We start from the raw sequence: 115,343 nt of genomic DNA, 5'->3' as shown, positions 1-115,343 counted from the left end.
ATCTCCCCCTACTCCCCCTGCTGCCCGGGAGTACGTCTGCCCCACTGGTTCGGCACACGCCATATGTCGGCGTATGCACTGGTCATTTGGTAAGAGGGGCGTAAGTCACAGGTGGTTCCATCACTTTCCTGGAGACTCGAACCCGAGCCGCCCCCACCGGGGCCCGACACCTGAAAGAGTCGTGTCCATGCAGGTCTGGCCTGGAGAGGCGTATCCACTCGGTGCCACGTACGACGGCGCCGGCACGAACTTCGCGGTCTTCACGGAGGCCGCGGACCGAGTAGAGCTGTGTCTGTTGCACGACGACGGCTCGGAGACGGCGGTGGAACTGCGCGAGAGCGACGCGTTCGTCCGGCACGCGTACGTGCCCGGCATCATGCCGGGGCAGCGCTACGGCTTTCGCGTGCACGGCCCGTACGACCCCGGTCGCGGGCTGCGCTGCAACTCGGCGAAGCTGCTGCTCGACCCGTACGCGAAGGCGGTCAGCGGGTCCGTCCGATGGGGCGAGGAGGTGTACGGGTACCACTTCGGCGACCCCGAACGGCGCAACGACCTCGACTCCGCCCCGCACACGATGACGTCGGTGGTGGTGAACCCCTACTTCGACTGGGGGGACGACCGCAGCCCCCGTACGGAGTACCACCGCACGGTGATCTACGAGGCGCACGTCAAGGGCCTGACGATGCGCCATCCGGGGCTGCCCGAGGAGCTGCGCGGCACCTACGCGGCGCTGGCGCACCCGGCGGTCATCGAGCATCTGACCGAGCTGGGGGTGACGGCCCTGGAGATGATGCCGGTGCACCAGTTCGTCAACGACCACCGGCTGGTCGACATGGGCCTGAACAACTACTGGGGCTACAACACGATCGGCTTCTTCGCGCCGCACAACGCGTACGCGTCCTGGGGCGACCGGGGCCAGCAGGTGCTGGAGTTCAAGTCGGCGGTGCGGGCGCTGCACGAGGCGGGCATCGAGGTCATCCTCGACGTGGTCTACAACCACACCGCCGAGGGCAACCACCTGGGTCCCACGCTGTCCTTCAAGGGGATCGACAATCCGTCGTACTACCGGCTGACGGACGACCCGCGCTACTACATGGACACCACGGGGACCGGGAACTCGCTGCTCATGCGGTCCCCGCACGTCCTTCAGATGATCATGGACTCGCTGCGGTACTGGGTCCTGGAGATGCACGTCGACGGGTTCCGCTTCGACCTCGCGGCGACCCTGGCCCGCCAGTTCCACGAGGTGGACCGGCTGTCGTCGTTCTTCGACCTGGTCCAGCAGGATCCGGTGGTGTCCCAGGTGAAGCTGATCGCGGAGCCGTGGGACGTCGGCGAGGGCGGCTACCAGGTGGGGAACTTCCCGCCCCTGTGGACGGAGTGGAACGGCAAGTACCGCGACACGGTGCGCGACGTGTGGCGTGGCGAGGCGCGCGCGGTCGGCGAGTTCGCCTCCCGGCTGACCGGCTCCTCCGATCTCTATCAGGACGACGGACGGCGGCCGCTGGCCTCCATCAACTTCGTGACCTGCCATGACGGCTTCACCCTGCGCGACCTGGTCTCCTACGACGACAAGCACAACGAGGCCAACGGGGAGGACAACCGGGACGGCGAGAGCCACAACCGGTCCTGGAACTGCGGCGTCGAAGGCGAGACCGACGATCCCGAGGTACTGGGGCTGCGGGCCCGGCAGATGCGCAACTTCATCGCCACGCTGATGCTGTCCCAGGGCGTGCCCATGATCAGCCACGGGGACGAGTTCGGGCGCACCCAGCAGGGCAACAACAACGCCTACTGCCAGGACAGCGAGCTGGCCTGGGTCGAGTGGCCCGACGCCGAGGGACCCGGCGCCGAGCTGCTGGAGTTCACCCGCGCGCTGGTGGGACTGCGCAAGGAGCACCCCGTCTTCCGGCGGCGCCGCTTCTTCCACGGCCGTCCGGTGGAGGGGGCCCACGGCGAGCTGTCGGACATCGCCTGGTTCACGCCGGAGGGCAAGGAGATGGGGCCCCGGGACTGGGACCGGGCGCAGGCGTCCGCGCTGTCGGTGTTCCTCAACGGCAACGCGATCTCCGAACCGGGCGCGCGCGGCGAACGGATCACCGACGACTCCTTCCTGCTGATGTTCAACGCCACGGCCCGCCCGCTGGAGTTCGTGGTCCCGGTCGATCTCGGACGGCAGTGGAAGGTGGTCGTCGACACGGCGGACCCGCAGGCCGCCGCGGCGGACGCGGGCCCCGAGCTGCGGGCCGGGGCCCGGCTGACGCTGGTCGACCGCAGCATGACGGTGCTTCAGCGGCCGACGTAGGGCACCGACGGCCCCGCCTCCGCCGCGTCCCGCTGCCGCGGGAGCGGCGCCCGGCCCCGGCCCCGGCCCCCGCAGTGGGGCCGGGACGGGCCCCGCCCCGCCGCGGGCGGACCGGGACGGGCGGGACGGGGCCCGACCCGTCCGGCGGGGGTGTGACAGGAAACGCCACGAGGCGGGTACGTAGGTGGTCATGACCCCTGAGCGACGTGCCGCCCCGACTCCCGTGACGCCCACGGCCACCTACCGGCTTCAGCTTCAGCCCGCGTTCCCGTTCGCGGCCGCGGCGGCGGCCGTGCCGTACCTGGCCTCGCTGGGGGTCTCGCATCTGCATCTGTCCCCGGTCCTGGAGGCGGTGCCGGGCTCCCTGCACGGCTACGACGTCGTGGACCCCGCGCGCGTGCGGGAGGAACTGGGCGGCGAGAACGGCCTGCGGGCGCTCGCGGACACCGCGCGCGAGCACGGCCTCGGACTGGTCGTGGACATCGTGCCGAACCACATGGCGATGGCCCCGCGCCACAACCGCGCCCTGTGGGAGACGCTGCGCGAGGGCCCGGAATCGCCGTACGCACGCTGGTTCGACGTCGACTGGGAGGCGCAGGACGGCCGGATGCTGGTCCCGGTGCTGGGCGGCCCGGTCGGCGCGGAGCTGGAGCACCTGCGCGTCGACGGCGACGTCCTGCGCTACCACGACCACGCGTTCCCACTGCGAGAGGGCACCGGGGAGCTGCCGCTGCCGCGGCTGCTGGACGCGCAGTGGTACCGCCTGGCGTGGTGGCGGCTGGCCCGCACCGAACTGAACTACCGGCGCTTCTTCAGCGTCTCGGAGCTGATCGGGGTGCGGGTGGAGGACCCGGAGGTGTTCGACGCCACCCACGGCACGATCCTGCGCCTGGTGCGGGAGGGGGTGATCGACGGACTGCGCGTGGACCACCCCGACGGCCTCGCCGACCCCGACGCCTACCTGGAGCGGCTGCACAGGGCGAGCGGCGGCCGCTGGACGGTCGTCGAGAAGATCCTCGCCGACGGGGAGCGGCTGCCGCGCTCCTGGCCCGTCGCCGGAACCACCGGCTACGACGCCCTGCGTCGCGTCGACGGCCTCTTCACCGACCCGGAGGGGGCGCGGGAGCTCCTGGACCGCTACCGGGGCTTCGCGGCCCCCCAGGCGGACCTCGGGGGCGACTGGGCGGCCACCGTGCGGCGCGCCGCGTACGCGGTGATCGGCCACGAGCTGGCGGCCGAGACGGACCGGCTGACCCGTACGGCGTCCCGGGTCTGCGCGGACCCGGAGGATCCCGCGCTGCGCGACCGGGCGCCCTGGGCGCTGCGCACGGCGCTGACGGAGCTGCTCGTGCGGATGGAGGTCTACCGGCCCTACACCTCGGGCGACCCGGCGGCCGTCGTGACCGAGGAGGCGGCGGCGCAGGCCCGGCAGGCGTTCGCGGTGCCGCAGGAGGCGGAGGCGGTCGACGCGGTGCGCGCGGTGGTCCTGGGCGGGGAGGGCCCGCGCGGGGCGGAGCTGCGCGCGCGGTTCGCCCAGACGTCGTCCGCGCTGCGCGCCAAGTCGGTGGAGGACACGGCCTTCTACCGCCATGTGCCGCTGCTGGCGGCCAACGAGGTGGGCGGCGACCCGGGCGCCCCGGGCGTCTCGACGGCCGCCTTCCACGCGTACTGCGCGCGCGTGCAGCGCGACTGGCCCGTCACGGGGACGGTCGTCTCGACGCACGACACCAAGCGCAGCGCCGACGTGCGCGCCGCGCTCGCCGTGCTCACCGAATGCCCGCAGCGCTGGGCGGACCTCCTGGACGAGGTCACGGGCGCGCCGGCGGACGTTCCCGACCGCCGGCTGGCGTGGGCGGCCTGGCAGACGGTCTTCGGGCTCGGACCCGCCGCCCCCGAGCGCGTCCAGGAGGCGCTGCTCAAGCACGCGCGCGAGGCGGGGCTCCACACGACCTGGACGGAGCAGGAGCCGGACTACGAGAAGGCGCTGGCCGCGTTCGTGGCCGAGGGGCCGTGCGGGGCGCCGGGCGAGCGGGTGGCCGCGCTGCGCGACGCGCTGGCGCCGCACATCCGGGCGAACGTGCTGGGCACGGCCCTGGTGCAGCTGACGATGCCCGGGGTGCCGGACGTCTACCAGGGCACGGAGAGCGAGTACCGGGCGCTGGTGGACCCGGACAACCGGCGTCCGGTGCGGTTCCCGCCCGACGATCCGGGCGTCAAGGATGCGCTGACCGCGGCCGCGCTGCGGCTGCGCCGGCGGCGGCCGGAGGTCTTCGGGGAAGCCGCCACGTACGAGCCGCTGTCCGCCGAGGGGCCGGCCGCGGACCACTGCGTGGCGTTCACGCGCTCCGGCCGCGTCGTCACGGCCGTGACTCGGCTGTCGCTGCGGCTGGCACACGCGGGAGGCTGGCGCGAGGAACGGCTGACGCTGCCACCGGGCCGGTGGATCGACGCCCTGTCCGGACAGGACGGCCCGGCACGGGAGTTCACGGGGCACACGCGCGTGGCGGACCTGTTCGCCGACCTGCCGGTGGCACTGCTGGAACGCGCGGAGTGACCCGTCATGAGCCCGCGCGGCAGCCCTGGGGCCCGAGCGGGCTCGCACCGAGCCGGCGCGACCCCGGCGGCGGTCCTCAGCGCGCCGAAGGCGGCGGACGTTTCGGGCGCGGTCGGGGTGAGCGGGGTGACGGGCGCGGTCGGGGTGAGCGGGGTGACGGGTGCCGTCGGGGTGAGCAGCGTCAGCGTCGCGGCTGACGCGGTCGGCGTGACCGCCGCGGTCGGGGTGGCCGGGGTGGCCGGGGTGAGCATCGGGGCTGACCCGGTCGGCGTGGTCGGCGTGACGGGCCTGACCGGCGCAGTCGAGCCGGTGGGCGTAACCGCCGCGCTCGCCGCGGTCGGGGTGACCGGCGCAGTCGGCGTGACCGGGGTGGGGGGGGCGCCGCCGGCTGGGCCGTCGGGGTATCGCGGTTGGCGCGGTTGCGGGGCTGGGATGAGCGTCGCGGCTGGCGCGGCAGGCGGCGCGGTCGGCGCGCTCGCCGCAGTCGGCGTGACGGACGTGACCGGCGCAGTCGCCCGGCGGGCGTAACCGGCGCGCTCGCCGCGGTCGGAGTGACCGGCGCAGTCGGCGTGACCGGGTGACCGGCGCAGTCGGCGTGACCGGGTGCCGGCGTCATCGGGGTGGGGGGTGGCGGCCGTCTGGGCCCGCATTGCCGTCGCCGTATCGCTGCCGTGGCCGGTGGATCCGATGCCGCCACGGCGCGGCCGGCGGCGATCGCGCCGACCGCCGGCGGTGGGCCGGGCGGGCGTCCCGGTCCGGGCGGGGCGTACGTGCCGGTCCGGGCGGAGGGCAGGCGTCCGCGGGGCGGGGCGGGCGGTGGTGGCGGGTCACGTCGTCGCCGTCGGCGCGCGCGCATCCGAGCGCCCCCCGGAGCCTTCCGCGGGCGTTCTTGACAGTTCCCAGCGGCCGTGGGGTACTGCGGGGGCGAAGGCCGGGCGGACGAAAACGGGGGTGAGTCTCCTGCCGGAGCTGCGCTACCCCACGGTGACCGAACTGACCACTTCTGCCCGGGCCTTGGCCCTGGAGCAACGCGGCGTCTGCCGGCTGCGACAGGTGGGGGTCTCCCGGGCGGGCCGGCCTCTGCACCTGCTGTCCGTGGGCCATGCCCGACGGGCCGTGCTGGTCGTCGCCGGCGCCCACGCGAACGAGCCGACCGGGGGCTGCACCCTGCTGGCGCTCGCCGAACGGGTGCTGTCCGAGCGGGAGTTGCGGGACGGCACGTCCTGGCACTTCCTGCTCTGCGCGGACCCCGACGGGGCCAGCCTGCACGTCACCCCGGCCCCGCGCAGCCTGCTGGAGTACCACCTCGGTTTCTTCCGGCCCGCCGGCCCCGAGCAGCCGGAGTGGTCGCCGGCAGTGCTGCCGCCGGACCGTCTGCCGCCCGAGACCCGCGCGCTGACCCGGGTCATCGACGAGCTGCGGCCCTATCTCCAGGTGACCCTGCACGGCACCGACCTGGGCGGCAGCTGGGTGCAGCTCACGAAGGACATCCCGGGTCTGGCAGAGCCGTTCGCCAAGTCGGCGGCGCAGTTGCACATTCCGGTGGAGACGGGCGCCTCGGACGCCGCGGGCTGGCCCGCGTCCGGGCCGGGCGTGCATGTGATGCCGGCCGCCGGGGCGGAGGCGGCCTATCCGAGCATGCCGGACGACGCACGGCACAGCACCTGGTACCACGCGCACCGTTACGGCGGCCTGACGGCCGTGGTGGAGGTGCCGATGTGGGCGAGCGACATGGTGGACGATCCCGCCCCGCACCCCGCCCCGGCCGCGGCGATCCGGCGGCTGGCCCGGCGGCTGCTGCGCGACGTCACGGAGGTGGAGCGCGTCCTCGCCGACGCGCTGCCGCGTCTGGAGGGCGCGGACGGGCCGCTGCTGCGGGCGGCCAGATGGGTGCTGGAGCTGGCGCCGGGGCTCGCGTCGGACTGGACCCACACTCCCCCGGCCGGCACCACGATGGCCTACGTCGGCAGCGTGGACGCGTTCGCCCGGCGGCTGCCGCTGCGGGCGGCGGCGATGCTGTGGCGGGTGCTCCAGGAGAGCGACGACCACGCGGCCCCGCGCCTGGAGCAGCTCGTGGAGACCTGGAGCGACGCGTTCGCCGACCGTTTCCGGGCCCGCTGGGTGCCTCTGGAGCACCAGGTGGAGCACCAGTCGCGCACGGTCGTCGCGGCGGCGCTGCACGCCCGCGAGGGCGCGGCCTGACGCGCCCGGCCGGTGCGCGGAACAGGGCGGCCGCGGCACCCACACGCGTGCGTGCGTGTGCCGCGGGAGCCGGTTGCGCTCAGACCTCGGGCACCTGCTCGTCGTCCAGGGCGAACACGGCCCCGGTCAGCGCCTCGCGCTCGCAGTCGTTGCTGAAGGTGTGCCGGTAGTCGACCGCGCGGCCGTTCCACCGGCCCTGCGCCCGGACGGTCACCGGCGCGTACACCAGCGGGCACACGCGCTCGCCGTCGCCGGGGACGGCGTCGACGTCGCCGTCGGCCCTGGCCAGCACGTCGCAGGCCTCCGCCGCCCGGGAGTGGCCCTGGGGCGGGTCGCACATCAGCAGGGTGCCGCGGGTGTCGCTGGAGCGGGCGTCGCCGCGGGTGACGGTGAGCTGGAGCCAGTTGCCGGGGAGGGCGTCCTGCGAGCCGGCGAGGGCCGGCGCGGCGCCCACGGCGAGGAGGAGGGCGGCGGTGGCCGCCGGCAGGGCGCGCCGCGCGGCCCTCGCCGCACGGGAGCGCGACGGAGACGAAGACGGGAACGGGGCCGGGGCCGGGGACGCGTGGGGGGAGTCGGAGAAGTTCGTCATTCCCGGTGCATCGGCACGGCGGGCCGCGCACCCCAGTCCGACTCACCCGAACGGGCCGGAGCAGGTCCGGCGGTGGTGCGGGCGGCCAGTTCGAACGCGGCGAGCACGACCCGCGTCTGGTACTCGGCCTGGCGCGCGACGGGGATCCAGCGCGCCCCGCACCCGTCCCGGTATTCGGCGCAGCCCGCGTCGATGAGCGCGTCCAGCCGCGGCAGCGCGCCGGACGGGTCGTGTCCGGCGCGGGTGACGAGCCGGTGCAGCAGCCCCGCCGTCCGCAGGGCGATCCGGCGGCCCGCGATGCGCAGGGCGGTCAGATGGGCGGTGCCGAGCGGCGGGAGCGGCCGGGCGGGGTCCGCGGTGGCGGGGTCCCAGGCGTCCGCGAGGCCGGGGCACACCTTCAGGTGGTCGTCGACGGGGGCCAGCAGCCGGGCGGCGTCGGGGACGTCGAGGAGGTGGGGCCGGGCGCGGTCGAGGATGTCCGACAGCAGGCCGCAGTCGTGGCGCAGGGCCTGGCTCACGGAGCGCAGCACGGCGTCCCGGTCGGCCGGGCGGGAGGCGTCCTGCACGCCCGGCACGCCCCACATGGGCGCCTCGACGACGGCCGTGAGGGTGCCGTGCCGGCGCGGATGGTGCCAGGTCGACTCGACCGCGGCCTCCCCGGCGGCGGTCACCGCGCCTCTGCGCGGCGCGGGGATCCGGTAGACGGCCGGTCCCAGCCGGGGCCAGTACAGGGTGTCGTAGGGCCCGAACTCGCGGGGGATGCCGAGACGGGCGGCCGCGTGGCCGGTCCGCCGGGCCAGTCCGGGCAGGTCGTCGGTGAGTTCGACGAAGGCGCCGCCGACGTCGACGCCGTGCAGGGAGCACTGGAGGAACGGTTTCAGTTCGTCCTGAAGCCTCAGCAGCGCGCGGGTCTCCGGCAGCGCCGCCGCCGCCGGCCCGTCGGGCAGCCACTCGGGCTGCTCCAGGAAGCCGGGCCGGTAGAAGTGCCGGAAGTAGCGGTCCAGACGGTAGGGGCCGGACAGCCAGCCCTCGTTGCGGCGCAGGCCGTCGGGGTCCAGGCACAGCAGCAGGTTCCACGTGGCGTCGGCGTCGGCCGTGGCCCGCGGGTCGGCCAGGAGGCGTTCGGCCAGCCGCAGGACGGTCGCGCCGCCGACCGGCTCGTTGGCGTGCGGTCCGGCCACGACCAGGGCCTGGCGGTCGCCGCGCCCGACGCGCAGCAGCCACAGCGGTGCGCCTTCACGGGAGTCGCCCACCCGGTGCAGCCGGACGTCCCCTCGGCCGCGGGCGGCGATCGCGGCCGCGCGGGCGGCGAGGTCGTCCACGGTCGGGTAGCGGAGGAGCGGCAGGGCACACCTCCACAGGGCGGCGCCGTCGGTTCACCGAACGTGTCCCGTGTACGCACAGTGAGTCATGGGCCAGCGGTACGTCAACACGGCTTTGTCGCAAGGGACTTGAACGAGCCTGGCCGCGGCCGGCAGCCGGACCCGCGCGGATCGCGGCAGAAGCCGGCAGAAGCCCGCGGAAGCGGGACGCACGCGTGACGCACGGCGACGCGGGCGGGATCCGCGCCGGTTCAGGTCACCGAGAGACGGAACGCCGTGCGGCCGAAGGCGACCTGGTCGCCCTCGCGGACCACGGCCGCGCCGATGACCCGGCGCCCGTTGACGGTCGTCCCGTTGGTCGAGCCGAGGTCGCGCAGCACCCACATCCCGCCCTGCCGGCTCAGCTCGGCGTGCACCCGCGAGACGCTGTCGTGGGTCAGCCGCAGGCCGCTCGCCGGGTCGCGGCCGATGCGCAGCGCCTGCTCGGTGCCGGGGTGCGGCAGCAGCAGCTTGGGCAACCGCTCGGCCTGCCAGGCCCGGCGCAGCCGGACGGTGAAGCCCGAGACCGCCTCGACGCTGCCGAAGACCACCCGCGAGAGGCGGCTCTCCTTGGGCAGGTCGGCGGTGAGGACGGCCAGCTCGTCCGAGCGGCGTGCCGCCAGGGCCAGCTCCATGCGCCGGATGAACGTGTCGTGCGACAGACGCCCCATGGCGACGCCGTCACGCAGCACCTTCAGCGCCCGGTCGCGCTCCACGTCGGACAGCCGCGCGGGGTACGTGTTGAACTCGAAGGACGACGTCACGCTGGTGATTGTCGGTCAGCGAAACCCCGGGTGTCCAGAAGACGGGAAAACGCCGCCGCCCGCGCGCGGGGAGAATCGGGAACACTCCCGATTCTCCCCGCGCGCGGGGAGAATCGGGAGTGTTCCCGAAGCGGATCGATCTCCCAGGGAGCACGATGGACGACGACGCGCTCCATCACGGTGAACAGACGAAGGGGAACCGTCCGTGCAGTTCGAGGTGTGGGCACCGCAGGCCGAACGTGTGACGCTCCAGTGCGAGGGCGTCACGCACGCGATGCAGAGCGATCCCGGACGGCCGGGATGGTGGACCGCCGAGGCGGAGGCCGGGGACGGCGCCCGGTACGGCTTCGCGCTCGACGACGGCCCCCTCAGGCCCGACCCGCGCTCCCGCCGCCAGCCGGACGGCCCGGAGGGGCTCAGCGCCGTCGTCGACCACGGGCGCCACCCCTGGCGCGCGCAGTGGCCCGGACGTCCGCTGCCCGGCGCGGTCCTCTACGAGCTGCACGTGGGCACCTACACCCCCGAGGGCACCCTCGACGCCGCCGCCGGGCGGCTCGGCCATCTCGCCGGACTCGGCATCACGCACGTCGAGTTGATGCCCCTGTGCGCCTTCCCGGGCCGGCACGGGTGGGGATACGACGGGGTGTCGCCGTGGGCGGTGCACGAGCCGTACGGCGGCCCCGAGGCGCTGAAGCGGTTCGTCGACCGGGCCCACGAACTCGGTCTCGGCGTGGTCCTGGACGTGGTGCACAACCACCTGGGCCCGTCCGGGAACTTCCTGCCCGAGTTCGGCCCGTACTTCACCGACACGCACCACACGCCCTGGGGGGCGGCCGTCAACCTGGACGCGCCCGGCTCCGACGAGGTGCGCGCCTATCTGCTGGACAGCGCGCTGGCCTGGCTGCGCGACTACCGGCTGGACGGACTGCGGCTGGACGCGGTGCACGCTCTCGCCGACACGCGCGCGTGCCACTTCCTGGAGGAGCTGTCGGCGGCCGTGGACGCGCTCGCCGCCGAGACGGGCCGGCCGCTGTTCCTGATCGCCGAGTCCGACCTCAACGACCCGCGGATGATCACCCCGCGCCGGGAGAACGGCCTGGGCCTGCACGCGCAGTGGAACGACGACTTCCACCACGCCCTGCACACGGCGCTCACCGGCGAGTCCCAGGGCTACTACGCCGACTTCGCGCGCGACCCCTTCGCCGCCCTCGCCAAGACCCTCACCGGCGGCTTCTTCCACGACGGCGCCTACTCCGGTTTCCGGGGCCGCCGTCACGGCCGTGCGCTGGACCGCTCCCGGATGCCGGCGCACCGGCTCCTGGGCTACTCCCAGACCCACGACCAGGTGGGCAACCGCGCCCTGGGCGACCGTCTCTCGTCGTCCCTCTCCCCCGGCCTGCTGGCCTGCGCCGCCGCGCTGACGCTGACCGCCCCGTTCACGCCGATGCTGTTCATGGGCGAGGAGTGGGCCGCGGGCACGCCGTGGCAGTACTTCACCGACCACACCGACCCCGAGCTGGCCGAGGCCGTGCGGCGGGGCCGGCGCCGGGAGTTCGCCGCTCACGGCTGGGCCGAGGAGGACGTGCCCGACCCCCAGGACCCGGCGACCCGCGAGCGCTCCTGCCTGGACTGGTCCGAACCGGGGCGCGAGCCGCACGCGCGTGTGCTGGCCTGGTACCGCGAGCTGATCGCCCTGCGGCACACGCAGGCCGACCTCACCGACCCCGACCTGGCCGACATCAAGGTCGCCTACGACGCGCAGGCCCGCTGGCTGGCCTTCCGGCGCGGCGACGTCCGGGTGGCCGTCAACCTCGGCAAGGAGCCGGCCGCGATCCCGCTCGGACCGCGCCCGGCCCGGGTGCTGGCCGCTTGGGACCCGGTGGACGCGCCGGGCCCGGACGGTCTGCTGCACCTGCCGGGCGAGTCGTGCGTGGTCCTCGAACAGGACTGATCCGCCCGCCGGGCGCGAGGCCTGCCACGGGCCGGCCGACGGGCCGGCGGGGGGCGGCCCGGCGGTCGGGCCGGTGGTCGGGCCGGTGGCGCGCCGTCGGGATCCAGGGAGGGCGGGCCGGGGGGTCACGGCTCGTCGTCCGGCGGGCCCTCTCCGCGCTCACGGCCTTCCCCGCTCTCTCCGTCCTCGCGCAGCTCGGTCACCCGTTCCAGCAGGATCGCCTCCCAGGCCCGCCCCAGCCGGGTGCGCCAGAGGGAGACGGCCTCCGGGTCCCGCCCGGCGGGCCCGCCCTCCGCGACGTGTTCCGCGAGCCGGACGACGCTGTCGCAGCGGGCGAGCCACAGGCCACGCAGACAGGGGCGGGCGCCGTAGCCGGCCAGGGTGGCGGCCCGCACGGCGGCGCCGGAGCCGACGGCCAGGGCGAGGCCCGCGATGTCCTCCGCGGGATCCCCCACGACCGCCTCGGTCCAGTCCAGGACCCCGCGCACCCTGCCGTCCGCGCTCACCACGAGGTGCTCGCCACGCAGGGCGTGGTGGACGAGGACGGCCGTGGCGGGCTGGGCGGCCAGCTGCGCCGCGCCGGGCGGGGTCAGCTGGTTCAGGCGGGCGGGGTCGAACTCGTCGGCCCGTGCCAGGCCCCGCGCGGCGGCCACCGCCATCCGGCGCAGCGCCTCCAGCGAGCGCGGGGCGGTGCGCGGCGCCCCGAGCGCCTCGGCCGCACGGGGGGCGACCTCCCGCAGCCCGCCGAGCAGCGCCGCGAGGTCGGCCTCGCCGACGGCCGAGACGTCGTGCTCCTCGGCCGTGCCGCCCGGCAGCCGCGTGTCGAGGGTGTACACCAGGCCGGGCGACCACTCGCCGTGCGCGACACAGGCCGGCAGGGCCACGGGGACGTGCGGGCGGACGAGGTCGCGCAGCCGCAGTTCGCGCAGACGGCGCACGCCGGTCTCGCGGTCGGGGGCCAGATGCAGCACATGGCGGCGGCCGACCCACCATGTGGTGCGCGGACCGTTCTCCGCGACGGGCCGTACGTCCGGGCCCGGACCGCCGGGGCCGCTCTCCCTGAGGAGCGCGCGGACCAGTCGGCGGACGGTGTCCGCGGTGGGTGTCGGTGCCTGGGTCATGGGTCGCGCCGTCGCCGTTCGGGTGGGTGCCGGAAACTCCTGGTGCGGGTCAGTCCACTATGACCAGCTCGCGGGTGGTGTCGTTGAGACGGCGGCCGCCGTCCGCGGTGACGGTGACGATGTCCTCGATGCGCACCCCGAACCGGCCGGGCAGGTAGACGCCCGGCTCGACCGAGAAGCACATCCCGGGCACGAGGGGCTGTTCCTCGCCCTCGATCATGTACGGCGGCTCGTGGGTCGTGACGCCGATGCCGTGGCCGGTGCGGTGGATGAAGTGGGGGCCGTATCCGGCGTCGGCGATGACCGCGCGGGCGGCCCGGTCGATCTCCTGGCAGGCGACACCGGGCCGCACCGCCCGGAAGCCCGCCTCCTGCGCCTCGCGGACGAGGTCGTGCACCCGGCGCTCCTCCTCGGTCGGCTCGCCGACGTGGACGGTGCGGGAGGTGTCGGAGCCGTAGCCGTCCTTGAGGCCGCCGAAGTCGAGGACGACCATGTCGCCGTGCTCGATGACACGATCGCCGACCTCGTGATGCGGGTTGGCGCCGTTGGGTCCCGAGGCGACGATGGTGAAGTCGACCTGGGAGTGTCCGAACCGGCGCAGCAGATCCGCGAGGTCGGCGCCGACCTCCGTCTCGCGGCGTCCGGCGAAGGGGAGCCGCCGGATCTCCTCGAACGCCCGGTCCGCGGCCGCGCCGGCGGCCGCCATCAGCTCCAGTTCGGCCGCGTCCTTGACCGCGCGCAGCATCGGCAGGGCCTGGGTGAGCGAGGCGTAGGAGGCGGCGGGCAGGGCCTTCTGCATGCTGAGCAGGTGCATCGCCCAGGCGTTGTCGCTGATCCCGAACCGGCCGTCGGCGTCGAGCAGGCCGGCGGTGACGGCGTAGGGATCCTTGCCGTCGGTCCAGTCGCGCAGGGTGAGCGCCGGGGCGCCCACCGCCTTCGCGGCGTCGGGGGCCTCCAGGGCGGGCACGACGAGGACGGGGTCACGGCCGGCGGCGAGGACGAGCAGCGTGAGCCGTTCGGTCACCGCGGTGGGCGCGTACCCGGTGAGCCAGACGAGGTCGGGGCCCGGCGCCACGAGGAGGCCGTCGAGTCCGGCCTCGGCGGCCTCGCCCGCGGCACGCGCCATGCGAGCCCGGTAGTCGTCGGCGGTGAAGGGCGCGGGGGCGGTGCCGGTCATCCGGGCCTCCCTGGAAGGACGTGGCGACGGGGGCGTGGCGGTCGTCCGGACGGAGCGCCGCCCGCACGACGGCCACGGGCAGCATCCTGCCTGTCCGGCGAGGGTCTCGCGAGCCGATTGACGAGGTTGCGGCGCTTCCCGGCAGCGGCGGCGGGGGCCGAACGGCCCCCAGTCCGCCGGTCTTCGTGCCTCCACGTCGTCCGTGCGCCGCCCGTCGTCGTACCGGGCGTCTCAGGTGACGACTCCGGGGGTCACCGTCAGCGCCCGGCACGCACCGTCCCGATGGCAGACCGTGAGGTGCGCCGCCCTGCCGGGGCGTGCCGCGTCGACCGCGTGGGCGAGGTCCGTCGCCGAGTCGATGCCGACGCCGTCGAACCGCACCAGGACGTCGCCGCGGACCAGGCCCGCGGTGTAACCGGGGCCGGGCACATGGACGGCGACGATCCTGGCCCCCGCTTTCCGGGCGTCCACCGCCTCCAGCCCCAGCGTGGCCCGGACGGGCCGCGACGACGCCCCGGAGAGCGGGAGCGGCGGCGCGGACGGCCGGGCAGCGGCCCCCCGCCCCGCGTCGGCACCCGGCCCTCTCCGGGCCGACTCGCCCGCCCGGCCCGGCCGTCCCTCCTCTGCCGGCTGTCCCGTCGGGGCCGTCCGGGTGCCCGGTTCCGCCTGTCGCCGCAGCTCGGCCAGTGCGCCCGTTCCGATGACGGTCGTCCCGGCGGCGCCCAGTCCCACCCCGGACAGCACCAGGACGATGCCGGCCAGCAGGCCGGACAGCAGGGTCGTCGGCCTGCCGCCCCGCGGGTGCACGGCGCACGGGCGCGGGGCCGGGTCGCCGGGGCCGGAGCGGCCGCCGGGCGGCTCCTGGCCGGGCAGCCGTTTGGGACGCAACGCTGTCTGTCGTTCCATGGATCGCCTCCGGCTGATGCCCTACCCGGCGCGCCCGCGCACGACGAGCCACGAACGAGTGAGACTGACCCGGTCCGGACGGCGTCGGCACCGGCCGGAAAGGCGCGTCCCGCCCTCGCACGTTCATCCGCTCACGCGCGCGGGGACAGCGCCTCCGTCAGCGCTCGCGCCGCGCCCGCGGGCGCGCCCGCGCTCACCAGCTCGATCCGGTGCACCACCCGCGGTTCGACGAGCGGGACGACGACCGTGCCCGCGAAGCCCGCGGCCGTCGACCGGGGCAGCAGGGCCAGTCCGTGGCCGGCCGCGGTCAGGGCGGTCAGGACGCGGACGTCGGCGCCCTCGTAGCGCAGGGCCGGCCGAAAGCCGTGGCCGCCGTTGGCCGCGCGCAGCTGGGGCAGCGGCAGCCCGGCGTCCGGCGCGTCCACCCAGCGGGCGTCGGCGAGGTCGCCGAGGCGCAGGCCGGAGCGCCCGGCGAGGGGGTGGTCGCCGGGCAGGAGCACGCCGACCGGCTCCTCGCCGGCGCCGTACGTGGTCAGCGGTGCGACGTCGGGCAGCCGGAGCGGGTCGCTGGGCGCGGCCAGCCCGTCGACGAGCCCCAGGTCGGCGGTGCCGTCGGCGACCGCGGCGGGCACGCCGTCGCGGCCGAGCACGCGCAGGGTGACGCCGGCGGGCGGGAGGGCGGCGAGCGCGGTGGGGGTGAGGGCGGTCGGGGACGCGGCCAGGGTCAGCCCGTTCGGCGGGGTGCGGGCCAGCCGGACGACGTCCGCGCGGGCGGCGTCCAGGCGCAGCAGCAGGGGGCCCGCGTGTTCGAGGAGCCGTTCACCGGCCGCGGTGGGGGCTACGGGACGGCGGGTGAGCAGGGGGGCGCCGAGGTCCTGTTCGAGGGCGGCGATGTGCTGGGAGACGGCCGACTGGGTGTAGCCGAGCTCGCGGGCGGCCTCGGAGAAGGAGGCGAGGCGGGCGACGGCGACGAGGGTGCGCAGCAGGTGCGGGTCCATGCGCGCAGGATCGCAGAGCGTCATCAGCTCTGCTTATCGAGGGTGCAGGAACCATCGTTGGACCTGAAGCCGGGGGCGCGCCGAGGATGGGCGTCATGACCGACACCGCAGCTCAGATCGCGCGGGTCGCCCTGGTCGGCGACCGCTCCCCCAACGTCGTCTCGCACATGCGTGTACCGCTCCTGCTGGACGCTCTCGCCTCCCGGGACCGGCTGGTCCTGGACGCCTACTGGATCTCGTCCGAGGAGGCCGAGGGCGTGGGCGCGGTACGCGGGTTCGACGCGGTGTGGGCGGTGCCGGGCAGCCCCTACCGCAGTGAGGCCGGCGTGCTGTCGGCGATCCGCACGGCGCGCGAGGAGGGCATCCCGTTCCTGGGCACCTGTGGCGGTTTCCAGCACGCGCTCCTGGAGTACGCGCGCAACGTCTGCGGGCTGGCGGACGCCGCGCACGCCGAGAACGACCCCGAGGCCGAGGACCCGCTGATCGCACCGCTGGCGTGTTCCCTCGTCGGCCACGAGGGCGTCGTCACGCTGGAACCGGATTCGCTGGCGTACTCCCTGATCGGCTCGGGACGGACGGTCGAGCGCTACTTCTGCGCGTACGGGCCGGCCCGCCACCTCGACACGCTGCGGGCCCACGGACTGCGTTTCACCGGCCACGACGAGGACGGCCTGCCCCGGGTGGCCGAACTGCCGGGCCACCCCTTCTTCATGGCCTCCCTGTTCCAGCCGGAGCTGTCCGGCGACGGCTCGCGCCCGCATCCGGTCGTCCGGGCGCTGGCGCGGGCCGCGGTCGAGCACGCGGCCCGCAGGACGCGTCAGCCGGCGTAGGACGGGTGCGGGACGGGGGCCAGCGGCCGGGCCGGGTGCGAGGGCCGGGCCGGTGGGAGGACCGGGGCCGGCGGGGCGGTGTCCGGCAGGAAGCCGTGGGTGCGGCGGGCCAGGAAGGCGGGCTTGTAGCGGTCGACCTCGCGGTGCCAGTGCAGGATGCCGGCCAGCCAGTTCTGCAGGTCCGCCACGTAGCCCCCCATCGCCCGGCGTGCTTCGGCAGACAGGTCGAAGTCGTCGTACAGCACGGGCAGTTCGTGCGCGACGACATGCTCGAACTGCCGCATGCGCTGGGTCATCAGGTCATGGACGACGCCCAGCGCCGCCGGGTAGTCGCAGCAGAAGAAGTTCTGCACGACGAGGATCGCGTTGTGCATCTCCCCCTCGTACTCGATCTCCTTCTGGTACGAGAAGACGTCGTTGGTGAGGCACGCGTAGTCCATGGCCGCGTTCTCCAGCGCGCGGACGACGCCGCTGCGGTAGACCTCCGGCGGGATCGCGGGGCCCCGGCCCGTCCGGCACATGCTCAGCGTGAGGTCGGAGCCGAAGGTGGCGCGGCGCATCTCCAGGTAGTCGACCGGGTCGGGGACACGGTTCTGGAGCTGGTTGGACAGCTCCCACACCCAGCTCTCGGTCATCACGTCGACCGCGTCGCGCAGGGTGCGGCGCTGGTCGGGGGTCATGGCGGCGGTGGTGTGCGCCCACAGGTCGAGCAGGCCGCGCTCCATGGCGTTGACGGGGACGACGGACGCCGGCTCGCCGTCCACCGGCATGCAGGCCGACAGGCGGGTCGTCGCCAGGCGGGCGGCGGCGAGGTCGCGGCGGCCGCCGAAGACGAGCGGGTAGTAGTCGTCGCCGTAGGTGCCCCAGGCGAGCCACCGGGAGCTGAGGTCGAGCGCTTCGGGGGTGGCGTCCGGGTCGAGGCCGGCCGAGCACAGCGCGAGGTCGAAGGCGTCGAGCTTGTCCTCGTCCCAGACGCCCTCCGCCAGGATGCCCACCTGGTGCGACCACGCCTTCAGGCGCGGGCGGCACGCCTGCAGATGCGGGCTCAGTTCCACCCGGTAGGGCATGTGGAAGTCGGGCAGCAGCGACGGGCCGACCTTCTGGAACGGCACGTGCGCGTACGCGCGCAGTCGTCCGCGCGTCCCGAACGGCGTGAGGGGCGTGCCCGTGGCGGCCGTCGACGCGAGGAGGGCGCCGACGTCGGCGGCGGAGGTGCCCGGGCCGGTGGGCTTCCGCCAGGGCGGTCCGGTGACCGCGCCCTTGTTCATGTAGCGGCTGGAGCGAAGGTGCCACTCGTGGCCGCCGGACTGCCAGTCCTGGAGCCCCTTGGCGTAGGCGGCGATCGCGGCGGTCTCGTCGGGGCCGAGCCCCTTCTCCAGCGCCACCGCCGGCACTTCGGTGAACGCGGTGTGCTCGAACTGGTGCAGACGGGAGGTGAGGATGTCGTTGACGGTGTCGGCGGCCTCCTGGGTGGTGCAGCCGAAGAACCTCTCCAGGACGAGCACGCCGTTGCTGTTCTCGCCCTCGTCCTCGACCTCGCGCTGGTAGGAGAACAGGTCGTTGCGCAGATGCACGGCGTCGGCGAAGGTCTCCATCAGCACCCTGAGCGGCCTCGTCCCGGCGACCGCGGCCGGCACCTCGGCGGTCGCATACTCCACCAGCCCCGCCGACCAGGGCGCGCCGCCCACCTTGCGCCGCATCTCGATGTACTCGACCGGGTTGGCGATCCGCCCCTCGTCGATGTTGGACAGCTCCCACATCGACTCGTTGAGGAGGTGTTCCGTCGCCACGGCGAAACGGCGCCGCCAGTCCTCGGACATGTCCGGCACGGTGCGCGTCCACAGGTCGTGCAGGCCCGCTTCCACCGGGTTGCGCGGCTCGGGCACGGGTGTGGCCAGGTCCAGCGGCATGAACAGCGGCAGCCGGTCCAGATGGGCCTTGCCGGCCGCACGGTCGCGGGTGCGCTTGAACATGTCGAGGAAGTGGTCGTCGAAGAAGAACACCCACACGTACCAGTCGGTGATCAGCGACAGCGCGGGCCCGTCGCAGTCCGGGTGGGTGTACGCGCAGAGCAGGCCGTAGTCATGGGCCTCCAGGTCGGACTGCTCCCAGATCCCGGACCCCTCCAGCATGCCCATGTCGCGCGCCCACCGGGTGGAGTGGGCCCGCGCCTGGTCGAGGTGCGGGTTCAGCCGCGCGGGATGCGGCATGTAGAACTGCGGGAGTTCGAACGGTTGCGTCATGGCCGGGCCCTACCCGGGGGTTCTCAGGGCCATCCGCGGCACGGCACATGATCACACCATCGCGTGAACCGGCGGAGATCGGTGAACCGTCGGGCGGTGGGCGTGCGCTTCGGGCGGGGGGGGCGGCGGGGTCAGGTCCGCAGCTGGATCAGCGCGTGCGTTCCGCCGGTCCGCCAGCTCTGTCCCTCGGCGGCGGTCAACGCGGCCTCGGTGGCGGCGTCGAGCCCGGTGATCACGTCGGACTTCAGCGTGCGCAAGGCCACGACCGGGCCGGGGAAGCAGGCGGTCACGTCGGCGAACGGAGTGGTGGGCTCCCACCTGGAGTCGCCCACGAGACGGCGGTAGTTGAGGTCGCCCTTGACGATCGTCAGGGCCGCTTGCGCGAACTCGGCGCGCAGGTCGTCGGGCATCCGTGCGAACGGCAGCGGCGCGGCCGAGAAGGGGTGGGCGCGGACCGTCAGGGCGCCGTCGGCCATGGCCGCCCACAGACGCCGGCCGTGGCCGGCGGCCGCCCCCGAGGCGCCGGTCAGCCTCCGCAGCGCGTCGACGACGTCGGCCGTCGTCGCGTCGGACACGTAGTAGGGGTACGGCTTGACATGCAGGACGACGCGGTCGCACCGCCCGTGTTCGAGGAGGTGGGCCGACAGCAGGAGATCGGGGATCAGTTCGCGGCCGGCGTTGTCGGCCACCAGGCACACGGTCCGGCCCTCGCCCGCGTCCGTGGCGTCCAGGAGGGACCACAGTTCCTCGCCGTCGTCGGCGACCAGGCCGGGGACGGCGGCCCGTCCCTCGGCCTCGCCGTCGGACAGCCGGAACCCGAGGTCGGCACGGTTGCCCCACAGGGATCCGTGGAGCAGGGCGCGGCCCCGTTCTTCGGCGGTGCGGTCCGCGAGGGCGTCGAGCGCTGCCAGTTCCCGGTCGGTCTCGTCCCCTTCGAGTTCGGCGAGCTTGAACGGGCGGAAGGGGTCGATGCCCGCCCACGGGCCGGGGCCGAAGTACCCGACCGCTTCGAGGAGCCGGCGGTAGAAGTAGCTCTCCGACCACAGCCAGGGCACGTCGAACCAGGACCGGCCGACGTGGTCGTCGAGCCCCCAGTCCCGCCAGCGGCCGCGGTCGTGCGCGTCGTCGGGCAGCGGTTCGACGACGCCCCGCGCGCAGGAGGCCGCCAGCGCGTCCAGCGCTTCGTGGGCCTCGGGCCCGTAGGGGAAGGCGTCCCGTACCTGCCGGATGATCGCCGGGTGCCGTTCGGCGAGCACGCTGCGGGGGAACGAACCGGGTTCGTTGCCGAGGATCACGGGCGGGGCGGGGTGGGGACGCATGCGGCTCACGGTAGCGCGGCGGCTCCGACCGGCGGCCTCACGGCCCCGGCGCACAGCGCGGCGGCCCGGACGGCGTCATGGCGCGTCGGAGCCGCTCGCGCCCGCGCCCGTCGTGGCGCGCTCCGGCCGTTCCCCTGTCGGCCGGTCTCAGACGGCCGCCATGATCTCCCGTTCCAGCCGGGTGGCGAGCGTCAGATAGCGCGGGCGGCGCGGCACCGGCACCAGCCCCCGGATCAGGACGTACCACATCTCGGACATCCGGCGGGGCAGCCGGACGACGGGTTCGCGGGAGCGGCCGACGACCCGGGTGCCGACGAAGAAGCAGACGAGGGAGTGGGCCACGGCGTCCACGTCGACGTCCTGGTGGATGTCGGACTCCTTGACCGCGCCGCCGAGTCGCCGGGAGACCAGGTCCAGCAACTCCGCGAAGGGGTGCGGCACGGGCGGCCGGACGGCCACCTGCCCGGTGGCGAGCCGCAGACCGGCGCGGGCGATCGGCCCCTCGACCGACAGCCTGGTCAGAGCGAACGTCAACCGCATCAGGGCTTCGAGGGACGCGCAGTCGCGGTCGTCGATCTCGCCGGCGACCCGGCGGGCGGCCTGGGACTGCAACTCCATGATGGCGTGGGCCAGATCCTCCTTCGCCGCGAAGTGGAAGTAGAGGGCCCCCTTGGTGACATGGGCGTGCGTGACGATGTCACTCAGGCTGGTCGACTCGTAGCCGCGCCGGTCGAACAGGTCGGCGGCGGCCGTGATGATCGCCGTGCGGGTCTGTTCCGCGCGTAACTGCCTCGCCATCGGCTGATACTCTCCCGGGCCGGTAAAGAACGGGTCGTGCCGTTTTTTGCTACCGCACGTACACGATAACTCACCATGCGGTACTGACGGCAAGGCCGCGAGAGCCGCCGACTCCCCTGGCGACGACCGGACTTGCCCGCCGGGAACGCCCTCCGCGGGAGTGCGCGCCCGACAGAAACGTACCAGTGGCACAGTCCGGACGGCCATCGAAAGAGACGGGGTGTGCGGTTTCTGGGGTGTCGAACCGGGGCACCGGCCCCGAAGGTGAGGCGATGACACGTGCAACCAAGGCGCGAACGGCTCGCGTCGCACGGGGAACCGGCGGTTCCCGGTCGATTCGGGCGCATTCGCCAAGAGCGAGGGTGTTCACCGGCGAACGGGCCCCTGAACGCGGCGGTGCGGATTCCCGTACTCACGGCAGACCGTTCCCGCGCCGGCCGAGGAGACGTCCCCGATGCCCCGCACGACCGCACACCGCACCGCAGCCCTGGCGGCCGCCGCCGTGAGTCCGCTGGTCCTGGCCCTGTGGGCCGCCGCGCCGGCCCAGGCGCACGGCGCTCCGACGGATCCGGTCAGCCGGGTGTACGCCTGCTCCCCCGACGGCGGCGCCGCCGCCCGGACGGCGGCCTGCCGGGCTGCCGTCGAGACGAACGGCTCCTCATTCGCGGCCTGGGACAACCTGCGGGTGGCGAACGTGAACGGCCGCGACCGGCAGACGATCCCGGACGGACGGCTGTGCAGCGGCGGACTGTCCGCCTACCGCGGCCTCGACCTCGCCCGCGCCGACTGGCCGTCGACGAGGGTGTCGCCGGGCGGGACGCTGCGCATGACGTACGCCTCGACGATCGCGCACAGCGGCACGTTCAAGATGTATCTGACGAAGCCGGGGTACGACCCGTCGAAGCCGCTCGCCTGGTCCGATCTGCCGCAGCGGCCGTTCGCCGAGGTCAAGGACCCGAAGCTGACGAACGGCGCCTACCGCTTCACGGCGAAGCTGCCCGCTGATCGGACGGGCCGTCAGATGCTCTACACCATCTGGCAGAACAGCAGCACGCCCGACACCTACTACTCCTGCTCGGACGTGGTGTTCCCGGCGCCGGCCGCGCAGGGCGGGCCGGGAGGGCGGCCGACGGGCGGGACGGCGAGCAGGACGCCGGTTGCGGCCACGCCGAAGGCGCCGGGCAGCGCGACGCCTTCGCCGGCGTCCGGCAGCCCTTACGCGTCCGCGTCGCCGTCACCGTCGCCCGCGTCGGCGCGCGCCGCGGCGGCCGCCCCGCGGAGCACGCCGGCGGCGTCCGGGACGAGGTCCGCGTCCGGCTCCGGTCCGTCGGCGCCGGTCCTGGCGGGGGGTGCCGCCGCGGTGCTGGCCCTCACCGGCGGGACCGCCCTTGCCGTGCGGCTGCGCCGGCGCTGAGCCCGGTGGACCCGGGCGGACCCGGGCAGCTGTGAGCCCGATGGACCGGCGGGCCCGGTAACTCCCGTGCGCACAAGGTATTTCGGCCGGACGGAGGGTGCGCACACGGAAGTCCGGGTGTGCGGACGTCGGCCGTCCGCGCACCCGGAAGTCGTACGCTGCCCGGCCTCATCCGGACGAGGCGCCCGGGCACGGGCGGGCCGCAACCGGTCCGCCCGTGCCGGGGTCAGCCGCGCTCGGCGGCGTTCAGTTGACGGTGACGACCTCGCCCGCGTCGGTCACCGGGGCGTACTTCGCGGTGAAGTAGCCGTTGGCGAAGCAGAGCGACGAGCCGGACGTCTTCGTGAAGTGCTGGCCGGTGAAGGTGATGCTGTTGTCGTCGTTGCTCGCGACGCCGGTCAGGCTCGGAGCCTGGTAGACGCAGTTGATGCTGCCGAGCAGGGTGCGCAGCACGACCGTGGTCTGGATGGTGGAGCCGGCCGCCGGGGTGACGGTCACGGAGCCGTCCGAGCCCACGCTGGTGGTGTAGGCCAGGTTGTTGACCGTGACGCCGGTGACGCCGAGCACGCCGAGCACGTTGGCGGTGCAGCTGCCGAAGGAGTGCCCGGTGAGCGACTCGGTGGCGACGCCGGGCGCGGCGGGGTTGTCGGTGACGGTGGCGCTGAAGGCGGACGAGGCACAGGAGACGCCGCTGGTGCCGGTCGCGCTGGAGTAGAGGGTGGCGGTCGTGCCGGAGGCCAGGGACGCGTTGAGGACGTCACCGACGGCGACGTCGCCGTTCGCGGTCGTCAGGACGGCGCCCGCGGCGGAGGCCGGGGTGACGGCGGCGAGGGACAGGGCGGCGACGCCGCCGGCGACGGCGAGGAGGGTGCGGGAGCGGGTGCGCATGGGGGTGCCTCTTTCTCAAGGGGGGATGTATTGCAGGGGGGTTGGTCGGTAGGACGGGGAAACCGGCGCGTTGCATGGGAGCAACCCGGGGGACGCGTTCGGCGTCCACCGCCGCCGGCCCGTGACGCCTTCTCCGTACGTGACGGACCGGCAACGGCGAGCGACCGGTGACCGGCCGGAGGCACTGGTGAGTGCCCCGGCCGGGCCGGGCACAGAGGGCGATCGGCCGGGGCCGCGGGGGGAAGCGGTTCCGGCCGGTGCCGTGAAGGGATCGAGCCCGGGCTGAGGGCCCGTCCTGGCGGAAAGACGTCCGGGAGCGCGGAGCTTGACGCCGCGCTGCGGATCCGGCGCCACGGATCCGGGCTGGGCCAGGAGAGTTGTAGACCTGATGTTCGGTCAACGTCAATAGCTGCAAAGGAACTTGATGGACCGACAGATGAAAAAGATCAGGCCGGTCGGCCACTGGTCCGCAGGTGGCACAGAATGAACACTCTTTTTCCACATCTCCCTTGACCGCATGGTGTAACCATCGGTAACTTCCTCGACGGCTACTGCTGCGTAACGTGAAAGCCCTTGCGGCTTCCGGGAGTCGCAAGGAGACGTACGCCGCAGCCGCTGTCCGCGCCAGGACAACGCGCCACTGAAGCCCAACCCGCATGACTTAGCGCATGGGAGCAGACATGGCCTCGTCCCCGGACGTCACGTCGTCCGCCGACAACACCCCCGAGAACCCCGAAAGCGGTTCCACCGAGAGACGCGGCCGAGTGCGGCTGCGCCGGGCCGCCGTGATGGCGGTGCCCGCCACCTTCGTCGCCGCCGGCCTCGCGGTGCTCACCGCGCAGGGCGCGCTGGGCGTGCAGTTCGCGATCTCCGGCATGCCGTTCGTCGTCACCGCCGACAGGCTCGACGGCGAGGGCTTCGCCCAGTTCGGCGGCCTGGACAACATGATCGAGAACAGCCCGAACCAGGGCGACACCGGCGGCCAGGTCCTGGTCGTCACCTCGGTCGTGAAGAACGGCAAGATCACCAACATGTGCCAGAGCGTCGACCTCGGCGGCATCCAGCTCGTGCTGAAGGCCGGCGGCGGGAACACCCCGGTGAGCGTGAAGAACCTGGCCATCGACTCCGACCAGATCACCGGTGACGCCGAGTTCAACAACATCGAGATCGGCCGCGACTCGAGCACCTTCGACAAGGTCCCGATCCAGGGCCCCGCGGGCGTCTACGGCCAGCAGGCCGACACCGTCGTCATCAAGAACCTGTACCAGCACAACTACGCGGCCACCGCCGCCGTCTTCAAGCTCCCCGGACTGAAGATGAGCTTCTCCAGCGAGGGCTGCAAGTAATGACCTTCACCCAGTGGCGGGACCGCTTCCGCGGGTGGAGGGGCCACCGGCCCTTCGCGGGCGGCGTGCTGCTCGTCCTGGGCGGCGCGGAGATCCTGGTGACCATGAAGGCACCGCTTCCGGTCATCCTGCACGTCGGCATGCAGGGGTTGGCGGGTTACCTCCTGCCCACCCTGATGGTGCTCTGCGGTCTGCTGATCCTGTTCAACCCGACCCAGCGGCTGTTCTACTCGATCATCGCGATCCTGCTCTCCCTGGGCACCTGGCTCACGTCCAACATCGGCGGCTTCGTCGTCGGACTGCTGCTGGGCGCCGTGGGCAGTTCCCTCGCCTTCGGCTGGGTTCCCGACCAGGAACCGCGCCGGAGCCGTCGTCAGCGGCGCGAGGAGGAGCAGGCCCGCCCGACGGTCGGCGCGGCCCACAAGGGCGGCCATCTGCCCGAGACGGGCAAGCCCGCGTAAGCGGGACGGCGACATCCACCGGCGGGGCCGGGCGACTCACGCAAGCGGGCCGCCTTCGGCCCCGCCGGTCTTCGTGCCCCTGGGCGCCGGCCGTCACGCCACCGCCGTCACGCCACCGCCGTCACCCCCACCCCGTCACGCCGAGCGCCGTACGCCCTGCGCGCTCTGCGTGCCTCGTGCGTCCCGTATTCCCCCGCGCGTGCGTCGCGCCCGCGGTCCATGCCCGCACGCATTGACGATCAGTCAACCCACCTGCGTCTTTGCCCTGCTGGTCCATACAGCGGGCACCCCGGATCACAATGCGGCACCGGCCTCTCACCCCCGGTGGTAGCTCACTTGACTACCGGCGGTCACACACGGTTGGCTCCGAGCCAACGGAAGTCTCCCCTCCGGTGCCCACCCCCTCGCACCGGTGCCGCTCGCCCGTCCCTCTGCTCTGCCGCACAGCGAGGTGCAGCCCCCCATGACCACTCCCCTCCCCCTTCCCCGGTCCTCCGCGGTCCCTGGATCGCCGCGCCTCGCCGCCCTGGCCGCGGCGTGCTGTCTTCTGCTCGCAGGCTGCTCCGGCGCCGGCTCGTCCGCCCCGGCCGCGGACCGGGAGGGCGGCCCGGCCGGCCGCGTCAGGATCGCCCTGATCACCCACGGCGCCGAGGACGACGCCTTCTGGGAGCTGGTGCGCAAGGGCGCCGAGGCGGCGGCCGACAAGGACGGCGTCGACCTGGCCTACGCCAGCGACCCCGACGGCGCGAGCCAGGCCGCCCTGGTGCGCAACGCGATCCGCGACAAGGTCGACGGCATCGCCGTGACCCTCGCCAAACCGCGGGCCATGAAGGCCCCGGTGGCCGCGGCCAGGGCGGCCGGCATACCCGTGGTCGGCCTCAACTCCGGTATCGACGCGTGGCGTTCGGCGGGACTGCTGGAATACTTCGGCCAGGACGAGAGCGTCGCGGGCCGGGCCGTCGGCGACAAGCTCGACGGCCTCCACGTCAAACACGCCCTGTGCGTCATCCACGAGCGGGGCAACGTCGCCCTGGAGGCCCGCTGCGCCGGTGTGAAGAAGACGTTCTCCGGTGAGACGGACATGCTCTACGTCGACGGGACGGACATGGACGCCACGACCGCCGTCGTGACGACACGGCTGCGGCAGGACCCCGACATCGACGAAGTCATCACCAACGGGGCCCAGTTCGCGCTCGCGGCCGTGCAGGCCGCCGACAAGGCCGGCAGCAAGGCCGAGGTCGCCACGTTCGACCTCAACAAGGACCTGGTCACAGCCGTGCGCGACGGCCGGGTGCAGTTCGCCGTGGACCAGCAGCCCTATCTCCAGGGGTACCTGGCCGTCGACGGACTGTGGCTGCACCGGACCAACGGCAATGTCAGCGGCGGCGGTGTGGCCCCCGTGCTGACCGGCCCCGCCTTCGTCACCCGGGCCAACGTCGCCCAGGTCGCCGGCTTCGCCGCCGCCGGAACCCGCTGACCGCACGCCGCCCCTCTCCCCTCGCTCCTTCCCCGTCCCCTCTTCCCCCTCCCCCGCTGATCGCTCCTAGGACGGCCATGTCTCCTCGGTCCGGCGCCCGGCGCCGCCGTCTCGGCTCCATACGTCTCTCCCTGATCCTGCTGGCGCTGGTGCCCGGCGTCACGCTCACCGCCATGTGGGGTGTGACGACGACCCAGATGTTCACCGAGGGGCTGCGGCTGCGCGCACAGACGGAGCTGAGCAGGTCCACCGGCGCGATGGGCACCGAGGCGACGCTCGCGCTCCAGCGGGAGCGCAGTCTGTCGGCGGTCTGGCTGGCCTCCGGTCCCGGCGGGTCCCGGGCCGCGCTGGAGGCCCAGCGCACGAAGACGGACGACGCGGTCGCCGAACTGGTGTCACGGGCGGACGACATCCAGAAGGCGCCCGCCCGTGTCCGTGACCGGCTTTACTCGGTCGTCGCCTCGGTCGGCAGCCTGGAGTACTACCGTGGTCAGGTGGACGACCCCGTCGACATCACCGCCGCGCAAGCCCTGGACCAGTACACGTCCATCATCGACGACCAGATCCATGCGTTCCAGGAGCTGTCCCAGGTCGACGACGGCGACCTCACCTCGCAGGCCGGTCCGCTCGTCGCGCTGGAGCACGCGGCCGAGCTGGTCTCCGAGGAGGATCTTCAGCTCACCCTGGCGGGGCCCAGGGGCCGCATGGACGAGAAGACCTGGGCCAAGTTCGCGCAGTTGGTGAACAGCCGCCGCTGGCTGGTGCAGGATCAGATCGTCCCCTCCCTCACCGGTGACGCGAAGGCCGACACCGAGCGGATCCTGACGAGCTACCAGTGGCAGACGCTGGAAGCCGTCGAGGACAGGGTGCTCGCCGCCCGCGCCGAACAGGGCGGACACGGCGACATCGTGCTGCCGGACGTGCAGAGGACATGGCGGGCCGCGCTCATCGACGTCTCCGACCAGTACGCCAAGCTCATCGGGGAACAGACGGCGGCCCTCTTGCGGCACAGCGCGGACGACTCCCGCGGCCTGCTGATCAAGGCCGCCTCGCTGAGCGCCGGCGGTCTCCTCGCCCTCGTCGTGTGCATCGGCATGTCCTGGCGGATCACCCGCTCGCTGTCACGGCGGCTGCACGGACTGCGGATGGCCACGCTGAGCCTGGCGCACGAGCGGCTTCCCGACGTGGTGGCCCGGCTGGACCGGGGAGAGACCGTCGACGTGGACGCGGAGACCCCTCCGCTCGACTACGGCAGCGACGAACTCGGCCAGGTGGCGAAGGCGTTCAACACCGCGCAGCGCACCGCCGTGCACACCGCGGTGGAACTCGCCGACACGCGCCGCGGCTTCCAGAAGGTCATCCTGGGCATCGCCCGGCAGAGCCAGAACCTGGTCAACCTCCAGCTCAGCAAGCTCGACGCGCTGGAACGCCGGCACCAGGACCCCGAGGTCCTGAATGGGCTGTACGAACTCGACTCCACGGCGAGCCAGTTGCGGCGCTACGAGGAGAACCTCGTCATCATCAGCGGCGGCCGGCCGGGGCGCAGCTGGGCGGAGCCGGTGGCGCTGGTCGACATCCTGCGCAGCGCCGTCGGTGAGGTCGCCGAGTACCGGCGCGTGGAGGTGCACACCGAGGAGGAGGTGGCCGTCGCGCCGCCCGCGGTGGCGGACGTCATCCATCTGCTGGCCGAGCTCATCGACAACGCGACGTCCTACTCGCCTGCGCCGGCCCCGGTCGGCGTCCGGGCGACGCTGGTGGCCAGGGGGCTGGCGATCGAGGTCGAGGACCGCGGGCTCGGGATGTCAGAGGAGGACTACGGCTCCTTCAACGAGCAGTTGGCGGTGCCTCCGCAGTTCGACGTGGTGGCGCTGGCGGACGACCTGCGGCTGGGCATGTTCGTGGTGGCCCGGCTCGCGACCCGGCACGGCATCGCCGTGACCCTGCGCTCCTCGCCGTACGGCGGCACCACCGCGATCGTGCTTCTCCCGCACGACATCGTGGTCCAGGACGTGCCGGACGACGACCGGTCGCCGGCGGGCGCCGGGCGAGACGACGCCGACGACACGGCGTCCGCGGGGGCCCGGGAGGAGTCCGGGGCGCCGTCGGCCGGGCCCGACGGTGCGGACATTTCGCACGGCTCCGGCCCGGACGGGCGACAGGATCCGGCGCGGGAGCGGTCGGGGGAACACGGCAGGTCCGGGCAGGACGACGTCGGCCGCCCGCACGGACGTACCCCGGTGTCCGCCCCGTCGCCGTCGCCGTCCTCAGGTTCACCCACGACCTCGGCCTCTGCCCCTGCCGGTGTCTCCGTGGCTGCGCCCGTCGCGGACTCGGCCGACGGGCCCGGCGGGCCGCCGTCGCTGCCCCGCCGGATACCGCAGACCAGCCTCGCCACCGAGTTGCGCGACGACGCCGCGGCCGCGGCCCGCGCCGGACGCGCCGAGGACGACGCTTTCGCGGACGATTTCACCGCCGAGCGCGCGGCGTCCTCCCTCGCCGGCTTCCAGCGCGGCACCCGGCGGGCCCTCGCCGAAGCGGACGCCGACGCCGACGCCGACGGCGACGTCGAAGCCGCCGGTGGAGGCGCCGGTGCTGCCGAAGTCCCGTGCCGCGGGCCGCAGGGGACGGCCGCCGCTCGGGACGGCGGCCCGCCCGTCACCGCCTCAGGCGCCACGGGCGCCGCCAAGAACCCGACCACGCCCGCCGACCGCTCATGAAGGACACCGCGATGACACCCTCCCTCCCCGGTACCAACACCCAGCTCGACCAGCTGCTCACCGGTCTCGTCGACCGGGTCGCCGACGTCAACCAGGCCGTCGTGCTCTCGGAGGACGGTCTGGTGGTGAGCAAGTCCACCGGATTCCTGCGGGAGGACGCGGAACGGCTGGCGGCGACCGCGTCCGGTCTGATGAGCCTCAGCAAGGGCGTCAGCATGGACTTCCGCGGCGGTCCGGTGCGCCAGGCGCTCATCGAGATGGCCAACAGCTACCTGATCCTCACGTCGGCCGGTCCGGGCGCCCACCTCGTCGTGCTGGCGGGCAGGAACGCGGACGTCGGCGTGGTGGCGTACCAGATGAACATGCTGGTGAAGAAGATCGGCGAGCACCTCAGCGCGGCTCCGCGGGCCCATGTCGGTCCCGCCGCGCGCACCCACGGCGGGTGAGGTGAACGGAGGCGACGAAGCGGGCCGGCTCGTCAGGCCGTTCGCCCTCACCGGGGGACGGACCCGGCCCAGCCGCGCCGACTTCACGCTCATCACCACGGTGACCGCGGTGGACCCGCCGCCCGAACGGCCGACGCGGCCCCAGCCGGAGCACGGCCGGATCCTGCGGCTGTGCGCCCGGCCGGTGGCCGTGGCGGAACTCGCGGCTCGTCTCGACCTGCCGGTCAGCGTGGTCGTCATCCTGCTCTGCGACCTGCTGGAGGCGGGGTTGATCACGGCCCGCCCGCCCCGCTCCGTCACCGGCGCCCATGACCTGGACCTGCTGCAGAAAGTGAGGGACGGCCTTGGCCGGATCTGACACCGCCGCTCGACCGGCCGCACCGGCGGCGGCCCCCGACACGGTCAAGATCCTCATCGCGGGCGGCTTCGGCGTCGGCAAGACGACGCTGGTCGGGGCGGTCAGCGAGATCACGCCGTTGCGCACGGAGGAGCCGCTGACGGTGGCGGGGCTGGACGTCGACGACCTGAAGGGCATCGAGGAGAAACGGTCCACCACCGTTGCCCTCGACTTCGGGCGGATCTCCATCGGTGACGACCTGGTGCTCTACCTCTTCGGCACACCCGGCCAGCAGCGTTTCTGGTTCATGTGGAACGACCTGGCGATCGGCGCCCTGGGCGCCGTGGTCCTCGTCGACGTACGGCGACCGGAGTCCAGCTTCGCCGCCGTCGACTTCTTCGAACGGCGGGAGATCCCGTTCGTGGTGGCGGCGAACGGCTTCCACGGCTTGCACCCGTATCCCCCGGAGACGATCAGGGAGTCCCTCGCCCTGCCGGAGCGCGTGCCCGTCCTGCTGTGCGACGCCCGGGACCGGGAGTCGTGCCGGGACGTGCTGATCGCCCTGATCGACCGGTTGATCGACGACGTCACGCTCCGCCCGCCCCCGCCCGCCTGATCCCGGACCGTCCCGCCCCGGCCCCTCCCGCCCGAGCCCGTTCCGCCGGCGCGCGGTGGTCGCCGTCAGCCGGCTCCGGCCGCCCGCAGGACGGCGATCGTCGCCGGATGAGGTCCCGCGGCGGCCCATTCCAAGGGTGTCAGCCCGGTGCCCTGATCCTCGCGCAGTCCGGGGTCCGCGCCATGGGCGAGCAGGGTGCGCACGGTCTCCACGTGCCCCCAGCAGGCCGCCGCGCACAGCGGTGTGCCCTCGGCGCCGACGCCGGCGCTCTCGGCGTCGGGCGGCGCCCCGGCCTCCAGCAGTCTGCGCGCCACGTCGGCCGCGCCGTGGACGCACGCGTGGTAGAGCGGGGTCGTGCCCTCGGAGTCGGCCCTGGCCGGGTCCGCGCCGGCCCGCAGCAGACGGTCGACGTCCCGGACCGTCCCGCACATCGCCGCCTCGACCAGGCGCGAGGTGAGCTTCTTCTGCCGTCTTCTGTTCACGGTCACCGAGCCTAGGACGTGTTTCGAAGGTCCTCTGTCGGGCGACGCCTGGCACGCGCCCCAGGGCTCACGCGGCGGCCGTCTCACAGGTCTGCCAGCACCGGAAGCAGGCGGACGGCCGCCGTCACGTCGTCGGTGAGGGGGCGGTCCCGCGTCTCCGCGGGCAGCGCCGCCGTCGCCACCGCGAGGGCCGCCACGCGGGGCGGATCCGGATGCAGCCTCAACGCCCGCACCGCGCTGACGAGTTCGCAGCCGAGGACGACGGCGTAGGCCTCCGTCGCCCGCAGGGTCTGCCGTGCGGCCTGGCCCGCGAAGCTGGCGGCCTCCTCCAGGCCCCGGGAGAGGACGGCGTGCCCCGCCGAGGCCGGCGCCGCGCAGGAACGCAGCTCGGCAAGAGCCGAGTTGGCGCTGTACTCCAGGATCATCGTGCCCGAGCTGCTCACCGGCCCCGTGGCGAGGAAGGCGGGCAGGTGGGTCAGTCCGGGATCGCCCAGCGCCGCCAGCCGGGCGGCCGAGAGCTGCGCGGTCTGCAGCAGCGCCAGGACGACGCCGTCCAGGGCCAGTCCCAGCGGCGCGGCGAAGAAACCGCCGTGGTGATAGGCCCTGGCGTCGCCGGCGTCCATGAGGGGGTTCTCGGACGGGCAGTTGATCTCCACCTCGACGACCTCGCGCAGTCGCTCGCACGCGTCCAGCACACACCCGTGGACCTGGGGGAAGGTCCGGAAGCCGAAGGGATCCTGGATACGCCCTCCTCGGCGGGGCGGCGGACGGTCGGCCCACCCGAGCAGCCGCCGCACCTCGCCCGCCGCGCGTGCCGCACCGGGGTAGGGGCGCAGGGCGTGCACGGGCGCGGCGTAGGCCTCGGGCGAGCCGGACACCGCGGCGAGGGACAGCGCGGCTACGGCGTGTGCGGCCCGCAGCAGCATGTCCAGTTCGCCCTGGGCGAGCGCGGCCTGCCCGAGCGCGAGGGCGTTGCTGCTGAGCAGCGCCAGGGCGTCACCGGCTTGCAGGACGACGGGCGCGGGAGTGCGAGGGGGGCCGGTGGGAGCGCCGTGGGCGACGGTTGCCGGACGTGGCTCGCGAGGCGGTTCGGAGCGCCGGTCGAGGCGACGACCGGCCGGGGCAGGGGCCGGGGCAGGGGCCGGGGACGAGCCGGGACCGGGGCCGGGGACGACCACGAACCGCACCGGGGCGGCGGGATCCTCACCGCGAGAGCCGTCGGCGGGGGACGAGCCCCGGGGCGGTTCGGGCGGACCGACTCCGGGTGGCTCGGGACGGGTCCAGGGGCGTTCGCCGATCAGCGTCAGACCCGTCTGCGCCAGGGCCGTCAGGTCGCCGGTGCCGATCCCGCCGTACTCGTTGACGGCCGGATGGACCCCCAGCCGCAGGGCGTCGGCGAGGGCGTCCACGAAGGCCGGCTGGATGCCGGAGCCACCGGCGAGCAACTGGTTGGCGCGCACGGCGAGCATCGCCCGCACCTGGCGGGCCGGGAGCAGGGCGCCCGCGCCGCCCGCGTGGCTTCGCAGAAGCCGCAGGCCGTGCGCGGCCTCGTCGTGCTCCTCGACCGGCACCGAGCGCTGCGCGCCGACGCCGGTGCCGCGGCCGTACAGCCGCCCGGAGGCGGCGAGCCGCTGCGCGGTCAGCCAGGAGCGCCGGGCCCGGTCACGCGCCTCGGGGGCGATCGCGGGCACGGCTTCGCCGTCGGCGAGTGCGAGCAGCTCGCCGACGGTGAGCGTGGTCCCGTCCAGGAGGACCCGGGCGCCCGCTCGGTGCGGGGGTACCCGGGCCCGTCCGTTCGCGGATGCGGTGACGTCCAACGGATCGGCAGTCCAGCGGTTCAGCGGTTCAGCGGTTCAGCGGTTCAGCGGGTGAACGGTTCGGCCGCCGGGCCGCCTCAGCCCAGGCCGGCCGTCTTCAGCCAGGCCTTGGCCACGTCGAGCGGGTCCTTGCTCTGGAGCTGCACCTGGGAGTCCAGGTCGAGCAGGGTCTTCGTGTCGAGCTTGGCGGAGACGGCGTTGAGCGCGTCGACGCCCTCCTGGGAGAGCCCGCTCTTGTAGACCACCGGGGTGACGTTCGCGAAGCCGAAGAGGTTCTTCGGGTCCTGGAGGACGACGAACTTCTCCTTGGTGATGGTCGGGTCCGTGGTGAAGACGTCCGCGGCCTGCACGGTGTCCTTCTTCAGCGCGGCCTGGGTCAGCGGGCCGCCCGCGTCGAGCGCCTTGAAGGACTTGAACTTCAGCCCGTACACGGAGTCGAGGCCGAGGAGGCCCTGCTGGCGGGTCTGGAACTCGGGCGATCCGCCGAGGACCAGCTTCGGCGCGATGTCCTTCAGGTCGGCGAGGGTGGACGTCGCGGTGAGGTCGTACTTCTGCGCGGTCGCCGCGTTGACCGTGACGGAGTCCTTGTCCTCGGCCGGCGACGACTCCAGCAGCGTCAGCTTGGAGTCGAGCTTGGCCTTCACCGCCGCGTTCACGGTCGCGAGCGACTTCTGTTCGGCCTTGGCGTCGAGGTAGGCCAGCAGCGAGCCGTTGTACTCCGGCAGGACGGTGATGGAACCGTTCTTGAGCAGGCCGTACGTGGTCTCGCGGCTGCCGATGTTGGGCTTGTAGGACACCTTGATGCCCTTGGCCTTCAGAGCCTCGCCGTAGATGTCGGCGATCAGGATGCTCTCGGCGAAGTTGTTGGAGCCGACGACCACGGTGTCACCGGCCGCCTTGTCGCCGGCGAGCGGGTCGGAGGAGTCGTCGGACGAGGAGGAACATCCCGCCAGCAGGGCCGTCATCGCGGCGAGGGCGACGGCCGCCGCACCGGGGTGGTTCCTGAGGGACCTGCTGCTGTGGGTGTTGGAAGTCACGGTTCCCGTTCCGGGCTGTGGGGTTGATGAGAACTCAAACACTCTGCCCTGATCCAATCCATCGGCTTCTCGATCAGTCAAGGGCAGCAGGATCACCGATTGGCTTCGATCTGTGATCACTTGTGTGCGGATCGGGAGATCGGCCCTCGCCCTCCCCGGGATCGCCGGGACGGCGCCTCCACTCCGCTTCGTAATGATTTCTTGACGCGGGGCGACGCGCGGCGCCGTTCCGATTGGCGATAGGCTCCCCGGAGTTGACCTTCGTCACAGCAGTCGGCGGCGGTCACGGCGGTGTACGGGGGCCGTTTTCAGTGTCGTCGCACAAGGACACATGTGTGCGCGGAAGTGCGCATATGCGAGACCCCCCTTGCACGCTTGCAACACCCTCTTGAAGGAGGCCCGGTGTCCACGAAAGAGGTGGACGCGTCTGCCCGGCCGGCGTCCTCGGCATCGTCCTCCGCGCGGCGGGGACTGCGGGGCTTCGCCGACCGATGGCCCTTCCAGCGCAAGCTCAACGTACTGGTCGGTATCCCGCTCACGGTGATCGCCCTGCTCCTGACGTACCTCATCGTCGACCTGGTGCGGGAGTCCGACCGCGCGAGCAACGCCGCCCAACTGGTGCGCGACAGCACCGAGGTGGCCCAGCTGGTCGCCGATCTCCAGGACGAGCACCAGCAGGCGATCCTGCTCTCCGTCCGGCACGAGGCGGCCTTCGACGCCGGCACCCCCTCCAGCGACGGATACCGGCAGGCCCAGCTCGCCGTGGACGCGCAGGTGAACAAGGTCATCGACGCCTTCGGCGACCGGCTGCCGGACGCGGAGCTCCAGGCGCTGAAGGATGTCCAGGGCCTGGCGGGGCTGCGGTCCACCATCGAGCAGGGCTATCTGCCCGCCGACAACATCGACCCCGCCTACTCGGGCGCCGCGGACGGTCTCATCGACGGGCTGAACCTGGACCGCGACCCCGCACTGGCCACCACCTTCACCGGCAGCCTCCTCGACTCGCTGCTGCGCGCCGACGCCGCCCACGGTGCCTACGAGACCGGCGTGTTCTCCGCGCGCACCGGCGACAGCAACGCGCTCATCGAGTTCACCGGAGCGGTCGGCTCCTACGAGGTGTTCACCTATCAGGCGCAGCGCTTCGACCGGTTCGCCGACGACGCGCAGTCCGAGGAGTTCAGCGGCATCGAGCACAACTCCTCGCAGGCGTCGATCAGTCAGGACTACGCCGAACTGGCCGTGGACCCGAGCGCGTTGCAGGCCGAGTCCAAGACCGCGATCCGCGCCTCGTTCCGGGAGGCGCTCGCCTCCTACCCCGACTACAGCTCGCAGGCCGCGATCCGGCTGAAGATCACCGCGTCGCTCATCGACCGGATCGCCGACCGGGCGGACGACGCCGCCTCGGGCGCGCAGTGGCGCGCGGGCCTGCTGCTCAGCCTGGCGCTGCTCTGCTTCGCCCTGTGGATCGCCTTCTCCATCCTGGTCCGCCGCTCCGTGGTCCGTCCGGTGCTGGCCCTGACGGGAGCCGCCCAGGAGGTCGCCGACGTCGCGGGCCGCGAACTCGCCCGGGTCGCCGACGACGACGCCGAGGAGTCCGGCCCCCCGAGGCTGCGCGAGCTGCCGGTCACCGCCGACGACGAGATCGGCGAACTCGCCGAGGCCTTCAACAACGTCCAGACGACCGCGGCCGCGCTGCTGGAGCGCCAGGTGCTCAGCCGGCGCAACGTCGCCGAGATGTTCGGCAACGTCGGACGCCGGGTCAGCAACCTGACGACACGTCAACTTGCGCTGATCGACGCGGTGGAACGCGGTGAGACCGACCCGGCGCTGCTCGCGCGGCTCTACTCCATCGACCACATCGCGGTGCGCCTGCGTCGCAACGCCGACAGCCTGATGCTGCTCGCGGGCATCCGCGAGACCGTCCTGGACGCCGGGCCGACCGCCCTGACCAACGTCGTGCGGGCCGCCCTCGGCCAGATCGAGGGCTTCCAGCGCGTGCGGCTGCGGGTGGCGAGCGACGCCGTGGTGGAGCCCGACATCATCGGCGACCTGACGCTGATGATCGCCGAACTCCTGGAGAACGCCGTGTCGTTCTCGCCCGAGGGCAGCCCTGTGGAGGTCGTCGTGGGCTCCGACGGCGACGGCGCCTGCCTCACCGTCTCCGACCACGGCCTGGGCATGAGCGCCGACCGACTCGCCGAGGAGAACGCCCGCCTGGTGCGCCGCGAGCGCCTCGACGTCGTCCCGACGAAGGTGCTCGGCCTGTTCGTGGTCGGCGCGCTGGCCCGCCGCTGGGACGTGGACGTCACCCTGTCGCGCACCCCGGGCGGCGGTGTGACGGCCGAGGTGATGATTCCCTCGGCGCTGCTCCTGACGGCGGGCGAGGAGGACACCGCAGGCGCGGCGGGCGCGGCGGACAGGACCGGCGCCACCGCCCCGTCGGCCGCCCCGCCCGCCGCCGCACCGGCCGCCCTCTCGGCGCCCGCGGCCGGGCCCTCCCCGTCGGCGTCGGTCCCGTCCTGGGCCGCGCGGTCGGACGATCCGGCCGTGCTGCCGCGCCGGGTCCCCCGCCGCGGCCCCTCCTCCGCCGCCCCGGAGGCCGAGTCCGCGCGCACCGCGAAGTCCGGCGCCGGGGACGAGGACCCGACGACCGGCGCTTCGACCGCCGATCCCGCGCGCACGGCTGAGGCCGACGGCTCCACCCGACCGGCGGAAACCGGATCGCCCACCGTCCCGGCCCGGCAGGATGCCCGGACCGGTGACGCCACCGTCGCGGCCGGACCGGGCGAGGCCCCCGCCGAGCCGGCGGCCGCCCCACGAGGCGGGACGCAGGGCGCCGGACACGGTGTCCCCGCGCCCCGGTCGCCGCTCGCCCCGCGCGCGGCGGCCCACCCGGACGGCGAGGCCCACGCCCGCGCCGGCGAGTCCCCGGCCGACGCCGGCATGCCGGAGCCCGTGCCGCACCGTCACGCCGCGCGGTCCGGGTCCGCGCCCCACGCCCGTACGGCGGCCGGCCCCGACGGCGGGTCCGCCGACTCCGCCGACGGCCCGGGTCTCCCCGCGCGTCACACGCGGTCCAGCGGCGTCACGGCCTCCGGCGGCCCCGCAGGCGCAGGCGCAGGCGACGGAGCCCGTCCCCTGCGGCGCCGGGTGCGCGGCGCCACGCTGCGGACGACGGCCGAAGCCGCCGCCCAGCAGGCGGCGCGCAGTCCGGCCCGCCCGGCCGACGCGGACGCCGTGCGCAGCGCGCTGGAGGAGTTCGAGGCGGCCGTGGCCCAGGCGCACCGGGACAGCGGCGGGGACACGGGCGAACACCCCGCCCCCGCCGGCGTCCACGACGGCGCCCGGCCAGGCCATCGTCCCGACGAGGAGCTGGACCACCGTCCCGATCACCGCCGGGACGACCGGCTCGACCAGCCCCACCGGACCGACCGGACCGACCGGACAGCGCCGTCCGCCCCGTCCGACCCGTCCGCCCCGTCGGAACCGTCCGACGGGACCCGCCCGATCGCCGATCCGATCGCGGTCCGGGACACACCGCACCACCAGAACCACCTTCCGGAAGGAGCCGAGCAGTGAGCACGTCGACAGGTGAGACTCCCGCCGGAGACGCCAGGCCGACCGATCTGCGGGCCGCCGCAGCCGACTTCACCTGGCTGCTCAACCGTTTCGCCACCGAGACCGCGGGGGTCGTGGACGCCATCGCCGTGTCCTCCGACGGCCTGCTGATCGCCGTCTCGGAGCTGCGCGAGCACGCGGACTCCGAACGGCTGGCAGCGATCGTCTCGGGCATCACCAGCCTGGCCGCGGGCGCCTCCGGCAACTACGGCCTGGGGGGCCTGAACAAGGTCATCATCGACCTGGAGGGCGGCCATGTGCTGGTCTCCGCGATCGGCAGCGGCGCGGTGCTGGGCGTGGTCACCGACAAGGAGGCCAAGCTGGGCAACATCGCCTACGAGATGACGGTGTTCGCCAACCGCGCCGGCGCCGCGCTCAGTCCGCAGCTCGTCCTGGAGCTGAAGAACAGCGTCGGCGCCCCGCGCACGCGTTGACCGCGTGCCACCGTAGAGAAAGCGAACACCGATGGCGGACGGCCGCACCCCGCGCGGGGCCGGCGAGGACGGCGTCGCCCCCGTCGGGCCCGCGCCCGCCGTCCGGCCCTTCCTGGTCACCGCCGGACGGGTCGCGGGCGGCTCGGGCGAGGCGTCGTCCGGCCGGACGATGCCCGTGGAGACCCAGTTGGTGGCCACCGCCGACGGGATCGACGCGCTCGGCCGGCTCTCCTTCGAGCAGCACGACATCGTCGCCGCCTGCCGCGTCCCGCAGTCGATCGCGGAGATCGCGGCGCGGCTGCGGCTGCACCTGAACGTGGTGCGGGTCCTCGCCGAGGACCTGCGGACGGCGGGGCAGCTGTCGGTGCACGTGCCCGACTCCGGCGTCACCCACGACGCGTCCGTCCTGCGCAGGGTTATCGATGGCCTGCGGGCCATCCCCGACTCCCGGGGAGTACTCCGTGACACCGACTGAACCGCTGGTCCGCGCCTCGGCCGGCCAGTCCGCCGTACGGCCGCCGCTGCCGGTGAAACTGGTGATCGCGGGCGGCTTCGGCGTGGGCAAGACCACCGCCGTCGGCTCGATCTCCGAGATCGAGCCGCTGACCACCGAAGCGGCGATCACCGAGGTGGCGGCGGGGGTGGACGACCTCAGCCACACCCCCCGCAAGACCACCACCACGGTCGCCATGGACTTCGGCTGCATCACCATCGACCCGACCCTGAAGCTCTATCTGTTCGGCACGCCCGGACAGGAGCGGTTCGGGTTCATGTGGGACGACATCGTGGAGGGCGCGGTCGGCGGGCTGGTCATCGTCGACACCCGCCGCCTGGACGACTGCTACGCCGCGGTCGACTACTTCGAGCACAAGCAGATCCCGTTCGCCGTCGCCGTCAACGCCTTCGACGGGGAGGTGGCGCACTCGCTGGAGGAGGTCCGCTGGGCCCTCGACGTCTCGGACGGCGTTCCGCTGCTCGTGTTCGACGCGCGCGAGCGCGGCTCGGTCCGGGACGCGCTGCTCGTCGTGCTGGAACAGGCCCTGGCCCGCTCGGAGCGCTGACGGGGCGGGGCGGGCGAGGGCAGGCCGTCCTCCCCGCCCCCGGGCCCGGCACCGGCGGTGCCTAGCCGCCCCTGCGCACCCCCGGGGAGACGGTCGCTCTGGTCGCCGCCCAGAACAGGGCGAGCGTGACCAGGGCGAGGCCGGCCACCAGGACCGCGCCGCCCACGACCTTCTCGTAGTCGTGCTGGTAGAGGCCGTCGACGATGTAGCGGCCGAGGCCGCCGAGGCTGACGTACGCGGCGATGGTGGCCGTGGAGACGATCTGGATGGCCGCCGAGCGCAGACCCCCGAAGATCAGCGGGAGCGCCACGGGCAGTTCGACGCGGAGCAGGACGTCGCTCTCGCGCATGCCCATCCCGCGCGCGGCGTCCACCGGGGACGGGTCGACGGAGCGCACCGCCTCGTACGTGGTGACCAGGATCGGCGGCACGGCGAGGACGACCAGCGGGATCATCACCGGCAGCATGCCGAACCCCAGCACGATGGTCGTCACGACCAGCAGACCGAAGGTGGGCAGCGCGCGGGCCGCCGTGGCGACCAGGGAGAGGACGTTTCCGCCCCGCCCGTAGTGGCCCGTCACCAGGCCGACGGGAAGTCCGATGGCGGCCGCGAACGCGAGGGCCTCCAGGGAGTACTGGACGTGCTCCCACAGACGGGTGGGGATCCCGTCGTAACCGTGCCAGTGGGCGCTGTCGTTGAAGAACGCGCTGACGAAACCGAGTACGTTCACCGGGCTGCGTCCTCCAGGGCGGGCACGGCCGGTCCGGGACGCTCGCCCGCGCTCCGGGATCCGCCGCGGCTCGGACCGCTCGGCATCCAGGGGGTGAGCAGGACGCGCACGACGACCAGCAGGGCGTCGGCCAGGACCGCGAGGGCGGCGCTGGTGAGCACGGAGTTCCAGGCGAGTTCGGGCCGGTTGTAGATCTGGGCGTCGTGCAGGAGGTTGCCGAGCGCGCCCTGGTTGCCGATCAGCATGCCGACGCTGACGAGGCTGATGCTGGACACGGTGGCCACGCGCAGCCCGGCGACGATGGCGGGCACCGCGATCGGCAACTGGACCTGGAGGTAACGGCGTACGGGGCCGAAGCCCATGGCGGTCGCGGCGGCGAGGGTCTCCTGCGGCACCGAGCGGACGCCGTCGACGATCGCGGGCACGAGCACCACGAGGGTGTAGACCGTGAGCGGGATCATCACGGTCAGCTCGGTCTGCCCGGTGTAGTCGATGAGGACGACGAAGAAGGCCAGCGACGGGATGGCGTAGAGCACGGTGGTCACCCACAGCACGGGCGGGTACAGCCAGCGCAGCCGCACGCACAGCTGGGCCAGCGGGAGGGCGAGCAGCAGTCCGGCCAGCACGGGCAGCAGGGCCTCGCGCACGTGCAGTCCGATCAGGCCGAGCCAGTCGTGCTGGAGGTCGCTCGGGATGTCGAAGAAGCGGTTCACCGGACGGCCTTCTCGACGCCGGCTCCGTGGTCGCGCGGCTCCTGGCGGCCTGCCGCGTGGGCGCCCCGGATGGCCTCGGCGATGGAGGCCTGCGAGACGACTCCGGCGGCCCGGCCCTCGTCGTCCACGGCGACGGCCCAGCCGGTGGGCGACAGGACGGCGCAGTCCAGCGCGGCGCGCAGCGAGTCCTGGCCGGCGACGAACGGCCGTCCGCACGACAGCAGTCGGCCGGTGTCGATCCGTCCCGCCGTCAGCCGGCCGGGCTCGCTCCAGCCGAGCGGGCGGCCGTCCAGGCCGGTGACGAGGAGGTAGGGGGTCTCGTCCGCGCCGCGGGCGGCGATCTGTTCGGCGGTGGCGTCGACCGCCACGACCGGGGCGGTGAGCAGCTTCAGGCCGGCGGAGGAGAAGAACGACAGGCGCCGGATGCCGCGGTCGGCGCCGAGGAAGTCCTCGACGAACGCGTCGGCGGGGTCGGACAGCAGCTCGGCGGGCGGCGCGAACTGGGCCAGCCGGCCGCCGGTGCGCAGCACGGCGACCATCGTGCCCAGTTTGACGGCCTCGTCGATGTCGTGCGTGACGAAGACGATCGTCTTGCCCAACTCGTCCTGGATGCGGAGGAGTTCGTCCTGGAGGCCCTTGCGGACGACCGGGTCGACGGCGGAGAAGGGCTCGTCCATCAGCAGTACGGGCGGATCGGCGGCGAGCGCCCGGGCCACGCCGACGCGCTGTTGCTGGCCGCCGGAGAGCTGGTAGGGGTAGCGCTTGGCGAACGAGGCGTCGAGGCCGACGCGTTCCATCAGTTCGCGGGCTCGCGCGCGGGCCTTGTCCTTGCTCCAGCCGAGCATCCGGGGGACGGTGGCGATGTTGTCGACGATCGTGCGGTGCTGGAAGAGTCCGGCGTTCTGGATGACGTAACCCATGCCCCGGCGCAGGGTGTTGACCGGCTGCTGCCGGGTGTCGACGCCGTCGATGAGGATCGCGCCCTCGCTGGGCTCGACCATTCTGTTGATCATCCGCAGGGTGGTCGTCTTGCCGCAGCCCGAGGGGCCCACCAGGACGGTGATCGCTCGGTCCGGTATGTCGAGGGAGAGCCGGTCGACCGCCACCGTGCCGTCCGGATACCGCTTGGTGACTGAATCTATCCGTATCAAAACGCCGAATACCCTTCGGGTCTGGCAATTTTTCGCCCGCACTCGACCGATCGAGTCCGGATCATTGCGGGGAGAGTCTAGACCGCCCACAGAACGGACAGCCGGCCGCCGACCGCCCCGGCGCACCGCGCCCTCAGGGACGGCTCAACGACCCGCCGGCGGGGCCCCGGACGTCCCCGCCCGGTGCGGGCGGACGCGGAGCCCGGGGCCGTCGTCCCCGGCCCGAGGTCCAGGCGACGACGGCCGCCCCCCCCCAGCCGAGAAGCCACAACGCCGCTCCCAGCGCCCCCGCCTGCACGCTCACGCGGCGGCCTCCGTCGGGAATCCGGCGCTGCGCAGGACGCGTCCGCCGGGCAGCACCGCGTACACCTCGCAGCCCTCCCGCGCCGCCGCCCACGCGACGCCCTGCTCGCCCAGCGCGAAGGCGGCCGTGGCGACGGTGTCGGCCTCGGTCAGGGTCGGGGCCACGACGGTGAGGCTGTCGACGCCGGTGACCGGCCGTCCGGTGCGGCCGTCGAGGATGTGGTCGCCGCGTTCGTAGCGCGCGGAGGTGGCGACCGCCGCGTCGGTGAGGCCGAGGACCGCGCAGAGCCGGTCGGCGGAGCCGGGGTGGCGTACGCCGACTCTCCAGGGACCGCCGGAGACGACCACGTCTCCTCCGGCGTTGAGGCAGAACCGGCGGGCGCCGGCACGCGTCAGCAGCTCGGCCGCGCGCTGCACGGCCCAGCCCTTGACGACCGCGCAGGGGTCGAGCCCGCGGCCGGGCAGCCGCACGTCGAACGCGCCCCCGGTGGCCGCCCGGTAGTGCTCGGCGATGCCGAGGACGCCCACGAGGCCGGCGCTCAGCTCGCCGGGCGACAGCTCGCCCCGGTCGTACCGCGACACCTCGCTGTCCGCCCTGAACGGGCTGAAGCGCGCGTCGGCCGCGCGCAGCCAGGCGAACACGGCGTCCCCGGTCTCCTCGGCGACGTCCGGGTCGTCGATCCGCAGGGAGACCGGGAACCCCATCACGTGCTCGACGCGCCGCACGTCAGGCGCCCTTGGCGTCGATCGCGGCCTGGAGGGACTTCTTGTAGCCCTCGCTCGTGAGGGTCGCGCCGGAGACGGTGTCGATGTCCGCGCTCTGCGCGGTGAGCGTCTCCGCCACGAGCCTGGGCACCGCGGCGGTGGTCTGCGGGTGGTGCGGTTGCTTCAGCATCCTCACCGCCGTGATCCGGTCGCCCGCAAAGGTGACCTGGACCTGGACGTCCCCCTTCTCGGTGCTCACGGTGGCGCCGGTGGCGACGGCCGACCCCGGCTCCGGGCCGGCGGAGGACGTCGCGGGCGTCGAGACGGTGTCGGCGGCGGCCGAACCGGTCGAGGGCTCGTAGCGCCAGACCGGGACGAGGGCCGCGGCGGACAGGATCAGGACAGGCAGTGCTCGCTTCACGGTGTCTTCCGTCTCCCTCAGCCCGCCAGGCTGAAGCGCTCGAAGTGGATCTGCGGCTTGGGCACGCCGAGTTCGCGCAGGGTGCCGAGGACCGCCTTCATCATCGGCGGCGGCCCGCACAGGAACACGTCGCGCCGGGCGATGTCCGGGACGAGCGCGGCCAGTTCGCGGGGCGCCAGCCGGTCGGGCACGGCCGGCCCGGTGATCAGGTGCAGTTCGGCGCCCCTGGCGAGCGCCAGCTCTCGCAGTTCGTCGTGGAGGACGGCGTCCCGCTCGCCGGCCACCCGGTAGACGACGACCGCGTGGCCGTCGATCTCCTCCAGCAGCGCCCGGATCGGGGTCACGCCGACACCGCCCGCGATGAGCACGGACTCCGCGCGGGTGCGGTGCATCGCGGTGAACGCCCCGTAGGGGCCCTCGGCGAAGACGCGGGTGCCGGGCGCCAGCCGGCGCAGGCCCGCGGAGCCCTCGCCGGCCGCTTTCGCGGTCAGCCGCAGCCGGGTGCCGTCGGGCGTGGCCGACAGGGAGAAGGGGTTCGCCTGCCACCAGCGGTCCTTGGTGAGGAACCGCCACAGGAAGAACTGGCCGGCCCGGGCGGGCATCCGGTCCAGGTCACGGCCGGTGATGTACACGCTGACGACGTTGTCGGCCTCGGGCACGACCGCCTCGACGCGCAGCCGGTGCCGCCAGTTGCGCCACAGGGGCAGCACGAGGCGGCCCAGGACGACCGCGCCCAGGGCGGCGCCCCACAGCGTGTACCAGTAGGCCGTGGCGGCGGACGACGCGGCGAACGTCGTCCCGGCCGCGACCTGGTGGGTGAAGGCCAGCACCACGGCCACGTAGGCGTAGAGGTGGATGAAGTGCCAGGTCTCGTAGGCGAGCCTGCGGCGGGCCCAGCGGGCCGAGGCCCCGCCGACGACCAGGATCAGCACCGTCGCGACGACGGCGCGGAAGACGCCTTCGACGGTCTCGGCGAGGTCCACGAGCCGGCTCACGGGGTTCGTCGAGGACGACTCGGCGTAGCCGAAGACGATGAAGACCACATGCCCGACCAGCGTCCACAGCAGGCCGAAGCCGGTCCAGCGGTGCCATCCGGTCAGCCGGTCCATGCCGATGCGGCGGTCGAGCCACGGCAGCCTGGCCACCAGCACCAGCTGGAAGGCCATCAGCAGCGCGGCGTACAGGCCGGCGAACCGGCCCACGACGAGCAGGGCGCCGGAGGCGAAGCCCGCCTGCACGGCGAACCAGGTCACGACGGCCGCGTTCGCGGCCAGCACGGCGTACAGGACGGTGCGGGCCACCACTTTCGGACGGATCGCCGTGGGGGGCGCGGGGGGCGATTGGACGGTCGTCACGGACGGAAACTCCTCGATCGGGGCCTCAGGAGACAGAGCTTCGCCGTGCTTCGCTGTCGTTTTCCTGTCGTACAACTTTCAAGATCTTATCGATCCGTGCGCGGGGCGGACGCGGGGCCCGCGCCGCGGTCCGGGTGACGCACTATGAGCGGGTGGAAAAAGTACGACTGCTCGTCGTGGACGACGACCCGCCGATCGCCGACCTCGTGGCGACGGTCGCCCGCTACGAGGGCTGGGACGCGGTCACCGCGAACTCCGGTGAGGAGGCGCTGCGGCGCGCCGCCGGGTTCCGCCCCGACATCGTGGTGCTCGACCTGATGCTGCCCGACCTAGACGGCTTCGGCGTGCTCGACCGGCTGCGTCGCTCCGGCACGATGGTGCCCGTCGTCTTCCTCACGGCGCGCGACGGGGTCGCCGACCGCGTGGCCGGGCTGACCCGGGGCGGGGACGACTACCTGGTGAAACCGTTCGCCGTGGAAGAGCTGATGGCGCGGCTGCGGACCGTGCTGCGGCGCAGCGCCGGGCCCGGCTTCCAGCGTTCCGTGCTGCGGGTGGCGGACGTCGTCATGGAGGAGGACACCCGGGAGGTCAGGCGCGCCGGCAGGCTCCTGACGCTGACGCCCACCGAGTACGAGGTGCTGCGCTATCTGATGCGCAAGTCGCCGACCGTGCTCACCAAGGCGCAGATCCTCGACCACGTGTGGGAGTACGGCTTCGGCGGCCGCTCCAACGTCGTCGAACTCGTGGTGAGCCGGCTGCGCCGCAAGGTCGACGCGGCGGGCGACGACCCGCTGATCCAGACGGTACGGGGTTTCGGATACGTCATCCGGCAGGCGGCCGGGTGATCGCCCGGCTCGTGCGGTCCTCCCGCGGACTGCGGCTCGGCACCCGGCTGGCGCTCGGTCTGGGCGCGCTGTCGCTGGTGGTGTTCGCGGTGGTGGGGACGGCTCTGACCACCTACATGCGCGACTATCTGTCGGCCCAGCTCGACGAACAGCTCGGGATCGCGCAGGTGGCCCAGTCCAAGAGCATCGTGGACTCCGGCTCCCTGACCGGGAAGAAGTACTGGGGCTGGTACTACGCCGTGTACGACGTGCGCGGCGGCGAGCCCGTACTGCGCAAGCCCGAGGACCCCGCTGACGTGCCCCGCGACGTCGACGACCTCACCGCCCTGGCCAGGGCGCAGACGACCGCCGGCGCCGAGGTGCTGAGCACCGCGCACCTGGCGGGCGCCGGGGAGTACCGGCTGCGCGCCTGCGACGTGGAGCCCGGCGTGGTGCTGGTCAGCGGTGCGCCGATGGACGACCTCGAGGACACCGTCGGTCAGCTGATCACGATCCAGGCCGTCACCTTCGGCCTGGCCCTCCTCGCGCTCGTGGTGTTCGGACGGGCGCTGCTGCGGCGCGGACTGAAACCGCTCAGCGACATGGCGCACACCGCCCACGGCATCGCCTCGCACGACCTGAGCGAGTCCGCGTCGCGTCTGCCGCTGCGCGCGGACGCCCCCGGCGGCGGCCCCGAGGTGGAGGAACTGCGCACGGCGTTCAACACGATGCTGGAGCACATCGACGACTCCCTCGCCGTGCGCGCGGAGGCCGAGCAGCGGCTGCGGCGTTTCGTCGCCGACGCCTCGCACGAACTGCGCACCCCCCTGATGTCGGTGCGCGGTTACGCCGACCTCTTCCAGTACGCGGCCGCCAACGCGCCCGAGGAGCGGGACAGGCACCTGAGCCGGCTGCGCGCCGAGGCCGCCCGGATGGGATTCCTGCTGGACGACCTGCTGCTGCTGGCCCGGCTGGACGCGGCCGAGGTGGAGACACCGCTGCGGACGGAGAAGGCCGACCTGGTGGAACTGGTCGAGCAGGCGGCCGACGCGTTCCGCGCGAGCCACCCCGGCCATCCGCTGACCGTGGCCCCGGGCCCGTCGGCCGTGCCGCTGCCGATGGACCCCCACCGCATCCGTCAGGTGCTGGACAACCTGCTGACCAACGCCGCCGTGCACTCCCCGCGGGGCACGCCGGTCGGCGTCGAGGTGACGCTCTCGCCGGACGCGGCGCGGGTGCACGTGAGCGACGGGGGTCCCGGCATCCCGCCCGAGGACCGGGACAGCGTCTTCGACCGCTTCTACCGCGTCGACAAGGCCCGCAGCCGCGACCGGGGCGGGAGCGGCCTGGGCCTGTCGGTCGCCCGCTCCCTGGTCCGGGCGCACGGCGGCTCCCTGGAGCTGAGCCCCACGGCCACGACCACCGTGTTCACGGTCACGCTGCCGCTGGACCCCGGGCCGGGGCGGCCGTCGGCGCGGCGGACCGGGTGAACCCCGGCGGGGGCCCGGGATGAACCGCGGGGCGCGCGGGCAGAAATGACACAGCCTCACCGCACCGCCCCGGCAACACCGCACCACCGCAGCGTCATCGCACCGCGGTCGCCGTTCGGTCCGCGCTCCGTCGGCTGCCGGACACCGCACCGTCACACCGGAGGGGAAGCGCTCCCCCGTCCCCTCCGAGGACTCGTGAGACTCGCCCCCGATCCGTCACACCGCCGCCGCGCGGTCACGACGCGGAAGGACGACGTGCGCCGTGCCCCTGCTGCCCCTGGACGAGACCGCGGCCCCGCACTCGCAGCCACCGCCGCGCGAGGACGTCCGCCGCCGCCTTCCGGGCGCGACCGCGGCACGCCGGGCCGTCGTCCTGCTTCCGCTGCTGCTGCTCGCCGTGTGGGCGGCCCTCGACCGGCGTGCCGTGCAGGACGGAGCCGTCCGGCTGGCCGGGGCCGACCCGTGGTGGCTGCTGGTCGGGCTGCTCTTCACCTACCTGGGTGCGGTGGCCGCCGCGTGCGTGCGTCAGGGCGCGATCCGGGAGCGGCTGCCGACCGGCCCGCTGGTGGCCTCGCAGATCGCCGCGGGCGCCGCCAACCATGTGCTGCCGGCGAGCATAGGAGCCCACGCGGTCACCGTCCGGTTCCTGCTGCGCCAGGGCGTCCCACTGCCCCGCGCCACCGCCTCGATCGCCCTGTACTCGCTGGTCAGAGCGGTGGCCAAGACGCCGGTGGTGGTGGTCTTCGTGCTCGCCGCGCCCTCCGCCGCGCCCCCGGTCCGTCTCCTGCCGGAGGGCCGCACGCTGGTCCTGGCGGCCGCCGGCCTGCTGCTGGCGCCCCTGGCGGCCGCCGCGCTCTACGCCTTCGTGCGGCCGCTGCGCCGGCCCGCCCTGGACTTCGTCCGCACCGCGCTCACCGACGCCCGGCTGCTTCACACCCGCCCCGGCCGCTTCGTGCCGCTGTGGGGCGGAGCGGTCGCGGCCCCGCTGCTCCAGGCGGGCGTGGTGGCCTCGGTGGGGACCGCGCTGGGCGTGCCCATGTCCTGGCCGCAGCTGCTGTTCGCGTTCCTGGCGGCGAGCACCGCGGCGGGCGCCGTGCCCGCGCCGGGCGGCATCGGCCCGGTCGACGCGGCCCTGGTGTTCACCCTGGCCGGGTACGGCACCCCGCTGCCCCTGGCCACGGCGACGGTCATCGGCTACCGGGCGCTGACCGTCTGGGTGCCGCTGCTGCCGGGGATGCTGGTGCTGTCGGCGCTCGTGCAGCGCAAGCTGCTGTGAGCGCCGACAGCCCTCGTGGCCGCCGGCGGGCCCCCGCTCGGTGGCGTCAGCCCCCGTCGTTCTCCTTGAGCCGCAGCGAGATGCTGTTGATGCAGTACCGCTGGTCGGTCGGGGTCGCGTACCCCTCACCCTCGAACACGTGCCCGAGGTGGGAGCCGCAGCGGGCGCAGCGGACCTCGGTGCGCACCATCCCGTGGCTGCGGTCCTCGATCAGCTCCACCGCGTCGGTGTCCTTGGGGTCGAAGAAGGACGGCCAGCCGCAGTGGGACTCGAACTTGGCGCCGGAGGTGAACAGTTCCGCGCCGCAGGCCCGGCAGGAGTAGACGCCCTCGGCCTTGGTGTCGGTGTACTCACCGGTGAACGCGGGCTCGGTCGCCGCCTGGCGCAGGACGGCGTACTCGGCCGGCGTCAGCTCCGCCCGCCACTGCTCGTCCGGCTTTTCGACGTCGTACGACATGAGCCTCAGCCCCTCACTGCGAAAGACGGTCCAGAATGCGCGGGCCCAGGTCGGTCACATCTCCCGCGCCCATGGTGAGAACGAGATCACCGGCCTTCGCCATTCCCGCGACGACCGACGGCGCCTCGTCCTTGTCGTGGACGGCGGTGACGTCGGCGCCCGCCGCGCGCGCCGCGTCGATGATCAGGGCACTGGTCACGCCGGGGACCGGGTCCTCGCGGGCCGGGTAGATGTCCAGCACGACGGAGGCGTCCGCCAGGGCCAGCGCCTGTCCCATCTCCGTGCCCAGTTCCTGGGTGCGGGAGAACAGGTGCGGCTGGAACAGGACGAGGATGCGGGCGTCGCCGACCGCCGCGCGCATCGCCTCCAGGTCGGCCGTCATCTCGGTCGGGTGGTGGGCGTAGGAGTCCACGACCTGGACGCCCGCCGCCTCACCCTTGAGCTGGAGCCGGCGCTTGACGCCCGTGTAGGCGGCGAGCGCCGGGGCGAGTTCCGCGGCCGGGACGCCCAGGGCGACGCCGGCTGCCAGCGCGGCGACCGCGTTGTGCGCGTAGTGGCGGCCGGGCACCGACACCGTGAAGGTGAGTTCCTCGCCGTCCAGCACCACGGTCACCTCGCTCTTGAGGCCTTGCGGGACGACGGAGAGGATCCGCACGTCGGCGTCCGCCGACTCCCCGTACGTCACCACCCGGACGCCGTCGACGCGCCGGGTCAGCTCGCGGGCGCCCTCGTGGTCGGCGGTGACCACCAGCGTGCCGCCGGGCACGATCTTCCCGGCGAAGGTCTCGAAGGACTCGTAGATCTCGTCCATCGAGGCGTAGTTGGCGTGGTGGTCGAGTTCGACGTTGAGGACGATGGCGACCTCGGGCGCGTACTTGTGGAAGCTGCGGTCCGATTCGTCGGCCTCGGCGACGAAGATCTCGCCGTCGCCGTGCAGCGCGTTGGAGCCGGGCGCGTCCAGGTCGCCGCCGATCGCGTACGACGGGTTCAGCCCGAGCGCGGACAGCGACACGGCCAGCATGGACGTGGTGGTCGTCTTGCCGTGCGTGCCGGCGACGGCGATGGGCCGCAGTCCGTCCATCAGCCGGGCGAGCGCGTCCGAGCGGTGGACCACCGGGATGCCCAGTTCGGCCGCGCGGGCGAGTTCCGGGTTGTCCGCGCGGATCGCCGACGACACCACCACGCAGCTGGCGTCGTCGGCCAGGTGCGCGGCCGCGTGTCCGATGTGCACGGTCGCGCCGAGCGCCCGCAGCGCGGCCGCCGTCTCCGACTCCTTGGCGTCGCTGCCCGCCACCTTCGCCCCGCGCTGGGCCAGGATCTTCGCGATCCCCGACATCCCGGCCCCGCCGATGCCGATGAAGTGCGGTCGGTCCATGGCGGTAGGAAGGCCGGGTGCCATGTGCTGTCTCCCAAGGTGCGCTACGACGGTCCAGTGCGCCCCCACCCTATGGGGCCGGGGCCGCCGGGGCCGACCCGGGCCGCGGCGAGCGCGGCCCGCCCCGGCCGGGGCCGTGCTCCTATGCCTTGCTGTGCGAGAACAGCTTCAGCACGGGCACGCCCACCTTGTGCCGTGCGCGGGAGGCCCAGTCGCGGTGGAAGAACTCCTCCACGTAGTGGGGGTCGGTCAGGACGATCACCTCGTCCGCCCCGGTCTCCGCGACCAGGGCCTTCAGGGCGTCCAGCGGATGGTCCTCCACCAGTCGGCCCTCGGCGGGGCCGCCGGAGGCCCGGAGCGCCTGGAGGGACACCTCCAGGGCCCGCGCGCCGAAGCCCTTGGCCTCCTCGCCCTCCGGCGTCTCGTTCTCCCTGGCCGCCTCGTCGAGTTCGCCGAGGGCGACGTCATCGATGGCCCGCAGCAGGCGGTCCGCCTGGTCGCCCCGCGGCTGGAGCAGCACGTGGAAGGAGACCGGATCGTCCCCGTGCAAGGTGGTGACGAACTCCACGTCGGCGGACGTCAGGGCCTTCTCGATCATCAACACGCTTGTGAACACCAGCGCCCCATTCTCCTTCGAGGACCCCCGTGGCCCTCTGTCCTCCGGGGGCCGCTCACGGCCCTGCGGAAACCATTTTTCCCCGTGCTCGCACGGGAGGCTGCGAAACTCAGTGTGCCCGCCCGAATTCAAACGGAACGAGTGATTCCGCCGATCCGGGATCCCGGCGCCGGGTCGGAGCCCCGTCGCCGGTCCGGATCCGCCGTCGGCGTCAGGGCCGTCGGTACCTGCCGAACAGGAAGCCCTCCTCCTCCAGCAGGGACGCCAGGACGAACCGCCGCGGGACCGGGAGCGACGGCCCGCCCGCGATCCGCTGCGCGTCGCCGGCCGTGAGCATCGGCGAGATCGTCAGACACAGTTCGTCGAGCACCCCGGCCGCGACGAACTGCCCCAGCAGCCGCGGACCGCCCTCGGTCAGCAGCCGGGTGTGTCCCAGGCCGGCGAGCGCGGCGACCGCCCGGTCGGGCTCCACGCCCATGCCGTCGCCGGCGGTCACCACGCGCGCGCCCGCGCGCTCGGCCGCGGCGATCCGGTCGGGCGCGGCGGCGGCGCCCGTCAGGATCAGCGTGGGCACCAGGGGCGAGGTGAAGAGCGGGAGGGAGAAGTCCAGGTCGAGGCCCGCCGTGACGACCGCTACGGCCGGCGCGGGCCCCTGACCGGCCGCCTCGCGCCGCCGGGCGAACTCCGCCCGCGCGCGTGCGGGACGGTAGCCCTCCTGGCGTACCGTCTGCGCGCCGACGACGACCACGTCGGCGAGCGCCCGCAGCGTGCCGAAGACGCGCATGTCGGCGGCGGTGGAGATGGGCTGCGAGCGCCCTTCGTGCTGGGCCGCGCCGTCGAGCGTGGACACCATGTTCGCCCGCAGCCAGGGCAGCCGCCGCGGGGGGCCGGACTGCGGGGAGGAGCCGGGGACGGGCTCCGGGTAGGCGTAGGCGTCGGCCAGCTCGTCCAGGCTCCACTCGCGGTCGCGGTCCCGGTCCGCTCCGCCTCCCTCGCCGGAGGGCACGAGCGGGCTCCCGCCGGAGCGGGTCGGCACTGTCTGGTCGGTCACAGGGAACAGCCGTCGCATGTCAGGCAGTCTGGCACGCCCCGTAGCATGGGGAACCGTGTCGTCATCCTCTCCCGCCCCCGGTCTCGGTCCGATAGCCGACGCGGCCCCGGTGTCCCTCTGCGCCCGTCAGCCGCACGTCCCCGCGGACCGGCTGGTGGCCGAGATGGTGCCGCCCCCGCGTTTCGACTCGGTCCGCTTCAGCACCTACCTCCCGGACCCGAACCAGCCCAGCCAGACCGAGGCGGTCGGCGTGCTGGAGAACTTCGCGGGCGGACTGGGCGGGGCCCACGCGACGGGCGCGGCCAGGCGCGGCTTCTTCGGCCTCGGCCGGGCGAAGGCGCCCCGCACACCCGCCGGACCGCGCGGCGTGTACCTGGACGGCGGGTACGGCGTCGGCAAGACCCACCTGCTGGCGTCCCTGTGGCACGCCACGCCGGCCGAGCCCGCTCTCAAGGCTTTCGGCACGTTCGTCGAGCTGACGAACCTGGTCGGCGCCCTGGGCTTCCAGCAGACGGTGCGCACCCTGTCCGGACACCGCCTGCTGTGCATCGACGAGTTCGAGCTGGACGATCCGGGGGACACCGTCCTCGTGTCGACGCTGCTCGGCAGGCTGGTCGAGGCCGGCGTGGCGCTCGCGGCGACGTCCAACACCCTGCCCGGCAAGCTCGGCGAGGGCCGGTTCGCCGCCGCCGACTTCCTGCGCGAGATCCAGGGGCTGTCGGCGCACTTCCGCGCCCTGCGCATCGACGGCGAGGACTACCGCCACCGGGGGCTGCCCAAGGCCCCGGCGCCGTTCTCCGACGAGCAGGTCACCAAGGCCGCGTACGCGACCGAGGGCGCCTCGCTCGACGACTTCCCGCATCTGCTGGAGCACCTCGCCAAGGTCCACCCGAGCCGGTACGGCGCGCTGACGGACGGCCTGAGGGCGGTCTGTCTGACGGACGTGCGGCCGGTGCCCGACCAGTCCACGGCGCTGAGGCTGGTGGTCCTGGCCGACCGGCTCTACGACCGCGAGGTCCCCGTCCTCGCGTCCGGACTCCCGTTCGACCGGCTGTTCAGCGAGGAGATGCTGAACGGCGGTTACCGCAAGAAGTACTTCCGCGCGATCTCCCGCCTCACCGCGCTGGCCCGCGACGCCGGACGGCTCGTCGAGGCCCTTTAAACGATCACGGGCGCCGGGGTCAAGGGCAGGTTCTCGCCACCCGTGCCTCTTTTTTGAGGCGCACTTCTTCTGGAAACGTGGAGTTAACCCTGCAAACAACGTTGCAGGGTTAACGTGTTTCTTGACCAGTCGTTGACCAAGCGTTGGTCCGGTCCAGAGACGTCCGGCGTGAGGAGGGAGGCGCATGTTCCGTGGCACGACGGGCCGAACGGTGATCTCGGTCCTCGCCGCCGTCCTGCTCGCCCTCCCGTTCTTCGCTCCCACGCCGGTCTTCGCACACGCGCACACGACGCGTCAGGCCGAGGCCAAGACCAAGCCCGGAATCAAACCCGTCGGCAAAGCGATGCGTGAGGAGACCGTCACGCATCGCGACTGCGACCGCTCCGGCGGCCCCGGCGGTCCCCTGCGCAGCCGCGACCGCAACCGCGCCGCCACCAACTCCCCGGCGGCGTCGGCGCCCCAGGAGCCGGAGCGCACACAGCTGTCGCTGGACCCGGCGGCGGCGCACCAGCCGCCCAGGCCCGTCGACCGCCACCATCGCCCGTCGAGATCCTCGGCGGCCCACTCCCCGGCCGGACTCCAGGTCTTCCGCTGCTGAGCGGGCAGAACAGAACAGCACATCCCCCACCTGTCCTGTCCTGCACATCCGACGCGCCCCCACGGCGCGCCAGGAGGAGTCACCACGTCATGCAGCCCCTCATCGACAACGCCCGCACGTTCGGACAGCGCCCTGAGGAGTTCGCCGAACTCGCCGCCGGCCAGTCGCCGCAGGTCCTGTTCATCACCTGCTCGGACTCGCGCGTCGTACCCGCGCTGATCACGGGCGCCCGCCCCGGCGAGCTGTTCGAACTGCGCACCGCCGGCAACATCGTGCCCCCCTACGTCTCCGACCGCCCCACCGGCGAGGCGGCCACCATCGAGTACGCCGTGGAGGTGCTCGGCGTCAGCGACATCGTGGTCTGCGGCCACTCGCACTGCGGCGCCGTCGGCGCCCTCGTGCGCGGCGACGACCTCGACGCCGTCCCGGCCGTACGCGCCTGGCTCGCGCACGCGGCGGACGAACCCGGGGCCGCCGACCCCGACGACCCGACCGTCATGCGGGCCGTGCAGAACCATGTGCTCGCCCAGCTGCTGCGGCTGCGGTCCTACCCCTGCGTGGAGAAGCGGCTGGCCGACGGCGCGATCCGGGTCCGCGGCTGGTACTACGAGGTCCACACCGGCGCCGTGCGCGAACACCGCGTCGACACCGACGGCTTCGAGGCGCTGTGAGCGCCGTGACGAACGACGGCGCCACCGGGCGAATATCCCGGTTCCCCCACCTCAGGCAGGACTTCGCCGCGTCCCTCGTGGTCTTCCTGGTCGCGCTCCCGCTGTGCGTGGGCGTGGCCGTGGCCTCCGGCGTCCCGGCCGAACTCGGACTGGTCACCGGCATCGTCGGCGGCATCGTCACCGGACTCCTGCGGGGCAGCTCCCTGCAGGTGTCCGGTCCCGCGGCCGGCCTGACCGTGCTGGTCTACGAGGCGGTGCAGGAGTTCGGCCTGCCCGTCCTCGGCGTGATCGTCCTCGCCACGGGCCTGCTGCAACTCGCCATGGGCGCCCTGAAACTGGGCCGCTACTTCCGGGCCATCTCCGTCTCGGTCGTCGAGGGCATGCTGGCCGGAATCGGACTGGTGCTGATCGCCGGACAGCTGTACTCGATGACCGGCGGCAAGGCCCCCGACTCCGGGCTGGAGAAGATCGCCGGGCTGCCCGGGGCGCTCGTGGACGCGGCCGGCGACACCACCGCGTCCGCCTCCCTCCTGCTCGGCGCCGGCACGGTCGCGGTGCTGGTGTCGTGGAAGCGGCTCCCGGCCAGGGTGCGCACCGTGCCGGGCCCGCTCGCCGCGGTGGGCCTGGCGACGCTCGCCGCCCTGCTGCTCGACCTGCCGGTGGCCACCGTCGAGGTCCAGGGGCTCCTCGGCTCCCTCCAGCCGCCGCCGCTCGGCGCCTTCGGCGACCTGGCGAGCATCGCCCTGCTCGGCACGATCGCCGCGTTCACGCTGATCGCGTCCGCCGAGTCGCTGTTCAGCGCGGCGGCCGTGGACCGGCTGCACGACGGCCCGCGCACCGAGTACGACCGGGAGCTGATGGCGCAGGGCGCGGGCAACACGGTCTGCGGCCTCCTCGGCGCGCTGCCGATGACCGCGGTGATCGTGCGCAGTGCCGCCAATGTGCAGGCGGGCGCGCGCACGAAGGCGTCCCGGGTGCTGCACGGCGTCTGGCTGCTGATCTTCGCGGCCCTGCTGCCGTCCGCGCTGGCCTGCATCCCCCTCCCGGCGCTGGCCGGCATCCTCGTGCACGCGGGCGCCAAGCTCGTGCCCGTGCGCACCGTCGCGGGACTGTGGCGCGAGCACCGCGGCGAGGCGCTGATCCTCGTCGTCACGGCCGTGTCGATCGTCGCCGTCAGCATGTTCGAGGGCGTCCTCATCGGTCTGGCGCTGGCCGTGGTCAAGACCGCCTGGGAGGCCTCGCACCTGAGGCTGGACATCGTCGACAAGGGCGCCGGCCCGGTCCAGGCGCATCTGTCGGGCAACGCGACGTTCCTGCGCCTGCCCAAGATCCTCGACACCCTGGAGGCGCTTCCGCAGGACCGCCCGGTGGAGGTGGACCTGTCCGGCCTGCAACACCTCGACCACGCCTGCCGCACGGCCCTGGAGACCTGGGCGGAGCGGCACAGCGCGGTCGGTACCGAGCCGGTGAAGGTCACCGAGCCGGCCCCGGTCGCGGACCCGGTGAAGGCCCGGCAGCCGGCCCCGGCCGGGTAGCGCGGACAGCGCCGGCGCGAACCGCCGTACGGTCCGGGGCACGGGCGTGGCCCCGGACCGTACGGCGGGCATATCGTTGGCAGGAGCGGACAGCGCCGCTGTCACGAGCCTCTGCGAGGAGGTCGTCATGCTCCAGGAATTGCTGGGCGCGGCCGCGGCGGTCGCCGCGGGGGGCGCGGTGTATCTCGCCGCCGCGGCACGGGTCGTCAAGCAGTACGAACGCGGAGTGGTCCTGCGCCTCGGCCGGCTGCACGGCGACGTCCGCCCGCCGGGGCTCACCCTCGTCGTCCCGGCCGTGGACCGGCTGCGCAAGGTCAACCTCCAGATCGTGACCATGCCCATCCCCGGCCAGGAGGGCATCACGCGCGACAACGTGACCGTGCGGGTCGACGCCGTCGTGTACTTCCGGGTGGTGGACGCCGCCGCCGCGATCATCAACGTCGAGGACTACCGTTTCGCCGTCTCGCAGATGGCCCAGACGTCCCTGCGCTCGATCATCGGCAAGAGCGAGCTGGACGACCTGCTGTCGAACCGGGAGAAGCTCAACGAGGGTCTGGAGCTGATGATCGACAGCCCGGCCGTCGGCTGGGGCGTGCAGATCGACCGCGTCGAGATCAAGGACGTGTCGCTGCCCGACACCATGAAGCGCTCGATGGCCCGCCAGGCCGAGGCGGACCGGGAGCGCCGGGCCCGGATCATCAACGCGGACGCCGAGCTCCAGGCCTCGAAGAAGCTGGCCGAGGCGGCCAAGGAGATGTCCGAGCAGCCGGCGGCCCTTCAGTTGCGGCTGCTCCAGACGGTGGTTGCGGTCGCCGCCGAGAAGAACTCCACACTCGTCCTGCCGTTCCCGGTGGAACTGCTGCGGTTCCTGGAGAAGGCCCAGCAACAGGGGCCGCCGGCGCCCCAGGACCCGCCGGTCCAGCCGTCCTCACCGCCTCAGCAGGCCCAGCCGGATCAGCGGATCCAGCCGCATCAGCAGGTCCGGCCGCTCCAGCCCGATCAGCAGGTTCGTCCGCTCCGGCCCGACCAGTAGGCCCGGCGGGCCCGTCAGGACCGGCAGTCGGTGCGGCCGTCCGTGCGGCCGTCCGCGCCGCTGCCGCCCGAGGACGCGCGGCCCCCGCGCGTGGGTGACGGCGCGTGACACGTGCCCGGGGCGTGGTTCCCGGGGCGCGGTGCGAGTGATAGACACAGCGGGATCACAGTTCCTGTCCGCCAGCAGGAAGGTTTTCCCATGTCCGCGACACGACGTCAGATCCTTGCCGGCAGCGGTGCCCTGGGGGTGGGGATCGCGTTCACCGGCGCGCTCAGCGACCTCTTCGCGGGAACGGCGTCCGCGCAGGGTCTCGGGCACACCGGCTACGGCCCCCTCGTGCCCGACCCGAACGGCCTGCTCGACCTCCCGAAGGGGTTCCGTTACCGGGTGCTGTCTCGCGAGGGCGACCCCCTGCGGTCCGGCGAGGGCCCGGTGCCCTCGAACCACGACGGCATGACGGCGCTGCCGGCCCGCGGCGGCCGGGTGCACCTGGTGCGCAACCACGAGAACCGCCCCGCCGCCGCGCACCCCGTCCCCACGGTCGAGGGCCTGACCTACGACCCGCAGGGCAAGGGCGGCTGTACGGCCCTGACGCTGGACTCCCGGAACAGAGTGCTCTCCGAGCGGGTCGCCGTCGCCGGCACGGCCGTCAACTGCGCGGGCGGCCCCACCCCTTGGCACACCTGGCTGACCTGCGAGGAGACCGAGGACAAGGCGGGCACGAACGGGTACACGAAGGACCACGGCTTCATCTTCGAGGTCGACCCGTCCGACCCGCGCCGCACCGGGGCCGTCCCGCTCACCGCGATGGGCCGCTTCCAGCACGAGGCGATCGCCGTCGATCCGCACCGGGGCGTCGTCTACGAGACCGAGGACGCGTTCCTCAAGCCGTTCGGCCTGTTCTACCGCTTCCTCCCGCAGAAGCCGCTGGGCGGGGTGGGCTCCCTCCGCGCGGGCGGCCGGCTCCAGGCGATGCGCGTCCCCGGCGTGGCGGACCTGTCCTCCGTCCGGACCGCCGGCGCCGTCTTCGACGGCATCGAGTGGGTCGACGTGCCGGACCCGCTCGCCGTGCAGACGCCGGTCCGGCTCCAGGACTTCGGCCCCAAGGGGATCACCCACGCCCAGAAGCTGGAGGGCTGCTACTGGGGCGGGCAGTGCGTGTACTTCGTCTCCTCGTTCGCGCGCGGTGCGGACGGATCGGCGGCGGACCACTTCGGTCAGATCTGGCGCTACGACCCGCAGCGCCGCCGTCTCACCCTCGTCGTCCTCTTCGGCCCGGACACCGACGTGCAGCTCCCCGGGGAGTCCCCCGACAACATCTGCCTCGCCCCGAGCGGCGGTCTGATGGTCTGCGAGGACGGCAACGGCGCCCAGCACGTCTTCGGCGTGACCAGGACGGGCGAGGTGTACGCGATGGCCCGCGGCCGACAGAACATCGGAACGCCCGAGGCCCCCGAGTGGGGCGAGTTCGCGGGCGTCACCTTCTCTCCCGACGGCGGCACGATGTTCGTCAACTGCTACACCCCCGGCACGACGTTCGCGGTGACGGGACCCTGGCGGCGATAGCGGCGACAGCGCCGGGCCGCGGCGACAGCCGCGGCCCCAGCGGGGCGGCGCACGGCCGGGCGGCTTGGGCGGCGTGGGCGGCCGGTCGGGTGAGGCCGGCCGGGGTCCGCTCGGGTGGCTGCGCGGATGTGAGCGCATTCCTCATATCTTCATACGATGATCACTCCCGTATGCCGTCGCCTGGCCGCGCTCTGCGCGCTCGGCGCCGCCCTCGGCGCCCTCGCCGCCTGCGGAACCGCGCCGCACCCCCGGGCATCCGGGGCGACCGCCCCGCCTCCCGCGTCCGCCTCCCCGAGCCGCCCGTCCACGCCCCGCCCCCAGGCCCCCGCCGCCCCTTCCCGCCCTCCGACGCTCGCCCCCGGACCGGCCGGCCTCACCCCCGTCTTCCGCAACGCTCCCCATGCCGCGGGCAGGACCGTCGCCCTCACCTTCGACGCCGACATGACCGCCGACCAGGGCGGCCGGGCGGCCGCGGGCGAACACTTCGACAACCCGGCCCTGATCGCGGCGCTGCGGACGCTGAAGACGCCTGCCACCGTGTTCATGACGGGCCGCTGGGCGGAGGAGTACCCGGACCAGGCCCGCTCCATCGGCCGCGACCCGCTGTTCGAGGTCGCCAACCACTCCTACAGCCACTACGCCTTCACCGGCGACTGCTACGGCCTGCCGACCGTCCCCGAGGACCGGATGCGCGCGGACGTGGAGCGGGCGTACACCGCGCTGCGCAAGTCGGGCGTGCCGGACGCGATGCCGTACTTCCGCTTCCCCGGCGGCTGCTACGACCGGCGGGCACTGCGCGCGTTGAGCGGCACGGGCGTGACCGCCGTGCAGTGGGACGTGGTGAGCGGGGACGCCTTCGCGACCGACGCCGACGCCGTGGCGCGCCAGGTGCTGGAGGGCGTGAAGCCCGGCTCGGTCGTCGTCATGCACTGCACGCGCAGCGCCGCCCCGACGACCGAGCAGGTGGTGCGCAAGGTCGTGCCGGAACTGCGCCGGCGGGGATACCGGTTCGTCAAGGTGTCGGAGCTGATCGGGACGGCGGGCGCCCGGCGCTGAGGCGCGCGGCTCGTCCCCGTCATGGGCGACGGCCACTCAGCGGCGGCCTCTTCACGGCGGCCCGTCCGCAGCGGCCCTTTCGTACGCTGGAGGCATGAGCGACGACACCGACCAGGACCGGGACCGGGACTACTGCCTGATCGACGCGACGACCCCGCCGACGGCGGACGGGCCGCCGTACGCGGAGTGCGTGCTGTGCCGCGAGCCCACCGAATACCCGGAGTCGTACAAGGGGATCACGATGTGCCCGGTCTGCGAGTGGCAGGAGGCCCAGCGGACCGCCTGCTCCGGGTGAGCGGCCGCGTGCGGCCGCCCTCCGTCGCCCGCCGCGCGGCGGCCCTCGAGACGCCTCCAGCCCCCTCCGTCGCGGGACTCCCGCTCCCGGTCAAGGTGACCGGCGGGACGTGAGCGCGCAGGCCGCGGCGACGGCGGCGGCGCTCAGCACGAGGGCCGCGGCCAGGGGCAGGACGGGCGTGTGGACCGTCGCCGTGTGGGAGCCGCCGACCAGGCCGCTCACGGCCGCGTGCGCGGGGGAACCGCTCGCCACGAGCGCCAGCAGGGCCGCCAGCAGCAGCGCGGGCACCGCACGGCCGGTCGAGCGCAGCACGGGCCAGGCGGTGAGCGCGCCGACGGCCGCGCCGAGCAGGGCGCAGGTCAGCACGGCGAGCAGGCCCGCGCCCGCCGCTTCGAGGACGGGAACGCGCTTTTGGTGGTCGCTGCCGACGGGGTCGCTGATCAGGGTGACGACCGCTGTCGCGCCCGTGCCGAGGACCGCGGCCGACGCCAGCGCGACCAGCACGCCGGCCAGGTGGGCCCGGCCCGGACCGGCCGCCGCGGCGACCACGGCCCGGGCGGCCGGCGGTTCGCCGGCGACGCAGATCCGCACCAGCCAGGCGGTCACGGGGAGCAGGGACGCGGCGGCATAGCCGAGCGAGTCCAGCAGCGGCTGGCCGCCCTGTACGCCGACGCCGAGGAACACGGCGTACAGCAGGAACGGGGGCAGCCAGCGCTGCGACCGCACCAGCAGGGCGGCCCGGTAGCGCAGGAGGGCGGTCATCGACGGCTCCCGTCCCGGCGGACGCTCGCCACGTGCCAGGGCGGGCGGGCCGTCAGCAGAGCGCGCAGCACGACGTCGGAGTGGGAGGCCGGGACGGTGATCCGGTGCGTCCACCGGTCCGTCCGGTCCGCCGGGTCCCTCTCCTCGGTGCGGACGGCCGGTCGGAGCGCCTCGGCGGGGAGCGGGCCGGCCTCGCCCTGCACCTCGATGACCGTGTACGGGCCGTCGGGCGCCGCGGCAGGCTCGTCGGGACGGCTCCGCAGGCCGCCGTCGCACACGGTGTGGACGGCGTCCGCGGCGCCGGCGAGGCGGCGCGGGTCGTGGTCGACGAAGACGACGGCCCCGCCGGCGGCCGTGCGCTCGGCGACCGCTCGTTCCAGTTCGGCCCGCGCCCGCGTGTCCAGTCCGGTCCAGGCCTCGTCCAGCACCAGCAGCGCGGGCTCGGCGAGGAGAGCCTGCGCGACGGCGACCTTCTGGCTGCTCCCTTTCGAGAGGCGGTTCATGGGCGTGCGGGCGTGGGCGGACGCGCCGAAGCGGTCCAGCCACTCGTGCGCGACGCGCTCGGCCGATGCCCGCGGCAGACCGTGCACGGCGCCGAGGTGGGTCAGGTAGCCCAGGGCCGTGAAGGGGAGGGCCGAGGGGAAGCGTTCGGGGACGTAGGCGGTGCGCGGGCGGCCCGTGACCCTGCCCTCCGTCGGGGCGTCGATCCCGGCGAGGAGGCGCAGGAGCGTGGACTTGCCGCTGCCGTTGGGGCCCTCGACCCGCGTGAGGCTGCCGGGGGCCAGCGCCATGGACACGTCGCGCAGCACCCAGGGGCCGCGCAGGCCGTAGCGGCGGCCCACGCCGTGGAGACGGAGAGTGCGTTCCATGCGGCACATCCTCGCGCAGGAGTGCCACGTTCCGGTTCCGGTGGAAGGGCGGCGAGGGGAGGCGGCCGCGGCGGGGGCGGCCGGCCCGCTGCGGAGAACTCCGGGTCAAGTAGCCTGCGGCTGTGAGCGAGAGCCCCTTTCAGACCGAGCCGAACCCCCGTGACGAGGCCCCGCAGTTCGTGCTGCCGCTGGTGGTGCGGGTGGAGAAGTCCGCGCCCCCGGCCCGGACCGACGCCCTGGAGACCGCCGCACGGGCCGTCCTCGTGATGCTCGCCGACGAGCGGTCCGCCGGGGACGGCGAATGGGCGCAGGTGATGCGCGACTGGCAGGACGCCCGCATCCGCAAGGTCGTGCGGCGGGCGCGGGGCGCCGAGTGGCGGCGGGCCGGCGAGCTGCCGGGCATCACGGTCACCGGGAAGGCGGCGGAGGTGCGGGTGTTCCCGCCCGTCCCGCTGGACGGATGGCCGAAGGAACTGGCGAAGCTCCAGGTGTCCGGCACCGATCTCGACGACCCGGAGCCTCCCGCGGACGTCGAGCCGGGCACAGTCGTGCTGTGGCTGAGCCCGGACGTCGCGATGTCGGCGGGCAAGGCGATGGCGCAGACCGGGCACGGCGCGCAACTCGCCTGGTGGGAGCTGACGGACGACGAGCGGGCCGCCTGGCGCGAGGCGGGGTTCCCGCTCGCCGTGCGGAACGCCGGCCGGGAGCGGTGGCGGGAGCTGACGGCCGGCGGACTGCCCCTGGTGCGCGACGCGGGCTTCACCGAGATCGCCCCGGGCAGCTGCACGGTCGTCGCGGACCATCCCGCCCTCCGCTCCCGCTGACCCCCGCGCCCGTCCCCCGCCCGAACCTCAAATGTTGCTCTGAAGGGCCGTCCCGGGCGGTTCGGCGGACGGCGGCGGGGCCATACCCCCGTCACCACGCGGGGGAACGAAGGAGGCGGGGACCATGATGCGACTGGGGACGGGGATCGGCTGGCGGCCGGAGATCGCGGACGCCGTGGAACGGATGCCGGGCATCGACTGGGTCGAGGCCGTCGCCGAGAACGTGTGTCCCGGGCATCTGCCCGACTCCCTGCTGCGGCTGCGCGAGCGCGGGGTCACCGTCGTCCCGCACGGCGTCTCGCTCGGGCTCGGCGACGCGGATCGCCCCGACCCGGGCCGGCTGACCGCTCTCGCCGAGCGGGCCGAGGCGCTGGGCTCGCCGCTGGTCACCGAGCACATCGCCTTCGTCCGCGCGGGCGGCCCCCTCACGGCGTCCCCGCGGCTGGAGGCCGGACACCTGCTGCCCGTGCCGCGCACACGGGACGCCCTCGACGTGCTGTGCGAGAACGTGCGCATCGCGCAGGACGCGTTGCCCGTGCCGCTCGCCGTCGAGAACATCGCCGCCCTCGTGGCGTGGCCGGACGAGGAGATGACCGAGGGCCAGTTCCTGTACGAGCTGGCCGACCGGACGGGCGTACGGCTGCTCATCGACGTCGCCAACCTGCACACCAACCACGTCAACCGGAGCGAGGACCCCGCCAGGGCGCTCGCCGAGCTGCCGCTGGAGGCCATCGCCTACGTCCATGTGGCGGGCGGCTTCGAGCGGGACGGCGTCTGGCACGACAGCCACGCCCATCCGGTGCCCCGGCCGGTCCTCGACATCCTGACCGACCTCGCGTCCCGTGTGCGGCCGCCGGGAGTGCTGCTGGAGCGGGACGACAACTTCCCCGAACCGGCCGACCTCGAGAGGGAGTTGGCCGCCATCAGGGAGGCCGTCGAGGCCGGGGCGGCCCGGGGTCCGGGCACACGGGCCGCGTCGCGCCCGGCGGCGCACGGCGTGAGGCGCGAACCGCCCGCCCGCACCGCCGTCCTCGCCATCGCCGCCGCCGCGCGTCCCGCTGCGCCCGCCGCCACCGCCGCTCCCGCCGAGCGCGTCGACCCGGGACCCGAGCCCGCGCCCGCCGCGGAGGGAGCCCGGCTGCGCCTCGGGCTCGCCCAGGCTGCGCTGCTCTCCGCCCTGGTCGCCGGAACACCGGTCCCCGAGGGATTCGACCGGGTGCGGCTCGGGGTGCAGGCGCGGGCACTGGCGGCGAAGCGGGCGGACGTCGTGGCGAAGGTCGCGCCGGAGCTGCCGCTGATCCTCGGGAGCGGCTACCGCGCCGCCTTCCTCGCGTACGCCCAGCGGCGGCCGATGCGCGGCGGCTACCGGCAGGACGCCCTCGACTTCGCCGAGGAGACGCTGCTGAGCGGCCGTTCGCCACTGGGCCGGCCCCGGCGTGAGCTGCGCCGCTGGTGGCTGGACCGCTCGGGCCCCGCACCCCGGCGGACGTCCCGGCTGCGCCGGGCGGGACGCACACTGATCCGGCACTGATACGGCAGGCACGGAACCGGCGCTCCTCCGGGGCCCGTCCTGGGCCCGTCCGGCACCGGTCCGCAGGCGATCCGGGGCCGACGACCGCCGGACGGCCACCGCGTCCGGAATGTGCCGGGATTAACACCGCCCGCGCGGCCACGGCGGACGGTCACCGTCGCAGCCGTTTACTGACGTTTCATTCCGATTCGCCCCACACCTCACCTCTCCACTTCCGCCCGATATGCGGATGATGCAACGCTTCGCCCGGGTACGGCAGTTGACGGGACCGGCGAGTAATATGCCAGTCCCGCAACCGAAGCGCACTAGTGTGCAGTGCCGCGAGCAGGAGGCACCATGCGCCCGCGACCCCCGATCCAGGGCAGAGGCATCTTCAGCGGCACCGGGCTCATCATCACCGGCCTGGCGGCGACCCTCGCCGCGCTGATCTTCCCGGTCTGGTCGTACTCCGGCCGGCCGGCCGACACCGGCGCGAACGTGGTGAAGGCCGAGGCGGTGGCGACCCAGTACGGGCCGCTGTCCGCGCTGGACCAGGAGTTCGTCACCAAGGTGCGGCTGGCCGGGCTGTGGGAGCTGCCCGCCGGGCGGCAGGCGCAGACGAAGGGCACGACGGAGGCGGTGCGGACCGCCGGCGCGCACCTCGTCGAGGGACACGCCTTCCTGGACCAGCGGGTGCGCACCGTGGCCGCGCAGCTCGGGCTCACGCTGCCCGACGAGCCCAGCGAGCAGCAGCGCGGCTGGCTGGCGGAGCTGGACGCGGCGCGGGGCGAGGAGTACGACCGCGCGTTCGCCAACATCCTGCGCGTCGCGCACGGCCGGGTCTTCTCACTCGTCGCCCAGGTGAGGGCCGGCACCCGCAACACGCTGGTGCGCGCCCTCGCCGACGACGCCAACACCACCGTGCTGGACCACATCAAGGTCCTCGAAGCCACCGGATACGTCGACTTCGACGCAGTCGCCCAGGACCTGGCCACCGACAGCACGCCACCGGCCGCCGGCTCCCCCGGAGCGTCCACCGCGTCGACCGGCCCAGGCCCCGGCCCGGTCGTACCGCTCACGAAGTCCCCCTCCCCCGCCTACTCGCTCCCGCCGGCCACCGCGAGCCCGCCGCCCGGCTCCTGAACCTCGCGCCCTGGATCCGCGGGCGGCGGGGCGCGCCTCATCGCCGGGGGGCGCACAGGGGGCATTGCGGCCGACACCCGCCGGTGGTGCTTGCCTTCCCCCTGGGACGAACCAACCATCCCTTGTGTCGCCGCCGTGCACCGAAGGGACACCCGATGCGAGCCGCCGCCCTCCATTCGGCCGCAGGAGCCCTGCTCCTGACCGCCCTCGCCGCCGTCCCGGCGAGCGGGCTCCCCCACGCCGACGCCCCCGGCGTCCCGATCGCCCCGGCGGGCCTCGTCGCCGCGGGCAGGACGCTCGCCCCGGGCGGGACGCTCACCGCGGGCAGGGCGCTCGCCCCCGGCGTGGCGCTCGCCGCGGCACGGGCCGCCGCCGAGGGCGTCGCCTTCGGGAAGTGCTCCGACGCGCAGGACCTGCCCGGAGCCATGCAGTGCGGCACGGTCACCGTCCCGCTCGACTACGCCCACCCCGACGGCCGGCAGATCAAGCTGAGCGTCAGCCGCGCGCCCGCCACCGGCCGGGACCCGCACAACAGCAAGCGGCGGGTGCCCCGGCAGGGAGCGCTGGTCTACAACCCCGGCGGACCCGGCGGCTCGGGCCGGTACTTCCCGCTGATCGGACTGCTGCCGGAGTGGAAGCGCATCGCGGCCGCGTACGACCTGGTCGGCTACGACCCGCGCGGCGTCGGCCGGTCGGCGCCCGTGTCCTGCCAGGACCCCAAGCGCTTCTTCAAGGGCCCCTCCCCCGCCCCGGACCACCCCTCGCCGTCGTACAAGAAGGAGCGCATCGCCCAGGCGAAGGCGTACGCGCGGGGCTGCGCGACACGGACGGGCAGCGCCCTGCGGCACTACAACTCGCTGAACAACGCGCGGGACCTGGACGTGCTGCGGGCGGCGCTCGGCGAGGAGCGGCTGACGTTCATGGGGGCGTCGTACGGCACCTACTTCGGGGCGCTCTACGCGACGCTGTTCCCCTCCCACGTGCGGCGCATGGTGTTCGACGCGGCCGTGGACCCGGACCCCGCGCAGATCTGGTACCGCAACAACCTCGGCCAGTCGGCGGCGTTCGAGAGCCGCTGGACGGACCTGCGGGAGTGGATCGCCGCGCACGACGACGTGTACGGCCTCGGCGGCACGGCGGACGAAGTGCTGAACAGCTACGAGCGGGCCCGCGCCCGGCTGGCCGAGAAGCCGGCCGGCGGCACGGTGGGCCCCGCCCAGCTCCAGGGCGCGTTCCTCCAGGCCGCGTACTACGACGACTACTGGCCCGGCCGGGCGCAGGCCCTGTCGGAGTACCTGAAGGGCGATCCGAAGCAGTTGATCGCGCAGGCGTCTCCGGCACGATCGGCGGCCGCCGAGGCGGAGAACGCCAACGCCGTGTACACGGCCGTCGAGTGCAACGACGCGCCCTGGCCGACGGACTGGAGGGTGTGGGACCGCGACAACACGCGCCTCGCGCGGGTCGCCCCCTTCGAGACGTGGGACAACGTGTGGGCCAACCTGCCGTGCGCCTACTGGCCGGCGCCCCGGCAGCGGCCGCTCGACGTGCGGACCGGGCCGGGCGAGCTGCCGCCGACGCTGATCCTGGCCGCCGAGCGGGACGCGGCCGCGCCCTACGCGGGCGCCCTGGAGATGCACCGGCGGCTGTCCGGTTCGGTGCTGGTGACGGAGCGGGACGCGGGCACCCACGGCATCGCGGGCGGGCCCAACCGGTGCGTCAACGCGCATCTCGACGCGTATCTGCTGGAGGGCCGGCTGCCGGCTCGGCGCGCCGCCTGCGCGGGCCGCGCCGAGCCGAAACCGAAGCCGGGCGCCGGGCACTGACGCCGGGGCACCGGGGGTCCGGGCGCAGGGAAGGCGCGCGGGCCGCCCGGCCGGGCGTCAGGCCAGCTCGGCGACCAGGTCGGCCACGGACTTGCGGCGGCCGGTGTAGAACGGCACCTCCTCGCGGACGTGCCTGCGGGCCTCGGAGGCGCGCAGGTGGCGCATGAGGTCGACGATGCGGTGCAGCTCGTCGGCCTCGAAGGCCAGGATCCACTCGTAGTCGCCCAGCGAGAACGAGGCGACGGTGTTGGCCCGGACGTCGGGGTAGCCGCGGGCCATCTTGCCGTGGTCGGCCAGCATGCGGCGGCGGTCCTCGTCGGGCAGCAGGTACCAGTCGTAGGAGCGGACGAACGGGTAGACGCTCACGTAGTCGCGGGGCGTCTCGTCGGCGAGGAACGCCGGGATGTGCGAGCGGTTGAACTCGGCGGGACGGTGCAGCGCCATGTTCGACCAGACCGGCTCCAGCGCGCGGCCCAGCCGGGTGCGGCGGAAGAGGTTGTACGCCTCCTGCAACTGGTCGCTGGTCTCCGCGTGCCACCAGATCATCAGGTCGGCGTCGGCGCGCAGCCCGGACAGGTCGTAGGTGCCGCGGATCGTCACGTCCTTGGCGGCGAGCTGGTCGAACAGCTCCTGGACCTCGTCGGCGTACCCCGCGCGGTCCTCGGGGAGCACGTCCTTCAGCCTGAAGACGGACCACAGGGTGTAGCGGATGACCTCGTTGAGGTCCTTGGCGAGCTTGCCCTTGTTCGGGATCCTGCCGGGCTCGGTGGTGGAGGCGTCGTCACTCATGGTTCTCATTCTCCCGCTCCGCCGTGCAGACTCTGCACCGGGTCGGCCGTGAGCCGCTCCGCCGCGCCCGTGTCGCCGGCCAGCCGGTCCACCGCGGCGTCGGCGCTCGCGACGCAGGCGGGAATGCCCACGCCGTCGTACGCGGCGCCGCACACCGCGATGCCGGGGAGCGTGGCCAGCCGCTCACGGATGCGGGCCACGCGCGCGTGGTGGCCGACGGGGTACTGGGGCAGGCCGTCCGTCCAGCGGGTGACGCGGGTCTCCAGGGGCGACGCGGTCAGGCCGGTGGCCTCGCGCAGGTCGTGCCGGGAGACGGCGACGAGGTCGGCGTCGTCCTTGTCGAGGATCCGCGTCTCGCCGTGGCGGCCCACGGAGGTGCGCAGCACGAGCGTGCCGGGGTCCTGGTCGGCGATCCAGCCCCACTTCTGGGAGGCGAAGGTGGACGCCTTGACGGTGTGCCCGTCGACGGGCGGGACGAGGAAGCCGCTGCCCTCGGGCAGGGCGGCGTCGGCGCGCCGGTAGGCGAGGGTGACCAGGGCCATGGAGGCGTACTCCACCGTGCGCAGCTCGGCGGCGGCGCCGGGGCATTCCGCGGCGAGCAGGGCGGCCGCGGCCGGGGCGGGGACGGCGACGACCACGGCGTCGGCCCGCAGCTCGCGTTCCCCCGCCGTGACGCGCCAGCCGCCCGCGGGGTCGCGGCGCAGCGCGGTGACCGGCACGCGCGTGTGGATCTCGCCGCCGTCCGCCTCGACGGACGCGGCGACCGCGAGCGGCAGGGATCCCACCCCGCCGCGAATGCCCGTGAAGACGGGACCGGCCTGCGGGGCGGCCGCCGCCGTGCGCTGGATCTCGCGCACGGCCTCGGTCAGCGAGGTGTGCGCGCGTGCGGCCCGGAAGAGCTGCGGGACGGCCGAGCGCATCGAGATGCGGTAGGCGTCGCCCGCGTAGACGCCGCCCAGCAGGGGCTCGACGAGGCGGTCGACGACCTCGCGCCCGACCCGGGCCGCCACGTACTCGCCGACCGCCACGTCGTCTCCGAGTTCGGTGGGCGGCAGGTCGGCGTCGCGCTCGACGCGCGCGAGGCCCTCGTCGGACAGGACGCCGAACAGGGCCGCCGCGGTGCCGGGGACGCCCATGACATGGCCCTTGGGCATGGGGCGCAGGACGCCGCGGGTCCAGATCGACGCCGAGGCGGTCGCGGGCGGTTCCAGACGGTCGGCGAGGCCCGCCTCGCGCGCGAGGGCGACCGCCTCCGGGCGGCGGGCCAGCATCGACTCGGCGCCGAGGTCCACCCGCACCCCGGCGATCTCGCCGGGCAGCAGCTTGCCGCCGACCCGGTCGGACGCCTCCAGCACGGTCACCCGCGCCCCGCGCCGCAGCAGCCGGTGGGCGGCGGCCAGCCCGGCGATCCCGGCTCCGACCACGACGACGTGCCGGCCGGCGACCCTACCCGTTGCGCTCATGTCCCCCACTCTCTCAGACCCCTCCGACACTCCCCGCGCCCCGGGGGATCCCGGCCGAGCGCCGCCCCGCGCGCCCCGGAAGTCCGCCGGTGTCCTGTCCGCGTCCCGACCGTGACCTGTTCGGAACCGGTGCGGTCCAACGTTCCGGCGTTCCCGGGCGTCGAAGGAACGTCAGTCGTCACACCCCCGGGGGGACACCCACATGCGCACACGACACCTCGCACACCCGGCCCGGCGTTCGGCCGGACACGGCGCGCCCGCGCGGCCCGCCCACGCCCTGGCCGTGGTCCTGCTGACCGCGGCGCTCGCGCTCACCGGCTGCGGCGGCTCGGGCGACCAGGACGCGGGCAGCTCGGCCGACCGGGCCGCCGCCGGAGAGCCCGCCCCCGCGGACGCCGGCGCCGCCCAGGACGCGAAGGAGGGCGCGGGCGCGAGCGGTTCCAAGGCGACCGCGGCGCCGAAGGCCCGGCCGGTGACCGACCGCATCATCCGCACCGCCGCACTCACCGTGCAGGTCAAGGACGTGCCCAAGGCACTGGACGAGGCGCGCGCGACCACCGAGAACGCGGGCGGCTACGTGGGCGACGAGACCACCGCGCGCGACGAGGACGGCGCCGAGCACACGCGCGTGGTGCTGCGGGTCCCGGTACAGAAGTACGACGACGTCCTGGTCGCCCTCCAGGGCGCGGGCAAGCTCCTGGAGCGCACGGCGAAGGCCCAGGACGTCACGGACCAGGTCGTCGACGTCGAGAGCCGCATCGCCTCGCAGCGGGCAAGCGTCGCACGGGTGCGCGAGCTGATGGACCGGGCGACGAAGCTGGGCGACGTCGTCACCCTGGAGGGCGAGCTGAGCAGGCGGGAGGCGGACCTGGAGGCGCTGCTCGCCCAGCAGGCCTCCCTGAAGGACCGCACGAGCCTGGCGACGATCACGCTGACGCTGTCCGAGAAGCCGGTGGTCCAGGCCGCCGCGGACGACGACCCGGGCTTCGTGGACGCGCTCGCGGGCGGCTGGGACGCCTTCGTGACGACGCTGCGCTGGATCGCCGTCGCGATCGGCGCGCTGCTGCCCTTCCTGGCGGCCGCCGCCCTGCTCCTGCTGGCCTGGCTGCGGCTGGTGCGTCCGCGGCGGCGGGCGGCGGCGGCCCGGGCGGCCGCGGCTGTGGCCGCAGGCCACACAGGCCGGCCCGCACACCCCGTGCACCCCACCCACCCCGTGCACCCCGCACAGCCAACGCAGCCGACGCAGCAGCGAGAGCCCGGGCAGGACTGAACTGGGAGCGCCCCGTAGCGTGTTCGCATGAGCATCGAGCGACTGGTCGTGATCGGCGGGGACGCCGCGGGCATGTCCGCGGCGTCCCAGGCCCGCCGACTGAAGGGGCCCGAGGAACTGGAGATCGTCGCGTTCGAGCGCGGCCACTTCACCTCCTACTCGGCGTGCGGCATCCCGTACTGGGTCGGCGGCGACGTGGACGCGCGCGACGACCTGATCGCCCGCACGCCGCAGGAGCACCGCGCGCGGGGCATCGATCTGCGGCTGCGCACGGAGGTCGTGGAGATCGACCTCGCCGGGCGGCGGGTCCGCGCGCGGGACGTGGACTCGGGGGCCGAGTCCTGGACGTCGTACGACAAGCTCGTCATCGCGACGGGCGCGCGGCCGATCCGGCCGGACATGCCGGGCGCGGACGCGGCGGGCGTCCACGGGGTCCAGACCCTGGACGACGGGCAGGCGCTGCTGGACTCGCTGGCCCGCGCGCGGGGCGAACGGGCCGTCGTCGTGGGGGCCGGTTACATCGGCGTGGAGATGGCCGAGGCGCTCATCAAGCGCGGCTACGAGGTGACGGTCGTCAATCGGGGCAGCGAGCCCATGTCGACCCTCGATCCGGACATGGGCCGGCTCGTGCACCGGGCCATGGAGGGCATGGGCATCACCATGGTCAACGACGCCGAGGTCACCGAGATCCGCACCGGCGAGGACGGCCGGGTGCGGTCGGTGCGGACCGCGGACGCCGAGTACCCGGCGGACGTGGTGGTGATGGGCATCGGCGTCCGGCCCGAGACCGGGCTCGCGCGGGCCGCCGGGCTGCCGGTGGGCGCGCACGGCGGGCTGCTCACCGACCTGGCCATGCGGGTGCGCGGGCCCCTCGCCGACGGGCGCGTGTGGGCGGGCGGCGACTGCGTCGAGGTCCTGGACCTGGTGTCCGGCCGGGAGCGGCACATCGCGCTGGGCACCCACGCCAACAAGCACGGCCAGGTCATCGGCGCGAACGTCGGCGGCGGGTACGCCACGTTCCCCGGCGTGGTGGGCACCGCCGTCAGCAAGGTGTGCGACCTGGAGATCGCCCGCACGGGCCTGCGGGAGAAGGACGCGCACCGGGCGGGCCTGCGGTTCGAGTCGGTCACCGTCGAGTCCACCAGCCGGGCCGGGTACTACCCGGGGGCCTCGCCCATGACGGTGAAGATGATCGCCGAGCGCCGGACGGGCCGGCTGCTGGGAGTGCAGATCGTCGGCCGGGAGGGCGCGGCCAAGCGCGTCGACGTCGCGGCCGTGGCGCTGACGGCCGGGATGACGGTGGAGCGGATGACGGCCCTGGACCTCGGGTACGCGCCTCCGTTCAGCCCGGTGTGGGACCCGGTGCTGGTGGCGGCCAGAAAGGCCACGGCGAAGGTGCACGGCGCCCCGCGCTAGGTGTACCGCCCCGGAGCGTTTTTGTTCGCGCGGGCCGGGGCGGCGGGGCGCGACCGGGTGCCGGACACCGGCGGCCGCGCCCCTGTCCCCCGGGGGCGCCTCGCGGGCGGCTACGCGGTCCCGGTCAGGCGCGGCAGCGCGGAGACCGGTGCGGCGGCGCTCTGTTCGGCGGGCTTGGCGTGCGCCGCGGCGGCGGGCCGCGTCCGCAGCCGGTTGCTGACGGCTTCGTCCAGGGTCACCGGACGCTGCATCTGTGACGCGAGCCGCCCGGCCTCCTGGCCGAGCCGCGCCACGTCCTCCCAGGGCAGCCTGATCACCAGGGAGAGCTCCGCCTCGCCGTCGGGGGTGGCGTGCATGGGGGGAGTAACTCGGTCGTTCATCGCCTGTTCCTCACGTCGTCCCCGCGACCCGCCTTCCTTCGTGCCGCGAGCGGTTGACGGTTCATACGCGGTGGCGGGCGCGCGCGTTCACCGGTTCGCCGAACGGATCGGGGGCACAACTTCCTTGTGGTCATCCCCGTGCATGACGTGAACCCCGTGCGCCGCACCCCGGTGGTGACGTACGCGCTGATCGGCGCGAACGTCCTCGTGTTCCTGTTCATGCCCGGCCTGTCCGGGTCCGTGGCGGGCGACAGCACCCTGGCCCAGGCCTGCCATCTGCACGCCTTTCTGGAGCACTACGCGGCCGTGCCACGCGAGTTGATGCATCATCAGCTCCCGCAGCTGGTGTCCACCGGGGAGGTGCGCGGCGCCGGCTGCCAACTGGCCCCGCCGGACTACGTCAAGACGCCCGCGCTGAGCGTGTTCACCGCGATGTTCCTGCACGGGGGCTGGCTGCACCTGCTGGGCAACATGCTGTTCCTGCTGATCTTCGGCAACAACATCGAGGACCGCATGGGGCATGTGCGCTTCGCGCTGTTCTACGTGGTCTGCGGCTACGCGGCCTCATACGGTTTCGCGGTGTTCAACGCCGAGTCCACCGACCCGCTGATCGGCGCGTCCGGCGCGATCGCCGGGGTGCTGGGGGCCTATCTGGTGCTGTATCCGAAGGCCAGGGTGTGGGTGCTGGTCCCGTTCCTGGTGTTCCTGCCGCTGCGGCTGCCGGCGTGGCTGGTGCTCGGTTTCTGGTTCGCGCTCCAGGCGGTGTACTCCTCCGGCGAGGGCGTGTCGGGCGCGGGCACCGTGGCGTACGCCGCGCACGTGGTCGGCTTCCTCGCGGGCATGCTGCTCGCCTGGCCGCTCAAGGCGGGCACGCCCCCGCCGCCGGAGCCGCGCGGCCTGCTGTTCGGCAGGCGGGCGCGCCCCCGTCAGACCTGGTGACGGCTGCGGCGCGCCCGGCGGATCAGCGGGCCGTCCGGGTGTGGACGTAGTCCACCAGGCGGGTCAGCGCGTCGGGGTCGGTGGACGGCATGACGCCGTGGCCGAGGTTGAAGACATGGCCCTCCAGGCCGGCCGCCGCGTCGAGGACCTCGCGGGCCTTGGCCTCGACAGCCTCCGTGCCGGCGAACAGCACGGTCGGGTCGAGGTTGCCCTGGAGCGTCTTGCCGGGGCCGATCCGGCGCACGGCCTCGTCGAGCGGGACGCGCCAGTCGACGCCGACGACGTCCGCGCCGGCCTCGCCCATCAGCTTCAGCAGCTCACCGGTGCCGACGCCGAAGTGGATGCGCGGGACGCCGTAGCCCTCGACCGCGCGGAAGACCTTCGCGGAGGCGGGCAGCACCGAGCGGCGGTAGTCGGCCGGCGCGAGGGCGCCTGCCCAGGAGTCGAAGAGCTGGACGGCGCTCGCGCCCGCCTCGATCTGCACCTTCAGGAAGGCGGCCGTGATCTCCGCGAGGCGGTCGAGCAGGTCGGCCCACAGCTCGGGGTCGCCGTACATCATCGCCTTGGCGTTCTCGTACGTGCGCGACGGGCCGCCCTCGACGAGGTAGCTCGCGAGGGTGAACGGGGCGCCCGCGAAGCCGATGAGGGGGGTGGCGCCCAGCTCGGCCGTCAGCAGGCCGATGGCCTCGGTGACGTAGGAGACGTCCTCGGGGGTGAGGTCGCGCAGCTGGGCGAGGTCGGCGCGGGTGCGGATCGGCCGTTCGACGACGGGGCCGACGCCCGGCTTGATGTCGAGGTCGATGCCGATGGCCTTGAGCGGGACGACGATGTCGCTGAAGTAGATCGCCGCGTCCACGTCGTGCCGGCGCACCGGCTGAAGGGTGATCTCGGTGACCAGGTCGGGCCGCATGCAGGACTCGAGCATCCCGACGCCCTCGCGGACCTTGCGGTACTCCGGCAGCGAGCGCCCCGCCTGCCGCATGAACCACACGGGCGTGTGCGGCACGGGCTCGCGCCTGCACGCCTTCAGGAAGGCACTGTCGTACGTCGCTGTCGGCTGCCGGCCCGCGGGGCTCTCGTTCGCGCTCACGACGGCAAGTCTCGCACGGCGCCGCGGACGGCCGGGCCGCCCCCCGCACCGACCCCCCGCCTCCCCGGCGCCATCCCGGTCACGCCCCGGACGCCCCTCTCCGCCACCCCTCCCAGGCTCCCTCCCCGCCTCGTCCGCGCGCCTCCCATGCGTCTTCCGTGCCGGTCCCGCGCCTGTTCGGTGCCGCTCAGGTGCTTCTTCCGTGCTTCTTCCGTGCCTCTTCCGGGCCCTTCTCGCGCTCCCGCACGTCCCCCCGCGGCCCCCCGTGCGCCCGCCCGTTCTGCGCCGTACGGGTCCTCGCGGGGCCCGCGCGTCCCTCTTCCGTGGCATCGCGGACGCGTCGGTCCGTGCGCCTGTTCGCCCAGCGCGCACCCGTCCGTGCGCCGTGCGCGGGTGTCTTGCCCCGCGCGGAGGCCCGGTTCCCCTTAATCTTCCCCGCATGGCTGCGGCTCAGGGACGACTGTCGGACGACGCTGGCGGGATGGATGACGCGAACGAGGGGGACCGGGACGGGAGCACATCGGCTCCGCTGCCCTTCCGGGCCGCCGTCGACGCGCTGAGAGCGGCCCGGCTGCGGCCGCAGATCGAGGTCGAGCAGACGCCGGCCCCGAAGCGGCTCGCCCCCTACGCCCACGCGCTGGAGGCGACGGTGGTGGACGGCGACCAGGACCTGGCCGACGGCCGGCTGGTGCTGCTGCACGACCCGGCCGGGCACGACGCCTGGCGCGGAACGTTCCGGCTGGTCACGCTCGTGCGGGCCGAACTGGAGCCGGAGATGGCGGCGGATCCGCTGCTGCCGGAGGTGTGCTGGTCGTGGCTGACCGGCGCGCTCCAGGCGCGGGGGCTGACGTACGGGGAGCCGAGCGGGACCGTCACGCGCGCCAGTTCACACTACTTCGGCGGGCTGGCGGAGCGCCCCGCGGCCTCGCAGATCGAGATCCGGGCCTCTTGGACGCCGCGCGAGGGGCTCGGCGGGGTGCCGGACACCGGGGCGCACCTGGCGTCGTGGTGCGATCTGCTGGCGCAGGTGGCGGGGCTGCCGCCGGCCGGGCCGGGCGACGCGTCGGTGGTGACGCTGCCGCAGCGCAGGGGGCCCCAGTCACGTTGACCATCTCTTTGTCGATACGACCATTTTCGGTCCCGTAAGACACCTACTTAAACCGACTCGATCTTCGGATGATCGATCGCGTGTCCGAATTGCACGTATTGTTACTCACTAGATCGTGATCATTGTCTAAAGGACCCCGGGTTCGCTGCCGAAGACGACTGTGACCTTGAAAGCACGGTTCGTCCCGGCTTCCTCCCCACAAGCCCCCACGAGCCGGCCCCCCGTCCCCCATCCAGGAGGCCTGGTGTCCGTTCTCCTCGAGCAGCCCGCAAGCCTGGTCGCCTACCGCCCGAACAAGCCCACCGCCATGGTGGTCGTGGCCGACCCGCGCGTCCGCTCCACCGTCACCCGCCATCTCTGGGCGCTCGGTGTGCGCGACGTCATCGAGGCCTCGTCCATCGCGGAGGCTCGTCCCCGCATCGGCAACCCCCGCGACATCTGCGTCGCCGACGTCCACCTGCCCGACGGCTCCGGCCTCACCCTCCTGTCGGAGACCCGCGCCGCGGGCTGGCCCAACGGCCTCGCCCTGTCCGCCGCGGACGACATCGGCGCCGTGCGCAACGCCCTCGCGGGCGGCGTCAAGGGCTACGTCGTCACCGGCACCCGCACCAACCTCGGCCTCCCCAGCCGGCCCGGTGCGGCCCCCCTCGGCGCCGCCGCCCGTATGCACCGCCGCCCCCCGGGCGCCCCGAGCCACCCGGGCGGCTACCGCGAACTCTCCGGCCGCGAGGTCGAGGTCCTGCGGCTGGTCGCCGAGGGCCAGTCGAACAAGGCCATCGGCGTCTCGATGGGCCTGTCCGCGCTGACCGTCAAGAGCCACCTCGCCCGCATCGCCCGCAAGCTGGGCACCGGCGACCGCGCCGGGATGGTCGCGGTGGCCCTGCGGACCGGCATCATCCACTGACCGCGCCCCCCGTCGCCCCTCCCTCCCCCGCCCTTCCCCTCCCCCCTCCCTCACCCCCTTTGCTCCCTCTCCCCGTGAGTCGCGCCGCCGGCCGTCGCCGGCCGGTCCCCGGCTCCGGACCGCGGCACGGCCCCCCGACCCCCTGCCGGTCGGCCGTCCGCCCCCGTCATTCACCGGCCTGACCGGTTTACGACCCCCCGGCACCCGCCGACGGAACGTTCCGTCGGCGGGTGCCGTCGATACACGGATACCCTTGACAGGTGACCGACGCCCAAGAAACCGCAGCAGCCAGTTCACTGCGAACCACCGGAGGCGCCCCTCCGGACGACGGCGGATCTACTGCTTCCGGGGCGCCGACACCTCTGCTGGAACCGCGCGAGGGCATTCCGCCCGTGATCGCCGACGAGGAATCCCTCGCCGAGGTGATCGCCGCGTTCGCCGCCGGCTCCGGCCCGGTCGCCGTCGACGCCGAGCGCGCCTCCGGCTACCGCTACGGCCAGCGCGCCTATCTCGTGCAGCTGCGCCGCGAGGGCGCGGGGAGCGCGCTGATCGACCCGGTGGCGTGCCCCGACCTGTCCGCGCTCGGCGACGTGCTGTCCGACGTGGAGTGGGTGCTGCACGCGGCCACCCAGGACCTGCCCTGTCTGCGCGAGATAGGCATGACGCCGACGCGGCTGTTCGACACCGAGCTGGCCGGACGGCTGGCCGGTTTCCCGCGGGTCGGCCTCGGCGCCATGGTCGAGGGCGTGCTGGGCTTCGTGCTGGAGAAGGGCCACTCCGCGGTGGACTGGTCGACCCGCCCGCTGCCCGATCCCTGGCTGCGCTACGCGGCCCTGGACGTCGAGCTGCTGGTCGACCTGCGCGACGCCCTGGAGAAGGAGCTGGACCGGCAGGGCAAGCTGGAGTGGGCCCGCCAGGAGTTCGACGCGATCGCCTCCGCGCCGCCGGCCGAGCCCCGCAAGGACCCCTGGCGGCGCACCTCCGGCATGCACAAGGTGCGCCGGCGGCGGCAGCTGGGCGTCGTGCGGGAGCTGTGGCAGACACGGGACCAGATCGCCCGGCGGCGGGACGTCTCCCCCGGCAAGGTCCTCTCGGACGCGGCCATCGTGGAGGCGGCGCTCGCCCTCCCGGTGAACGTGCAGGCACTGGCCGCGCTGAACGGCTACGGGCACCGGATGGGCCGGCGGCAGCTGGAGCAGTGGCAGGCCGCGGTCGACCGGGCCAGGGCGCTGAGCGAGTCGCAGCTGCCCCAGCCGGGGCAGCCGGTCGCCGGGCCTCCGCCGCCCCGCGCCTGGGCCGACAAGGACCCCGCGGCGGCGGCCCGGCTGTCCGCGGCGCGCGCCGCGGTGTCCGCGCTGGCCGAGGAGCTGAACATGCCGCAGGAGAACCTGGTCGCCCCGGACGCGGTGCGGCGCGTGTGCTGGGAGCCGCCCGCCGCCGACCGGGACGCGGTCGCCTCCGCGCTGACCGGGTACGGGGCGCGGCCCTGGCAGGTCGAGCAGGTCGCGCCGGTCCTCGCCGCCGCCCTCGCCGAGCCGGCCGCCTAGCCGCTCCGGCACCCGGCGGCCGGGCCGTCCTGCCGCGCGGCCTCCCTCGGCGGGCTCGGCGGCCTCCCCGGCGGCTGCGGCCGGCCGCCGGAGGGCGCCGCCTGCCGGACGGTCACCTCGTCGCTCCTCTCATGAAGCCGTTGCAGATGTCCTTCTGGAGGACGAGGAAGACGACCAGCGTCGGCAGGATGACCAGGACGGCTCCTGCCGAGATCGTTTCCCAGTGGGCCGAGCAGGGCCCCTTGAAGCGGAGCAGCGGCGTCGAGATCACGCCAAGATCCTGAGAGGGCATGCGGAGGAACGGCCGAGACGGGGCTCGCCGTGCCGGGCGACGTGTCCCTGCTCGCGTGGGACGACTCCCGGCTGTCCCGCCTCACCCACCCGACGCTCTCCGCCGTGAGCCACGACGTGCACGGCTCGCGGCAGGGGCCGCCCGTGCGCTGTTCGGGGTGACCGCGGGCGCGGGTCCGGCGCCGACGCCGGTGCTCACGCCGAGGGGATCCACCGCGCCGCCGCGGTCCTGGGCCAGGATGGTCGGCGAGCGCCGCCGGTGTGACGTTCGCCGCTCCTCCCGACAGGGGTGTGCAGCTACGTTACCCACAAGTAGCATGGGTTCTGAGCGCGCGCTCAGCGCTTGCGTGCCGCAGCAGTGCCACCCCGCACCCTGGAGGAGAGCCATCGTGCCTCGTACCGTCAGGGACGTCGTCTTCGTAGACGGCGTCCGTACCCCGTTCGGCAAGGCGGGCCCGAAGGGCATCTACCACGAGACCCGGGCCGACGACCTCGTCGTGAAGGCGATCCGGGAGCTGCTGCGCCGCAACCCCGGTCTCGACCCGAAGAAGATCGACGAGGTCGCCATCGCCGCGACCACGCAGATCGGCGACCAGGGCCTGACCCTCGGCCGCACCGCCGGCATCCTGGCCGGCCTGCCGACCTCCGTGCCCGGCTACTCCATCGACCGCATGTGCGCGGGCGCCCTGACGGCGGTCACCGCCGTCGCCGGCTCCGTCGCCTTCGGCGCGTACGACGTCGCCATCGCGGGCGGTGTCGAGCACATGGGCCGCCACCCGATGGGCGAGGGCGTCGACCCCAACCCGCGGTTCGTCAGCGAGAAGCTGGTCGACGAGTCCGCCCTGTTCATGGGCATGACGGCGGAGAACCTGCACGACCGCTACCCGCAGATCACCAAGCAGCGCGCCGACGAGTACGCCGTGCGCTCCCAGGAGAAGGCCGCCAAGGCGTACGCCAACGGCAAGATCCAGGCCGACCTGGTCCCGGTCTCGGTGCGCCGCACCAACGCGGAGGCCGGTGAGACGGGCTGGGGCCTGGTCACCGCCGACGAGCCGATGCGCCCGGGGACGACGCTGGAGAACCTTTCCGGCCTCAAGACCCCGTTCCGCGTCCACGGCCGGGTCACCGCCGGAAACGCGGCCGGCCTGAACGACGGCGCGACCGCCTCGCTGATCGCGTCCGAGGACTTCGCGCGCGAGAACGACCTGCCGGTCAAGATGCGCCTGGTGTCGTACGCCTTCGCGGGCGTCGAGCCGGAGGTCATGGGCTACGGCCCGATCCCGGCGACGGAGAAGGCCCTCGCCCAGGCGGGACTGTCCATCTCCGACATCGGCCTGTTCGAGGTCAACGAGGCCTTCGCCGTCCAGGTCCTGGCCTTCCTCGACCACTACGGCATCGCCGACGACGACGAGCGCGTCAACCAGTACGGCGGCGCGATCGCCTTCGGCCACCCGCTCGCCTCCTCCGGCGTCCGTCTCATGACGCAGCTGGCCCGCCAGTTCGAGGAGCAGCCGGAGGTCCGCTACGGCCTGACCACGATGTGCGTCGGCTTCGGCATGGGCGCGACGGTCGTCTGGGAGAACCCCCACTTCGAGTCCGCCGGAGGCGACAAGTGAGCACCACCACCGCTGAGCTCCTGAAGGGCGCGGCCGAGCTGTTCCCGGACGAGGTCGTCACCCAGGCGCACGTACGCCACCTCGACCTGCCGTTCGGCGCGGGGCGCTTCGCCCTGATCACGCTGGACAACGGCTTCGACCACACCAAGCCGACCACCTTCGGCCCGCAGTCGCTGGCCAATCTCGACCTGGCGATCGACCAGGTCGAGAAGGAGGCCGCGGCGGGCGAGATCGTCGGCGTCGGCGTCACCGGCAAGCCGTTCATCTTCGCCGTCGGCGCGGACCTCAAGGGCGTCGAACTGCTCAAGGACCACAAGGACGCGCTCGCCATCGGCAAGGGCGGCCACGAGGTCTTCAAGCGCCTCGCGGGCCTCGCGGTCCCGACGTTCGCCTATTACAACGGCGCGGCGATGGGCGGCGGCGTCGAGGTCGGTCTGCACTGCCGGTACCGCACGGTGTCCGCGGCGCTGCCCGCGTTCTCGCTGCCCGAGGTCTTCCTCGGCCTGGTCCCCGGCTGGGGCGGCTGCACCCTGCTGCCGAACCTGATCGGCGCGGACAAGGCCGTCTCGGTCATCATCGAGAACTCGCTCAACCAGAACAAGCAGCTCAAGGGCGTACAGGTCTACGAACTGGGCATCGCCGACGCCCTGTTCGAGGGCGCCGACTTCCTGGAGCAGTCCCTGATCTGGACGGCGTCCGTCCTGAAGGGCGAGATCGTCGTCGACCGTCCGGTGATCGACCGCGGCGAGGCCTGGGACCAGGCCGTCGCCCGCGGCCGGTTCATCGCCGACAGCAAGGTGCACGGCGCGGCCCCGGCCGCCTACCGCGCCCTCGACATCATCGCCGCCGCCAAGAACGGCGACCTCCAGCAGGGCTACGACGCCGAGGACGTGGCGCTCGCCGACCTGATCATGGGCGGTGAACTGCGCTCCGGCATCTACGCTTTCAACCTGGTGCAGAAGCGCGCCAAGCGCCCGGCCGGCGCCCCGGACAAGTCCCTGGCCCGTCCGGTCACCAAGGTCGGCGTGGTCGGCGCGGGCCTGATGGCCTCGCAGCTCGCCCTGCTGTTCCTGCGCCGCCTGGAGGTGCCGGTCGTGCTGACCGACATCGACCAGGAGCGCGTCGACAAGGGCGTGGGCTACGTCCACGCCGAGATCGACAAGCTGCTCGGCAAGGGCCGGATCAACCAGGACAAGGCCAACCGTCTCAAGGCGCTGGTCTCCGGCGTCCTGGACAAGGCCGAGGGCTTCTCCGACGCGGACTTCGTCATCGAGGCCGTGTTCGAGGAGATCGGCGTCAAGCAGCAGGTGTTCGCGGAGGTCGAGGCGGTCGCCCCGGCGCACGCGATCTTCGCCACCAACACCTCCTCGCTGTCGGTCTCCGAGATGGCGTCGAAGCTGAAGCACCCCGAGCGGGTGGTGGGCTTCCACTTCTTCAACCCGGTCGCGATCCTGCCGCTGCTGGAGATCGTGCGCGGCGAGCAGACCGACGACGCCTCGCTGGCCACGGCCTTCGCCGTCGCCAAGAAGCTGAAGAAGACGGCGGTCCTGGTCAAGGACGCACCGGCGTTCGTCGTGAACCGCATCCTGACCCGTTTCATGGGCGAGGTGCAGAACGTCATCGACGAGGGCACCCCGGTCGCGGTCGCGGAGAAGGCGGTGGAGCCGCTCGGCCTGCCGATGTCGCCGCTGGTGCTGCTGGAGCTGGTCGGCCCGGCGATCGGCCTGCACGTCTCGGAGACGCTGAACCGCGCGTTCCCGGATCGCTTCACGGTCTCCCCGAACCTCGCGGCCGTCGTCAAGGCGGGCAAGCGCGGCTTCTACGTCTACGACAGCGGCAAGCCAGAGCTGGACCCCGAGGTCTCGGCGCTCCTGAACCAGGGCGACACCGTCCTGACCGAGGAGCAGGTGCGGGCGCGCGTCCTGGACGCGGTGGCGCAGGAGATCGGGCTCATGCTCGACGAGGGCGTCGTCGCCGAGGCGCAGGACATCGACCTCTGCCTGATCACGGGCGCGGGCTGGCCCTTCCACCTGGGCGGCATCACGCCGTACCTGGACCGCGAGGGCGTCTCCGAGCGCGTCAACGGCAAGAAGTTCCTGGCGCCGGGCGTGGCGTCGGTGCCGGCGTAACGCCGGTGACCGGGTGCGCGTCGTGCACCTGAAGAGGGCCTCCGCCTACGGGCGGAGGCCCTCTGTGCTTGACCGGTCCCACGAGGTGCTGCCTCAAACGGCCGTGCGGCCGCGACGCGTCAGACGGGCTGCCAGGCCGTCAGGGCGAGGCCCGGTTCGTCCTTGCGGCGGGTGAGCAGCAGGTCCCCGGTGGACGGGGACAGGGCCGCCGCGACCACCCGGTCCAGGTGGTCCTTGGCCAGCGCGACCACGGCGTCGGCGGGCAGCTGCGGCCCGGACTCGGTCCACCAGGCGCCCGCCGACTCGCGCTCGGTGGGGTACGCGGCGAAGGCGACCCGGCCGCTCGCGGAGCGCTGGGCGAGCAGCGTGCAGTCGTGGCTGTCCAGTTCGGTACGGACGGCGGCGACCGGGCCGGGGCCCGCGGCCGCCAGCAGGCGGACGGCCTTCCCGCCGGAGCGCCAGGCGCACAGGTCGCCCGACTCGTCGGTGTAGAAGACGGTGGTGTGCTCCGCGGAGGTGGCCAGGGCGCGCAGGGTCCCCGCTCGCACCGGCGCGTCGAGCGACCCGGTCAGCTCCGGCTCGGCGTCCTGCGCCGGCCGGCTCCAGTGCAGGATCCCGCCGGACACGGCCGCGTAGGCCTCGACGCGGCCCGACGCGGCCGCGACCGCCACGGGCGGCTCCTCGACGCCCTGTCCCTCCAGGTCCCGCCAGGGCTCCCAGCCGCCCTTCTCCTTCTGGACGATCAGGCCCACCCCGCCCCCGCCCTTGCGGACGAAGACGTGCGCGCGTCCCTCGGCGTCGACGGCTACCGCGGGCGTGCCGGTGCGGCCGCCCTTCTTGTCGGGGTGCCCGAGGGGCGCCCAGTCCAGGGCGGCGAGCAGCGGCCGGAAGTGCGTGGAGTGCACCAGGCCGGTCACGCCCTTGCGCGTGGTCCACCAGGTGGCCAGGTGCGCGTACTCGTCCGCGCCCTGGCCGAGGCCCAGGACGGGATGGACCTGCTGGTCGCCGCCGACCCTGCGCGGGGCCTCCCAGGGCCCTCCCGGGAAGCGTTCCGCCCGGCACAGGACGGCGTCGTCCGACACGAGATACACAGCGAGCCGCCCGTCGCGGCCGCGTATGAGCCAGTCGCCGTTCACCCGGTCACCTTATGACGCGGGCGGCGGGACGCCCGCGCGCGGGTCTCGCCCGGGGGCCGTCCGTGCGACCGTGGGCCGCATGGACGACAACGACGACACCGTCGGCACCGGCATCGGCGACGGCGAACCCGGCCACGGTGACGGCGACGGAGACAGGGCCCTGCTGGTGATCGTGGACGGCGCGAACGTCGTCGGGTCGGTGCCCGACGGCTGGTGGCGGGACCGGCACGGGGCCGCGGAGCGGCTGCGCGACCGGCTGGCCGCGCACGGGCTGCCCGGGAGCACCGGGCCCGTGGAGATCGTCCTCGTGGTCGAGGGCGCGGCACGCGGGGTGGAGCCGGTGCCCGGGGTGCGGGTGGAGGCGGCGTCCGGCAGCGGTGACGACCGCATCGTGGAGCTGGTCGCCGAGGCCGGAGCGCGCGGGCGTCTGGTCGTGACGGCCGACCGCGAGCTGCGCCGCCGGGTCGCCGAGCTGGGCGCGGACGTCACCGGGCCGCGCGCGGTGCGGGGCTGAGCCCCGGCGGGACGCCCCGCGCGTGGGGCGTCCGGGCACGACGGGCGGCGGGCCCCGCACGCCGTGTGCGGGGCCGGCCGGGACACGCGCCGCGGGAGGCCGCCCGCAAGAGCCCGTGGGGCAGGCCCGCGAGCGGCCGTGAGGGCGGCTGTGAGGCCGTCAGACGGTGTCGTCGCGGGAAGGTCCGGCGGAGGCCGCGGAAGCCTCCTGAGGGCCCGCGAGACGGCTGTGGGAGCGGCCGTAGAGGAAGTACACGGCGAAGCCGACGACCATCCAGATGCCGAACCGCAGCCAGGTCTCGGCGGGCAGGTTCAGCATCAGCCACAGCGAGGCGCACACCGACACGATCGGCAGGGCCGGCACCCAGGGGGTGCGGAAGGCCCGCGGCAGGTCGGGGCGGGACCGGCGCAGGATGATCACGCCGATGGCGACGACGATGAACGCGAACAGGGTGCCGATGTTCACCAACTCGGCGAGCTCGCTCAGGCTGGTGAAGCCGGCCAGGATCGCGATGAGCACGCCGAGCAGGATGGTCGGCCGGTGCGGGGTCCGGAACCGCGGGTGGACGTGGGAGAAGAAGCGCGGCAGCAGGCCGTCGCGGCTCATGGCGAAGAAGACGCGGGTCTGTCCCAGGAGCAGGATCATGCAGACCGTGGTCAGGCCGACGGCGGCGCCGAAGCTGATGAAGCCCGCGAACCAGGGGTGCCCGGTGGCCTTGAAGGCGTCGGCGAGCGGGGCGCTCACGGAAAGCTTGGTGTAGTGCTCCATCCCGGTGACGACGATCGAGACGGCGACGTAGAGGACCGTGCAGATGATCAGTGAGCCGATGATGCCCCGGGGCATGTCGCGCTGCGGGTTCCTGGTCTCCTCGGCGGCGGTGGCGACGACGTCGAAGCCGATGAAGGCGAAGAAGACCACGGAGGCCGCGGTGAAGATGCCCATGACGCCGAAGTTGGACGGCGCCCAGCCGAACATCAGCTGGATGAGCGGGGCCTTGAGGCCGCCGCCCGCGTCCACGGCCTGCGCCTTGGGGATGAACGGGTCGTAGTTCTCGCCGTGGATCAGGAAGGCGCCGGCCACGATCACGGTCAGGACGACGGTGACCTTGATGGCGACCACGATGGAGGTGAGGCGCGCGGAGAGCTTCGTGCCGACCACGAGGACGGCGGTCAGCACCAGGACGAGCCCGGCGGCCAGGATGTCGAAGCCGAAGCCGTCGGCGCCCTCCCGGCCGCTGAGCGCCGCCGGCAGGTGCCAGCCCGCGTTGTCCAGCAGCGAGGCGATGTACCCGGACCAGCCGACGGCCACCACGGCCGTGCCGAGCGCGAACTCCAGGACCAGGTCCCAGCCGATGATCCAGGCGGGCAGTTCCCCGAGGGAGGCGTAGCCGAAGGTGTACGCGGAGCCGGCCACCGGGACGGTGGAGGCGAACTCGGCGTAGCAGAGCGCGGCGAGCGCGCAGACGACCCCGGCCACCACGAAGGCGAGGGCGACCGCGGGACCGGCGTTGTTCTTGGCGACCGTGCCGGTGAGGACGAAGATGCCGGTGCCGATGATGACGCCGACGCCGAAGACCGTCAGATCGAGCGCGGACAAGGACTTCTTGAGCGCGTGCTCTGGCTCCTCGGTATCGAGGATGGACTGCTCGACCTTCTTCGTCCGGAAGAGGGTGCTGCTCACGGGGTACCTCCCACGCTGTGTCGTCCTCGACATGATCGAGAGGGGGCGTAGACCGTATGCCCCGGCGCGGGCCGGTTAACGCGAACGGACCGCTTCCACCACTCTTCGCAGTGGCGGAACCGGTCCATCCGGACGTGTCGGCGGGCTGCGACGGCGTCAGTCGCGGGCGCTCTCCACGGAGTCGACGTCGGAGGCCGCGGCGCCGTACCGGCCGTAGCGTCCGTCGAGCTTCGAGACGAGGCCGGTGACCTGGCGGGCGATGTCGGGCGCGGTGAGCCCGATCTCGGCCATGACCTCCGCGCGCGAGGCGTGGTCGAGGAAGCGCGGCGGGATGCCGAAGTCGCGCAGCGGGACGTCGACGCCGGCGTCGCGCAGGGCCTGGGCGATCGTGGAGCCGACGCCGCCCACGCGCGAGTTGTCCTCGACGGTGACGACCACCCGGTGCCGCTCGGCGAGCGGCGCCATGGCCTCGTCGACGGGCTTGACCCAGCGCGGGTCGACGACCGTGGTGGTGATGCCCTGGCGGTCGAGGAGCGTCGCGATCTCCAGGCACATCGGGGCGAGGGCGCCCACGGAGACCAGCAGCACGTCGGGGGTGTCGGTGCCGCTCTCGCGCAGCACGTCCATGCCGCCGACGCGTCCCACGGCGGCCACGGCGGGGCCGACGGCGCCCTTGGAGAAGCGGACGACGGTCGGGGCGTCCTCGACCTGGACGGCCTCGCGCAGCTGGGCGCGGACCTGGTCGGCGTCGCGCGGGGCGGCGAGCCGGAGGCCGGGCACGACCTGGAGGATCGACATGTCCCACATGCCGTTGTGGGAGGCGCCGTCGGTGCCGGTGACGCCCGCCCGGTCCAGGACGAAGGTCACCCCGCACTTGTGCAGGGCGACGTCCATCAGGACCTGGTCGAAGGCCCGGTTCAGGAAGGTGGCGTACACCGCGAAGACCGGGTGCACCCCGCCCGCGGCCAGGCCGGCGGCGGAGACGGCGGCGTGCTGCTCGGCGATGCCGACGTCGTAGATGCGCTCGGGGAAGGCGTCCGCGAACTTCTTCAGGCCGACCGGCTGGAGCATGGCCGCCGTGATCGCGACGATGTCCTCGCGCTCCTTGCCGAGCCGCACCATCTCGTCGCCGAAGACGGAGGTCCAGTCGGCGCCCGAGGCCTTGATCGGCAGACCGGTGTCGGGGTGGATGGGGCCGATGCCGTGGAAGCGGTCCGCCTCGTCCTGGAGGGCGGGCTGGTAGCCGCGGCCCTTCTCGGTGAGGCAGTGCACGATGACCGGGCCGCCGAACCGCTTGGCGCGGGCCAGCGCGGACTCCAGGGCCTCGATGTCGTGGCCGTCGATCGGGCCGACGTACTTCAGGCCCAGGTCCTCGAACATGCCCTGGGGGGCGATGAAGTCCTTCAGGCCCTTCTTGGCGCCGTGCAGGGTCTCGTAGAGGGGCTTGCCGACGACCGGCGTGCGCTCCAGGAGGTCCTTGCCGCGGGCCAGGAAGCGCTCGTAGCCGTCGGTGGTGCGCAGGGTGGCGAGGTGGTTGGCGAGGCCGCCGATGGTCGGCGCGTAGGAGCGCTCGTTGTCGTTGACGACGATGACCAGCGGGCGGTCGCCGTCGGCGATGTTGTTCAGCGCCTCCCAGGCCATGCCGCCGGTGAGCGCCCCGTCGCCGATGACGGCGACGACGTGGTCGTCGCGGTCCAGGATCTGGTTGGCCTTGGCGAGGCCGTCGGCCCAGCCGAGCACCGTGGAGGCGTGGCTGTTCTCGATGACGTCGTGCTCGGACTCCGCCTGCGAGGGATAGCCGGACAGGCCGCCCTTCATCTTCAGCCGGGAGAAGTCCTGCCGGCCCGTGAGCAGCTTGTGCACGTAGGACTGGTGGCCGGTGTCCCACAGCACCTTGTCCTTGGGCGAGTCGAACACCCGGTGCAGGGCGATGGTGAGCTCGACCACGCCGAGGTTGGGGCCGAGGTGGCCGCCGGTCTTGGAGACGGCGTCGACGAGGAAGGTCCGGATCTCCCCTGCCAGCTGGTCCAGCTCCTCCAGGCTGAGCCGGTCCAGATCGCGCGGTCCCCTGATGCGGGTCAGCAGCGGCACCCGTGCCTCCTTGCAGTAAAAGCTGATCGAGCTGTTGCCGGGCTTGTCGAGTCTAATGTTCCGCCCGGGCGGCCGGTGTCCGGCCCGTGCGTCATACGTCACGCGAACGGGCGTACCCGGGATCGGCCCCTCCCAAGACACGACCGTGCCCGGCATCCACCGGGATGCCGGGCACGGGGTGCTGCGAAAGCCCTGGGTGAGGGACGCGGTCTAGCCGCGGCCCGCCGCCTTCTGGCTCTTGCGGGACACCGAGTCGATGACGACGGCGCCGAGCAGAACACCACCGGTGATCATGTACTGGATCGAGGTGTTCATGTTCAGCAGGTCCAGACCGGTCTGGATGGACTGGATGACCAGCATGCCCAGCAGCGCGGACCAGACGGTGCCGCGGCCGCCGAAGAGGCTGGTGCCGCCGATGACGGCCGCCGCGATGGCGAGCATCAGGGTGTTGCCGCCGCCGGCGCTCAGCGAGGCGCCCGCGGTCTGACCGGCGAAGAACATGCCACCGACCGCCGCGAAGCCGCCGGAGATGGCGAACACGGTGATGCGGATCATCGGCACGTTGATGCCGGCACGGCGGGCGGCCTCGATGCCGCCGCCGACCGCGAAGACCTTGCGGCCGTAGGTGGTGCGGCGGAGCACGAAGTCCACGATCACCAGCGCGGCCAGGAAGATCACCAGCGCGTTGGAGACGCCGGAGGCGTTGTTCAGCACGGCGGCGGAGACGAACGCGGCGAGCGCGAGCAGGCCCACGCGCAGCAGGATCTCGCCGGTCGGGCGGAACGGCACCCCGGCGGCCCGGCGGCGGCGCTGCTCACCGAAGTTGCCGACCGCGGACAGCACGACGGCGAGACCGGCCAGGATGTAGGCGCCGATGATCGCCTGGTCCATGAAGAAGGAGTTCTGGCCGAGCAGGTGGACCGGGCCTGAGTCCGACGGCAGGTTGATCGTGCCGCTGGAGCCCAGCAGCCACAGCATCAGACCGTTCCAGCCGAGGAAGCCGGCCAGGGTCACCACGAACGCCGGTACGCCGATCTTCGCGAAGAACCAGCCCTGAAGGGCGCCGACGGCGATGCCGACGAGGATCGCCAGGACCAGCGACAGCCACGGGTTCACCCCGTGGTCGGTCACGAACACGGCGAACAGCGCGGACGCCAGGCCGCTGACGGAACCGACCGACAGGTCGATCTCGCCCAGCAGCAGCACGAACACCAGGCCGATGGCGAGCATGCCGGTGGCCGAGAGGAAGTAGCTGATGTTGGAGAGGTTGGCGGCGCTCAGGAAGCGGTCGTTCTGCAGCTGGAAGATCGTCCAGATGACGATCAGGCCGATGACGACGGGGATCTGCCCCAGCTCACCGCCCTTGACCTTGCGCTTGAACTCGGTGAGGTAGCCCTTGAGGCCCTCCTCGCGGATCAGCAGACGCGGGTCGACGACGGTGACGGGCGCCGCCGTCGGGTCGTCCGCGGGGGCCACGGTCTCCTGGCCGGCGACCACGCCCTCGGTCTTGCCGACCTCGGTCGCCGTCGCGGCCTTCTCGGTCTTCGTGCCCTTCACGGGCTCCGAGGAGTCGCTCTTGACGGGCTTCGACGTGTCGCTCACTTTGCCGCCTCCGCGGTGCGACGCCCCGCACGACGGGTCACGGCGTTGTCCGTGGCACCCGTGATCGCGGCGATGATCTCTTCGTGGCTGGTGTCCTTCACGGGGAAGGAGCCGTTGTTCTTGCCCAGACGCAGGACGGCGACGGTGTCGGCGACCGCCTTGACGTCGGCCATGTTGTGGCTGATGAGGATGACGCCGAGGTTGCGCTCACGCAGCCGTTCGACCAGGTCGAGGACCTGCGCGGTCTGCTCGACGCCGAGGGCGGCCGTGGGCTCGTCGAGGATGACGACCTTCGGCTCGCCGATCAGCGCGCGGGCGATGGCGACGACCTGGCGCTGACCGCCCGAGAGGCTCGCGATCGGGATGCGCACGCTCGGGATGCGGATGGAGAGCGTGGACAGCAGTTCCCGCGCGTTCTTCTCCATCGTCACCTCGTCGATGACGCCGCGGTGCAGCAGCTCACGTCCGAGGTAGAGGTTGCCGACCACGTCGAGGTTGTCGCACAGGGCGAGGTCCTGGTAGACGGTCGCGACGCCGAGTCCCTGGGCGTCGTGCGGCTTGGTGATGCTGACGGGCCTGCCTTCCCACTCGATGACGCCCTCATCGATGGGATGGACACCCGCGATCGTCTTGACCAGGGTGGACTTTCCTGCGCCGTTGTCGCCCACCAGGGCGACCACTTCTCCGGCGTGGACCTCCAGCTCGACCTCGGTGAGTGCCTGGACCGCACCGAATCGCTTGGAGACCCCGCGCAACGCCAACACGGGCGTAGCGGACACGTGAACCATCTCCTTCGCCGCCTGACCGGCGGGGATGCCGCGCGCAACGAACAGGCGCGGAGGGATGTGCGCGACGCGCGGGTGACGCGGCGCCGACGCACGAGGTTTACAAGATGAACATGCGCGAATCCGCCGCTCCTGGCAACGGTTCCGTCCGACGCCCGCCCCGGCAGCGGGGTGTGAAGGTGGGGCGGGCGTCGGACAGGTCTCGCGGGACCGCCGGGGGGCGGTCGACGGGTCCCGGGGAACGGACCGCGTCCGGCTCACGCCGGCCGGGACGGTTCCCCGGGAGGGGGGCCGCTACTGGAGGCCGGCGGCCTTGCAGGCGGCGGCGTACTCGGGCGTGCAGATCTGGGCGACCGTGAAGAGCCCGTCCTTGACGACCGTGTCCTTGATGTTGGCCTTGGTGACCGACACCGGGGTCAGCAGCTGCGAGGGCACCTTGTCGCCGGAGCCGCTGGTCAGCGTCTGGGTGGCGAGGGACTTGATGTCCTTGCCCTCCAGCAGGTTGACGGCGAGCTGGGCGGCGGTCTCGGCCTCGGGCTTGTAGGCCTTGTAGACCGTGGCGGACTGGGTGCCGGCGACGATCCGCTGGATGGCCGCGAGCTCCGCGTCCTGACCGGTCAGCGGGATGTTGCTGATCTTTGCACCCTTGAGGGTGTTGGCGATGCCGCCGGCCATGCCGTCGTTGGCGGCGTAGACGCCGGCGATGTTCTTCGCGCCCAGCTGGGTGATGGCCGCGGACATCTTCTGCGCGGCGACGGTGTCCTTCCACAGGCCGGACTGCTCGTAGGCGATGTCGACCTTGCCGTCGAGGATCTTGTGCGCGCCCTGCTTGAACTGGGCGGCGTTCGGGTCGGCGTCGTCACCGTTGATCATGACGATCTTCGACTTCGGGGTGGCCTTGGCGCCGAGGGCGTCGAGCAGGGCCTGGCCCTGGAGCTCGCCGACCTTGACGTTGTCGAAGGACACGTAGGCGCTGACCGGGCCCTGGGCGAGACGGTCGTACGCGACGACCTTGACGCCCTTGTCCACCGCGGACTTGATGGACGACTTGATCGCGGCCGAGTCCTGGGCGGAGATCACGATGACCTTCACGCCCTTGGTGACCATGTTGCTGACCTGCTGGGCCTGCTTGGCCGGGTCGGCCGCGGCGTTCGCGTACTCCAGCTTGCAGTCGGAGCAGAGCGCCTTGACCTTGGCGTCGAAGTACGGCTTGTCGAACTTCTCGTACCGCGCGGTGACGCTGTCGGGGAGCAGCAGGCCGATGGACTTGTCGCCCGAGCTGCTGCTGCCGGAGTCGCTGTCCTTGTCGCCGGCCTTGCCGCACGCGGCAATCGACAGTGCCATGGAGACGGCGGTGGCGCCGATCACGACTCTACGCATCGTTGCGTTCATTTGGGGTGTGCCTCCCTGACAGGGCCGCAACGCTGCGGCCGAGGTGGCTGGAAGTCAACTCGGCCACACGTGCGACGTCAAGAAGTAAATACTTAACGAGATGGCAACGGCGTCATTCGTTCTCTAAGTGAAGGCAGGTGTCGCGGCGGTCAGCGTGCCGTCCAAAAGGGTCGAATCACCCATCTCGCTGAGTGCGAGAGCGAGCGCTCCGAGCACCTCGGCACGACCCCCAAGTGCCCCTGGGAGAACGGAGAGTTGACGCGCGGCGCTCGGGATCGCATAGCGGCCGACGGACTCTCTTATCGGCCCGAGCACCAGTTCACCGGCCTCGGCGAGATCGCCGCCGAGGACCACCCGGCTCGGGTTCAGCAGGTTGCAGAGATTGGCGACTCCACTGCCGATGTGTCGGCCGACGTCGGCGATCACCCGACGGCAGCCCGGGTCTCCGTCCCTGGCCAGCCGCACGACGCCTTCCATCGTCAGATCCGTGCCATGGCTGGACTGGAGGAGCGGCAGCACATAGCGCGCGGCCGCGAAGGTCTCCAGGCAGCCCCGGTTCCCGCAGCGGCAGACGGGGCCGGATTCATCGAGTGTAATATGTCCGATTTCTCCTGCGGTGCCGCCGGGGCCGCGATAGATCTTCCCGTCGATCACCAGACCTGCGCCGACACCGCTCGCGACCTTGATGTACGCGAGGTCGCGCACGCCCCTGCCGCTGCCCCAGACCATCTCGCCGAGGGCGCCGAGGTTGGCGTCGTTGTCCACGTGCACGGTGACGCCCAGCCGGCCCTTCATCTCCTCGGCGGGGCGGGTGCCGATCCAGCCGGGCAGGATCGCGGAGGAGCCGAGGCTGCCGGACTCCAGATCGATCGGCCCGGGCACGCCCAGACCCACTCCGGCGACCTTCGCGCGGTCCACCCCGGTGGCCTCGATCAACCGGCTGACCAGCTGTTCCGCCCGGTCGAAGCCCTGGGTGGACGAGGCGTCCACGTCCAGCGGCTCCGACTCCTCGGCGAGCACCTGGTGGGCCAGATTCCCCACGGCGACCCGGAGATGGGTATGCCCGAAATCGACGCCGATGACGATGCCCGCGTCCCCGCTCAGACTGACGCTGCGGGCCCGGCGGCCACCGGCCGAGGTGGGCGTGACCTCGACGGTTCCGCCGTCCTTGAGTTCGCGCACGATGTTGGAGACGGTCGCGGCCGACAGTCCGGTCGTCCGGGCGATCTCCGCCTGGGTGAGGGACCCGGCCAGGCGCACGGCGCGTACGACTCGCTCCAGGTTGGCTCGGTGCAGCGACGACTGCGACCCCGGAGTCTCCACGACGACCTCCTGCGCGCGGGGCCGCTTCGATGAGGCCCCTATGTCCAACTAGTGAACTCTAAGCTGAGCTGTTCGGGTCGCCTCCCGTCAAGAGGTTGAACAGTATCCGCATGCGTGCGAAGAAACACGGAGGGTGGCGGAGCCCTCGGTCGCGGGGTGTACGGGGCCGGGTGCGGGGCGTGGCGGGCACGGCTCCGCGGGAACGTGTCGCCCACGCTCACCGCTTCGGCCCAGCGCCTCTCACCCACTCGCCGCACCGCGCCCGGGACGGCGTCCCACCCGCCCCGCGCACCCGCGGACGCGCAGAGGGGCGGGTGCGCGGGGCGCGGACGGCGCCAGCGTCGCCGGGAGGCGCGGGGGCGGGCGGCGGGAGAGCGCCGGGCGAGCGGGCAGGCGGGCGGTCGTGCCTGTTCAGACGCCGGATGCGCGTCGGATGCGGGCCGCGCGTGAGCCGGGGCGCGGGCCGAGGTGCGGGCCGGCGTGCGGGGGGTCCGGTGCGTCCTCGCGCCCCGTTCCGCCCCCGCGCCGGCGGCGCTACTTCAGCGCGCCCGCCGTCAGGCCCTGGACCACCTGGCGCTGGAAGACGATGTACGCGGCCAGCACGGGCAGCATCGCCATCACCAGTCCGGCGAACAGTCCCGACCAGTCGCCCTTGTATCCCTGGCTGACGGCCAGTTGGACCAGCCCCTGGGTGAGGACGCGCTTGTCGGGGTCGGTGTTGAGCACCGTCGGGAGCATGTACTGGTTCCACTGCCCCAGGAAGTTGAAGATGCCGACGCTGATCAGACCGGGCTTCGCCATCGGCAGCATGATCTGGAAGAAGGTGCGGCTGTGCGAGGCGCCGTCGACGAAGGCGGCCTCCGCCACCGAGGCGGGAAGGGTGCGGAAGAAGGCCGTCAGGAAGAACACCGTGAACGGCAGGGAGTAGGCGATGTAGACCAGGATCAGGCCGTGGATGGTGTTGAGCAGCCCCATGTTGTTCACGACGTAGAAGAGCGGCACCAGCGCCAGCATGATCGGGAAGCCCATGCCGGCGATGAAGAGGTAGTAGACGAAGCGGTTGCCCGGGAAGTCGAAGCGGGCCAGGACGTAGGCCGCCATCGAGCCGAGGGCGAGCGTGCCGGTCAGCGAACCGCCGACCACCAGCACGGTGTTGAGGAAGTAGTCACCCATGTCGGCCTCGGTCCAGGCCCGCGACCAGTTGTCGAAGTGCAGGGTGCCGGGCAGCGACCAGGGCGAGCCGAAGATGGAGCTGTCGTCCTTGAAGGAGGTCATCACCGCCCAGAGCAGCGGCAGGACGACCATCACCGCCCAGAGGGCCAGAATGCCGTGGGAGAAGGCGTTCAGCACCTTTCCGTCGCTTTTCTCCCTCGCCGGTCCCTCCTTCGCGGGCGGGCCGGCTTTGCTGACGGACGCGCCGGAGCCGGGGTCGGCCGGCAGGGGCGCGGAGGTCTCGGTCGTCTTCATCGTCAGTACTCCAGCCGCTCGCGCCGGCCCAGCCGCAGCACGAGCGCGGCGAAGGCCAGCGTCACGACGAGCAGGGCGACGCCGATGGTGGTGGCGTAGGCGGCCTGACCGTCGCGGAAGGCCTTCTGGTAGACGTACAGCACCATGACGGTGGTCGAGTAGTCGGGGCCGCCCGGCCCGGTCGTCATGATCTGCACGACCGCGAACGACTCGGCGCCCAGCGCGAGGATGCCCATGTAGACCCAGCCCGACTGCACCGTGTCCCAGAGCAGCGGGAGGGTGAGGCGGAAGAACGTCGTGGACCGGTTCGCGCCGTCGAGCAGCGCGGCCTCGTAGAGGTCGGCGGGGATGGAGGCCATGCCTGCCGAGAACAGGACCACGAAGAATCCGACCGTCGACCAGACGAGCACGGCCATGACGCACCACAGCGCGAGGCCGGGATCGCCGAGCCAGAGTGGCTGTACGCCGTCCAGGCCGATCCCGCGCAGGAACGAGTTGACGGCGCCGCTGTCCGGGTTGTACGCGAAGGCGAACAGCAGGGCGACGATGGCGATGGAGAGCACCTGCGGGAAGAAATACACGATCTTGTAGAAGGAGGAGCCGCGGACGCCGGACACCACCGGACCGCCTCTTCGTCGCCGCCCGCCGACATTGATCATGAAGGAGAAGAACAGCGCCAGTCCGATCGTCACCAGCGGCAGCACGACCGCGAACATCAGACTGTGCTGGAGGGACTTCCAGAAGATGTCGTCGTCCAGCATCCTGCGGTAATTGGCCAGGCCGACCATCGTGAATTCGGGGCTGAGGCCGGTCCAGTCCGTGAACGAGTAGTAGATGGACTGGACGAACGGCCACACCACGAAGAGCGCGTACAGCCCCAGGGGCGGCGCCAGGAACCCCACGATGAACCGGTATTTGCCGTGCTGCATCGCCACTCCGGTGCTTCTGCGGACGCTTCGCGGTGTTTCCGTCGTCACTGGTGCTTGTAATGCTTGACCGAGGCGTCCTTGGCGGTCGCGTCGGCGTAGTCCTGGATTTTCTTGATCGCCTCGGCGGGGGTGATCCGGCCGGCCATCATCTCGCCCAGACCGGAGACCCCGATCTTCTCCTTCTGCAACTGGACGTACCAGTCCTGAAGCCGTGGATTCACCACGTTGGAGCCCGCCTTGTCCAGGGCGGCGACGCCCGACTTCAGCCCCGGTGTCAGCGTGATGCCGTCGGTGCCGCCGTTGTACGCGGTGAGCGACTTGACCTTGGAGGTGAAGTTCTTCGACGACGCCTCGCTGAGCATGACGCGCAGTTGCTCCATGCCGCCGGCGGTGTTGTTCGCCTTGGCCGGGACGATGAACGGCTCGCCGCCGGAGGCCCAGATGGTGCCGAAGGGCATCTTGTCGGAGGAGTCGATGCCGGTGGGCGCGGACACCGCCAGGTCGAAGTCCGCCGGGATGACGTTCGCCGACTCGTTCTCCACCCAGGACCCGTTGGGGAGGAACAGCGCCTTGCCCTTGGCCCACGCGGTCTGCGACTGGATGTGGTCGAGCCCCGGAGTGCCCTTCAGCACGTAGCCCTTCTTGTAGAGCTCGTAGTACGCCTCGAAGCACGCCTTCACGGCCGGGTGCCGCCAGGCGTTCGGCTCCAGGTTGTCGATGGCGTCGAGGACCTCTCGGCCACCCACCTTGCCGATCATCGGGTACAGCGAGAAGGGAAGGTAATAGGGGTACTTGCCCGCATACGTCCAGCCGGCGATGCCCTTCTTCTTGGCCTTCGCGCAGACCGCGAGCATCTCGTCCCAGGTCTGCGGATACTCGGCGTCGAGCGAGCCGAGCGCCTTCTGTGAGTACCAGACGCCGTAGACGGTGTAGGCGTAGTACATGATCCACACCGGGGCGCCGTCGAACTGGCCCATCTCGACGATGCCGGGGCGCAGGGTGTCGCGGACCTTCTTGGCCGGGTCGTCGAAGGAGGGGGCGTCGAGGAGCGGCGTGAGGTCGGCGAGCTGGTTCTTGCCCACCAGGACGCCCATGTCCATCTGTTCGGCGCCGGAGTTGTCGATGAGGTCGGGCGGGGTGCCCTGGTTGAAACGGGGCTGGAGCGTCGACTGGATCTTCTGCGTGGCCGAGAACTTCACCTTCGCTCCGGGGAAGTTCTTCTCGTAGATCTTCACCGCGTCCTCGGCGTACTCCTTGCCGAAACCGCCGTCGAACAGGACGAATTCCAGCTGGGCGGTCTCGTTGACGGCGAGCGGGTTCTTCGCGGTCTTCTTTCCCGCCTTGGCCTTGTCCTCGCCGCCCCCGCCGCTGCTGGCGCAGGCCGCCAGGAATCCCATCGCCGGGACGGAGATCAGGCCGAGGGCCGCCGATCTCCTGATCAGATCTCTGCGCCCGACGCCCGCGGCGCCCTTGCTCTCGAAACCGCGCCTTCCGGCGCGCCGGCCGGCGTCGTGCTTCTCGAAGCCCTCGTGCTCAGGGCCGTGGTGCTCGGAGGGGGATCCCATGCTCAAGTCCTCGCCTTCTCCGGAACTCGGGCGGTGCGCCGGATCCTTCCCGGCGCCGCGGTCGGGTCAAGCAGGGTCGTACGGAGCGCGTGGTGCGGAGGTCTCACGGGACGGAGGGTGAATCGCCGACAGGTATAGTCCATTCCCGGCCGAATGGGCAAGATCGAATACAAGGTTGGCCGCGGGTCTTTTCCGAGTTGAGACCTCCTGGAAATATGACCGGCGGACGGGCGCCTTGCCGGAGAATTGCATGAAATGACCCCTCACCGACGCCCTCAACCTTCTTGACATCACTGTCCACTTGCCCACCTACTGATTCCTGCGCAACCAGGAGGACAACGTTGTCCGGGGCGTGGTCCGGCGCTGGGGAGGGTGCTCACGCATGCAAAGGTCTGGGCGGTGGTGGGCGGTCGTGATCGCGGCCGTTGTGGTCGTGACGGCCGGCGGCCCACCGGGAACGGCGGCCGCGCTGCCGTCCCGGGACCCGCTCCCCGAGCGGGAGTTCGCCTCGTCGTTCGAGGCGGGTGAGCGCGCCCCGGACTGGCTGAGCACCGTCGAGTCCGCACCCGTCGGCGGCAAGCGCGCCTCGGGCGTCGACGGCGGCTACGGCGGCGGGCTTCCCGGCGACGTGACCGACCGGGTCACCGACGTCCGGGCCAGTGCCGAGAACACGGCGGGCGGCGAGGTGAAGGAGAACCTCGTCGACGGCGAGGCGAGCACCAAGTGGCTGGCCTTCGCCGCCGACGGCTGGGTCGAGTTCGACCTCGACCGGCCCGCCCGGGTGAGCGCCTACGCGCTGACGTCCGCGAACGACGCCGCCGAGCGCGACCCCGCCGACTGGACCCTGTCCGGCTCGGCGGACGGCACCGCCTGGACCCGGCTCGACAGCCGCACCGGGGAGTCCTTCGCCGAGCGGTTGCAGACCCGCGCCTACGACCTCGCGGCCCCGGCCGAGTACCGGCACTTCCGGCTGGACGTCTCCCGCAACCACGGCGCCCCGATCCTGCAACTCGCCGACGTGCGGTTCGGCACCGGCGGGGACGACGGGCCCGTCCCGCCGGACATGCTCACCACCGTGGACCGCGGACCCGCCGGATCGCCGACGGCCAAGGCCCAAGCCGGGTTCACGGGCCGCAGGGCGCTGCGCTACGCGGGCCGGCACACCGCCGCCGGCCGGGCGTACTCGTACAACAAGGTCTTCGACGTCGACGTGCGGGTCGGCCCGCGCACCCGGCTCGCCTACCGGATCTTCCCCGCGATGGCGGACGGCGACCTGGACTACGCGGCCACCCACGTCTCGGTCGACCTGGCCTTCACGGACGGGACGTATCTGAGCGCGCTCGGCGCGCGCGACCAGTACGGGTTCCCGTTGTCGCCCCGCGGGCAGGGCGCGGCGAAGGTGCTCTACGTCAACCAGTGGAACGACGTGGTGGCGGGGATCGGCGCGGTGGCGGCGGGGAAGACCGTCGACCGGATCCTGCTGGCCTACGACTCCCCCGCCGGGCCCGCCCGGTTCCGGGGCTGGGTGGACGACGTCGCGCTGCGCACGGCGGCCCCGGAGCCGAGGAAGGCCCATCTCTCGGACTACGCGCTGACGACGCGCGGCACCCAGTCCAGCGGCGCCTTCTCCCGGGGGAACACGTTCCCCGCCACGGCGGTGCCCCATGGCTTCAACTTCTGGACGCCGGTGACGAACGCGTCGTCGCTCGGCTGGCTGTACGACTACGCACGCGGCAACAACGCCGACAACCTGCCCACGATCCAGGCGTTCGGCGCGAGCCACGAGCCGAGTCCCTGGATGGGCGACCGGCAGACGTTCCAGGTGATGCCGTCCGCCGCGGCCGGCGTCCCGGACACCGGACGGACGGATCGGGCACTGGCCTTCCGGCACACGAACGAGACGGCCCGCCCCTACTACTACGGCGTGCGTTTCGAGAACGGCCTCAGGGCCGAACTGGCCCCCACCGACCACGCGGCCGCCCTTCGCTTCACCTACCCGGGCCCGGACGCGAGCGTCGTCTTCGACAACGTCACCGAGCAGGCCGGGCTCGCGCTGGACGAGGAAGCCGGTGTCGTCACCGGCTACTCGGACGTGAAGTCGGGGCTGTCGGCGGGAGCGACCCGGCTCTTCGTGTACGGCGAGTTCGACGCGCCGGTGACCGACGGCGCGTCGAACGGGGTGAAGGGCTACCTGCGGTTCGACGCGGGCGCCGACCGCACCGTCACCCTGCGCCTGGCGACCTCGCTCATCGGCGTCGACCAGGCCCGGGACAACCTGCGGCGGGAGATCCCGGCGGGCACCGATTTCGCGACCGTCGAGGCGCGGGCCCAGCGGCAGTGGGACGACCTCCTGGGCAGGGTGGAGGTCGAAGGCGCGAGCCAGGACCAGCTGACGACGCTGTACTCCAGCCTGTACCGGCTGTACCTGTACCCCAACTCCGGTTTCGAGCAGGTGGGCGACACGTACCGGTACGCCTCGCCCTTCTCGCCGATGCCGGGCCCCGACACGCCCACGCACACCGGCGCGCGGATCGTGGACGGCAAGGTCTACGTGAACAACGGTTTCTGGGACACCTACCGGACGACCTGGCCCGCCTACGCGCTGCTCACCCCGAAGCAGGCCGGCGTGCTGGCCGACGGTTTCGTGCAGCAGTACAAGGACGGCGGCTGGACCTCCCGCTGGTCCTCCCCCGGTTACGCCGACCTGATGACCGGCACGTCCTCGGACGTGGCCTTCGCCGACGCGTACGTCAAGGGGGTGCGCTTCGACGCCGCGGCGGCCTACGAGGCGGCCCTGAAGAACGCGACGGTCGTCCCGCCCGCCTCGGGGGTGGGCCGCAAGGGCATGTCGACCTCCCCCTTCCTCGGCTACACGAGCACCGCCACCCACGAGGGGCTGTCGTGGGCGCTGGAGGGCTACCTCAACGACTACGGCATCGCACGCATGGGCCAGGCCCTGTACCGGCGGACGGGCCTGGAGCGCTACAAGGAGGAGTCCGCGTACTTCCTGAACCGCGCCCAGGGCTATGTGCACCTCTTCGACCCCGAAGCCGGCTTCTTCCAGGGCAAGGACGACAAGGGCGGCCGGCGGGTGCCGTCCGGCGACTACGACCCGAGGGTGTGGGGCTACGACTACACCGAGACCAACGGCTGGGGCTACGCCTTCACCGCGCCGCAGGACAGCCGCGGCCTGGCCGCCCTGTACGGCGGCCGCGGCGGACTGGCGAAGAAGCTCGACGCCTACTTCGCCACCCCGGAGACCGCCTCCCCCCGGTTCGCGGGCTCGTACGGCGGGGTGATCCACGAGATGACCGAGGCCAGGGACGTGCGGATGGGCATGTACGGGCACTCCAACCAGGTCGCCCATCACGCCGTCTACATGTACGACGCGGCCGGGCAGCCGTGGAAGACGCAGGCGAAGGCGCGCGAGGTGCTCTCCCGGCTCTACACGGGCAGCGCGATCGGACAGGGCTACCACGGCGACGAGGACAACGGCGAGCAGTCCGCCTGGTACCTGTTCTCCGCGCTCGGCTTCTACCCGCTGGTGATGGGCGGCGGCGAGTACGCGGTCGGCTCCCCCCTGTTCACCAAGGCGACCGTGCACCTGGAGAACGGCAAGGACCTGGTGGTCAGGGCGCCGCGGAACAGCGCGCGCAACGTCTACGTGCAGGGCCTGAAGGTCGACGGGCGTCCCTGGACGTCCACCGCGCTGCCCCACGCCCTCCTCGCCAAGGGCGCGGTCCTGGACTTCGCCATGGGGCCGCGGCCCTCTGCGTGGGGGACCGGCGAGAACGCGGGGCCGGTCTCGATCAGCCGTGACGACAAGGTCCCCACGCCCCGTACGGACGCGCTGAAGGGCGGCGGGGGCCCGCTGTTCGACGACACGTCGGCGACGCAGGCAGCCGTGCCGGACACGATCGTCCTGCCGGTCACGGCGCGGACCGCGGCGCGGCAGTACACCCTGACGTGCGCCGACCACACGCGCGCCCCCGGCGGCTGGACGTTGCAGGGGTCCGCGGACGGCCGTGCGTGGACGGACCTGGACCGGCGGTCCGCGGAGGACTTCCGGTGGGACCGCCAGACGCGGGCCTTCACGATCGCGCGGCCCGGCGGGTACGGGCACTACCGGCTGGTGTTCGACGGGAAGGACGGCACAGGCACAACGGCGGGCGAACTGCGCCTGGCGGAGGTCGAGTTGCTGTCCTGAAACCGGCGGCCGGCCACCGATGCCCGCTGTACCGGCGGCCACGCGTGTCCCAGAATGGGATCACGGCCTCGTCGGCGCCGCGCCGGTCCGCATCACCCGAGGGGGAGCATGCCGAACACCGTGCCCGTCCTGCCCGAGGGGGTCGACCCCGCCTGGCTGCCGCCCGAGGCGTTCCGGGCGCTGGGCGTGCGGCGGACCCGGGTCCACGGCTCGGGCCCGCTGGTGGAGACCGTGCACGGCGAAGTGGCCGCCGCCTGCGCGCGGTTCGGCGGGGAGACGACGCGGGGCGCGCCGGACGCCCCGGCCGCCTCGTACGACCTCGTCCTGCGCGTGGCCGACGACGGCGGCACCGGCGACGGTGACGGCGGCGAGGGGTTCGTCCTCGAACGTGCCGCGGGGACGACCACCGTCACGGCGGCCGGTCAACGCGGGCTGCTGTACGGGCTGTTCCACGTCGTACGGCTGGGCGAGGACGCCTTCCGCGGCGCACGGCCGCGCGAGGAGCACCGGCCGGCGACGGCCCTGCGGATGCTGGACCACTGGGACAACGTGGCTGTCCATCCGGTCATGGGGCAGGTGGAGCGCGGGTACGCCGGCGGCTCCCTGTTCTGGCAGGACGGGCGGGCCCGCGACGACCTCGAGCGCGTCCGGGCGTACGGCAGGCTGCTGGCGTCCTGCGGCGTCAACGCCGTGTCGGTCAACAACGTCAACGTGCACGACGTCGAGGCCCGTCTGCTCACCGACCGGATCGGCGACGTCGCGCGCATCGCCGGAGCGCTGCGGCCGTACGGCGTCCGGACGCATCTGTCGGTCACCTTCGCCGCGCCGGTGGTGCTCGGCCGGCTGCCCACCGCCGATCCCCTGGACGGCGCCGTGCGCGACTGGTGGGCGAAGGCCGTGCACGACGTGTACGAGGCGATCTGGGACTTCGGCGGGTTCGTGGTGAAGGCCGACTCGGAGGGCCGGCCCGGCCCGTTCACCTACGGCCGTACGCACGCGGACGGCGCGAACATGCTGGCCGCGGCCCTCGCCCCGTACGACGGCACGGTCCACTGGCGGGCCTTCGTGTACGACCACCGCCAGGACTGGCGGGACCGCTCGACCGACCGGGCGCGGGCCGCGTACGACCATTTCGCGCCGCTGGACGGGGAGTTCGCTCCCAACGCGGTGCTCCAGGTCAAGCACGGGCCGATGGACTTCCAGGTCCGCGAGCCGGTCTCGCCCGTGTTCGGCGCGCTGCCGCGCACCCGGGTCGCCGTGGAGGTGCAGGCCACCCAGGAGTACACCGGGCAGCAGCGGCACGTGTGCTGGCTCGGGCCGATGTGGAGCGAGGTGCTGCGCTTCCGTCCGGGCGGCGACCAGGGACCGACCGTCGCCGCGCTCGCGGGCGCCGGGGCGGTGGCGGTGTCCAACGTCGGCGACGACCCGTTCTGGACGGGGCATCCGCTGGCCCAGGCGAACCTCTACACCTTCGGCCGGCTCGCCTGGCGGCCGGACGCCGACCCGCTGCGGATCCTGGACGAGTGGATCGCGCTCACCTTCCCGGCCGCCCCCGGACGGCTGGCGGACGGTCTGCGCGCGGTGCTCCGGGGCTCCTGGCGGACCTACGAGAAGTACACCGCCCCGCTGGGCGTGGGCTTCATGGTGCAGCCCGGACATCACTACGGGCCCGCCGTCGACGGCTACGAGTACAGCCCCTGGGGCACGTACCACTTCGCCGACCGGGACGGGATCGGCGTCGACCGCAGCGTGGCGACCGGAACCGGTTTCGCGGGCCAGTACGGCGGCCCCTGGTCCGCGCTGTACGAGTCGGCGGCCTCGTGCCCGGACGAGTTGCTGCTGTTCTTCCACCACGTGCCCTACGGGCATGTCCTGAGCAGCGGGAAGACGGTCGTGCAGCACATCTACGACACGCACTTCGAAGGGGTCGAGGAGGCCGAGGAGGCCCGCCGGGTGTGGGCGGGCCTCGCGGATCTGGTGGACCCGGCGCGCCACGCGCGGGTCGCGGAACGCTATGACGAGCAGGTGCGCGTCGCCCGTGAGTGGCGGGACCAGGTGAACAGCTACTTCCTGCGCAAGTCGGGCATTCCCGACGAGCACGGGCGCACCGTCCACTGACGCGGTGGCGGCCCGCGTCGCGGGGGTGGTGCCCGCTCACGCGGTGAACTCCTCCCGGGTCTCGGCGATCACCGGGCGGCTCGACCGCAGCAGGGAGAGCAGCAGGGGTGCGGCGAGGAGGGCGGTCAGGGCCTCCGTGAACGCGGCGGTCACGGCGGCCGCGAGGACCAGCAGCGAGGCCGCGGACAGGGTGACGCTCCGCCGCCGGAGCAGGAAGTAGGCGGCCAGGCGCGCGGTGTCCCGGGCGCGGAAGGTGAACAGCGAGGTGAGGACGAGCGCGTGGGCGCCCCAGAGCAGACAGGCGGCGCCGACGGCTCCGAGGAGGACCGCCCACCACAGGGGCAGACCGGTGGCGGCGAAGTGGGTGAGGGTGAAGGCGATCACCGTGAGCCAGGCCGACAGCGGCGTCCACAGTCTCAGCGCGGGCAGCGCGTTCAGGCGCAGTCCGCGTGCGAACGCCCGGGCCGGGTGCAGGTCGGTGAGGTCCCGGCTGCGGTGATGCAGGGCGTACAGCGCGGCGGAGGCGGCCGGGGCGAGCGGCGTCAGGCAGACGGCGGCCAGGGGCAGGTTGGCCGGGTCGGGGCCCAGGGCCATCAGGCCGGCCAGGCCCGGCGCGGCGGTCGCGAGGAACAGGGCCTCGACCGTGAGGAGGGTGTGGAGCAGGGCGGCGGCGCGGGAGAGCGGTCCGGCGCCGAAACCGACGGTGTTCACGGTGCTCACGGGTCCCCCTGACAGGCGTTGGGCGTCGGAAGCGGCCCGGGACCGGGCCCGGACGGGGTGTGCGGCCGGGGGCGCCGGGCAGGGGTGGGGCTCATGGCGCGGGCCGGCCCAGGATCCGCCGCTCGTCCCACCAGGGCGGCGTCTCGTCGGTCACCGGAGTCAGCTCCACGAGGGTGATCTCGTGGCGGGCCAGGGTCAGGGCCAGCACGGCGCGGCCCTCGTGGACGGGGAGCCGCCGGTGGCTGCGCGCGGGTTCGGCGGCCTCGTGGAGGACGTCCAGCTGCGCGAGACGCGGCGAGCGCGGGCTGCCCATGTGCCGCCAGGCGGTGTACGCGTTGCCCCGCTCCTCGTCGACGCTGGACCGGCGGACGAAGACCTCCCGGCCGGTGGCGGGCAGCGACAGGTTCAGCGCGTGCCGGTCGGGGCCGGGGGTGCGCCCCGTCGGGTCGACGGGCGCCCAGGCCAAGACCGCGATCCTGCCGTCCGCGTGGCGGGTGACGAGGTGGTCGTCGCCCCGCGCCAGCAGCTCGGTGCCCGTGCGGGCCATGAACGCGTACAGGTGGTAGGCCGGTTTCCTGATCTGGCGGTGGGTGAGGAGTCCGAAGCCGCCGTGGAAGAGGGCCGTGGGGACGCCGGCCTCCTCGAACGTGTCGCTGAAGGTCCAGTAGGAGAAGGAGTCCGCGAGATCACCGCCGTGGGCGAGCACGGGGGCGAGGTAGGCGGCCTGGAACGCGGTGTCGTGGATCGGGTTGTCGGGGCGGTAGGAGGAGTTGAACTCCGTGATGTGCACGGGCAGTCCGGCCAGCGCGGTGCCTTTGAGCCGTTCACGAGGCGTGGCGAACTGGTCGAGGAGGTCACGGGCGGGGGCGAGGGTCTGGTGGACGCCGAAGGGAACGTGCTGGGCGGGGCCGGAGGTGTAGGCGTGCTTCGACACGAAGTCGACCGGGACGGCCCGGCGTTCGGTGAACTCGGCGAACCGGTCGAGCCATTCGTCGGCGCCGGGCGAGATCGCGGGGCCTCCCACCTGGAGGCCGGCGTCCACGTCCTTGACCGTGTGCGCGGTGACCTCGTACAGCCGGTGGTAGGCGTCCTCGTCGGCGTCCTGCCAGAAGTCGCGCAGGTTGGGCTCGTTCCACACCTCGATCGGCCAGGTCCGCACCTCGTCCGGGCCGTAGCGGTCGACGAGGTGGACGAGCGTCGCGCGCACCAGCTCGGCCCACTCGCGCAGGGAGCGGGGCGGGGTGACGTTGCCCCGCCACCAGAAGACCGTCTGCTCGCCGGAGGCCAGTCCGGCGGGCATGAACCCCAGTTCCAGGAACGGCCGGACGCCTGCGTCCAGGTAGGCGTCGAGCACCTGGTCGATGTAGGTGAAGCTGTGGTGGACGCGGCGGACGCCCTCGTGCTCGTAGGGACGGTGGACGCCCATGCCGTCGCTGAACAGGCCGTGGCCGCGGATGTGCCGGAATCCGATGTCGCGCCGCAGCAGCCTCAGGGAGTCCTGGTGGTCGCGGCGCAGGGCGAGTTCGGCCCGGCCGGTGCCGACGCAGTGCCGCCAGGCGTCGGAGAAACGGCCTGTCGGTCCGGCCGGGACGCTGATCACCCGTTCTCCTTCGTGAAGCGTTCGCGCGCCTTGTTGTGCAGGTCGACGAGCCGGTCCATGTTCTTGGCCTTCAGCTCGGTCACGTAGCCGCCCCATTCGGACAGCGGGCGCTTGCCGAGGGCGAACTTGAGCATGTTCTGGGTGACGTGGTCCCTCAGCGGGGTGTCCCAGAGCGAGGCCTGCTCCTGCTCCTCGGACCGCAGCGGATGGGCCGGGTCGATGGGCAGTTGCTCGCGCCCGGCCATCGCGTTCTGGAACCTCTTCTCGTCCGGGCCGAACGACGAGGACACCAGCTCCCAGCTGCCGCCGTAGGTGAATACGCCGTTGAAGAAGCCGTAGTCCTTCTGAAGGTCCTTCGGCGCGTCCGGGTCCGAGCCCATCAGACTGATGCCGGGTTCGAGCCGGTACCGGCCGCCCGAGCGGGTGTAGGTGGTGCCCCGCACCCCCCACTTGGCGAACTGCTGCCCCTCGTCGGAGTACCAGAGCCAGTCGACGAACTGCATCATCGCGACGAAGGTGTCGCTCTTGAGGGCCCTGGTGGAGACCATGACGCCGTTCTCCAGCCGTGCGCCGCCCAGCACCACGGGGCCGGCCGGGCCGAGCGGGACCGGCACCATCTCGATCTTCGCGCCCTTGACCTGCTTCTCCAGGTTGTAGCGGTAGTTCTGGACCAGCTCCTGGGGATTGGCGCTGATCGCGAAGGACTTCTGTCCCAGCAGCTTCTGCACCGCGTCGTCGTCGGTCTGGGTGAAGCTCTCCGGGTCCATGAGCTTGTCGGCGACCAGTTTCCTCAGGTACTCGACCACCTGGCGGTAGCCGTCCGTGGCTCCGGTGAAGACGAACTCGCCCGCCTTCGCGTCGAAGCTGATGTTGTCGTAGGTCCAGCCGGCCTTCACCCCGTGCGCCTGGCCCAGGTAGCTGAGCAACGCGGCCGCCGGGAAGGGCGTGTTGGTGCTCCAGCGGTCGGAGAAGGGGTAGAGGCCGGGGTGCTCGGCCTTGACGGCCCTGAAGACGTCGTGGACCTGGTCCCAGGTCGTGGGCAGAGCCAGCCCGAGCTTGTCCAGGACGTCCGTGCGCAGGGCCAGCGAGTACTGGGACTTGACCTTCTCGTGCAGGCCGGGCAGCAGGTAGTACTTGCCGTCGGACTGGCGGACGGAATCCAGCTCCGGCTCCAGCTTCCACTTTCTGACCTTCTCGCGGAAGTTGGGCATGAGGTGCACGTAGTCGCTCACCGGGAGGATCGCTCCCGAGGACACGAAGGCGACCTCCGAGGGGTGGTAGGTCTTGGGGATGAGGAACGGGGCGTCGCCCGCCCCGATGAGGACGCTGCGCTTCTTCTCGTAGTCGCTCAGCGGGACGGCGACCGGCTTCAGGGTGATTCCGGTGCGCCGGGTGACCTCCTTCCAGAACAGCCAGTCGTCCTTCATCGGATAGACCGGGTTGTTGTTGTGCAGCACGGAGAACGACAGCGGCCTCGACGCCTTGAACCGCTCACCGGCCCGGTACTCCTTCATGGCGCCGTCGCGCTTCTTGGAGAGGTCCTTGGTGTCGCCGCCGTCCCCTCCGCCTCCACAGCCGGTGAGCGCCGCCAGGCCGATGAAACCGGCAGCGGACAGCATCTGACGTCGTGACAGCTGGCCTGCGTTCTTCACGGTGACTCCCTTGTTCCGTCGGAGGTACGGCTCTCAGCCCTTGACCGCGCCGAGGGTGACGCCGGAGACGAAGTAGCGCTGGACGAACGGGTACACGCAGAGGATGGGCAGCGCCGTCAGCACGATGGTGACGGCCTGGATGTTGGCCCCGACCTGGCTGAGCTGGTCGGTTCCCGCGCCGGCGTTCCCGCCGGTGGTGGCCCCCGAGATCAGGTTGCGCAGATAGACCGTGGCCGGCATGAGTTCGCTGCGGTCCATGTAGAGGTACGCCGAGAACCAGGAGTTCCAGAAGGACACCGAGTAGAAGAGGACCATGGTCGCGATGACCGCCTTGGACAGCGGCAGCACGATCCTGAGCAGGATTCCGTAGGTGCTCAGGCCGTCGATCTCGGCGGCCTCCTCCAGTTCGCCCGGCAGGCTCTCGAAGAACGCCTTCATCACCAGCAGGTTGAACACGCTGACCGCGTTGGGCAGGGCGATCGCCCAGACCGAGTTCTTCAGGCCGAGGCTGGTGACGAGGACGTAGTTCGGGATCAGCCCGCCGGTGAAGAACATGGTGAACACGGCGATTCCGACCAGCAGACCCCGCCCCCTGAGCCGGCTCTTCGACAGCACGTAGGCGTAGCAGGTCGTCAGGACCATGGCGACGACGGTGGAGACGACCGTGTACAGGACCGTGTTGCCGTAGTTGCGCCAGAACATCGAGTCGTGGAAGACGATCCGGTAGGTGGTGAGGTTGAACCCCTTCGGCCACAGCGTCACTTCGCCGGCCCGGATCTGGCGCTCCCCGCTGAAGGACCGCGCGACGATGTTGACGAAGGGATACAGGGTCACCAGCACGACGAGGGTCAGGACGACGCCGTTGACGGCCTGGAAGACGCGGTAGCCGCGCGTGGGCCGGTGCACGGAGGGGCGCGGGCGCGAAGCGCGCCTGGCCGTCGGGCTCACCACAGGCTCGTCCCCACGGTGCGCCGCGACAGCAGGTTCGCGCCGGTGATCAGCACGAGTCCGACGACCGCCTCGAACAGCCCGATCGCGGCGGCGTAGCTGAAGCTGTTGGACTCGACGCCGGTGCGGTACAGGTAGGTGGACACCACGTCGGCCGTCGGATAGGTCAGCGGGTTGTACAGCAGGAGGACCTTCTCGAACCCGACCGCCATGAACGTGCCGATGTTCAGGATCAGCAGCGTGATCATGGTGGGGCGGATGCCCGGCAGCGTGACGTGCCAGATCTGCCGCCAGCGGTTCGCACCGTCGATCCGGGCGGCCTCGTAGAGGTCCTCGTCGACGGTCGTGAGCGCCGCGAGGTAGAGGATCGTGCCCCAGCCGACGGTCTGCCAGATCTCCGAGCCCACGTAGACGGCGCGGAACCAGCCGGGTTCCTGGATGAAGCGGACCGGTTCGTGGCCGAACCAGCCCAGGACGTGGTTCACGGGACCGTCCGTGGCCAGCATCTGCAGGGTGATGCCGGCGACGATCACCATCGACAGGAAGTGGGGAAGGTACGAGACCGACTGCACGAACCGCTTCAGCGACCGCCGCCGCACTTCGTTGAGCAGCAGGGCGAGCACGATCGGCAGGGGGAAGCAGAACACGAGCGTGAGCCCGCCGAGCCACAGGGTGTTGCGGAAGACCTGCCAGAACGTGGGGTCGGTGAGGAACATCCGCACGTACCGGAGCCCCACCCACCGCTCCCCCAGGATCGAGCCGCCCGGTTCGAAGCGGCGGAAGGCGATCACGTTGCCGATCATCGGCAGATAGCGGAAGACGAGGAAGAAGACGAGGGGCAGCACGGCCAGCGAGTACAGCTGCCAGTCCCGGCGCAGCGAGCGCCGCCGGACTCGGCGCGCGGCCGGACGCGCCGGTCCGTGCCGGGGTCTCGCAAGCGGGCGCCGGGTTTCCGGCGATGGGACCGACCTGGTGGAGGTGCTCATGCTCGGGCCTCCCGGGGCATCCTTCGAAACGCTCGATTCGCCGTGCGTGATCTCGAAACTTTCGTGCCCTTACCGGTAACTCTGCGGAAACGTAGAGGCTCATGGAAAGCGCTGTCAATGGGTGCTGCACGGTGGACCGGTGGGGCGTCGTGCGGCGTTGTGCAATCCTCCCGGGCGGGGTAGAACCGGGAGGCCGACCGCAACCGTTCCCCGCAAATTTCCGGCCGGACCACGCAACGATCGCTCCCCCACGACCCTGCGAGGTGGCACTGTGCCCGCGTTCGACCTGCCGCTGCCCGAACTGGAACGCCACTGCCCACAGCTCGACGAACCCGCCGACTTCGACGCGTTCTGGGCCGAGACCCTGCACCAGGCGGGACAGCGGGAGCCCCTGCTGTCCGTGCGTCCCGTCGAGACCGGGCTGCGTCTCGTACGGACCTGGGACGTCACCTTCCGCGGCTTCGCCGGCGACCCGGTCCGGGCCTGGTTCAGCCGCCCGGCCGGCGCGCGGGAGCCGCTGCCCGCCGTCGTCGAGTACATCGGCTACGGACGCGGCCGCGGCTTTCCGCACGAGCGCCTGACCTGGGTGAACGCGGGCTACGCGCATCTGCTGATGGACAACCGCGGCCAGGGCGACCAGTACGGCGACGGAGGCGGCACCCCCGACCCGCACGCCACCGCGCCCGGCGGTCCGGGCCCGGCCGCCCGCGGCCTGCTCTCCCACCGGGAGCACCACTACCGGCGGCTCATCACCGACGCGGTGCGCGCCGTGACCGCGGTCTGCGCGCTGCCCGGCGTCGACCCGGCCCACGCCGTCGCCGTCGGCAACAGCCAGGGCGGCGGCCTCGCGCTGGCCGTCGCGGGCCTGGTCCCCGATCTCGCCGCCGCACTCGTCACCGCGCCCTTCCTGTGCGGCATCCGGCGCGCCCTGGAACTCACCGACGAGGGCCCGTACGGGGAGATCGCCGCCTACCTCTCCGTCCACCGCGGCGCGGAGGAGGCGGCCCACCGCACGCTCGCCTACGCGGAAGGCGTCTCCTTCGCCCGGCGGGCCCGTGCCCCGGTCCACTTCGGCACGGGCCTGCGCGACACCGTCTGCCCGCCGAGCGGCACGTACGCCGCGTTCCACCGCTACGGCGAGCTGAGCGGCCGTCCGCGCCCCGACAGGGAGATCCACGCCTACCCGTACAACGGGCACGAGGGCGGCGGAGGCAAGCATGTGAGACGCCAACTCGACTGGCTGACAGACCGGTTGGCGCGACGAGGGACCCGCGGAGCGGCGCCGCCGGACGCGGCGGACGGGGCGGACGGGGCGGACAGGACGGCCTCGTCGGACCGGGTGGACCGGCCGGTCTGAGAGCGCCGGGTCGGTCCGCGGCGGCGTGGGGGGTGGGAGGAACGGCCCGGAGCGGCCGCCCCGTTCGCGTCAGCTCGCACCGGGTCCCGTCGGGTGGCGGGCCCGGGGGGCGTCGACCGCCCACCGGGCCCGCCGGCGCGTCAGGCGCTCAACCGGGTCGGCTCATCGGACCGTGCCGGCCCCGCTCAGCCGACCCGGCAGGGCAGGCTCGTGGCGGTGTCTCCGCCCGAGCCGGACGTGACATACCCGAAGGTCGTGCTCTGCCCCGGACTGAGCGAGCCGTTCCAGTCGGCGTTGTGGACCATCACCGACTGCCCCGTGTACGTGGGGTTGCCGCTCCACAGGCTGTCGACCGACTGCCCCGAGGGGAGCGTCCAGTCGACCATCCAGCCGAGCATCGGCACGTCGCCGGAGTTGGTGACGGTCACCTCGGACTGGTAGCCGCCGTTCCAGGTGTTCGTGGTCCTGCGGGTGGCGGTGCAGGCGCCCGGGACCGGCTCGGTCGGGTTGCCCGGTTCGTGAATGCCCGTCACCTCGCCGTTTCCGCCGTCGAAGACGACGTCGGAGCAGGAGTAGAAGGTCTCCGCGCTGTCCGAGCGCTGCCAGACCATGTAGACGATGTGGCGGCCGGACTTGCCGGCCGGAAGCTGCCCGGTCCACGAGTAGTTGGCCTCGACCGTGCCGGGGCTGCCGTGCAGCGGCGGGTGGTCGACGGAGAGGAAGGGCCGGCTCTCCAGGTCGTCCCAGGTGAGGGCGCGGGTCGGGTCGAATCCGTCCTTCGTCACGTAGACGTAGAACCAGCCCGGGTGGGCCGCCCAGGCGTTGTAGGAGAAGTCGACGGTCGCGCCCGCGGTGAGATGGGTCAGCGGCCAGTCGTTGCGCGGCGCGTTGAACCCGGTGAAGTTGGGGTTGCCGCCACTGCACAGCTGACCGTCCGGCACGAAGCCGCGGGTGCGGCCCGCGCCGTCGGAGCGCAGCACGGAGAACCAGTTGTAGAACGGCGTGGTCCCGCTCACCTGCTGGGCGTTCTTGCAGGCCGGGTTGACCGGCTTGATCTCACCGGTGTTCGTCAGCGCGTCCTGCCAGCACAGGAAGGTGCGGCTGCCGGGCTTCATGGGGGTGCCGTGCGCCTCTGCCCTGCCGCCGGCCGTGACGATCAGGCCGAGGGCGGGGACGGTGGCGAGCAGGGCCAGCAGGACGAGGAGGAGGGCTCGGGTGCGTAACTTCGACTTCTCTTTTGGCGCGATCATGACAGTTTGCATGGCAGATGAGTCCGCCTTCCGTGTACGGACCGGGCGTGCAGGGAGTGCACTGCGGATGCGGGATCGGCGCGCTGCGCTCACCGGCGGTCGCGGTGAACGCAGGTTGCTCGCGATGCGCGAAGCGGGAGCGTCCCGCTCGCGCCCGGCGGGTTCCGGTCCGTCGGGCGCGATCACATGGGAGCGCTCCCACTTCGCCTGTGGCGGAAGGTAGCGCCGTACGGCCGACTTGTAAACGGGTCGCGCGTGCCCTGTGGCGTTCCGCCGCTCCGGGCGGGGCGGGCGGGGAGGGATGCGCGCGGCCGGGCGGGGCGGGGAGGGATGCGCGACCGGGCGGGGCGCACAGGCGCCGGCGGGGTGCGGGAGGTGCCCGCGACGTCCGCGGACCGGGACGGTGACGGTGACGGACGGCGGAGGGGCCGCACCCCGTCACCGGGAACGGCGGAGGGCCGCACCCCCGTCACCGGGGATGCGGCCCTGAACCGCTCGGCTGCCGCCGCTCGACCGCTTACTTGCGGATCAGGCTGCGGAGCACGTACTGCATGATGCCGCCGTTGCGGTAGTAGTCGGCCTCGCCCGGGGTGTCGATGCGGACGACCGCGTCGAACTCGACGCCCGTGTCGGTGGTGACCTTGACGGTGCGCGGGGTGCTGCCGTTGTTCAGCTCCTCGACGCCGGTGAAGGAGAAGGTCTCCTCGCCGGTCAGGCCGAAGGACTCGGCGTTGGTGCCCTCCGGGAACTGAAGCGGCAGGACGCCCATGCCGATGAGGTTCGAGCGGTGGATGCGCTCGTACGACTCGGCGATGACGGCCTTGACGCCGAGCAGCGCGGTGCCCTTGGCGGCCCAGTCGCGGGACGAGCCCGAGCCGTACTCCTTGCCGGCCAGGATGGCCAGCGGGACGCCCTGCTCGATGTAGTTGCGGGAGGCGTCGTAGATGAACGACACCGGACCGCCGTCCTGGGTGAAGTCGCGGGTGTAGCCGCCTTCCGTCCCCGGCGCGATCTGGTTGCGCAGGCGGATGTTGGCGAACGTGCCGCGGATCATGACCTCGTGGTTGCCGCGGCGGGAGCCGTAGCTGTTGAAGTCACGACGCTCGACACCGTGCTCGGTGAGGTACTTGCCGGCAGGGGTGTCGGCCTTGATGGCGCCGGCGGGCGAGATGTGGTCCGTCGTGACCGAGTCGCCGAGCTTGGCCAGCACACGGGCGCCGGTGATGTCGGAGACCGGGGTGGTCTCCATCGTCATGCCCTCGAAGTACGGGGGCTTGCGGACGTAGGTCGACTCGGTGTCCCACTCGAAGGTGTCGCCGGTCGGGATCGGCAGCGCCTGCCACTGGGCGTCGCCCGCGAAGACGTCCTGGTAGGACTTGTTGAACATGTCCTCGCCGATGGCGTTGGCCACGACGTCGTTGACCTCGGCCTCGGAGGGCCAGATGTCCTCGAGGAAGACCGGGTTGCCGTCCTGGTCGGCGCCCAGGGCGTCCTTGGTGATGTCCACCTTCATCGAGCCGGCGAGGGCGTACGCGACGACCAGCGGCGGGGAGGCCAGGTAGTTCATCTTGACGTCGGGGTTGATCCGGCCCTCGAAGTTGCGGTTGCCGGAGAGCACCGAGGTGACGGCGAGGTCGTGGTCGTTGACCGCCTTGGAGACCTCCTCCGGCAGCGGGCCGGAGTTGCCGATGCAGGTGGTGCAGCCGTAGCCGACGAGGTTGAAGCCGACCTTGTCGAGGTACGGGGTGAGGCCCGCCTTGTCGAAGTAGTCGGTGACGACCTTCGAGCCCGGAGCGAGGGTGGTCTTGACCCACGGCTTGCGGGTCAGGCCCTTCTCCACGGCCTTCTTCGCGACCAGCGCGGCGGCGACCATGACGTACGGGTTGGACGTGTTGGTGCAGGAGGTGATCGCCGCGACCGTCACCGCGCCGTGGTCGATCTCGTACGTCGAGCCGTCGGGGGCGGTCACGGTGACCGGGTTGGACGGGACGGCGGAGGCGGGGCCGTCGGCGTGCTGCGGCGCACCGGCGCCGTTCTCCTGGCTGCCGTAGGCCGGGGCGTCGGAGGCCGGGAAGGACTCGTCGCTGGCCTCGTCGACCGGGGAGGCCGCAGCGGCGGGCGTCTGGGCGACGGGCGCCTCGACGTAGTTGAGGACGTCCTTCGCGAACTGCTGGGCGGCCTCGGCGAGGACGATGCGGTCCTGCGGGCGCTTCGGGCCGGCGATGGAGGGGACGACCGTCGAGAGGTCGAGCTCCAGCTTCTCGGAGAAGTCCGGCTCGGCCTTCGGGTCCAGCCAGAGGCCCTGCTCCTTGGCGTACGCCTCGACGAGCGCGACCTGCTGCTCGGAGCGGCCGGTGAGCTTGAGGTACTTCAGGGTCTCGTCGTCGATCGGGAAGATCGCGGCGGTGGAGCCGAACTCCGGCGACATGTTGCCGATGGTGGCGCGGTTCGCGAGGGAGGTGGCGGCGACGCCCTCACCGTAGAACTCGACGAACTTGCCGACGACGCCGTGCTTGCGCAGCATCTCGGTGATCGTGAGGACGAGGTCCGTGGCGGTGGTGCCGGTCGGCAGCTCGCCGGTGAGCTTGAAGCCGACGACGCGCGGGATCAGCATGGAGACCGGCTGGCCGAGCATCGCGGCCTCGGCCTCGATGCCGCCGACGCCCCAGCCGAGGACGCCGAGGCCGTTGACCATGGTGGTGTGCGAGTCGGTGCCGACGAGGGTGTCGGGGTAGGCCTGGCCGTTTCGGACCATGACCGTGCGCGCCAGGTGCTCGATGTTCACCTGGTGGACGATGCCGGTGCCCGGCGGGACGACCTTGAAGTCGTCGAACGCGGTCTGGCCCCAGCGCAGGAACTGGTAGCGCTCCCGGTTGCGGCCGTACTCCAGCTCGACGTTCTGCGCGAAGGCGTCGTTGGTGCCGAACTTGTCGGCGATGACGGAGTGGTCGATGACCAGCTCGGCCGGGGAGAGCGGGTTGACCTTGGCGGGGTCGCCGCCCAGCTCCTTGACGGCCTCGCGCATGGTGGCGAGGTCGACGACGCAGGGCACGCCGGTGAAGTCCTGCATGATCACGCGCGCCGGCGTGAACTGGATCTCCTGCGACGGCTGGGCCTGGGAGTCCCAGGTGCCGAGCGCACGGATGTGGTCGGCGGTGATGTTCGCGCCGTCCTCGGTACGGAGCAGGTTCTCCAGCAGCACCTTCAGGCTGTACGGAAGGCGAGCCGAGCCTTCCACCTTGTCCAGCCGGAAGATCTCGTACGACTCGTCGCCCACCTGCAGCGTGCTGCGGGCGTCGAAGCTGTTCGCCGACACGACAGTCTCCTTCATTGATGTGCGCGTACCACCGCATCCTGCCGTCACGCGGGCTTGGCCGAACCGCTCAGGTCAGGCTAAGTTAGGTAACCCTTACCGGGTGGCGGCTGCGGTGCGCCTTCGGCAGATATCTCGATGTCGAGATAACTCTAGTACATGGGGGCTGAATGGTCATGCCCAGCCCCGCCGCCGGTTTCCGGACGCCCTCGCCGCGGGCTTTGCGGAGGCGGCCGACACCGAGTTCCCCGAGGCGGCCGACACCGGGCTCCCGGAGGCAGTCGACACCGGGCTTCCGGTGTCGACCGGGTTCCGCCCCCCGGGCCGGGGCCCGGCAGCCCGCGCGACGCCCGGGGCCTGGTGCCCGGTGGGCCCGCATCCGGCGATCCGCATCCGGCGGACTCCCGCCCGGCCACTCGGGGACTCCCGCCCGGCCACTCGGGGACTCCCGCCCGGCCACTCGGCGGACCCCGTCCGGCCTCTCGGCACCCCCCGTCCGGGCAGGCGGTGCGCGTGGCGGCGGGGGCGACTTCTGAAGGGGCGTCATGGGCGCGTCACGCCGGGGTAAACGGGAGCGGACAGGCACTCCCGACGAAGGAGGCTCCGATGCCCCTCACCTTCCGCAAGAGTTTCCGCATCCTCCCCGGCGTGCGGCTGAACATCAACCGGCACTCGTGGTCGATCACCACCGGCGGCGGGAAGCACGGCCCGCGCCAGACCCACAGCAGCACCGGACGTCGTACGACATCGATGGATTTGCCCGGACCTTTCGGATGGCGTCACACCCGTAGTCGCAAGCGGCGTTGACGGGCTGTCACCCGAACGGACCCCCCGAGAGGCGCCATCTCATATCTGAGATAACCTCAGCCTCATGGCAGACGACTACCTCGTACGCATCGGCAAGCTCATCCGTGACGCCCGTCAGCACCGGGGCTGGACACAGGCACAGCTGGCCGAAGCGCTCGGAACCAGCCAGAGCGCCGTGAACCGCATCGAGCGCGGCAACCAAAACATCAGCCTTGAGATGATCGCTCGGATCGGTGAAGCCCTGGACAGTGAGATCGTCTCTCTGGGCTACGCGGGACCCATGCACCTGCGGGTCGTGGGCGGCCGCCGGCTGTCGGGCGCGATCGACGTGAAGACCAGCAAGAACGCGTGTGTGGCCCTGCTGTGCGCCTCCCTG

At 72.9% G+C, this 115,343-nt stretch carries 94 protein-coding genes and 2 pseudogenes (1 of these 96 running past the window's edge); 48 read left to right on the top strand and 48 right to left on the bottom strand.

The window, feature by feature from the left end:
• Positions 1–187: 187 nt before the first annotated feature.
• The 4 genes from glgX (at position 188) to ACGFSH_RS24825 (ending at position 7,061) form a co-directional block, all read left to right on the top strand.
• Complete coding sequence (gene glgX, locus ACGFSH_RS24840; RefSeq protein WP_393352250.1) at positions 188–2,305, top strand: glycogen debranching protein GlgX; 2,118 nt, start codon at positions 188–190, stop codon at positions 2,303–2,305.
• A gap of 190 nt (positions 2,306–2,495) precedes the next feature.
• Complete coding sequence (treY, locus tag ACGFSH_RS24835) at positions 2,496–4,859, top strand: malto-oligosyltrehalose synthase (RefSeq protein ID WP_393352248.1); 2,364 nt, start codon at positions 2,496–2,498, stop codon at positions 4,857–4,859.
• A gap of 171 nt (positions 4,860–5,030) precedes the next feature.
• A complete protein-coding gene (locus ACGFSH_RS24830; RefSeq protein WP_393352245.1) occupies positions 5,031–5,387 on the top strand; it encodes a hypothetical protein in 357 nt (118 codons plus the stop codon).
• A gap of 423 nt (positions 5,388–5,810) precedes the next feature.
• Entirely contained in the window at positions 5,811–7,061 is a 1,251-nt protein-coding gene (locus ACGFSH_RS24825) for a M14 family zinc carboxypeptidase (protein WP_393352242.1), read from the top strand.
• Between the two features lie 79 nt (positions 7,062–7,140).
• Here ACGFSH_RS24825 and ACGFSH_RS24820 read toward each other — a convergent pair whose 3' ends face one another.
• The 3 genes from ACGFSH_RS24820 to ACGFSH_RS24810 form a co-directional block, all read right to left on the bottom strand.
• Positions 7,141–7,650: an SSI family serine proteinase inhibitor gene (locus ACGFSH_RS24820; RefSeq protein WP_393352240.1), complete on the bottom strand. Its 510-nt coding sequence runs from the start codon at positions 7,648–7,650 to the stop codon at positions 7,141–7,143.
• Complete coding sequence (locus ACGFSH_RS24815) at positions 7,647–8,972, bottom strand: M14 family zinc carboxypeptidase (protein ID WP_393352237.1); 1,326 nt, start codon at positions 8,970–8,972, stop codon at positions 7,647–7,649. Before ACGFSH_RS24815 ends, ACGFSH_RS24820 begins: the two co-directional genes overlap by 4 nt.
• Before the next feature lie 251 nt (positions 8,973–9,223).
• Positions 9,224–9,775, bottom strand: a complete 552-nt coding sequence (locus tag ACGFSH_RS24810; RefSeq protein ID WP_393352235.1) for an FHA domain-containing protein — start codon at positions 9,773–9,775, stop codon at positions 9,224–9,226.
• A gap of 205 nt (positions 9,776–9,980) precedes the next feature.
• Here ACGFSH_RS24810 and treZ point away from each other — a divergent pair, with 205 nt between their 5' ends.
• The gene (gene treZ, locus ACGFSH_RS24805; protein ID WP_393352233.1) at positions 9,981–11,726 is read left to right on the top strand and encodes a malto-oligosyltrehalose trehalohydrolase; all 1,746 of its coding nucleotides are present in this window, start codon (positions 9,981–9,983) and stop codon (positions 11,724–11,726) included.
• 125 nt (positions 11,727–11,851) lie between these two features.
• Here treZ and ACGFSH_RS24800 read toward each other — a convergent pair whose 3' ends face one another.
• The 4 genes from ACGFSH_RS24800 to ACGFSH_RS24785 all read right to left on the bottom strand — a co-directional run bounded on the left by ACGFSH_RS24800 (position 11,852) and on the right by ACGFSH_RS24785 (position 15,928).
• Positions 11,852–12,847 carry an aminoglycoside phosphotransferase family protein gene (locus tag ACGFSH_RS24800; RefSeq protein WP_393352232.1) on the bottom strand — a complete coding sequence of 332 codons (996 nt, stop codon included), beginning with the start codon at positions 12,845–12,847 and terminating at the stop codon, positions 11,852–11,854.
• A gap of 49 nt (positions 12,848–12,896) precedes the next feature.
• Entirely contained in the window at positions 12,897–14,024 is a 1,128-nt protein-coding gene (locus ACGFSH_RS24795; RefSeq protein ID WP_393352230.1) for an aminopeptidase P family protein, read from the bottom strand.
• Between the two features lie 231 nt (positions 14,025–14,255).
• On the bottom strand, positions 14,256–14,930 hold the full coding sequence (locus ACGFSH_RS24790; RefSeq protein ID WP_393352228.1) for a PDZ domain-containing protein: 675 nt from the start codon (positions 14,928–14,930) through the stop codon (positions 14,256–14,258).
• A gap of 131 nt (positions 14,931–15,061) precedes the next feature.
• Positions 15,062–15,928, bottom strand: a complete 867-nt coding sequence (locus ACGFSH_RS24785) for a LysR family transcriptional regulator (RefSeq protein WP_393352226.1) — start codon at positions 15,926–15,928, stop codon at positions 15,062–15,064.
• A gap of 95 nt (positions 15,929–16,023) precedes the next feature.
• On the opposite strand from ACGFSH_RS24785, the gene ACGFSH_RS24780 reads away from it, so the two are divergent.
• Positions 16,024–16,758: a hypothetical protein gene (locus tag ACGFSH_RS24780; RefSeq protein WP_393352224.1), complete on the top strand. Its 735-nt coding sequence runs from the start codon at positions 16,024–16,026 to the stop codon at positions 16,756–16,758.
• On the opposite strand, the gene cyc2 is transcribed toward ACGFSH_RS24780, so the two are convergent.
• The 3 genes from cyc2 to ACGFSH_RS24765 all read right to left on the bottom strand — a co-directional run bounded on the left by cyc2 (position 16,746) and on the right by ACGFSH_RS24765 (position 21,118).
• Complete coding sequence (cyc2, locus tag ACGFSH_RS24775) at positions 16,746–19,001, bottom strand: germacradienol/geosmin synthase Cyc2 (RefSeq protein ID WP_393352222.1); 2,256 nt, start codon at positions 18,999–19,001, stop codon at positions 16,746–16,748. The genes ACGFSH_RS24780 and cyc2 overlap by 13 nt on opposite strands.
• 131 nt (positions 19,002–19,132) lie before the next feature.
• Positions 19,133–20,320, bottom strand: coding sequence for a damage-control phosphatase ARMT1 family protein (locus ACGFSH_RS24770; protein WP_393352220.1), 1,188 nt, complete (start codon positions 20,318–20,320; stop codon positions 19,133–19,135).
• Between the two features lie 147 nt (positions 20,321–20,467).
• A complete protein-coding gene (locus ACGFSH_RS24765) occupies positions 20,468–21,118 on the bottom strand; it encodes a ScbR family autoregulator-binding transcription factor (protein WP_393352218.1) in 651 nt (216 codons plus the stop codon).
• Positions 21,119–21,572: 454 nt separating this feature from the next.
• Between ACGFSH_RS24765 and ACGFSH_RS24760 the strand changes: the two genes are divergently transcribed.
• Positions 21,573–22,532, top strand: a complete 960-nt coding sequence (locus tag ACGFSH_RS24760; protein ID WP_393352216.1) for a lytic polysaccharide monooxygenase — start codon at positions 21,573–21,575, stop codon at positions 22,530–22,532.
• Positions 22,533–22,778: 246 nt separating this feature from the next.
• On the opposite strand, the gene ACGFSH_RS24755 is transcribed toward ACGFSH_RS24760, so the two are convergent.
• Positions 22,779–23,420: a Tat pathway signal sequence domain protein gene (locus tag ACGFSH_RS24755; RefSeq protein WP_393352214.1), complete on the bottom strand. Its 642-nt coding sequence runs from the start codon at positions 23,418–23,420 to the stop codon at positions 22,779–22,781.
• Positions 23,421–24,100: 680 nt separating this feature from the next.
• On the opposite strand from ACGFSH_RS24755, the gene ACGFSH_RS24750 reads away from it, so the two are divergent.
• The 7 genes from ACGFSH_RS24750 to ACGFSH_RS24720 all read left to right on the top strand — a co-directional run bounded on the left by ACGFSH_RS24750 (position 24,101) and on the right by ACGFSH_RS24720 (position 30,820).
• Complete coding sequence (locus ACGFSH_RS24750; protein ID WP_393352212.1) at positions 24,101–24,766, top strand: DUF6230 family protein; 666 nt, start codon at positions 24,101–24,103, stop codon at positions 24,764–24,766.
• The gene (locus ACGFSH_RS24745) at positions 24,766–25,227 is read left to right on the top strand and encodes a DUF6114 domain-containing protein (protein ID WP_393352210.1); all 462 of its coding nucleotides are present in this window, start codon (positions 24,766–24,768) and stop codon (positions 25,225–25,227) included. Before ACGFSH_RS24750 ends, ACGFSH_RS24745 begins: the two co-directional genes overlap by 1 nt.
• A gap of 463 nt (positions 25,228–25,690) precedes the next feature.
• The gene (locus tag ACGFSH_RS24740; RefSeq protein WP_393352208.1) at positions 25,691–26,704 is read left to right on the top strand and encodes a substrate-binding domain-containing protein; all 1,014 of its coding nucleotides are present in this window, start codon (positions 25,691–25,693) and stop codon (positions 26,702–26,704) included.
• Positions 26,705–26,781: 77 nt separating this feature from the next.
• Complete coding sequence (locus ACGFSH_RS24735; RefSeq protein WP_393352205.1) at positions 26,782–29,421, top strand: nitrate- and nitrite sensing domain-containing protein; 2,640 nt, start codon at positions 26,782–26,784, stop codon at positions 29,419–29,421.
• A gap of 11 nt (positions 29,422–29,432) precedes the next feature.
• Positions 29,433–29,867 (top strand): roadblock/LC7 domain-containing protein, encoded by a 435-nt coding sequence (locus tag ACGFSH_RS24730; RefSeq protein ID WP_393352203.1) that lies wholly within the window; start codon positions 29,433–29,435, stop codon positions 29,865–29,867.
• Position 29,868: 1 nt separating this feature from the next.
• Positions 29,869–30,225 carry a DUF742 domain-containing protein gene (locus ACGFSH_RS24725; RefSeq protein ID WP_393352201.1) on the top strand — a complete coding sequence of 119 codons (357 nt, stop codon included), beginning with the start codon at positions 29,869–29,871 and terminating at the stop codon, positions 30,223–30,225.
• Positions 30,212–30,820 carry an ATP/GTP-binding protein gene (locus tag ACGFSH_RS24720; protein ID WP_393352199.1) on the top strand — a complete coding sequence of 203 codons (609 nt, stop codon included), beginning with the start codon at positions 30,212–30,214 and terminating at the stop codon, positions 30,818–30,820. Before ACGFSH_RS24725 ends, ACGFSH_RS24720 begins: the two co-directional genes overlap by 14 nt.
• A 65-nt stretch (positions 30,821–30,885) precedes the next feature.
• On the opposite strand, the gene ACGFSH_RS24715 is transcribed toward ACGFSH_RS24720, so the two are convergent.
• The 3 genes from ACGFSH_RS24715 to ACGFSH_RS24705 all read right to left on the bottom strand — a co-directional run bounded on the left by ACGFSH_RS24715 (position 30,886) and on the right by ACGFSH_RS24705 (position 34,084).
• Positions 30,886–31,302: an ankyrin repeat domain-containing protein gene (locus tag ACGFSH_RS24715; protein WP_393352197.1), complete on the bottom strand. Its 417-nt coding sequence runs from the start codon at positions 31,300–31,302 to the stop codon at positions 30,886–30,888.
• A gap of 83 nt (positions 31,303–31,385) precedes the next feature.
• Complete coding sequence (locus tag ACGFSH_RS24710; protein ID WP_393352195.1) at positions 31,386–33,119, bottom strand: aromatic amino acid lyase; 1,734 nt, start codon at positions 33,117–33,119, stop codon at positions 31,386–31,388.
• Positions 33,120–33,196: 77 nt separating this feature from the next.
• Positions 33,197–34,084, bottom strand: coding sequence for an ABC transporter substrate-binding protein (locus ACGFSH_RS24705; RefSeq protein WP_393352298.1), 888 nt, complete (start codon positions 34,082–34,084; stop codon positions 33,197–33,199).
• Positions 34,085–34,558: 474 nt separating this feature from the next.
• Between ACGFSH_RS24705 and ACGFSH_RS24700 the strand changes: the two genes are divergently transcribed.
• Genes ACGFSH_RS24700 through ACGFSH_RS24685 form a run of 4 tightly spaced genes read left to right on the top strand, consistent with a single transcriptional unit; the run spans position 34,559 to position 39,269 of the window.
• On the top strand, positions 34,559–37,735 hold the full coding sequence (locus ACGFSH_RS24700) for an ATP-binding protein (RefSeq protein WP_393352193.1): 3,177 nt from the start codon (positions 34,559–34,561) through the stop codon (positions 37,733–37,735).
• Complete coding sequence (locus ACGFSH_RS24695) at positions 37,732–38,208, top strand: roadblock/LC7 domain-containing protein (RefSeq protein ID WP_329414744.1); 477 nt, start codon at positions 37,732–37,734, stop codon at positions 38,206–38,208. Before ACGFSH_RS24700 ends, ACGFSH_RS24695 begins: the two co-directional genes overlap by 4 nt.
• Positions 38,209–38,239: 31 nt before the next feature.
• Positions 38,240–38,683 (top strand): DUF742 domain-containing protein, encoded by a 444-nt coding sequence (locus ACGFSH_RS24690; RefSeq protein ID WP_393352191.1) that lies wholly within the window; start codon positions 38,240–38,242, stop codon positions 38,681–38,683.
• On the top strand, positions 38,670–39,269 hold the full coding sequence (locus ACGFSH_RS24685; protein ID WP_393352188.1) for an ATP/GTP-binding protein: 600 nt from the start codon (positions 38,670–38,672) through the stop codon (positions 39,267–39,269). Before ACGFSH_RS24690 ends, ACGFSH_RS24685 begins: the two co-directional genes overlap by 14 nt.
• Before the next feature lie 61 nt (positions 39,270–39,330).
• On the opposite strand, the gene ACGFSH_RS24680 is transcribed toward ACGFSH_RS24685, so the two are convergent.
• From ACGFSH_RS24680 to ACGFSH_RS24655, 6 genes are all read right to left on the bottom strand, one after another.
• Complete coding sequence (locus ACGFSH_RS24680; protein WP_393352186.1) at positions 39,331–39,999, bottom strand: ABC transporter permease; 669 nt, start codon at positions 39,997–39,999, stop codon at positions 39,331–39,333.
• Positions 39,996–40,712 carry an ABC transporter permease gene (locus tag ACGFSH_RS24675; RefSeq protein ID WP_393352184.1) on the bottom strand — a complete coding sequence of 239 codons (717 nt, stop codon included), beginning with the start codon at positions 40,710–40,712 and terminating at the stop codon, positions 39,996–39,998. The genes ACGFSH_RS24680 and ACGFSH_RS24675 overlap by 4 nt, the downstream gene beginning before the upstream one ends.
• Entirely contained in the window at positions 40,709–41,863 is a 1,155-nt protein-coding gene (locus tag ACGFSH_RS24670) for an ABC transporter ATP-binding protein (RefSeq protein WP_393352182.1), read from the bottom strand. The genes ACGFSH_RS24675 and ACGFSH_RS24670 overlap by 4 nt, the downstream gene beginning before the upstream one ends.
• Positions 41,864–42,163: 300 nt before the next feature.
• Positions 42,164–42,892 (bottom strand): FAD:protein FMN transferase, encoded by a 729-nt coding sequence (locus tag ACGFSH_RS24665; RefSeq protein ID WP_393352180.1) that lies wholly within the window; start codon positions 42,890–42,892, stop codon positions 42,164–42,166.
• A gap of 1 nt (position 42,893) precedes the next feature.
• The gene (locus ACGFSH_RS24660; RefSeq protein ID WP_393352178.1) at positions 42,894–43,292 is read right to left on the bottom strand and encodes an FMN-binding protein; all 399 of its coding nucleotides are present in this window, start codon (positions 43,290–43,292) and stop codon (positions 42,894–42,896) included.
• A gap of 17 nt (positions 43,293–43,309) precedes the next feature.
• Positions 43,310–44,647, bottom strand: a complete 1,338-nt coding sequence (locus ACGFSH_RS24655) for a ferric reductase-like transmembrane domain-containing protein (RefSeq protein WP_393352176.1) — start codon at positions 44,645–44,647, stop codon at positions 43,310–43,312.
• Positions 44,648–44,799: 152 nt separating this feature from the next.
• On the opposite strand from ACGFSH_RS24655, the gene ACGFSH_RS24650 reads away from it, so the two are divergent.
• The 3 genes from ACGFSH_RS24650 to ACGFSH_RS24640 all read left to right on the top strand — a co-directional run bounded on the left by ACGFSH_RS24650 (position 44,800) and on the right by ACGFSH_RS24640 (position 48,237).
• A complete protein-coding gene (locus tag ACGFSH_RS24650; RefSeq protein ID WP_393352175.1) occupies positions 44,800–45,492 on the top strand; it encodes a response regulator transcription factor in 693 nt (230 codons plus the stop codon).
• The gene (locus ACGFSH_RS24645; RefSeq protein WP_393352173.1) at positions 45,489–46,961 is read left to right on the top strand and encodes a sensor histidine kinase; all 1,473 of its coding nucleotides are present in this window, start codon (positions 45,489–45,491) and stop codon (positions 46,959–46,961) included. The genes ACGFSH_RS24650 and ACGFSH_RS24645 overlap by 4 nt, the downstream gene beginning before the upstream one ends.
• Positions 46,962–47,223: 262 nt before the next feature.
• Positions 47,224–48,237, top strand: coding sequence for a YbhN family protein (locus tag ACGFSH_RS24640; protein WP_393352171.1), 1,014 nt, complete (start codon positions 47,224–47,226; stop codon positions 48,235–48,237).
• Between the two features lie 46 nt (positions 48,238–48,283).
• Here ACGFSH_RS24640 and msrB read toward each other — a convergent pair whose 3' ends face one another.
• The 4 genes from msrB to ACGFSH_RS24620 form a co-directional block, all read right to left on the bottom strand.
• Complete coding sequence (gene msrB, locus ACGFSH_RS24635; RefSeq protein ID WP_393352169.1) at positions 48,284–48,694, bottom strand: peptide-methionine (R)-S-oxide reductase MsrB; 411 nt, start codon at positions 48,692–48,694, stop codon at positions 48,284–48,286.
• 13 nt (positions 48,695–48,707) lie between these two features.
• Positions 48,708–50,093: a UDP-N-acetylmuramate--L-alanine ligase gene (murC, locus tag ACGFSH_RS24630; protein ID WP_393352167.1), complete on the bottom strand. Its 1,386-nt coding sequence runs from the start codon at positions 50,091–50,093 to the stop codon at positions 48,708–48,710.
• 118 nt (positions 50,094–50,211) lie between these two features.
• The gene (locus ACGFSH_RS24625; RefSeq protein WP_393352165.1) at positions 50,212–50,685 is read right to left on the bottom strand and encodes an indole-3-glycerol phosphate synthase; all 474 of its coding nucleotides are present in this window, start codon (positions 50,683–50,685) and stop codon (positions 50,212–50,214) included.
• A gap of 211 nt (positions 50,686–50,896) precedes the next feature.
• Positions 50,897–51,754: a pyrimidine reductase family protein gene (locus ACGFSH_RS24620; RefSeq protein ID WP_393352163.1), complete on the bottom strand. Its 858-nt coding sequence runs from the start codon at positions 51,752–51,754 to the stop codon at positions 50,897–50,899.
• Between the two features lie 37 nt (positions 51,755–51,791).
• Here ACGFSH_RS24620 and zapE point away from each other — a divergent pair, with 37 nt between their 5' ends.
• The 8 genes from zapE (at position 51,792) to ACGFSH_RS24580 (ending at position 59,652) form a co-directional block, all read left to right on the top strand.
• Positions 51,792–52,898 carry a cell division protein ZapE gene (zapE, locus tag ACGFSH_RS24615; RefSeq protein WP_393352161.1) on the top strand — a complete coding sequence of 369 codons (1,107 nt, stop codon included), beginning with the start codon at positions 51,792–51,794 and terminating at the stop codon, positions 52,896–52,898.
• 184 nt (positions 52,899–53,082) lie between these two features.
• Positions 53,083–53,496, top strand: coding sequence for a hypothetical protein (locus ACGFSH_RS24610; protein WP_393352159.1), 414 nt, complete (start codon positions 53,083–53,085; stop codon positions 53,494–53,496).
• Positions 53,497–53,585: 89 nt separating this feature from the next.
• Positions 53,586–54,167 (top strand): carbonic anhydrase, encoded by a 582-nt coding sequence (locus tag ACGFSH_RS24605; protein ID WP_393352157.1) that lies wholly within the window; start codon positions 53,586–53,588, stop codon positions 54,165–54,167.
• On the top strand, positions 54,164–55,702 hold the full coding sequence (locus ACGFSH_RS24600; RefSeq protein WP_393352155.1) for a SulP family inorganic anion transporter: 1,539 nt from the start codon (positions 54,164–54,166) through the stop codon (positions 55,700–55,702). The genes ACGFSH_RS24605 and ACGFSH_RS24600 overlap by 4 nt, the downstream gene beginning before the upstream one ends.
• A gap of 127 nt (positions 55,703–55,829) precedes the next feature.
• The gene (locus ACGFSH_RS24595) at positions 55,830–56,735 is read left to right on the top strand and encodes a slipin family protein (RefSeq protein WP_393352153.1); all 906 of its coding nucleotides are present in this window, start codon (positions 55,830–55,832) and stop codon (positions 56,733–56,735) included.
• Between the two features lie 198 nt (positions 56,736–56,933).
• Positions 56,934–58,301, top strand: coding sequence for a PhoX family protein (locus ACGFSH_RS24590; protein WP_393352151.1), 1,368 nt, complete (start codon positions 56,934–56,936; stop codon positions 58,299–58,301).
• A gap of 156 nt (positions 58,302–58,457) precedes the next feature.
• On the top strand, positions 58,458–59,357 hold the full coding sequence (locus ACGFSH_RS24585; RefSeq protein ID WP_393352149.1) for a polysaccharide deacetylase family protein: 900 nt from the start codon (positions 58,458–58,460) through the stop codon (positions 59,355–59,357).
• 94 nt (positions 59,358–59,451) lie between these two features.
• Positions 59,452–59,652 carry a hypothetical protein gene (locus tag ACGFSH_RS24580; RefSeq protein ID WP_393352147.1) on the top strand — a complete coding sequence of 67 codons (201 nt, stop codon included), beginning with the start codon at positions 59,452–59,454 and terminating at the stop codon, positions 59,650–59,652.
• A 90-nt stretch (positions 59,653–59,742) separates the two neighbouring features.
• On the opposite strand, the gene ACGFSH_RS24575 is transcribed toward ACGFSH_RS24580, so the two are convergent.
• On the bottom strand, positions 59,743–60,414 hold the full coding sequence (locus tag ACGFSH_RS24575; protein ID WP_393352145.1) for an ABC transporter: 672 nt from the start codon (positions 60,412–60,414) through the stop codon (positions 59,743–59,745).
• Complete coding sequence (locus ACGFSH_RS24570; protein WP_393352143.1) at positions 60,411–61,283, bottom strand: ATP-binding cassette domain-containing protein; 873 nt, start codon at positions 61,281–61,283, stop codon at positions 60,411–60,413. Before ACGFSH_RS24570 ends, ACGFSH_RS24575 begins: the two co-directional genes overlap by 4 nt.
• Before the next feature lie 122 nt (positions 61,284–61,405).
• On the opposite strand from ACGFSH_RS24570, the gene ACGFSH_RS24565 reads away from it, so the two are divergent.
• The 4 genes from ACGFSH_RS24565 (at position 61,406) to ACGFSH_RS24550 (ending at position 66,583) form a co-directional block, all read left to right on the top strand.
• The gene (locus ACGFSH_RS24565; protein WP_393352140.1) at positions 61,406–62,107 is read left to right on the top strand and encodes an aminoacyl-tRNA hydrolase; all 702 of its coding nucleotides are present in this window, start codon (positions 61,406–61,408) and stop codon (positions 62,105–62,107) included.
• A 124-nt stretch (positions 62,108–62,231) separates the two neighbouring features.
• Positions 62,232–63,638 (top strand): DUF692 domain-containing protein, encoded by a 1,407-nt coding sequence (locus ACGFSH_RS24560; protein ID WP_393352137.1) that lies wholly within the window; start codon positions 62,232–62,234, stop codon positions 63,636–63,638.
• 336 nt (positions 63,639–63,974) lie between these two features.
• Positions 63,975–64,760 carry a DUF4142 domain-containing protein gene (locus tag ACGFSH_RS24555; RefSeq protein WP_393352135.1) on the top strand — a complete coding sequence of 262 codons (786 nt, stop codon included), beginning with the start codon at positions 63,975–63,977 and terminating at the stop codon, positions 64,758–64,760.
• Between the two features lie 155 nt (positions 64,761–64,915).
• Complete coding sequence (locus ACGFSH_RS24550; protein WP_393352133.1) at positions 64,916–66,583, top strand: alpha/beta hydrolase; 1,668 nt, start codon at positions 64,916–64,918, stop codon at positions 66,581–66,583.
• Between the two features lie 57 nt (positions 66,584–66,640).
• Here the strand turns inward: ACGFSH_RS24550 and hemQ are convergent, their stop codons facing one another.
• Positions 66,641–67,372: a hydrogen peroxide-dependent heme synthase gene (gene hemQ / locus ACGFSH_RS24545; RefSeq protein WP_393352131.1), complete on the bottom strand. Its 732-nt coding sequence runs from the start codon at positions 67,370–67,372 to the stop codon at positions 66,641–66,643.
• A 5-nt stretch (positions 67,373–67,377) separates the two neighbouring features.
• The gene (gene hemG, locus ACGFSH_RS24540) at positions 67,378–68,835 is read right to left on the bottom strand and encodes a protoporphyrinogen oxidase (RefSeq protein ID WP_393352129.1); all 1,458 of its coding nucleotides are present in this window, start codon (positions 68,833–68,835) and stop codon (positions 67,378–67,380) included.
• A 202-nt stretch (positions 68,836–69,037) separates the two neighbouring features.
• Between hemG and ACGFSH_RS24535 the strand changes: the two genes are divergently transcribed.
• Both ACGFSH_RS24535 and ACGFSH_RS24530 read left to right on the top strand, forming a co-directional pair.
• Positions 69,038–70,105: a DUF4349 domain-containing protein gene (locus ACGFSH_RS24535; protein ID WP_393352126.1), complete on the top strand. Its 1,068-nt coding sequence runs from the start codon at positions 69,038–69,040 to the stop codon at positions 70,103–70,105.
• A 27-nt stretch (positions 70,106–70,132) separates the two neighbouring features.
• Entirely contained in the window at positions 70,133–71,521 is a 1,389-nt protein-coding gene (locus ACGFSH_RS24530) for an FAD-dependent oxidoreductase (RefSeq protein ID WP_393352124.1), read from the top strand.
• A 110-nt stretch (positions 71,522–71,631) separates the two neighbouring features.
• Here ACGFSH_RS24530 and ACGFSH_RS24525 read toward each other — a convergent pair whose 3' ends face one another.
• The gene (locus ACGFSH_RS24525) at positions 71,632–71,901 is read right to left on the bottom strand and encodes a hypothetical protein (RefSeq protein ID WP_393352122.1); all 270 of its coding nucleotides are present in this window, start codon (positions 71,899–71,901) and stop codon (positions 71,632–71,634) included.
• A 126-nt stretch (positions 71,902–72,027) separates the two neighbouring features.
• Between ACGFSH_RS24525 and ACGFSH_RS24520 the strand changes: the two genes are divergently transcribed.
• Entirely contained in the window at positions 72,028–72,840 is an 813-nt protein-coding gene (locus ACGFSH_RS24520; protein ID WP_393352120.1) for a rhomboid family intramembrane serine protease, read from the top strand.
• Between the two features lie 22 nt (positions 72,841–72,862).
• On the opposite strand, the gene hemE is transcribed toward ACGFSH_RS24520, so the two are convergent.
• The gene (gene hemE, locus ACGFSH_RS24515; protein ID WP_393352116.1) at positions 72,863–73,930 is read right to left on the bottom strand and encodes a uroporphyrinogen decarboxylase; all 1,068 of its coding nucleotides are present in this window, start codon (positions 73,928–73,930) and stop codon (positions 72,863–72,865) included.
• A gap of 481 nt (positions 73,931–74,411) precedes the next feature.
• Here hemE and ACGFSH_RS24510 point away from each other — a divergent pair, with 481 nt between their 5' ends.
• The 3 genes from ACGFSH_RS24510 to ACGFSH_RS24500 all read left to right on the top strand — a co-directional run bounded on the left by ACGFSH_RS24510 (position 74,412) and on the right by ACGFSH_RS24500 (position 77,489).
• The gene (locus tag ACGFSH_RS24510) at positions 74,412–75,038 is read left to right on the top strand and encodes a DUF3000 domain-containing protein (RefSeq protein ID WP_393352113.1); all 627 of its coding nucleotides are present in this window, start codon (positions 74,412–74,414) and stop codon (positions 75,036–75,038) included.
• A 244-nt stretch (positions 75,039–75,282) separates the two neighbouring features.
• On the top strand, positions 75,283–75,942 hold the full coding sequence (locus ACGFSH_RS24505; protein WP_329414662.1) for a response regulator transcription factor: 660 nt from the start codon (positions 75,283–75,285) through the stop codon (positions 75,940–75,942).
• Between the two features lie 260 nt (positions 75,943–76,202).
• Complete coding sequence (locus ACGFSH_RS24500; RefSeq protein ID WP_393352110.1) at positions 76,203–77,489, top strand: HRDC domain-containing protein; 1,287 nt, start codon at positions 76,203–76,205, stop codon at positions 77,487–77,489.
• Between the two features lie 112 nt (positions 77,490–77,601).
• Here ACGFSH_RS24500 and ACGFSH_RS24495 read toward each other — a convergent pair.
• Positions 77,602–77,793, bottom strand: a pseudogene (locus ACGFSH_RS24495) (carbohydrate ABC transporter permease); the annotation flags it as partial.
• Here ACGFSH_RS24495 and ACGFSH_RS24490 point away from each other — a divergent pair.
• The 3 genes and pseudogenes from ACGFSH_RS24490 to ACGFSH_RS24480 all read left to right on the top strand — a co-directional run.
• A pseudogene (locus tag ACGFSH_RS24490) lies at positions 77,793–78,007 on the top strand (substrate-binding domain-containing protein); the annotation flags it as partial. The pseudogenes ACGFSH_RS24495 and ACGFSH_RS24490 overlap by 1 nt on opposite strands.
• 162 nt (positions 78,008–78,169) lie before the next feature.
• Positions 78,170–79,396, top strand: coding sequence for a thiolase family protein (locus ACGFSH_RS24485; RefSeq protein ID WP_393352108.1), 1,227 nt, complete (start codon positions 78,170–78,172; stop codon positions 79,394–79,396).
• Positions 79,393–81,525, top strand: a complete 2,133-nt coding sequence (locus tag ACGFSH_RS24480; protein ID WP_393352105.1) for a 3-hydroxyacyl-CoA dehydrogenase NAD-binding domain-containing protein — start codon at positions 79,393–79,395, stop codon at positions 81,523–81,525. Before ACGFSH_RS24485 ends, ACGFSH_RS24480 begins: the two co-directional genes overlap by 4 nt.
• Positions 81,526–81,644: 119 nt before the next feature.
• Here the strand turns inward: ACGFSH_RS24480 and ACGFSH_RS24475 are convergent, their stop codons facing one another.
• On the bottom strand, positions 81,645–82,661 hold the full coding sequence (locus ACGFSH_RS24475; protein ID WP_393352102.1) for a hypothetical protein: 1,017 nt from the start codon (positions 82,659–82,661) through the stop codon (positions 81,645–81,647).
• A 79-nt stretch (positions 82,662–82,740) separates the two neighbouring features.
• On the opposite strand from ACGFSH_RS24475, the gene ACGFSH_RS24470 reads away from it, so the two are divergent.
• On the top strand, positions 82,741–83,175 hold the full coding sequence (locus tag ACGFSH_RS24470) for an NTP pyrophosphohydrolase (protein WP_393352099.1): 435 nt from the start codon (positions 82,741–82,743) through the stop codon (positions 83,173–83,175).
• Positions 83,176–83,334: 159 nt separating this feature from the next.
• Here the strand turns inward: ACGFSH_RS24470 and ACGFSH_RS24465 are convergent, their stop codons facing one another.
• The 9 genes from ACGFSH_RS24465 to ngcE form a co-directional block, all read right to left on the bottom strand.
• Positions 83,335–84,855, bottom strand: a complete 1,521-nt coding sequence (locus tag ACGFSH_RS24465; RefSeq protein WP_393352097.1) for an amino acid permease — start codon at positions 84,853–84,855, stop codon at positions 83,335–83,337.
• A gap of 156 nt (positions 84,856–85,011) precedes the next feature.
• A complete protein-coding gene (gene dxs, locus ACGFSH_RS24460; RefSeq protein ID WP_393352295.1) occupies positions 85,012–86,946 on the bottom strand; it encodes a 1-deoxy-D-xylulose-5-phosphate synthase in 1,935 nt (644 codons plus the stop codon).
• Positions 86,947–87,156: 210 nt separating this feature from the next.
• Positions 87,157–88,548 (bottom strand): sugar ABC transporter permease, encoded by a 1,392-nt coding sequence (locus ACGFSH_RS24455; RefSeq protein WP_393352094.1) that lies wholly within the window; start codon positions 88,546–88,548, stop codon positions 87,157–87,159.
• Positions 88,545–89,336, bottom strand: coding sequence for an ATP-binding cassette domain-containing protein (locus tag ACGFSH_RS24450; protein ID WP_393352091.1), 792 nt, complete (start codon positions 89,334–89,336; stop codon positions 88,545–88,547). Before ACGFSH_RS24450 ends, ACGFSH_RS24455 begins: the two co-directional genes overlap by 4 nt.
• A gap of 291 nt (positions 89,337–89,627) precedes the next feature.
• The gene (locus tag ACGFSH_RS24445) at positions 89,628–90,725 is read right to left on the bottom strand and encodes a sugar ABC transporter substrate-binding protein (protein ID WP_393352088.1); all 1,098 of its coding nucleotides are present in this window, start codon (positions 90,723–90,725) and stop codon (positions 89,628–89,630) included.
• Positions 90,726–90,848: 123 nt separating this feature from the next.
• Positions 90,849–92,048: an ROK family transcriptional regulator gene (locus ACGFSH_RS24440; protein WP_393352086.1), complete on the bottom strand. Its 1,200-nt coding sequence runs from the start codon at positions 92,046–92,048 to the stop codon at positions 90,849–90,851.
• A 534-nt stretch (positions 92,049–92,582) separates the two neighbouring features.
• The gene (locus tag ACGFSH_RS24435) at positions 92,583–93,515 is read right to left on the bottom strand and encodes a carbohydrate ABC transporter permease (RefSeq protein WP_393352084.1); all 933 of its coding nucleotides are present in this window, start codon (positions 93,513–93,515) and stop codon (positions 92,583–92,585) included.
• A gap of 2 nt (positions 93,516–93,517) precedes the next feature.
• Positions 93,518–94,444 carry a carbohydrate ABC transporter permease gene (locus ACGFSH_RS24430; RefSeq protein WP_393352081.1) on the bottom strand — a complete coding sequence of 309 codons (927 nt, stop codon included), beginning with the start codon at positions 94,442–94,444 and terminating at the stop codon, positions 93,518–93,520.
• 44 nt (positions 94,445–94,488) lie between these two features.
• Complete coding sequence (gene ngcE / locus ACGFSH_RS24425) at positions 94,489–96,009, bottom strand: N-acetylglucosamine/diacetylchitobiose ABC transporter substrate-binding protein (RefSeq protein WP_393352078.1); 1,521 nt, start codon at positions 96,007–96,009, stop codon at positions 94,489–94,491.
• A gap of 382 nt (positions 96,010–96,391) precedes the next feature.
• Here ngcE and ACGFSH_RS24420 point away from each other — a divergent pair, with 382 nt between their 5' ends.
• Both ACGFSH_RS24420 and ACGFSH_RS24415 read left to right on the top strand, forming a co-directional pair.
• The gene (locus ACGFSH_RS24420; protein ID WP_393352075.1) at positions 96,392–100,216 is read left to right on the top strand and encodes a GH92 family glycosyl hydrolase; all 3,825 of its coding nucleotides are present in this window, start codon (positions 96,392–96,394) and stop codon (positions 100,214–100,216) included.
• Between the two features lie 108 nt (positions 100,217–100,324).
• Positions 100,325–102,334 (top strand): alpha-glucuronidase, encoded by a 2,010-nt coding sequence (locus ACGFSH_RS24415; RefSeq protein WP_393352073.1) that lies wholly within the window; start codon positions 100,325–100,327, stop codon positions 102,332–102,334.
• A gap of 36 nt (positions 102,335–102,370) precedes the next feature.
• On the opposite strand, the gene ACGFSH_RS24410 is transcribed toward ACGFSH_RS24415, so the two are convergent.
• The 5 genes from ACGFSH_RS24410 to ACGFSH_RS24390 form a co-directional block, all read right to left on the bottom strand.
• Entirely contained in the window at positions 102,371–103,054 is a 684-nt protein-coding gene (locus ACGFSH_RS24410) for a hypothetical protein (RefSeq protein ID WP_393352070.1), read from the bottom strand.
• 91 nt (positions 103,055–103,145) lie between these two features.
• The gene (locus ACGFSH_RS24405) at positions 103,146–104,654 is read right to left on the bottom strand and encodes a xylan 1,4-beta-xylosidase (protein WP_393352067.1); all 1,509 of its coding nucleotides are present in this window, start codon (positions 104,652–104,654) and stop codon (positions 103,146–103,148) included.
• A complete protein-coding gene (locus tag ACGFSH_RS24400; RefSeq protein WP_393352064.1) occupies positions 104,651–106,306 on the bottom strand; it encodes an extracellular solute-binding protein in 1,656 nt (551 codons plus the stop codon). Before ACGFSH_RS24400 ends, ACGFSH_RS24405 begins: the two co-directional genes overlap by 4 nt.
• A 33-nt stretch (positions 106,307–106,339) precedes the next feature.
• Complete coding sequence (locus tag ACGFSH_RS24395) at positions 106,340–107,212, bottom strand: carbohydrate ABC transporter permease (protein ID WP_393352292.1); 873 nt, start codon at positions 107,210–107,212, stop codon at positions 106,340–106,342.
• Positions 107,213–107,250: 38 nt separating this feature from the next.
• On the bottom strand, positions 107,251–108,240 hold the full coding sequence (locus ACGFSH_RS24390; RefSeq protein ID WP_393352061.1) for an ABC transporter permease: 990 nt from the start codon (positions 108,238–108,240) through the stop codon (positions 107,251–107,253).
• Positions 108,241–108,511: 271 nt separating this feature from the next.
• On the opposite strand from ACGFSH_RS24390, the gene ACGFSH_RS24385 reads away from it, so the two are divergent.
• Positions 108,512–109,597 (top strand): acetylxylan esterase, encoded by a 1,086-nt coding sequence (locus ACGFSH_RS24385; protein ID WP_393352058.1) that lies wholly within the window; start codon positions 108,512–108,514, stop codon positions 109,595–109,597.
• 185 nt (positions 109,598–109,782) lie between these two features.
• On the opposite strand, the gene ACGFSH_RS24380 is transcribed toward ACGFSH_RS24385, so the two are convergent.
• Both ACGFSH_RS24380 and ACGFSH_RS24375 read right to left on the bottom strand, forming a co-directional pair.
• A complete protein-coding gene (locus ACGFSH_RS24380) occupies positions 109,783–110,847 on the bottom strand; it encodes a lytic polysaccharide monooxygenase (protein WP_393352055.1) in 1,065 nt (354 codons plus the stop codon).
• Between the two features lie 517 nt (positions 110,848–111,364).
• Positions 111,365–114,163 carry an aconitate hydratase gene (locus tag ACGFSH_RS24375; protein WP_393352052.1) on the bottom strand — a complete coding sequence of 933 codons (2,799 nt, stop codon included), beginning with the start codon at positions 114,161–114,163 and terminating at the stop codon, positions 111,365–111,367.
• A 603-nt stretch (positions 114,164–114,766) separates the two neighbouring features.
• Here ACGFSH_RS24375 and ACGFSH_RS24370 point away from each other — a divergent pair.
• Positions 114,767–114,967 (top strand): DUF4236 domain-containing protein, encoded by a 201-nt coding sequence (locus ACGFSH_RS24370; protein WP_393352049.1) that lies wholly within the window; start codon positions 114,767–114,769, stop codon positions 114,965–114,967.
• Positions 114,968–115,031: 64 nt separating this feature from the next.
• Positions 115,032–115,343: the 5' portion of a helix-turn-helix domain-containing protein gene (locus tag ACGFSH_RS24365; RefSeq protein ID WP_393352046.1), read on the top strand. Its footprint extends 1,218 nt past the window's final position; the window shows 312 of its 1,530 coding nt (coding positions 1–312); its start codon is at positions 115,032–115,034; its stop codon lies off the right edge, out of view.

Source organism: Streptomyces sp. NPDC048481 (assembly GCF_043200075.1).
In the GTDB taxonomy this organism is placed as follows: Bacteria; Actinomycetota; Actinomycetes; order Streptomycetales; family Streptomycetaceae; genus Streptomyces.
The sequence above is the reverse complement of the archived record's forward strand: the minus strand, read 5'-3'. Positions and strand labels throughout refer to the sequence as shown.

Coding starts and splice junctions, on each gene's coding strand:
- glgX (WP_393352250.1), top strand. CDS start 188: ATGCAGGTCTGGCCTGGAGAGGCGTATCCACTCGGTGCCACGTACGAC.
- treY (WP_393352248.1), top strand. CDS start 2,496: ATGACCCCTGAGCGACGTGCCGCCCCGACTCCCGTGACGCCCACGGCC.
- ACGFSH_RS24820 (WP_393352240.1), bottom strand. CDS start 7,650: ATGACGAACTTCTCCGACTCCCCCCACGCGTCCCCGGCCCCGGCCCCG.
- ACGFSH_RS24800 (WP_393352232.1), bottom strand. CDS start 12,847: ATGACCCAGGCACCGACACCCACCGCGGACACCGTCCGCCGACTGGTC.
- ACGFSH_RS24795 (WP_393352230.1), bottom strand. CDS start 14,024: ATGACCGGCACCGCCCCCGCGCCCTTCACCGCCGACGACTACCGGGCT.
- ACGFSH_RS24790 (WP_393352228.1), bottom strand. CDS start 14,930: ATGGAACGACAGACAGCGTTGCGTCCCAAACGGCTGCCCGGCCAGGAG.
- ACGFSH_RS24785 (WP_393352226.1), bottom strand. CDS start 15,928: ATGGACCCGCACCTGCTGCGCACCCTCGTCGCCGTCGCCCGCCTCGCC.
- ACGFSH_RS24780 (WP_393352224.1), top strand. CDS start 16,024: ATGACCGACACCGCAGCTCAGATCGCGCGGGTCGCCCTGGTCGGCGAC.
- cyc2 (WP_393352222.1), bottom strand. CDS start 19,001: ATGACGCAACCGTTCGAACTCCCGCAGTTCTACATGCCGCATCCCGCG.
- ACGFSH_RS24770 (WP_393352220.1), bottom strand. CDS start 20,320: ATGCGTCCCCACCCCGCCCCGCCCGTGATCCTCGGCAACGAACCCGGT.
- ACGFSH_RS24765 (WP_393352218.1), bottom strand. CDS start 21,118: ATGGCGAGGCAGTTACGCGCGGAACAGACCCGCACGGCGATCATCACG.
- ACGFSH_RS24760 (WP_393352216.1), top strand. CDS start 21,573: ATGCCCCGCACGACCGCACACCGCACCGCAGCCCTGGCGGCCGCCGCC.
- ACGFSH_RS24755 (WP_393352214.1), bottom strand. CDS start 23,420: ATGCGCACCCGCTCCCGCACCCTCCTCGCCGTCGCCGGCGGCGTCGCC.
- ACGFSH_RS24750 (WP_393352212.1), top strand. CDS start 24,101: ATGGCCTCGTCCCCGGACGTCACGTCGTCCGCCGACAACACCCCCGAG.
- ACGFSH_RS24745 (WP_393352210.1), top strand. CDS start 24,766: ATGACCTTCACCCAGTGGCGGGACCGCTTCCGCGGGTGGAGGGGCCAC.
- ACGFSH_RS24740 (WP_393352208.1), top strand. CDS start 25,691: ATGACCACTCCCCTCCCCCTTCCCCGGTCCTCCGCGGTCCCTGGATCG.
- ACGFSH_RS24735 (WP_393352205.1), top strand. CDS start 26,782: ATGTCTCCTCGGTCCGGCGCCCGGCGCCGCCGTCTCGGCTCCATACGT.
- ACGFSH_RS24730 (WP_393352203.1), top strand. CDS start 29,433: ATGACACCCTCCCTCCCCGGTACCAACACCCAGCTCGACCAGCTGCTC.
- ACGFSH_RS24705 (WP_393352298.1), bottom strand. CDS start 34,084: ATGACGGCCCTGCTGGCGGGATGTTCCTCCTCGTCCGACGACTCCTCC.
- ACGFSH_RS24690 (WP_393352191.1), top strand. CDS start 38,240: ATGGCGGACGGCCGCACCCCGCGCGGGGCCGGCGAGGACGGCGTCGCC.
- msrB (WP_393352169.1), bottom strand. CDS start 48,694: ATGTCGTACGACGTCGAAAAGCCGGACGAGCAGTGGCGGGCGGAGCTG.
- murC (WP_393352167.1), bottom strand. CDS start 50,093: ATGGCACCCGGCCTTCCTACCGCCATGGACCGACCGCACTTCATCGGC.
- ACGFSH_RS24620 (WP_393352163.1), bottom strand. CDS start 51,754: ATGCGACGGCTGTTCCCTGTGACCGACCAGACAGTGCCGACCCGCTCC.
- ACGFSH_RS24610 (WP_393352159.1), top strand. CDS start 53,083: ATGTTCCGTGGCACGACGGGCCGAACGGTGATCTCGGTCCTCGCCGCC.
- ACGFSH_RS24605 (WP_393352157.1), top strand. CDS start 53,586: ATGCAGCCCCTCATCGACAACGCCCGCACGTTCGGACAGCGCCCTGAG.
- ACGFSH_RS24595 (WP_393352153.1), top strand. CDS start 55,830: ATGCTCCAGGAATTGCTGGGCGCGGCCGCGGCGGTCGCCGCGGGGGGC.
- ACGFSH_RS24590 (WP_393352151.1), top strand. CDS start 56,934: ATGTCCGCGACACGACGTCAGATCCTTGCCGGCAGCGGTGCCCTGGGG.
- ACGFSH_RS24585 (WP_393352149.1), top strand. CDS start 58,458: ATGATCACTCCCGTATGCCGTCGCCTGGCCGCGCTCTGCGCGCTCGGC.
- ACGFSH_RS24580 (WP_393352147.1), top strand. CDS start 59,452: ATGAGCGACGACACCGACCAGGACCGGGACCGGGACTACTGCCTGATC.
- ACGFSH_RS24575 (WP_393352145.1), bottom strand. CDS start 60,414: ATGACCGCCCTCCTGCGCTACCGGGCCGCCCTGCTGGTGCGGTCGCAG.
- ACGFSH_RS24570 (WP_393352143.1), bottom strand. CDS start 61,283: ATGGAACGCACTCTCCGTCTCCACGGCGTGGGCCGCCGCTACGGCCTG.
- ACGFSH_RS24560 (WP_393352137.1), top strand. CDS start 62,232: ATGATGCGACTGGGGACGGGGATCGGCTGGCGGCCGGAGATCGCGGAC.
- ACGFSH_RS24555 (WP_393352135.1), top strand. CDS start 63,975: ATGCGCCCGCGACCCCCGATCCAGGGCAGAGGCATCTTCAGCGGCACC.
- ACGFSH_RS24550 (WP_393352133.1), top strand. CDS start 64,916: ATGCGAGCCGCCGCCCTCCATTCGGCCGCAGGAGCCCTGCTCCTGACC.
- hemQ (WP_393352131.1), bottom strand. CDS start 67,372: ATGAGTGACGACGCCTCCACCACCGAGCCCGGCAGGATCCCGAACAAG.
- hemG (WP_393352129.1), bottom strand. CDS start 68,835: ATGAGCGCAACGGGTAGGGTCGCCGGCCGGCACGTCGTCGTGGTCGGA.
- ACGFSH_RS24535 (WP_393352126.1), top strand. CDS start 69,038: ATGCGCACACGACACCTCGCACACCCGGCCCGGCGTTCGGCCGGACAC.
- ACGFSH_RS24530 (WP_393352124.1), top strand. CDS start 70,133: ATGAGCATCGAGCGACTGGTCGTGATCGGCGGGGACGCCGCGGGCATG.
- ACGFSH_RS24525 (WP_393352122.1), bottom strand. CDS start 71,901: ATGAACGACCGAGTTACTCCCCCCATGCACGCCACCCCCGACGGCGAG.
- ACGFSH_RS24510 (WP_393352113.1), top strand. CDS start 74,412: ATGGATGACGCGAACGAGGGGGACCGGGACGGGAGCACATCGGCTCCG.
- ACGFSH_RS24470 (WP_393352099.1), top strand. CDS start 82,741: ATGGACGACAACGACGACACCGTCGGCACCGGCATCGGCGACGGCGAA.
- ACGFSH_RS24450 (WP_393352091.1), bottom strand. CDS start 89,336: ATGGTTCACGTGTCCGCTACGCCCGTGTTGGCGTTGCGCGGGGTCTCC.
- ACGFSH_RS24445 (WP_393352088.1), bottom strand. CDS start 90,725: ATGAACGCAACGATGCGTAGAGTCGTGATCGGCGCCACCGCCGTCTCC.
- ACGFSH_RS24435 (WP_393352084.1), bottom strand. CDS start 93,515: ATGAAGACGACCGAGACCTCCGCGCCCCTGCCGGCCGACCCCGGCTCC.
- ACGFSH_RS24430 (WP_393352081.1), bottom strand. CDS start 94,444: ATGCAGCACGGCAAATACCGGTTCATCGTGGGGTTCCTGGCGCCGCCC.
- ngcE (WP_393352078.1), bottom strand. CDS start 96,009: ATGGGATCCCCCTCCGAGCACCACGGCCCTGAGCACGAGGGCTTCGAG.
- ACGFSH_RS24420 (WP_393352075.1), top strand. CDS start 96,392: ATGCAAAGGTCTGGGCGGTGGTGGGCGGTCGTGATCGCGGCCGTTGTG.
- ACGFSH_RS24415 (WP_393352073.1), top strand. CDS start 100,325: ATGCCGAACACCGTGCCCGTCCTGCCCGAGGGGGTCGACCCCGCCTGG.
- ACGFSH_RS24390 (WP_393352061.1), bottom strand. CDS start 108,240: ATGAGCACCTCCACCAGGTCGGTCCCATCGCCGGAAACCCGGCGCCCG.
- ACGFSH_RS24380 (WP_393352055.1), bottom strand. CDS start 110,847: ATGATCGCGCCAAAAGAGAAGTCGAAGTTACGCACCCGAGCCCTCCTC.
- ACGFSH_RS24370 (WP_393352049.1), top strand. CDS start 114,767: ATGCCCCTCACCTTCCGCAAGAGTTTCCGCATCCTCCCCGGCGTGCGG.